This window comes from Peteryoungia wuzhouensis, from assembly GCF_003205195.1.
GTDB lineage: Bacteria > Pseudomonadota > Alphaproteobacteria > Rhizobiales > Rhizobiaceae > Allorhizobium > Allorhizobium wuzhouense.
Genome location: NZ_QJRY01000001.1, coordinates 779,531 through 892,357, shown reverse-complemented (window position 1 = coordinate 892,357; position 112,827 = coordinate 779,531). Strand labels below are relative to the sequence as shown.

General features: G+C 59.9%; 112 protein-coding genes and 3 tRNA genes (2 of these 115 only partly in view). 84 read left to right on the top strand and 31 right to left on the bottom strand.

The genetic code is table 11. From position 1 onward, the window contains the following. The 6 genes from DMY87_RS04450 to DMY87_RS04425 all read left to right on the top strand — a co-directional run. Positions 1–562, top strand: partial view of an ABC transporter substrate-binding protein gene (locus tag DMY87_RS04450; RefSeq protein WP_110790034.1) — the 3' portion only. The gene continues 236 nt to the left of window position 1, outside the view; the window shows 562 of its 798 coding nt (coding positions 237–798); its start codon lies beyond the left edge, outside the window; its stop codon occupies positions 560–562. Positions 563–625: 63 nt separating this feature from the next. Next, complete coding sequence (locus DMY87_RS04445; protein ID WP_110790033.1) at positions 626–1,297, top strand: amino acid ABC transporter permease; 672 nt, start codon at positions 626–628, stop codon at positions 1,295–1,297. After that, positions 1,297–2,040, top strand: coding sequence for an amino acid ABC transporter ATP-binding protein (locus DMY87_RS04440; RefSeq protein WP_110790032.1), 744 nt, complete (start codon positions 1,297–1,299; stop codon positions 2,038–2,040). The genes DMY87_RS04445 and DMY87_RS04440 overlap by 1 nt, the downstream gene beginning before the upstream one ends. Before the next feature lie 29 nt (positions 2,041–2,069). Then, positions 2,070–3,335 (top strand): cysteine desulfurase-like protein, encoded by a 1,266-nt coding sequence (locus DMY87_RS04435; RefSeq protein WP_110790031.1) that lies wholly within the window; start codon positions 2,070–2,072, stop codon positions 3,333–3,335. A gap of 25 nt (positions 3,336–3,360) precedes the next feature. After that, the gene (gene hydA, locus DMY87_RS04430) at positions 3,361–4,779 is read left to right on the top strand and encodes a dihydropyrimidinase (protein ID WP_110790030.1); all 1,419 of its coding nucleotides are present in this window, start codon (positions 3,361–3,363) and stop codon (positions 4,777–4,779) included. Between the two features lie 117 nt (positions 4,780–4,896). After that, on the top strand, positions 4,897–6,069 hold the full coding sequence (locus tag DMY87_RS04425; RefSeq protein ID WP_110790029.1) for a trans-sulfuration enzyme family protein: 1,173 nt from the start codon (positions 4,897–4,899) through the stop codon (positions 6,067–6,069). A gap of 6 nt (positions 6,070–6,075) precedes the next feature. Here DMY87_RS04425 and hutC read toward each other — a convergent pair whose 3' ends face one another. Together hutC and DMY87_RS04415 are read right to left on the bottom strand one after the other, a co-directional pair. Further along, a complete protein-coding gene (gene hutC / locus DMY87_RS04420; protein WP_110790028.1) occupies positions 6,076–6,789 on the bottom strand; it encodes a histidine utilization transcriptional repressor HutC in 714 nt (237 codons plus the stop codon). Between the two features lie 78 nt (positions 6,790–6,867). Further along, the gene (locus DMY87_RS04415) at positions 6,868–8,229 is read right to left on the bottom strand and encodes a formimidoylglutamate deiminase (protein WP_110790027.1); all 1,362 of its coding nucleotides are present in this window, start codon (positions 8,227–8,229) and stop codon (positions 6,868–6,870) included. Between the two features lie 120 nt (positions 8,230–8,349). Between DMY87_RS04415 and hutI the strand changes: the two genes are divergently transcribed. The 6 genes from hutI to DMY87_RS04385 all read left to right on the top strand — a co-directional run bounded on the left by hutI (position 8,350) and on the right by DMY87_RS04385 (position 14,982). Then, positions 8,350–9,609 (top strand): imidazolonepropionase, encoded by a 1,260-nt coding sequence (gene hutI, locus DMY87_RS04410; protein WP_110790379.1) that lies wholly within the window; start codon positions 8,350–8,352, stop codon positions 9,607–9,609. Further along, positions 9,606–11,141, top strand: coding sequence for a histidine ammonia-lyase (hutH, locus tag DMY87_RS04405; RefSeq protein WP_110790026.1), 1,536 nt, complete (start codon positions 9,606–9,608; stop codon positions 11,139–11,141). Before hutI ends, hutH begins: the two co-directional genes overlap by 4 nt. 2 nt (positions 11,142–11,143) lie before the next feature. After that, positions 11,144–11,944: an N-formylglutamate deformylase gene (hutG, locus tag DMY87_RS04400; RefSeq protein ID WP_110790025.1), complete on the top strand. Its 801-nt coding sequence runs from the start codon at positions 11,144–11,146 to the stop codon at positions 11,942–11,944. Between the two features lie 11 nt (positions 11,945–11,955). Next, the gene (hutU, locus tag DMY87_RS04395; protein WP_110790024.1) at positions 11,956–13,641 is read left to right on the top strand and encodes a urocanate hydratase; all 1,686 of its coding nucleotides are present in this window, start codon (positions 11,956–11,958) and stop codon (positions 13,639–13,641) included. A gap of 3 nt (positions 13,642–13,644) precedes the next feature. Beyond that, complete coding sequence (locus tag DMY87_RS04390; RefSeq protein ID WP_110790023.1) at positions 13,645–14,214, top strand: HutD/Ves family protein; 570 nt, start codon at positions 13,645–13,647, stop codon at positions 14,212–14,214. A 372-nt stretch (positions 14,215–14,586) separates the two neighbouring features. Further along, positions 14,587–14,982 carry a hypothetical protein gene (locus DMY87_RS04385; protein ID WP_110790022.1) on the top strand — a complete coding sequence of 132 codons (396 nt, stop codon included), beginning with the start codon at positions 14,587–14,589 and terminating at the stop codon, positions 14,980–14,982. Positions 14,983–15,032: 50 nt separating this feature from the next. Here DMY87_RS04385 and DMY87_RS04380 read toward each other — a convergent pair whose 3' ends face one another. From DMY87_RS04380 to DMY87_RS04360, 5 genes are read right to left on the bottom strand one after another with little or no spacing between them, the layout of a single operon-like run. Continuing rightward, a complete protein-coding gene (locus DMY87_RS04380) occupies positions 15,033–17,378 on the bottom strand; it encodes a hypothetical protein (RefSeq protein WP_110790021.1) in 2,346 nt (781 codons plus the stop codon). Beyond that, positions 17,378–18,874, bottom strand: a complete 1,497-nt coding sequence (locus DMY87_RS04375; RefSeq protein ID WP_110790020.1) for a DUF2357 domain-containing protein — start codon at positions 18,872–18,874, stop codon at positions 17,378–17,380. Before DMY87_RS04375 ends, DMY87_RS04380 begins: the two co-directional genes overlap by 1 nt. Next, on the bottom strand, positions 18,874–20,910 hold the full coding sequence (locus DMY87_RS04370; RefSeq protein ID WP_110790019.1) for a chromosome segregation ATPase-like protein: 2,037 nt from the start codon (positions 20,908–20,910) through the stop codon (positions 18,874–18,876). Before DMY87_RS04370 ends, DMY87_RS04375 begins: the two co-directional genes overlap by 1 nt. A 9-nt stretch (positions 20,911–20,919) precedes the next feature. Continuing rightward, positions 20,920–22,440, bottom strand: coding sequence for a coiled-coil domain-containing protein (locus tag DMY87_RS04365; protein WP_133252998.1), 1,521 nt, complete (start codon positions 22,438–22,440; stop codon positions 20,920–20,922). After that, positions 22,412–25,555, bottom strand: coding sequence for an AAA domain-containing protein (locus DMY87_RS04360; RefSeq protein WP_110790017.1), 3,144 nt, complete (start codon positions 25,553–25,555; stop codon positions 22,412–22,414). Before DMY87_RS04360 ends, DMY87_RS04365 begins: the two co-directional genes overlap by 29 nt. Before the next feature lie 560 nt (positions 25,556–26,115). Here DMY87_RS04360 and DMY87_RS04355 point away from each other — a divergent pair. Further along, positions 26,116–26,550 carry a hypothetical protein gene (locus tag DMY87_RS04355; protein WP_110790016.1) on the top strand — a complete coding sequence of 145 codons (435 nt, stop codon included), beginning with the start codon at positions 26,116–26,118 and terminating at the stop codon, positions 26,548–26,550. A gap of 219 nt (positions 26,551–26,769) precedes the next feature. After that, positions 26,770–27,321 (top strand): Panacea domain-containing protein, encoded by a 552-nt coding sequence (locus DMY87_RS04350; protein WP_110790015.1) that lies wholly within the window; start codon positions 26,770–26,772, stop codon positions 27,319–27,321. A gap of 512 nt (positions 27,322–27,833) precedes the next feature. Here DMY87_RS04350 and DMY87_RS04340 read toward each other — a convergent pair. The 3 genes from DMY87_RS04340 to DMY87_RS04330 all read right to left on the bottom strand — a co-directional run bounded on the left by DMY87_RS04340 (position 27,834) and on the right by DMY87_RS04330 (position 29,784). Further along, positions 27,834–27,923 (bottom strand) — tRNA-Ser (locus DMY87_RS04340). Positions 27,924–28,043: 120 nt separating this feature from the next. Then, entirely contained in the window at positions 28,044–28,781 is a 738-nt protein-coding gene (locus tag DMY87_RS04335; RefSeq protein WP_133252997.1) for a hypothetical protein, read from the bottom strand. 43 nt (positions 28,782–28,824) lie between these two features. Then, positions 28,825–29,784, bottom strand: a complete 960-nt coding sequence (locus tag DMY87_RS04330) for a DUF5655 domain-containing protein (RefSeq protein ID WP_110790012.1) — start codon at positions 29,782–29,784, stop codon at positions 28,825–28,827. 129 nt (positions 29,785–29,913) lie between these two features. Here DMY87_RS04330 and DMY87_RS04325 point away from each other — a divergent pair, with 129 nt between their 5' ends. From DMY87_RS04325 to DMY87_RS04300, 6 genes are all read left to right on the top strand, one after another. Next, positions 29,914–31,404 (top strand): type I restriction-modification system subunit M, encoded by a 1,491-nt coding sequence (locus DMY87_RS04325; protein ID WP_110790011.1) that lies wholly within the window; start codon positions 29,914–29,916, stop codon positions 31,402–31,404. Further along, on the top strand, positions 31,394–32,701 hold the full coding sequence (locus tag DMY87_RS04320) for a restriction endonuclease subunit S (protein ID WP_110790010.1): 1,308 nt from the start codon (positions 31,394–31,396) through the stop codon (positions 32,699–32,701). The genes DMY87_RS04325 and DMY87_RS04320 overlap by 11 nt, the downstream gene beginning before the upstream one ends. A 6-nt stretch (positions 32,702–32,707) precedes the next feature. Then, complete coding sequence (locus tag DMY87_RS04315) at positions 32,708–35,722, top strand: type I restriction endonuclease subunit R (RefSeq protein WP_110790009.1); 3,015 nt, start codon at positions 32,708–32,710, stop codon at positions 35,720–35,722. A gap of 1 nt (position 35,723) precedes the next feature. After that, positions 35,724–36,467 (top strand): M48 family metallopeptidase, encoded by a 744-nt coding sequence (locus DMY87_RS04310; protein ID WP_110790008.1) that lies wholly within the window; start codon positions 35,724–35,726, stop codon positions 36,465–36,467. Then, positions 36,464–37,141, top strand: a complete 678-nt coding sequence (locus DMY87_RS04305) for a hypothetical protein (RefSeq protein ID WP_110790007.1) — start codon at positions 36,464–36,466, stop codon at positions 37,139–37,141. Before DMY87_RS04310 ends, DMY87_RS04305 begins: the two co-directional genes overlap by 4 nt. A 214-nt stretch (positions 37,142–37,355) precedes the next feature. After that, positions 37,356–38,495: a hypothetical protein gene (locus DMY87_RS04300; RefSeq protein WP_110790006.1), complete on the top strand. Its 1,140-nt coding sequence runs from the start codon at positions 37,356–37,358 to the stop codon at positions 38,493–38,495. Between the two features lie 150 nt (positions 38,496–38,645). Here the strand turns inward: DMY87_RS04300 and DMY87_RS04295 are convergent, their stop codons facing one another. Further along, entirely contained in the window at positions 38,646–39,419 is a 774-nt protein-coding gene (locus DMY87_RS04295) for a recombinase family protein (RefSeq protein WP_110790005.1), read from the bottom strand. Between the two features lie 986 nt (positions 39,420–40,405). Between DMY87_RS04295 and DMY87_RS04285 the strand changes: the two genes are divergently transcribed. From DMY87_RS04285 to DMY87_RS04275, 3 genes are all read left to right on the top strand, one after another. Then, on the top strand, positions 40,406–40,696 hold the full coding sequence (locus tag DMY87_RS04285) for a DUF2293 domain-containing protein (protein ID WP_110790003.1): 291 nt from the start codon (positions 40,406–40,408) through the stop codon (positions 40,694–40,696). A gap of 24 nt (positions 40,697–40,720) precedes the next feature. Beyond that, the gene (locus DMY87_RS04280) at positions 40,721–41,128 is read left to right on the top strand and encodes a helix-turn-helix domain-containing protein (protein ID WP_110790002.1); all 408 of its coding nucleotides are present in this window, start codon (positions 40,721–40,723) and stop codon (positions 41,126–41,128) included. A 75-nt stretch (positions 41,129–41,203) separates the two neighbouring features. Next, positions 41,204–41,599: a hypothetical protein gene (locus DMY87_RS04275; RefSeq protein WP_110790001.1), complete on the top strand. Its 396-nt coding sequence runs from the start codon at positions 41,204–41,206 to the stop codon at positions 41,597–41,599. Between the two features lie 6 nt (positions 41,600–41,605). On the opposite strand, the gene DMY87_RS24105 is transcribed toward DMY87_RS04275, so the two are convergent. After that, a complete protein-coding gene (locus tag DMY87_RS24105; RefSeq protein WP_165826137.1) occupies positions 41,606–43,177 on the bottom strand; it encodes a tyrosine-type recombinase/integrase in 1,572 nt (523 codons plus the stop codon). A gap of 92 nt (positions 43,178–43,269) precedes the next feature. Beyond that, positions 43,270–43,344, bottom strand: a tRNA-Thr gene (locus DMY87_RS04265). A 153-nt stretch (positions 43,345–43,497) separates the two neighbouring features. Between DMY87_RS04265 and DMY87_RS04260 the strand changes: the two genes are divergently transcribed. The 11 genes from DMY87_RS04260 to DMY87_RS04210 all read left to right on the top strand — a co-directional run bounded on the left by DMY87_RS04260 (position 43,498) and on the right by DMY87_RS04210 (position 50,509). Continuing rightward, a complete protein-coding gene (locus DMY87_RS04260) occupies positions 43,498–43,794 on the top strand; it encodes a hypothetical protein (protein WP_133252996.1) in 297 nt (98 codons plus the stop codon). Between the two features lie 127 nt (positions 43,795–43,921). After that, entirely contained in the window at positions 43,922–45,214 is a 1,293-nt protein-coding gene (gene murA, locus DMY87_RS04255; protein WP_110789999.1) for a UDP-N-acetylglucosamine 1-carboxyvinyltransferase, read from the top strand. 161 nt (positions 45,215–45,375) lie between these two features. Then, positions 45,376–45,813, top strand: coding sequence for a DUF2948 family protein (locus tag DMY87_RS04250; RefSeq protein ID WP_110789998.1), 438 nt, complete (start codon positions 45,376–45,378; stop codon positions 45,811–45,813). 58 nt (positions 45,814–45,871) lie between these two features. Then, a complete protein-coding gene (gene hisD, locus DMY87_RS04245; RefSeq protein ID WP_110789997.1) occupies positions 45,872–47,170 on the top strand; it encodes a histidinol dehydrogenase in 1,299 nt (432 codons plus the stop codon). Between the two features lie 3 nt (positions 47,171–47,173). Further along, entirely contained in the window at positions 47,174–47,647 is a 474-nt protein-coding gene (locus tag DMY87_RS04240) for a UPF0262 family protein (protein WP_110789996.1), read from the top strand. Positions 47,648–47,709: 62 nt separating this feature from the next. After that, entirely contained in the window at positions 47,710–48,114 is a 405-nt protein-coding gene (locus tag DMY87_RS04235) for an arsenate-mycothiol transferase ArsC (RefSeq protein WP_110790378.1), read from the top strand. 143 nt (positions 48,115–48,257) lie between these two features. Continuing rightward, positions 48,258–48,476 (top strand): translation initiation factor IF-1, encoded by a 219-nt coding sequence (gene infA, locus DMY87_RS04230; protein WP_004435948.1) that lies wholly within the window; start codon positions 48,258–48,260, stop codon positions 48,474–48,476. Between the two features lie 28 nt (positions 48,477–48,504). Next, positions 48,505–49,125, top strand: a complete 621-nt coding sequence (locus DMY87_RS04225) for a Maf-like protein (protein WP_110789995.1) — start codon at positions 48,505–48,507, stop codon at positions 49,123–49,125. Position 49,126: 1 nt separating this feature from the next. Beyond that, positions 49,127–49,339, top strand: a complete 213-nt coding sequence (gene yacG, locus DMY87_RS04220) for a DNA gyrase inhibitor YacG (RefSeq protein WP_110789994.1) — start codon at positions 49,127–49,129, stop codon at positions 49,337–49,339. 196 nt (positions 49,340–49,535) lie between these two features. Beyond that, positions 49,536–49,611 (top strand) — tRNA-Phe (locus DMY87_RS04215). Between the two features lie 205 nt (positions 49,612–49,816). Continuing rightward, positions 49,817–50,509, top strand: a complete 693-nt coding sequence (locus tag DMY87_RS04210) for a class I SAM-dependent methyltransferase (RefSeq protein WP_110789993.1) — start codon at positions 49,817–49,819, stop codon at positions 50,507–50,509. A 6-nt stretch (positions 50,510–50,515) separates the two neighbouring features. Here DMY87_RS04210 and DMY87_RS04205 read toward each other — a convergent pair whose 3' ends face one another. The 5 genes from DMY87_RS04205 to DMY87_RS04185 form a co-directional block, all read right to left on the bottom strand. Beyond that, complete coding sequence (locus DMY87_RS04205; RefSeq protein ID WP_110789992.1) at positions 50,516–51,319, bottom strand: ABC transporter ATP-binding protein; 804 nt, start codon at positions 51,317–51,319, stop codon at positions 50,516–50,518. Positions 51,320–51,327: 8 nt separating this feature from the next. Next, on the bottom strand, positions 51,328–52,365 hold the full coding sequence (locus tag DMY87_RS04200; protein ID WP_110789991.1) for a FecCD family ABC transporter permease: 1,038 nt from the start codon (positions 52,363–52,365) through the stop codon (positions 51,328–51,330). Beyond that, positions 52,362–53,354, bottom strand: a complete 993-nt coding sequence (locus DMY87_RS04195; protein ID WP_110790377.1) for a FecCD family ABC transporter permease — start codon at positions 53,352–53,354, stop codon at positions 52,362–52,364. Before DMY87_RS04195 ends, DMY87_RS04200 begins: the two co-directional genes overlap by 4 nt. A gap of 38 nt (positions 53,355–53,392) precedes the next feature. After that, entirely contained in the window at positions 53,393–54,361 is a 969-nt protein-coding gene (locus tag DMY87_RS04190) for an ABC transporter substrate-binding protein (RefSeq protein ID WP_110789990.1), read from the bottom strand. Between the two features lie 118 nt (positions 54,362–54,479). Further along, positions 54,480–54,791 (bottom strand): hypothetical protein, encoded by a 312-nt coding sequence (locus tag DMY87_RS04185; RefSeq protein ID WP_110789989.1) that lies wholly within the window; start codon positions 54,789–54,791, stop codon positions 54,480–54,482. Between the two features lie 218 nt (positions 54,792–55,009). On the opposite strand from DMY87_RS04185, the gene DMY87_RS04180 reads away from it, so the two are divergent. After that, entirely contained in the window at positions 55,010–56,119 is a 1,110-nt protein-coding gene (locus DMY87_RS04180; protein ID WP_110789988.1) for a glycoside hydrolase family 25 protein, read from the top strand. 77 nt (positions 56,120–56,196) lie between these two features. Here the strand turns inward: DMY87_RS04180 and DMY87_RS04175 are convergent, their stop codons facing one another. After that, positions 56,197–56,382 (bottom strand): hypothetical protein, encoded by a 186-nt coding sequence (locus DMY87_RS04175; RefSeq protein ID WP_110789987.1) that lies wholly within the window; start codon positions 56,380–56,382, stop codon positions 56,197–56,199. Between the two features lie 176 nt (positions 56,383–56,558). Between DMY87_RS04175 and treZ the strand changes: the two genes are divergently transcribed. Then, positions 56,559–58,403: a malto-oligosyltrehalose trehalohydrolase gene (gene treZ, locus DMY87_RS04170; protein ID WP_110789986.1), complete on the top strand. Its 1,845-nt coding sequence runs from the start codon at positions 56,559–56,561 to the stop codon at positions 58,401–58,403. An 83-nt stretch (positions 58,404–58,486) separates the two neighbouring features. Beyond that, positions 58,487–58,762 carry a hypothetical protein gene (locus DMY87_RS04165; RefSeq protein ID WP_205908137.1) on the top strand — a complete coding sequence of 92 codons (276 nt, stop codon included), beginning with the start codon at positions 58,487–58,489 and terminating at the stop codon, positions 58,760–58,762. A 111-nt stretch (positions 58,763–58,873) separates the two neighbouring features. Here DMY87_RS04165 and DMY87_RS04160 read toward each other — a convergent pair whose 3' ends face one another. Next, positions 58,874–59,149 (bottom strand): BON domain-containing protein, encoded by a 276-nt coding sequence (locus DMY87_RS04160; RefSeq protein WP_110789985.1) that lies wholly within the window; start codon positions 59,147–59,149, stop codon positions 58,874–58,876. A 134-nt stretch (positions 59,150–59,283) separates the two neighbouring features. Between DMY87_RS04160 and DMY87_RS04155 the strand changes: the two genes are divergently transcribed. Both DMY87_RS04155 and DMY87_RS04150 read left to right on the top strand, forming a co-directional pair. Next, positions 59,284–60,969: a sensor histidine kinase gene (locus DMY87_RS04155; RefSeq protein ID WP_110789984.1), complete on the top strand. Its 1,686-nt coding sequence runs from the start codon at positions 59,284–59,286 to the stop codon at positions 60,967–60,969. Between the two features lie 59 nt (positions 60,970–61,028). Beyond that, positions 61,029–61,283 carry a hypothetical protein gene (locus tag DMY87_RS04150; protein WP_245408815.1) on the top strand — a complete coding sequence of 85 codons (255 nt, stop codon included), beginning with the start codon at positions 61,029–61,031 and terminating at the stop codon, positions 61,281–61,283. 39 nt (positions 61,284–61,322) lie between these two features. Here the strand turns inward: DMY87_RS04150 and DMY87_RS04145 are convergent, their stop codons facing one another. After that, on the bottom strand, positions 61,323–61,619 hold the full coding sequence (locus tag DMY87_RS04145) for a hypothetical protein (RefSeq protein ID WP_110789983.1): 297 nt from the start codon (positions 61,617–61,619) through the stop codon (positions 61,323–61,325). 99 nt (positions 61,620–61,718) lie between these two features. Here DMY87_RS04145 and DMY87_RS04140 point away from each other — a divergent pair, with 99 nt between their 5' ends. Then, on the top strand, positions 61,719–61,994 hold the full coding sequence (locus DMY87_RS04140) for a hypothetical protein (protein ID WP_110789982.1): 276 nt from the start codon (positions 61,719–61,721) through the stop codon (positions 61,992–61,994). A gap of 142 nt (positions 61,995–62,136) precedes the next feature. On the opposite strand, the gene glgA is transcribed toward DMY87_RS04140, so the two are convergent. Continuing rightward, positions 62,137–63,588 carry a glycogen synthase GlgA gene (gene glgA / locus DMY87_RS04135; protein WP_165826158.1) on the bottom strand — a complete coding sequence of 484 codons (1,452 nt, stop codon included), beginning with the start codon at positions 63,586–63,588 and terminating at the stop codon, positions 62,137–62,139. Positions 63,589–63,716: 128 nt separating this feature from the next. Then, positions 63,717–63,983, bottom strand: a complete 267-nt coding sequence (locus tag DMY87_RS04130) for a DUF2934 domain-containing protein (protein ID WP_110789980.1) — start codon at positions 63,981–63,983, stop codon at positions 63,717–63,719. Positions 63,984–64,269: 286 nt separating this feature from the next. Between DMY87_RS04130 and ku (DMY87_RS04125) the strand changes: the two genes are divergently transcribed. Further along, positions 64,270–65,079 carry a non-homologous end joining protein Ku gene (gene ku, locus DMY87_RS04125; RefSeq protein WP_110789979.1) on the top strand — a complete coding sequence of 270 codons (810 nt, stop codon included), beginning with the start codon at positions 64,270–64,272 and terminating at the stop codon, positions 65,077–65,079. A 3-nt stretch (positions 65,080–65,082) separates the two neighbouring features. Here the strand turns inward: ku (DMY87_RS04125) and ligD are convergent, their stop codons facing one another. Next, complete coding sequence (gene ligD, locus DMY87_RS04120) at positions 65,083–67,656, bottom strand: DNA ligase D (RefSeq protein WP_110789978.1); 2,574 nt, start codon at positions 67,654–67,656, stop codon at positions 65,083–65,085. A gap of 2 nt (positions 67,657–67,658) precedes the next feature. Further along, positions 67,659–68,513 carry a non-homologous end joining protein Ku gene (gene ku, locus DMY87_RS04115; protein WP_110789977.1) on the bottom strand — a complete coding sequence of 285 codons (855 nt, stop codon included), beginning with the start codon at positions 68,511–68,513 and terminating at the stop codon, positions 67,659–67,661. Positions 68,514–68,941: 428 nt separating this feature from the next. Here ku (DMY87_RS04115) and DMY87_RS04110 point away from each other — a divergent pair, with 428 nt between their 5' ends. The 13 genes from DMY87_RS04110 to visR all read left to right on the top strand — a co-directional run bounded on the left by DMY87_RS04110 (position 68,942) and on the right by visR (position 81,052). Continuing rightward, complete coding sequence (locus DMY87_RS04110; RefSeq protein ID WP_110790375.1) at positions 68,942–70,579, top strand: globin-coupled sensor protein; 1,638 nt, start codon at positions 68,942–68,944, stop codon at positions 70,577–70,579. 138 nt (positions 70,580–70,717) lie between these two features. After that, the gene (locus tag DMY87_RS04105) at positions 70,718–71,017 is read left to right on the top strand and encodes an STAS domain-containing protein (RefSeq protein ID WP_110789976.1); all 300 of its coding nucleotides are present in this window, start codon (positions 70,718–70,720) and stop codon (positions 71,015–71,017) included. Then, a complete protein-coding gene (gene cheY1 / locus DMY87_RS04100) occupies positions 71,014–71,379 on the top strand; it encodes a chemotaxis response regulator CheY1 (protein ID WP_028738986.1) in 366 nt (121 codons plus the stop codon). Before DMY87_RS04105 ends, cheY1 begins: the two co-directional genes overlap by 4 nt. A gap of 16 nt (positions 71,380–71,395) precedes the next feature. Continuing rightward, entirely contained in the window at positions 71,396–73,666 is a 2,271-nt protein-coding gene (locus tag DMY87_RS04095) for a chemotaxis protein CheA (protein ID WP_110789975.1), read from the top strand. A 4-nt stretch (positions 73,667–73,670) separates the two neighbouring features. Next, positions 73,671–74,138 (top strand): chemotaxis protein CheW, encoded by a 468-nt coding sequence (locus DMY87_RS04090; RefSeq protein WP_110789974.1) that lies wholly within the window; start codon positions 73,671–73,673, stop codon positions 74,136–74,138. Continuing rightward, positions 74,135–75,037, top strand: coding sequence for a protein-glutamate O-methyltransferase CheR (gene cheR, locus DMY87_RS04085; protein WP_110789973.1), 903 nt, complete (start codon positions 74,135–74,137; stop codon positions 75,035–75,037). The genes DMY87_RS04090 and cheR overlap by 4 nt, the downstream gene beginning before the upstream one ends. Beyond that, entirely contained in the window at positions 75,037–76,086 is a 1,050-nt protein-coding gene (gene cheB, locus DMY87_RS04080; protein ID WP_110789972.1) for a protein-glutamate O-methylesterase CheB, read from the top strand. The genes cheR and cheB overlap by 1 nt, the downstream gene beginning before the upstream one ends. Continuing rightward, complete coding sequence (locus DMY87_RS04075; RefSeq protein WP_006726293.1) at positions 76,086–76,475, top strand: response regulator; 390 nt, start codon at positions 76,086–76,088, stop codon at positions 76,473–76,475. Before cheB ends, DMY87_RS04075 begins: the two co-directional genes overlap by 1 nt. Beyond that, a complete protein-coding gene (gene cheD, locus DMY87_RS04070) occupies positions 76,472–77,026 on the top strand; it encodes a chemoreceptor glutamine deamidase CheD (RefSeq protein ID WP_110789971.1) in 555 nt (184 codons plus the stop codon). The genes DMY87_RS04075 and cheD overlap by 4 nt, the downstream gene beginning before the upstream one ends. Positions 77,027–77,039: 13 nt before the next feature. Continuing rightward, on the top strand, positions 77,040–77,429 hold the full coding sequence (gene cheT / locus DMY87_RS04065) for a chemotaxis protein CheT (RefSeq protein WP_110789970.1): 390 nt from the start codon (positions 77,040–77,042) through the stop codon (positions 77,427–77,429). 155 nt (positions 77,430–77,584) lie between these two features. Continuing rightward, on the top strand, positions 77,585–79,276 hold the full coding sequence (gene fliF, locus DMY87_RS04060) for a flagellar basal-body MS-ring/collar protein FliF (protein ID WP_165826136.1): 1,692 nt from the start codon (positions 77,585–77,587) through the stop codon (positions 79,274–79,276). 269 nt (positions 79,277–79,545) lie between these two features. Next, positions 79,546–80,292, top strand: coding sequence for a transcriptional regulator VisN (gene visN, locus DMY87_RS04055; protein ID WP_110789969.1), 747 nt, complete (start codon positions 79,546–79,548; stop codon positions 80,290–80,292). Positions 80,293–80,302: 10 nt separating this feature from the next. After that, entirely contained in the window at positions 80,303–81,052 is a 750-nt protein-coding gene (gene visR / locus DMY87_RS04050) for a transcriptional regulator VisR (RefSeq protein ID WP_110789968.1), read from the top strand. 7 nt (positions 81,053–81,059) lie between these two features. On the opposite strand, the gene DMY87_RS04045 is transcribed toward visR, so the two are convergent. From DMY87_RS04045 to motA, 6 genes are all read right to left on the bottom strand, one after another. Next, entirely contained in the window at positions 81,060–81,500 is a 441-nt protein-coding gene (locus tag DMY87_RS04045) for a hypothetical protein (protein WP_110789967.1), read from the bottom strand. 5 nt (positions 81,501–81,505) lie between these two features. Beyond that, complete coding sequence (gene flhB, locus DMY87_RS04040; RefSeq protein WP_110790373.1) at positions 81,506–82,585, bottom strand: flagellar biosynthesis protein FlhB; 1,080 nt, start codon at positions 82,583–82,585, stop codon at positions 81,506–81,508. A 180-nt stretch (positions 82,586–82,765) separates the two neighbouring features. Continuing rightward, positions 82,766–83,803, bottom strand: a complete 1,038-nt coding sequence (gene fliG, locus DMY87_RS04035; RefSeq protein ID WP_110789966.1) for a flagellar motor switch protein FliG — start codon at positions 83,801–83,803, stop codon at positions 82,766–82,768. Between the two features lie 28 nt (positions 83,804–83,831). Beyond that, positions 83,832–84,482 (bottom strand): flagellar motor switch protein FliN, encoded by a 651-nt coding sequence (gene fliN / locus DMY87_RS04030; RefSeq protein ID WP_110789965.1) that lies wholly within the window; start codon positions 84,480–84,482, stop codon positions 83,832–83,834. A 61-nt stretch (positions 84,483–84,543) separates the two neighbouring features. Further along, positions 84,544–85,497: a FliM/FliN family flagellar motor switch protein gene (locus DMY87_RS04025; protein ID WP_110789964.1), complete on the bottom strand. Its 954-nt coding sequence runs from the start codon at positions 85,495–85,497 to the stop codon at positions 84,544–84,546. Then, complete coding sequence (gene motA / locus DMY87_RS04020) at positions 85,494–86,372, bottom strand: flagellar motor stator protein MotA (protein WP_110789963.1); 879 nt, start codon at positions 86,370–86,372, stop codon at positions 85,494–85,496. The genes DMY87_RS04025 and motA overlap by 4 nt, the downstream gene beginning before the upstream one ends. A 223-nt stretch (positions 86,373–86,595) precedes the next feature. On the opposite strand from motA, the gene flgF reads away from it, so the two are divergent. The 30 genes from flgF to fliQ form a co-directional block, all read left to right on the top strand. Beyond that, entirely contained in the window at positions 86,596–87,330 is a 735-nt protein-coding gene (gene flgF / locus DMY87_RS04015; RefSeq protein WP_110789962.1) for a flagellar basal-body rod protein FlgF, read from the top strand. Positions 87,331–87,360: 30 nt separating this feature from the next. Then, positions 87,361–88,740, top strand: coding sequence for a flagellar protein export ATPase FliI (gene fliI, locus DMY87_RS04010; RefSeq protein ID WP_425353461.1), 1,380 nt, complete (start codon positions 87,361–87,363; stop codon positions 88,738–88,740). Between the two features lie 2 nt (positions 88,741–88,742). Then, positions 88,743–89,312, top strand: a complete 570-nt coding sequence (locus DMY87_RS04005; protein WP_110789960.1) for a flagellar protein — start codon at positions 88,743–88,745, stop codon at positions 89,310–89,312. A 75-nt stretch (positions 89,313–89,387) separates the two neighbouring features. Then, positions 89,388–89,783 carry a flagellar basal body rod protein FlgB gene (gene flgB, locus DMY87_RS04000; RefSeq protein WP_110789959.1) on the top strand — a complete coding sequence of 132 codons (396 nt, stop codon included), beginning with the start codon at positions 89,388–89,390 and terminating at the stop codon, positions 89,781–89,783. Further along, entirely contained in the window at positions 89,783–90,205 is a 423-nt protein-coding gene (gene flgC, locus DMY87_RS03995) for a flagellar basal body rod protein FlgC (RefSeq protein WP_062276411.1), read from the top strand. Before flgB ends, flgC begins: the two co-directional genes overlap by 1 nt. Further along, on the top strand, positions 90,202–90,540 hold the full coding sequence (gene fliE, locus DMY87_RS03990) for a flagellar hook-basal body complex protein FliE (protein WP_110789958.1): 339 nt from the start codon (positions 90,202–90,204) through the stop codon (positions 90,538–90,540). Before flgC ends, fliE begins: the two co-directional genes overlap by 4 nt. Before the next feature lie 15 nt (positions 90,541–90,555). Next, positions 90,556–91,344, top strand: a complete 789-nt coding sequence (gene flgG, locus DMY87_RS03985) for a flagellar basal-body rod protein FlgG (RefSeq protein WP_110789957.1) — start codon at positions 90,556–90,558, stop codon at positions 91,342–91,344. Positions 91,345–91,361: 17 nt separating this feature from the next. Further along, on the top strand, positions 91,362–91,841 hold the full coding sequence (gene flgA, locus DMY87_RS03980) for a flagellar basal body P-ring formation chaperone FlgA (protein WP_110789956.1): 480 nt from the start codon (positions 91,362–91,364) through the stop codon (positions 91,839–91,841). Between the two features lie 14 nt (positions 91,842–91,855). Then, positions 91,856–92,959: a flagellar basal body P-ring protein FlgI gene (locus tag DMY87_RS03975; RefSeq protein ID WP_205908144.1), complete on the top strand. Its 1,104-nt coding sequence runs from the start codon at positions 91,856–91,858 to the stop codon at positions 92,957–92,959. Continuing rightward, on the top strand, positions 92,956–93,498 hold the full coding sequence (locus DMY87_RS03970; protein WP_110789954.1) for a MotE family protein: 543 nt from the start codon (positions 92,956–92,958) through the stop codon (positions 93,496–93,498). The genes DMY87_RS03975 and DMY87_RS03970 overlap by 4 nt, the downstream gene beginning before the upstream one ends. Continuing rightward, on the top strand, positions 93,495–94,214 hold the full coding sequence (gene flgH / locus DMY87_RS03965; protein WP_110789953.1) for a flagellar basal body L-ring protein FlgH: 720 nt from the start codon (positions 93,495–93,497) through the stop codon (positions 94,212–94,214). Before DMY87_RS03970 ends, flgH begins: the two co-directional genes overlap by 4 nt. A 27-nt stretch (positions 94,215–94,241) precedes the next feature. Further along, positions 94,242–94,751: a flagellar basal body-associated FliL family protein gene (locus DMY87_RS03960; protein WP_110789952.1), complete on the top strand. Its 510-nt coding sequence runs from the start codon at positions 94,242–94,244 to the stop codon at positions 94,749–94,751. Further along, positions 94,748–95,485 (top strand): flagellar type III secretion system pore protein FliP, encoded by a 738-nt coding sequence (fliP, locus tag DMY87_RS03955; protein WP_110789951.1) that lies wholly within the window; start codon positions 94,748–94,750, stop codon positions 95,483–95,485. Before DMY87_RS03960 ends, fliP begins: the two co-directional genes overlap by 4 nt. Before the next feature lie 234 nt (positions 95,486–95,719). Further along, on the top strand, positions 95,720–96,934 hold the full coding sequence (locus DMY87_RS03950; RefSeq protein ID WP_110789950.1) for a flagellin N-terminal helical domain-containing protein: 1,215 nt from the start codon (positions 95,720–95,722) through the stop codon (positions 96,932–96,934). Between the two features lie 222 nt (positions 96,935–97,156). Continuing rightward, positions 97,157–98,371: a flagellin N-terminal helical domain-containing protein gene (locus tag DMY87_RS03945; RefSeq protein ID WP_110789949.1), complete on the top strand. Its 1,215-nt coding sequence runs from the start codon at positions 97,157–97,159 to the stop codon at positions 98,369–98,371. 276 nt (positions 98,372–98,647) lie between these two features. After that, positions 98,648–99,859, top strand: a complete 1,212-nt coding sequence (locus DMY87_RS03940; protein ID WP_110789948.1) for a flagellin — start codon at positions 98,648–98,650, stop codon at positions 99,857–99,859. A gap of 276 nt (positions 99,860–100,135) precedes the next feature. Then, a complete protein-coding gene (locus DMY87_RS03935) occupies positions 100,136–101,104 on the top strand; it encodes a flagellin N-terminal helical domain-containing protein (protein WP_110789947.1) in 969 nt (322 codons plus the stop codon). A gap of 264 nt (positions 101,105–101,368) precedes the next feature. Beyond that, entirely contained in the window at positions 101,369–102,019 is a 651-nt protein-coding gene (locus DMY87_RS03930; protein ID WP_110789946.1) for a FliH/SctL family protein, read from the top strand. After that, on the top strand, positions 102,016–103,341 hold the full coding sequence (locus DMY87_RS03925; protein WP_110789945.1) for a MotB family protein: 1,326 nt from the start codon (positions 102,016–102,018) through the stop codon (positions 103,339–103,341). The genes DMY87_RS03930 and DMY87_RS03925 overlap by 4 nt, the downstream gene beginning before the upstream one ends. A 3-nt stretch (positions 103,342–103,344) precedes the next feature. Next, positions 103,345–104,673, top strand: coding sequence for a chemotaxis protein MotC (gene motC, locus DMY87_RS03920; protein WP_110789944.1), 1,329 nt, complete (start codon positions 103,345–103,347; stop codon positions 104,671–104,673). Between the two features lies 1 nt (position 104,674). Next, complete coding sequence (fliK, locus tag DMY87_RS03915) at positions 104,675–106,087, top strand: flagellar hook-length control protein FliK (protein WP_165826135.1); 1,413 nt, start codon at positions 104,675–104,677, stop codon at positions 106,085–106,087. Further along, positions 106,011–106,592 carry a transglycosylase SLT domain-containing protein gene (locus tag DMY87_RS03910; protein ID WP_110789942.1) on the top strand — a complete coding sequence of 194 codons (582 nt, stop codon included), beginning with the start codon at positions 106,011–106,013 and terminating at the stop codon, positions 106,590–106,592. Before fliK ends, DMY87_RS03910 begins: the two co-directional genes overlap by 77 nt. A gap of 280 nt (positions 106,593–106,872) precedes the next feature. Beyond that, positions 106,873–107,544 carry a transcriptional activator Rem gene (gene rem / locus DMY87_RS03905; protein WP_062276380.1) on the top strand — a complete coding sequence of 224 codons (672 nt, stop codon included), beginning with the start codon at positions 106,873–106,875 and terminating at the stop codon, positions 107,542–107,544. 131 nt (positions 107,545–107,675) lie between these two features. Then, positions 107,676–108,881 (top strand): flagellar hook protein FlgE, encoded by a 1,206-nt coding sequence (locus DMY87_RS03900; protein WP_110789941.1) that lies wholly within the window; start codon positions 107,676–107,678, stop codon positions 108,879–108,881. Between the two features lie 21 nt (positions 108,882–108,902). After that, positions 108,903–110,357 (top strand): flagellar hook-associated protein FlgK, encoded by a 1,455-nt coding sequence (gene flgK, locus DMY87_RS03895; protein ID WP_110789940.1) that lies wholly within the window; start codon positions 108,903–108,905, stop codon positions 110,355–110,357. A gap of 6 nt (positions 110,358–110,363) precedes the next feature. Continuing rightward, entirely contained in the window at positions 110,364–111,428 is a 1,065-nt protein-coding gene (locus DMY87_RS03890; protein ID WP_110789939.1) for a flagellar hook-associated family protein, read from the top strand. A gap of 36 nt (positions 111,429–111,464) precedes the next feature. Further along, the gene (gene flaF, locus DMY87_RS03885) at positions 111,465–111,812 is read left to right on the top strand and encodes a flagellar biosynthesis regulator FlaF (RefSeq protein WP_110789938.1); all 348 of its coding nucleotides are present in this window, start codon (positions 111,465–111,467) and stop codon (positions 111,810–111,812) included. Further along, positions 111,809–112,258: a flagellar biosynthesis repressor FlbT gene (gene flbT, locus DMY87_RS03880; RefSeq protein WP_110789937.1), complete on the top strand. Its 450-nt coding sequence runs from the start codon at positions 111,809–111,811 to the stop codon at positions 112,256–112,258. Before flaF ends, flbT begins: the two co-directional genes overlap by 4 nt. Continuing rightward, positions 112,249–112,710: a flagellar hook assembly protein FlgD gene (gene flgD, locus DMY87_RS03875; RefSeq protein WP_110789936.1), complete on the top strand. Its 462-nt coding sequence runs from the start codon at positions 112,249–112,251 to the stop codon at positions 112,708–112,710. Before flbT ends, flgD begins: the two co-directional genes overlap by 10 nt. Before the next feature lie 56 nt (positions 112,711–112,766). After that, positions 112,767–112,827: the 5' end (the start) of a flagellar biosynthesis protein FliQ gene (fliQ, locus tag DMY87_RS03870; RefSeq protein ID WP_110789935.1), read on the top strand. 206 nt of this gene lie beyond the right edge of the window; the window shows 61 of its 267 coding nt (coding positions 1–61); it begins with the start codon at positions 112,767–112,769; its stop codon lies beyond the right edge, outside the window.

The window sequence follows — 112,827 nt, the reverse complement described above, 5'->3', positions numbered from 1 at the left end:
CCCGGCCGTCCAGTCCGGCCGCATCAACATGGCGATCTCCTCGATCACCATCACCGAGAAACGCCTGGAATCGGTCACCTTCGCCCAGCCCTATTATGACAGCGACCAGTCGCTGACCGTCACGGCTGCCTCAGGCATTACCGGCCTCAAGGACATGGGTGGCAAGGTCGTTGGCGTCGATACCGGCTCCACCGGCGACATGTGGGCTGAGGCGCACAAGGACGAATACAAGCTCGGCGAGATCCGCCGCTTCGAGGGCCTGCAGCCTGCCATGCTCGACCTCGTCGCCGGCCGCGTCGACGGCTACATCTCCGACATCCCGGCGCTTCTCTACTACGTCAAGGACAAGCCGGAACTGAAGGTGGTCGAGCGCATCCCGACCGGCGAGAAATATTCGATCATGTTCAACAAGAACGACCCGCTCGCAACCGAAGTGAATGCCGTCATCACCACGCTGAAGGGTGAGGGTTTCATCGCCAAGCTGCATGAGACCTGGTTCGGCGCCAAGGCCGAAGACACGACCTCGACGGTCGCCGTTCTCGATATGCCCAAGGGTAAGTAACGCTCGAAACGCGTCCGGCGGAACAGTCATGTTCCGCCGGTCTGCCACGGGAGCCAAAGCGGCATGACACTTCTCAATACCTTCTTCAATCTGCAGGTCATGATCGACAGCCTGCCGCAACTCTTGTGGGGGCTGGTCGTCACGCTGGAGATCGGCGTCACCAGCATTCTGGTCGGTCTCGTCGGCGGCCTCTTCCTCGCCGTCAGCAGGCTCTATGCGCCGGGCTTCATCAAGCTCGTGATCCGCATTTACATCGACATCTTCCGCTCGATCCCGCTGCTCGTGCTGCTGATCGTCGTCTACTACGCATTGCCTTTTGTCGGCATCCGCCTCTCGCCATTTCTCTCGGCCGTGACAGCACTTTCGCTGGTCTCGGCCGCCTATACCGCCGAAATCTTCCGCGCCGGCATCGAGGCAATCCCGCATGGCCAGTTCGAGGCGTCTGCAGCGCTCGGGCTGTCCAACAAGGACACGATGGTCGACGTGATCCTGCCCCAGGCGATCCGGATCGTCATTCCGCCACTCACCAACAACTGCATCAATGTCATGAAGGATACGGCGCTCGCCTCAGTCGTTGCGATGCCGGATCTGCTCAAGCAGGCGACCCAGGCCCAGGCGCTCGCCGCCAACCCGACGCCGCTGATCGGCGCAGCGTTGATCTACATCGCGTTGCTCTGGCCCATGGTCGCCGTCGTCGCCCGCCTTGAGAAACATTTCAGCCGGGGGAAACGCTGATGGATAAGGCCCCGCTCATTTCTATAAGAGGCCTGAAAAAGGCCTATGGCACTTTTACCGTGCTGCACGGCATCGACCTCGACATCGCCGAAGGTGAGGTGGTCTGCGTCATCGGCCCCTCGGGCTCCGGAAAATCCACGCTGATCCGCTGCATCAATCACCTTGAAGCCTTTGATCCGGAGAGCCGGATCACGGTCGACGGCATCCGCGTCGAGCCCGGTCCGGCACTCGCCAAGGTCAGGGCCGAAGTCGGCATGGTCTTCCAGTCCTTCAATCTCTTCCCGCACATGACGGTCTTGAAGAACGTCATGCTGGCGCCGATGCGGGTACGCGGAACGTCCCCGGCCGAAGCCGAACGCAAGGCCCGCGAATTGCTTGCCCGCGTCGGTATCGGTGAACAGGCGGAAAAATTCCCGGGCCAGCTCTCCGGCGGCCAGCAGCAGCGCGTCGCCATTGCCCGCGCGCTTGCCATGGAACCACGTGTGCTGCTCTTCGACGAGCCCACCTCCTCGCTCGATCCGGAAATGGTCGGCGAGGTGCTGGATGTCATGCGCAAGCTCGCCGGCACGGGCGTCACCATGATCGTCGTGACCCACGAGATGGGCTTTGCCCGCCAGGTCGCCGACCGGGTGATCTTCATGGATGGCGGCCGGCTGATGGAGGCCGGCACACCGGCTGAAATTTTCGATGCCCCGAGGCAAGAACGGACGCGCGGCTTCCTGCGCGCCGTCCTCGAACACTGAACAAGAAGAAAATCCGGAGGACGCCAAGAATGGCCACCGCTTCAACGCTCGACCTCGACTATGTCCGCAGCCAGTTTCCCAGCCTCGACCGCGGCTGGACCTTCTTCGACAATGCCGGCGGATCGCAGATCCTGAAAGGCGCCGTCGAGCGCATCAACACCTTCCTCTACGAGAAGAACGTCCAGATCGGCGGATCCTACGAAGTGTCGCAGGCTGCGGCCGCAGCACTCTACGAGGCGCGTACCGCCGCAATGCATCTCGTCAACGCCAGCCGTCCGGAAGAGATCGTTTTCGGCAATTCGACGACCGCGCTCATCCAGAACCTCGCCCGCGCCATGCACAGCCAGCTTTCTGTCGGCGACGAGATCGTCATCACGGTGGCGGATCATGAATCCAATATCGGCCCCTGGGACCGGCTTCAGGAACGCGGCGTGGTTCTGAAGATCTGGCCGCTCAACAAGGAAACCCTGACGCTCGACCTCGCCGATCTCGCGCCGCTGATGAGCGAGCGGACGAAGCTCGTCTGCGTCACCCATTGCTCGAACATCCTGGGCTCGATCAATCCGATCCGCGAAATCGCCGATTTCGTCCATGCCCGTGGCGCCAAGATCTGCGTCGATGCGGTCGCCTATGCGCCGCATCGCGCCGTCGATGTGCAGGCCTTCGACGTCGATTACTACGTCTTCAGCCTCTACAAGACCTACGGCCCGCACTACGCGCTGATGTACGGCAAATATGACCTGCTGCTCGAACTCGACACGCTCTACCACTACTTCTACGGCAAGGATAAAGTCCCAGGCAAACTCGAGCCGGGCAATCCGAACTACGAACTGGCCTATTCGACCTGCGGCATCGTCGATTACCTGACGACGCTGGGCGAGCAGGCCGGCGAAACCGGCAGCACGCGTGCGAAGATTGAGGCCGCCTATGGCGCAATCACCGCGCAGGAAAATGCCCTGACCGAGCGGCTTCTCACCTATCTCCGCTCGCGCAACGACTGCCGCATCATCGGACAGGCCGTCAACCGGGACAGCCAGCGTGTGCCGACGATCGCCTTCCGTTTCGACGGCCGCGAAGCATCCGATCTCTGCAAGGCGATGGATGCGGAGAAGATCGCCATGCGTTTCGGCGATTTTCACTCGCGCCGGCTTGCCGAATATCTCGGCCTAACCGACCATGGCGGCATGCTGCGCGTCTCGATGGTGCATTACAACACGATTGAGGAGGTGGACCGCTTCACATCAGCCCTCGACCGAATTCTCTCCGGCGAAGCCGGCCTCGCCAAGGCGAGCTGAACCGTCAGCAAGAAGGATGGGACGCATGCGCTTCGATACGGTGATCCGCAACGGGACGGTGGTGACGGCAAGTGATACCTTTGTCAGCGACATCGGCATCAAGGACGGCCGGATCGCAGCACTGGCGCTCGGCCTGACCGAGGCCGACGAGATCATTGATGCGACAGGCCTGTTCGTTCTGCCTGGCGGCATCGACAGCCATGTGCATCTCGATCAGCCTTCCGGCGACGGCATCGTCATGGCTGATGATTTTGCAAGCGGCACGCGCTCCGCCGCGATCGGCGGCAACAGCACGGTGCTGGCCTTCTGCATGCAGGAAAAGGGCCAGTCGCTGCGCGAAGCCTTGAAGGTCTATCACGAGAAGGCCGAGGGCAAATGCCATGTCGATGTCTCCTTCCACCTCGTCATCACCGACCCGACGGCCGAGGTGCTCGGTCAGGAACTGCCTGCCCTCGTCGAAGATGGCTATACCTCGCTGAAGGTCTTCATGACCTATGAGGGCCTGCGCCTGCGCGACGACGAGATCCTCGCCACGCTCGACACGGCAAGGCGCACCGGCGCGCTGGTCATGGTCCATTGCGAAAACGAGGATGCGATCCGCTATCTGATCGGCCGGCACGAGGAAGAGGGCAAGTTCGCGCCGAAGTACCACGCCACGACAAGGCCCATTGCCGCCGAGCGAGAGGCGACCCATCGCGCGCTGTCGCTCGCCGAAATCGTGGATGTGCCCATCGTCATCGTGCATGTCTCGAACCGCGAGGCGATGGAAGAAATCCGCCGCGCCCGCCAGCGCGGCCAGAAGATCGCGGGCGAAACCTGCCCGCAATATCTGATGCTGACGGCCGACGACCTCGATCTCGAAGGACTGGATGGCGCCAAATTCGTCTGCTCGCCACCGCCGCGCGACAAGGCAAGCCAGGACGCCTGCTGGGAAGGCATCGAGCAGGGCGTTTTCGACCTTTTCTCCTCCGACCACTGCCCCTTCCGCTTCGACGATCCCGAGGGGAAGCTCAACGAAAAGGGCAAGCGCCATTTCCGCTGGATCCCGAACGGCATTCCGGGTGTCGCCACGCGCCTGCCCATCCTGTTTTCCGAAGGGGTGATGAAGGGCCGGATCGACATCAACCGCTTCGTCGCCATGACATCGACCAACCATGCCAAGCTCTATGGCATGTATCCGCAAAAGGGCACGATCGCGATCGGCTCCGATGCCGACATTGCACTCTGGGACCCCGAGAGACGCGTCACGCTGACCAACGAACTCCTGCAGCATGGCGCCGATTATACACCCTATGAGGGGTTGGAGCTTCGCGGCTGGCCGGTGCGCCTGCTGGTGCGGGGTCAGACGATTACCGAAGGCCATAAACTCCGCTCATCAGAGCCTTCAGGCCGTTACCAGACCCGGCAGCGAAGCAAACTCGTCGCTGCCCATCCGCGCAGCTGAGATTGGGAGCAACCTGTGGGTTGCCGCGAGATCGCGTCAAGGGTGAGATCTGGCCTATGGATTGCGCCGCGCAAATAGGCTCTGTTTGCGGGGCCCACTTCCAGAAAGGCCCGTCACATGAGCGATATCACCCAATGCGTCCTGACACCTTCCGTTTCCAGAGAAGGGTTCGATCCGCTGGGTGTCGCTGTCCATCGCGCCTCGACCATCGTCTTCAAGGATGCGGCATCCTATGCGGCGCGCGGTGCGCGCGGCCATGAGGGCTATTCCTATGGGCTCTACGGGACGCCGACGACCCGCACGCTCGAAACGAAGCTGACCGCCCTCGAAAATGGCGCCTGGACCTTCCTCGCCCCGTCTGGTCAGGGCGCCAATATCCTCGCAATCCTGCCCTTCCTCTCTGCCGGAGACCATATCCTGATGGTCGACAGCGTCTATCCGCCGATGCGGGACTTTGCCGAGACGGATCTGCGTCGGCTCGGCGTGGACGTGGATTTCTTCGATCCGCTCGATCCGCAGGACGTGGCCGCCAAGATGAGGTCGACCACCCGCATGGTCTGGTGCGAGAGCCCAGGGTCGACGACGATGGAGGTGATCGATCTGCCGCAGATCGCAGAGATTGCCCACGCCCATGGCGCCCTGGTCGGGCTCGACAACACCTGGGCGACCCCGCTCAATTACAAGCCGCTTTGCCACGGCGCCGATCTCGTCACGGAAGCGCTGACCAAATTCGTCTCCGGCCATTCCGACGTGCTGATGGGCTCGCTCACGGTGGCCAATGAGCGGTTGATTGCGCCGATCCGTTCGCAGATGGGCCGTTTCGGCATCGGCGTATCGCCGGATGATGCATCCTTGGTTCTGCGCGGCTTCGAAACGCTCAGCCTGCGTCTTCGCCATTCAGAGCGGGTGGCTCTGGAGTTTGCCCATCGGCTGGCCGATCATCCGCTGGTCGAACGCGTGTTGCATCCGGCGCTCAAGACCTCGCCGGGGCATGCGCTCTGGCAGCGGGATTTCCTCGGATCGAGTGGCGTCTTCAGCATCGTCTTCAACCAGGCGGCATCAACTGGTGTTGCCACAGCGCTCGATGCCTTCAGGCTCTTTGCCATCGGAGCATCCTGGGGCGGCACCCGGAGCCTCGCAGCCCCCATGCCGGTCGCAAGGCATCGCAGCGTCACGCCCTGGACGGGGCCGGATGTCGTCCTGAGGCTCAGCATCGGTCTGGAAGACGAGGCCGAACTCTGGGCCGATCTTGAGCGGTTCCTGCAGGCGTTGGACCAGCAGCAGGGATAAGGGCGGTCAGCCTCCCGGCTTGAATTGTGCTGTCACCACATGCCGGTTGCCGGGATAGGTCAGCCGCACATTGGTGACCGGCCCTCCCTGTCCCCAGGTCTGTCGCTCGATCACCAGACAGGCCTCGTGCGCCGAGAGCTTCAGAAGCTTCACCGCGTCCTTGTCGGCGGAGATCGCCTGGATGGTGTGCTGTGCGCTTGTCCAGGGGACTTCCGCCAGCAGCCAGGGTCCGGGCGCGATCTCGACGAATTCGAAATCTGCCGCCTGCGGCACCATGGCAAGGTTGATCAGCCGCTTTTCCAGACAGAACGGCTCGTGACCGGCCGTATGCAGGCAGGTGATGTCAAGCACGTCGGTCCCCTTGGAAAGCCCCAGCCGCCGCATGTCCTCGGCATCCGAACGCCTGACGGTTCGGGCGATGAGGGCATAGCCATAGGCGAGTTTCAGCGACTGCACCTCGTCCTTGATGTCATGGATCTCGAGCACGGCGGACTGCGCCTTTGGCTGGGCGACGAAGCTGCCTGATTTCTTCCTTCGCTCGATCAGCCCGCTGCGCACCAGCTGCGCCATGACCTTGTTGACCGTCATGCGCGAGCAGCCATATTGAGCCGCGAGATCAACCTCGAACGGCAGCCGGTGCCCAGGCGGCCATTCGCCGGATACGATCTGTCCTTCGATGTCGGCAAGGATCCTGCTGTGCAGGGTGGTATCACCAGAAATCGCCGTGTCCTTCCGCAGTCATGACGTCACATCCTCAAGCTACCGGATAGCGCATGACAGAGGGAATGCAAGGCCGGGTCAGGCGCTCATCAATGCCTGCATGGTCTTCACGAACCGGCTCTCGATCTCGGCCCGCCGGATATGTCGTCCCCCTGCCACCTGCTTGCGGCCGTGCACCCAGACGCTGTCAGTGGCAAGACTACCGGCAAAAATCCAGTGGTCCAGCAATTGGTCTCCGGAGAGATAGGGCAGGGCGGTCGCGTTGAGCGAGACCAGATCAGCCGGATTGCCAAGGCTGAGACCGGCTTGGGTGCCGAGCGCCGCAGCCCCTCCGGCAAGGGCCTGATCGAACAGCCGGCGCGCCGTTGACCCGTTCGGCTCCGCGATCACATTGCGTGCACGACGGGCGAGGCGCTGCGAATATTCCAGCTGCCGCAACTCGCCGGGCAGCGATATCAGCACATTCGAATCCGACCCGATGCCATAGCGACCGCCTTGGCTCAGAAACAGCGGCGCCTCGAAGGTTCCGTCGCCGAGATTGGCCTCGGTGATCGGGCAAAGCCCGGCAATCGCGCCACGCTTCGCCATCTGCCGCGTCTCGTCCTCGGTCATATGGGTCGCGTGGATCAGGCACCAGCGATGATCGACGGGCGCATTCGAAAGAAGCCATTCCACCGGCCGCGCACCCGACCAGGCTACGCAATCCTCGACCTCCTTGACCTGTTCCGCCACATGGATATGAACCGGGCCGCCGTCTGCCAAGGGTACCACCGCTTCGAGTTCCCCCGGTGTCACGGCGCGCAGACTGTGCGGCGCCACACCGAGCACGGCACCTTCCAGATCGGCAACGACCCTGCGGCAGCCATCCATCAGACGCGCAAAACTCTCGACCGAATTGATGAAGCGACGCTGGCCTTCCACCGGTGCGGCACCGCCGAAGCCGGAATGGGCATAGAAAACCGGCAGAAGGGTCAGGCCGATACCGGCCTCGGCGCTTGCCGCCCCGATCCGCTCGGCCAGTTCCGCGATATTGGCATAAGGCTGGCCGTCCTGATCGTGGTGGAGATAATGGAACTCGCCGACCCGCGAGAAACCCGCCTCCAGCATCTCCATGTAGAGCTGCGCCGCGACAGCCTGCATCTGGTCGGGCGTCATCGACAGGGCGAACTTGTACATGATCGTGCGCCAGCTCCAGAAGCTGTCGCTATCAGGCCCGCGCACCTCCGCCAGCCCCGCCATGGCGCGCTGAAAGGCGTGGCTGTGCAGGTTCGGCATGGCGGGAACGATGATACCATGCGTCTCGTCGCCGCTCGTTGGCGCCACCCCGGTTTCGATCCGCGTGATCGCCCCACCGGTGACCGTCACCCGCACATTGCTGGACCAGCCAGCGGGAAGCAGCGCGGTGGTCGCATGAAGGCTGGTTGTTGCGGTCTGTGCCATGAGCTCCGTCTCTCCACGATCGTGCGCAAATCGATGGTCGCGATCATGCGCCGGATTTTTCGCTTGTCATCGGATTATTATGTATATACATATTTCGATCAAAGGAAAGGCGGAATTGCCATGACCGGGAACGAAAAGCGTAATCACGAGACTGAAGCACAAGGCGCGATCCGCATCTGGCGCAATGCGCGTCTGCTGACGCTGGCGCCGGGAGCGGACCTCACCCTTCTCGAAGACGGCGTCATCGCTGTGCGTGATGGCCGGATCCTGTTTGTGGGAGCCGAGGCGGACCTCCCGGTGTCCCTGGCAGAAGCCGTCGAGGTGACGGACTGCGGCGGTCGGATCGTCACCCCTGGTCTGGTCGACTGCCACACCCATCTGGTCTTCGGCGGCGACCGCGCTATGGAATTCGAGATGCGGCTGAACGGTGCGACCTATGAGGAGATCGCCCGCGCCGGCGGCGGCATCGTGTCTTCGGTCAAGGCGACCAACGCCCTGACCATCGAGCAACTGGCGGAAGCAGCACTTCCGCGTCTCGATACTCTGCTTGCGGAAGGCGTCTCCACGATCGAGATCAAGTCGGGTTACGGCCTGTCGATCGAGGGCGAACTCAACATGCTGCGTGCCGCCCGCAGGCTCGAAACCCTGCGTCCGGTGCGCGTCGTCACCTCTTACCTTGCGGCCCATGCGACCCCGGTCGAATATCGCGGCCGGAACGACGCCTATATCTCTGAGGTCGTCCTGCCTGGCATGGAACAGGCCCACGCCGAAGGCCTCGTCGATGCGGTCGACGGCTTCTGCGAAGGCATCGCCTTCTCCGTCGAAGAAATCGCCCGGGTCTTTGAAAAGGCGGCGGAACTCGGCCTGCCGGTCAAGCTGCATGCCGAACAGCTCTCCAATCTCGGCGGCGCCAAATTCGCCGCCTCTTGCGGCGCTCTCTCGGCCGATCACCTCGAATATCTGGATGCCGACGGTGCTGCGGCCATGGCCAAGGTCGGAACCGTCGCCGTCCTCCTGCCCGGCGCCTTCTACGCGATCAACGAAACGCGCAAGCCGCCGGTCCAGCTTCTTCGGGATGCAGGTGTCCCGATCGCCATCGCCACCGACTGCAATCCCGGCACCTCGCCGCTTACTTCCCTGCTGCTGGCGATGAACATGTCGGCGACCCTGTTCCGGCTGACGGTCGAAGAATGCCTGGCCGGCGCGACGCGCGAGGCCGCCCGTGCGCTGGGCTTGCAGGATGAGGTCGGCACGCTCGAAGCCGGCAAGTCTGCCGATTTCGCGATCTGGGACATCCAGCGCCCCGCCGAACTGGTCTACCGGATCGGCTTCAACCCGCTTCATAGCAGCATATTCAAAGGCAAAAAGGTGTCCGCATGACCATCGTCCTTCACCCGGGCAACGTCACCCTCACCGATCTCGGCGCGATCTATTGGGAAAACGGCTCGGCTCGGCTCGATCCCTCCTTTGACGCTGGGATCATCCGTGCCGCCGACCGCATCGCCGAGATCGCGTCCGGCAATGCCCCGGTCTACGGCATCAATACCGGATTCGGAAAGCTCGCCTCGATCAAGATCGACTCTGCTGACCTCGCCACCCTGCAGCGCAATCTGATCCTCTCCCATTGCTGCGGCGTCGGCAGCCCGCTGCCGGAAAATGTCGTGCGGCTGATCATGGCGCTGAAGCTGATCTCGCTCGGTCGCGGCGCGTCGGGCGTGCGGCTGGAACTTGTGCGGCTGATCGAAGCCATGCTGGACAAGGGCGTCATCCCGGTCATTCCGGAAAAGGGGTCCGTTGGCGCCTCGGGTGATCTGGCACCGCTCGCCCATATGGCCGCTGTCATGATGGGCGAGGGCGAGGCCATCTTTGCCGGTGAAGCCCTGTCCGGCCGCGACGCTCTGGCAAAAGCCGGTCTGCAACCGGTCGTGCTGGCGGCCAAGGAAGGGCTCGCCTTGATCAACGGCACCCAGGCCTCGACGGCGCTGGCGCTGGCCGGCCTCTTCCGTGCTCACCGCGCCCTCCAGACGGCACTGATCACCGGCGCGCTCTCCACCGATGCCGCCATGGGCTCGTCCGCCCCCTTCCATCCCGACATTCACACATTGCGCGGCCATCGCGGCCAGATCGATGCGGGCAAGGCGCTCCGCGAGCTTCTGGAAGGCTCGGCCATCCGCGAAAGCCATGTCGAGGGCGACGAGCGCGTGCAGGATCCCTATTGCATCCGCTGCCAGCCGCAGGTCGACGGCGCCTGCCTCGATCTCCTGCGCCAGGTGGCCAATACGCTGCGCATCGAAGCCAATGCCGTCACTGACAATCCGCTTGTCCTTTCCGATAACTCGGTGGTTTCAGGCGGCAACTTCCACGCCGAACCCGTGGCCTTTGCCGCCGACCAGACGGCGCTGGCCATCTGTGAGATCGGAGCGATCGCCCAGCGCCGCATTGCGCTCCTGGTCGATCCCGCACTGTCCTACGGCCTGCCGGCCTTCCTCTCGAAAAAGCCGGGCCTCAATTCCGGCCTGATGATCGCCGAGGTGACCTCCGCGGCCCTGATGAGCGAAAACAAGCAGATGTCGCACCCGGCCTCTGTCGATTCCACCCCCACTTCGGCCAATCAGGAAGATCATGTCTCCATGGCCTGCCACGGTGCCCGCCGCCTGCTGCCGATGACCGAAAACCTCTTCGCCATCCTCGGCATCGAGGCGCTGACGGCAGCCCAGGGCATCGAGCTGCGCGGCCCGACCAAGACCAGCGCCGAATTGCAGAAGACCATAGCCACTCTCCGCGCCCATGTGCCGACGCTGGAAGAAGATCGCTACATGGCGCCGGATCTGCAGAAAGCCGCCGCCCTCGTCGCCACTGGCGCGATCGCCACGTCCGTCTCCGCAGGTCTCCTGCCGACCCTGGAGGACTGAGCATGACCGTCGTCGACGTCGTCAAGGGATCATCCCCCGTCATCCTCGGCCTGCCGCACACGGGCACGCATGTGCCACCGGAGATCTGGGCGCGCCTCAACGAAAACGGTCGCCTGATCGCCGATACCGACTGGTACATCGAGACGCTGTATGACGGCCTGCTGCCTGGCGCGACCATGGTGCGGGCCACCTTCCATCGCTACGTGATCGACGCCAATCGCGATCCTGATGGCGTCAGCCTCTATCCCGGCCAGAACACCACCGGTCTGGTCCCGACCACGGACTTCGATGGCCTGCCGATCTGGCAGGACGGCGCCGAGCCGAGAGAGGCTGACACTGCGGATCGGGTCGCCGCTTTTCATGGCCCCTATCACGCGGCCCTCCAGGCCGAGATCGATCGTGTAAAGGCAATCCACGGCGTGGCAATCCTCTATGATTGCCATTCCATCCGCTCGAAGATCCCCTTCCTGTTCGAAGGCATCCTGCCGGATTTCAACATCGGCACCGATGGCGGTCGCACCTGTGATATCAGCATCGAACAGGCGGCAGTCGAAGCCGCGACCGCCGCTGAAGGCTATACCAGCGTGCTGAACGGCCGGTTCAAGGGCGGCTGGACAACCCGACATTACGGTCGGCCAGATAACGGCGTGCATGCCATCCAGATGGAACTTGCCCAGTCCACTCATCTCGCCACGGAAGCACCGCCCTTCGCCTATGACGCGGAAAAGGCGGAACGCCTGCGCATCCATCTCAAGACCATGCTCACCCGGATCGAAGCGATCGCGCTCGACCTCAAATCATAAGGGGATCAGACATGACCAATTCTCGCCACAATATCCGTGACATCAGGTCCCCCCGGGGCAACGAGCTGACGGCCAAAAGCTGGATGACCGAAGCGCCGCTGCGCATGCTGATGAACAATCTCGATCCTGATGTTGCTGAGAACCCGCACGAGCTCGTCGTCTATGGCGGCATTGGTCGCGCCGCCCGCACCTGGGAGGATTTCGACCGCATCGTCGCCACCCTGAAGACCCTGACCGAGGAGGAAACCCTGCTTGTCCAGTCCGGCAAGCCGGTCGGCGTGTTTCGCACCCACAAGGATGCGCCACGCGTCCTGATCGCCAATTCCAACCTCGTGCCGCATTGGGCGACCTGGGACCATTTCAACGAGCTCGATAAGAAGGGTCTGGCCATGTACGGCCAGATGACCGCCGGCTCCTGGATCTATATCGGCACGCAAGGCATCGTGCAGGGCACCTATGAAACCTTCGTCGAGGCCGGTCGCCAGCACTATCAGGGCAATCTGAAGGGTAAGTGGATACTGACCGGTGGTCTCGGCGGCATGGGCGGCGCCCAGCCTCTTGCCGCCGTCATGGCCGGTGCCTGCTGCCTCGCCGTCGAATGCGACGAGACCCGCATCGATTTCCGCCTGCGCACCCGTTATGTCGACGAGAAGGCAAAGACGCTCGACGAGGCGCTCGAAATGATCGATCGCTGGACCAAGGCGGGCGAAGCCAAGTCTGTTGGGCTTCTCGGCAATGCTGCCGAGATTTTCCCGGAGCTGGTCAAGCGAATGCAGGCCGGTGGCCCGCGCCCCGATATCGTGACCGACCAGACCTCGGCCCATGACCCGCGCAATGGTTATCTGCCGATCGGCTGGACCGTCGAGGAGGCAAAAGCCAAGCGCGAGACCGATCCAGTCTCCGTCGAAGTTGCGGCCCGCGCCTCGATGAAAGCCCATGTCGAGGCCATGGTCGCCTTCTGGAACGCCGGCGTGCCGACGCTCGACTATGGCAACAACATCCGCCAGGTCGCCAAGGACGAGGGCCTGGAAGATGCCTTCGCCTTCCCCGGTTTCGTGCCGGCCTATATCCGCCCGCTGTTTTGCCGCGGCATCGGCCCCTTCCGCTGGGCAGCCCTGTCTGGGGATCCGCAGGATATCTACAAGACCGATGCCAAGGTGAAGGAGTTACTGCCGGACAATAAGCATCTGCACAACTGGCTCGACATGGCCCGCGAGCGCATCGCCTTTCAAGGCCTGCCCGCCCGCATCTGCTGGGTCGGCCTCGGCGACCGTCACAAGCTGGCTCTGGCCTTCAACGAAATGGTGCGGAGCGGCGAACTCTCCGCCCCCATCGTCATCGGCCGCGACCATCTCGACAGCGGCTCCGTCGCCTCGCCCAACCGCGAGACGGAAGCCATGAAGGACGGCTCCGACGCCGTCTCCGACTGGCCGCTCCTGAACGCGCTCCTCAACACCGCCTCGGGCGCCACCTGGGTGTCGCTGCACCATGGCGGCGGTGTCGGCATGGGCTTCTCCCAGCATTCCGGCATGGTCATCTGCGCCGATGGCACGGATGATGCAGAGCGCCGGCTGGAGCGCGTGCTGTGGAACGATCCGGCGACGGGCGTCATGCGCCATGCAGATGCCGGCTACGACATCGCGCTTGATTGCGCGAGAGAGCAGGGGCTCCGCCTTCCCGGCCTTCTCGGCAACTGAGCCATGCGCGTCCTGCGGTCGGTCGATCACAAGCGCATGCCCTGGAAGAACGGCAAGGGCGAGACGGTAGAAATCGCCGTCTCGCCCCCCGGCGCCTCCGTCGACAATTTCGACTGGCGCATCAGTATGGCAACCGTCGCCGAGGATGGACCCTTCTCGGTTTTCGATGGCATCGACCGGACGCTGAGCGTGCTGACAGGCGAGGGTATCACGCTCTCGGTGGCGGGGCACGCACCACATTCGCTTCGGCCGGAATGTGCCCCTCATGCATTCCCCGCCGATCGCCAGACCAGCGCTACATTGCTGGCGGGGCCGGTCACCGACCTCAACGTCATGAGCCGCAGGGGCGCATTCACCCACGCAGTCGAACGCGTGGTCACACGGCAGCTGACGCTTCAGCCGTCCGCCCACTTGCGAATCGTGCTGACCCTGAATGACGTGTCGGTCGTCCAAGAAAACATCCGCTTGCACCCGCTGGACGCTCTATTCTTGGGGCCGGGCGACGGAGCCCAACTCTCCAGTGCGTCTCCTGCCACGATCTACATCATACAGATCGACGGCGTAACAACGTAGTCGCACCTCCACGTCGTCATAGGCACGTAGAACAGCTCGCATACGTGGGCGGTTAAATCCCACACGTGAGTTCTGCAATCATTCTGAAGTCTGGGGAAAATGGTGCTGCTAGAGAGATTTGAAGTCGCCCAGGTTTATTAAATTACAATACCTTATAAGAACTTTTGTAACATTGTGGCGATCTAAACTTTGTTACGCAGTGGACGAGATGCAAATCTAACTGATCGCACAAATTAGATCAAACTACGCATCGTTCGCTTCCAACGTGAGGAGCATTCTAGAATGGTAGATTGTGCGCCGGGGCGCAACCTAAGCTTGAGTTTTTCCGGCTGAGGTGTAGATGGTCTGAATCCAAACAAAGGGGGATGTTTTTTGAAGATTCGGATTTTTCTTGTCGCCGCCGCGGTGGCGCTCTCCGGCTGTGTCACTCAAGAGCAGATGGACAATGTGTTGGCGACGCAGCGCGCGCCATCAAATGCTGTCCGACATGCCATTGTTAAAGCCGCTAGGGATTACCTGATCGATCCCTATTCTGTTCGCGACGCCGAAATCTCGGCTGTGATGGATGCACCTGGCGGGAAGCTGCAATTCGTCTGCGTAAAGGCGAACGCCAAGAACCGGCTCGGTGCCTACACAGGCAGATCTACGATCTCAGTTCGCCTCGTCGGGGTGACACCGGTCAGCACAAATGAAAATGCTGCCGCTTGTATGGCGCCGCTTCTAAAGTGGTATGCCTTCCCGGAGCTAGAAAACCTTAAGAACATTTAGGCGATAGTCCGCGCAGCAAGAGCTGGAGATTGAGAGGGCGAGGCTAAAGCTTAGCCCTCTTCACCAGCATAGATATCGAGCAGCAGGTCAGGGTTCGATCCTTGGCCCTGTAGCTCTTCCAAGATTTGCTCCAGGATCACGCCATATTTGCCCTGAGCGCTGGCGCGGCTCTGATGTGCGAGGTCAGCCAAGGTTCTTCTCGTTGCTTTGGCGAGGGTGTCAGCAACTGGATCGGTGCCTATAACTAACGCATGTCTGTCGACCATTCGCCAACGGATAAGACCGACCAGGAGAAAGGGCGCGTAGTGAAACTTGTTGTAGGTGGTGCCGAGGTTTTCCCGGAACTCCAAAAGCACGCGTCTGGCGAGCAGTTCGACATTCTGCCTCGTGAGCTGCCGGGGAGCGGTTTCGGATCGAGAGAGCATAAAGGCTAGGGCTGCAGTTTCGCGCTGCCATACCCAGTTCTGTATCGGCTTCTGGAGGATCTTGTGTATGGCTCGCAACTCGAGCGTCTTGTCAGAAACGATCCGCCCAAAGCCCTGGTATGCTAGCTTCCAATGGCTTGGATGGTTGAAGAGCTTATGCCCCGAAACTTGTTGGTCCCAAGCGTCAAGAAGAACGATCGCCACGTCGTTCGGGCAAAGCCTGAACAGCCAGGTCAGAAACCGGAGAGAGTCGTTACCGGCATCCAACTTACCGGACAAGCGCAAATTCAAATGAGTGATCGCTTGATCAATTAGCTTCCTTAGATTTGTGAGCGTTACGCCGTCGATCCCGGATGGAAGCTGGCCATCGCTAGAAACAGCATAAGATCGTGCGTATCGGTCATCTGCTTTGTCGGCCAATGCTTTCCAATCGACCTCGGCAGCGTTGGCATTCGCGTTCACGAGCTCCGCGAAACCCACTTCGAAGACACTCTCGTCCCACAGAGCTTTGGAGCAAGGTATGACCAGACGACTTGGAACTGTCGGTTCTGGCTTCTCCAATTTCGCAAGTAGTTCAGACCAGTCCTCATCGAGTTCTTCTGCGCTGTCCCAATCAACCAGAAACTGCCTGGAAAGACTTTCCGCATATACGGCAATCCTCGCGCGTCCGGATGCCGGGGCTTGCTCGACACTCAGCTCAACCGGCACAGTGCCAGAGAGTTTCAGACCCAGATCGACAGTCGCCTTTCTGGGCTTGGTAGCGTTTTGCTTTCGAAGGTAGATAGAGAACCGCTCTTGCCCCGCTTGTATCGCGAACTGTGCAGGTGCAGGGCTTCGGTAAATCTCACCTGCCGGGAGCGTTGTCTCAGGATCTATCAAGTCGTAGCTTTCTGCGCCTGAAGGCCTTTGCACAATTGTGGAAATCTGGGGCAGAAAGTCGAAATAGACCGGTTCCCGCTTGCTCATTCGTGTTGCTGCGACCAAAGCGCCCTTCGCTACACTCGATGGTGGCAGTGATACTAGCGGCATCCCAAGCGCATCCGCGAAATGATTGTGTATTTGCTGCCTTACGGCTCCCTCAGTCAGAGACTCGATAAGCACCAAGTCGGAACTGCGGAGCATATGCAGTATTTCGGATGGCAAGTCGGGGAACTTTAGGGAAAGCTTGTTTGGCGGCTCAAGGGCCTGCCAGTCGCCGTTGTTAATGCGAAGCAACTCTGGCCTGGTTTCAATGCCCAGCGCCAATCGCCCGACTGAACTTGCGGCATGCAGTGGTGCGCTCCAGTGCTTAGAGACTGACGCCTCTAGGCCACTGAGTGCGGTTTGCGCCAGATACTCATATCCGAGGGAGCATTCGATGATCTCACTGAAGTTTCGGCGCTCAGGTGCGAGCACCCCGCTGCCTTGGCCTTTGTGATTCCTGACTATGAGCGCCTGAACAGTAAACCCTCGATCGACATGATTGATCACGCCGACGCGACAGGGCTTTTGGATGAGCTCAGCCGATAGTCCATACAGAACCGAAAGGACCGGCCTCCAAACCAGAAGCGGTGTAGATATCTTCGACCGCCGGAGCGCGCTCAAAAGCCGTTCCTGAAGGATTTCGCTGCTGTCCGTGACATCGTCGATGCTCGCAACGCCGATGCCTGCTCCGACGAACATGCCTGAGAACGCGTGGCTAAGAGCCAGAACGCTCGGATCAGGGGAGCTCAGCAAGGATCTGACCGATATCCTGCGATCATCGCTTCCCAATGCTCCCCATCCGCCGCCTCGGCCATGTGGAGCAAGCCCGGCTTGTGCGCCCCCAACAAGCCGGCTTGCTTTGCCATCCCCGACCACAATGACTGAGCCGAATACGCCACCTTCGGTGGTGTTATCGTTTGCCGCTTCTTCACCATCTGCCGCAATTTGCCAATTGCGACTGGCGAAGTCCCGCCAGCCATTTAGGTCATAGCCACAGAGCTTTTTCATTAGGGCCCCGACTTGTAGATGTCGCCGCGGGCGAATGCTCGTATCGCATCAAGACCAAGCTTGAGGCCGGCCCCTGCCGGATCGAAAGCTATACCCTGGACATTTGTCCGGACATCGCTGGCCTCCACCACCTCAGGCAAACCATTAGCTGGCGTGAGGATAAGGCCCTGCCTCAAGGTCTCTGACGTTGAGACCTTCTGGATGGCCATCAGGCGCTTATTGGCTTCTACGACAGCCTCCTTCACGTCTATGCGGTCAAGAGTATGAGGTGTCCAAACTGCCACTGTGCGGGGGACATCAACGCGGCTTGGGTCTGTAATCTTCAATGCCACATGTGAACGCGCATAGCTCAGAAGCCCCCTCGCCTGACTTGGGCGGGAATGAACTTCAACAACACGATTGAGCCGCTTCAGCCAGAAGACTGCGATGGGATTATCCTGATCAAACCATCGGCCGAGGCTTGCTTCCGAGCGCCAAAAGATTGGCGACTGCGCTACAAGCTCGCAATCCTCAACGTCGTGAAGTGCCAATATCACGGCTAGAACGCAGAAGTCTGTCCATGTCTCTGCCTGCCATGCCCACAGGTCGTCAATAACCAGCTGGTGCTTGAGCAGTCTCAACCACGCTTGATAGACCGCGCGGTAGTTGGCGTCCTGCATGAGGACATAGTTCGGAGCAATTCCTGCCTCTGCGATCATCACGTCCAGCTCCGCCAAAAGGCGGGAAAAAGTTCTGCAGAAGCGGTATAGCGCGTCCACTTGTTCGTAGCATCGGCTGGCCTTTGCCTTCGGATGCTCCTTCATCCATTGCCTCGCCACATCCGAGGCAAGAACCGTGTAGGCGTGCAAGACTCGGTTCTCAGCAGTATCGAAGTTTTCGCGGCGAACCGTCGCTAAGATCCTTTGGCTTGAACCTGCCCGCTCTGCAATAGTGCTGCCAGGCTGGCGGACAAGCCAACGCATCGAAGCACGATCCATTTCCCGCACTCTGTCCAATGGCACAAGCTCGCGGGTGCGGCGCAGCACCTTCCGGATCCGCGGTTCAAGGTCCTTGAGCTTCGGGAGGATCTCTCTCGCCTGCCGGATAATCTCGGCCATGCGTGGGTCATCCTCGTGCTCCGCCCTTTCCCACGCGGCCTTGAGACGTGGCCAAACGTGAGCGGGCTCGTCCAATGCCTCCCCCAACTCCTGGACTCGAGCCAGCACCTCGTTCATTCGACGCAAAAGTGCCTGCGCTCGCAGATCCTCTTCTGTCTCGCTTTCAATCGTTTTCGGCGGCCGGACGGGGAAGCCCTGTCGAGTTGGATTTTTCCCAGAACCTGCGCGCGGATATGGATGCAGAAGCAAATCGATCGGCTGCCCTTGGATCATGCCCTTGAGCAACACCGTGTGCTCCGTCTTGGAGCGGGCAGGTGGGGTCACCTCGCTGATCAGGCAATCCGTCGCCCCAAAGGCATCAAGACGCTCGCTACTCCATGGACGGGGCAGGTGCAGCATCAGCGAATGACCCCGTTCCAAACGAATTGCCCAGATCCATCCTGAGCGGCCTGGCGTGAGTCTTCGATCGCCTGAGCGAGCGCCTCATCCTCCAGGTCTCTGGCCACGAAATCGCGGAGTTTGCTGAACGGCTCATCAAAGCTGTGCACTTCGAGCCCGCGCATCTTGGGGAGAAGCCTCATTTCGACTTGGTCTGCCAATGGCGCATGCAGAACTTGGCCTCGATCGCTTAAGGGGTAGTTTGCCACATAGGCCACAATTGCTTTTCCAAGCCGGTGACCAAAAGGACGCTTGAAGGCGCTCATCAGCTCAATCATGGTGTTTAGGCTGGACTGGACCAGCGGCTTCTCTTCAACGGCCTTCGAATCGCGAACCCAGCTGCTCCAACGCTTCGCTGAGAGTGCTTCGGGCGTTGGCAGCTTCTCCGATACCGTGGCTGTCTTGAGTTTTTTCGGCGCGGCGAATCTCAAAACGTTGGCTCGGTCTACAACCTTGTCGGAAAGCGACTGAGTGCTCTCGTCCTCGTTCATGGTGCCCGCGAAGAGAAGATTGTAGCCGGGGAAGATTCTGGGCGCTTCCCGACCCTTGGGCATTGGAATCTCCAGTTCGATCTCGGCGTCCTTGCGGAGTTCAGCCTTTTCAACGTTTTTGGCAGACGGTCGGCTCTCAAGCCGGCTGAGAAAGTCAGAGAAATAGTATTCGACTCGCGCGAGGTTCATCTCATCGAGCAGAATCATCAGCATTCGGTCCTGGAACTCCGATTTCGGATTGTTCAGGAAGTCGAGCTGATACAGCGCCCTGGCCATGTCGGTCGGCCTGAAGCGCTTTTCGATGTAGTTGTAGAAGCCCATCAGATCCTGAGGGCTGTCCCACCTGGGCTGCACGGGAACCTGAAGGAAACCAATACCCATCGCGGCTGCGTATTGCCTGGGCAGCTGGCTCTTGCCCGTCCCAGATATACCCGCGAGAACGGCCATCTGCGCTGTCTCATTTACCTTCATGGCGGTATGGAATGCCCTGACGACCCGGTCCGGGTAGTCTAGTCCGCTGGCCTTCAGCCTGTCGCTGACGTGTTTGAGAGCATCAGCTTCATTTTCCGGCGCCCGTTCTTTCCATTCTTTCAGTCCAGAGAGAACAGGTGGAAGAAGTGTCAGCTCTCTAAGCCGTTCATCAACTTGCTTTGAAATGTCGGGATCGGCGCCCGCGTCAGCTGCGTCACCAGCTAACTCCTCCAGATGGGCTAGTTTGGCCAGAAGGGCGGCTCTCTTATCCTCTAGCGACTCGACAGACCGTTCAGCAGAACTGATCTGTTCCTGTGCGGCTGCCAGCTTGGCTGCGACGTTTGCCAGCTCAGACCTTGCCTCGACGGCTGCGGCGCGTTCTGCCACTTGCTGTTCACGCACCAACTCAAGCTCACTGCGGGCCGCTTCAACTCTGCCATCCAGATGGGCGAGCTCGCGTTCGCTGTCAGCCAACGAACGATTAATCTCTTCGAGGCGCGCCTCGGCATCTACTAGCGCCCGCTTCTCCTCGCGTAGAGCGGTGATCTGGCGCTCTAGTTCCGCCAGTTCGGTCTTCATCAGTTCGATCTGTGCGAACATGCGCTCAGCCGCGACTATGCGATCCTGCACGGCTTCAAGGTCGAGGCGGGCCGTCGCGAGATCTGCGTCGACTGTCGCTTTCTCTGCGAGAGCAGTTTCCATTTCGACGGTCAGCTTGCGGATCTCTGCTCGCTTTTCGTCTTGAAGAGTCCACTCAAGCTTTAGCTCGTCCAGTTGCCGCTTAGTGGCATCATACTCGGCCTGGATGTCTGCGATGTTTTCAAGCCGCTTCCGCCGTTCAGCAAGTTCTGTCTCAACATCTCTCAGAAGGTCTCTCTTGCTTTCGATATCAACTAGAAGGGCCTCCAGCGCACGCTGTGGACCTGCGGCTGAAACGACGCGATCGTGAAAAATCGCGAAGAACAACTGGATGCCGATGAGTCCAAAAAGGCCGATCCCAAGCAGCAGAAATATAAGGGTGTTCGACGTAAGCATTGCGGGACCTTATTGCTCCGGGGCGGTGTTTGGCTGCTGGGTTGTGTCAGGAGTTACCGGGGTCTCGTCGGTCGATTCCTGCGAAACCGCCCCCGGTGTCTTTGCTGGATTAGAATTCAGAGCGCTGAGCGTAGACCGCTTGGTTTTGATGTCCTCTGTCAGAGCCGCCTGCTCTCGCCGCAGATTTGAGACCTGTTCTGTTAAGGTTTTCAGCTGACCCTGCAGAGCATCGATGTCTGCCGAAATGAGGCGCGTCTGCTCCGCTGTGCCTTGAAGCTTGCTCAACTGGGATCGAAGAGCGTCCAGGCTTGCCTGTTCGGTTTCGCGCTGGCTCTGTAGCTGCGATAGCTCTTCCCGGGCGGCGGCTAGTTGCTCACTTAAACTTCGTTGCGCTGCCTCCGCCACGCTCTTACGTCGCTCTGCCTCGGCCGCCTGAGAAGCAACTACGCGGGCAGCCACAGCGTCTCTTTCGAGTGCTTCAATCGTGGCTTCAAGTTCGGCCCTTTGATTTTGTGCCGCGTCTATTTGGGGCAGCAGGCTTGCAAGTTGACTCTGGGCTTGTGTTCGTAGTTCCTCAGCCTGTCTCTGCCGACCTTCCGCCTCAGCCGCGGCAGATTTCGCGGCGTCGGTGGCAAGAGTTGCGCTCTGTTGCTGCCCCTCGAGCCGTGCTATGTCTGAGCGAAGCTGCTGCAGCTTTCTGTCCAAGTCTTCGTTGCTCGTCGCTAATGCGTCTCGGGCACTCTTGAGGTCGTCGGCGTCCTTTTCCGCCGATGCCGCCTCAGCCTTTGCGCTCTCTACTTGGCTCTTCAGTGTCGCGAGTTGAGTGACATAAGTTTCAACCTCTTGCTCCAATGAAGCCTTCGCCGATTGTAGGTTCGCTTGGTTCTTCTCTAAATCTTCCACCTGTCGTTTCAGATCTTCTAGGTCGCTATTGCGAACTTGCGCGTCAGCAATTTTGCGGTTGAGATCCGCAAGCCGTGCGTCTGCATCTTCGAGATCCTGCTGCTTCAGACTGTAAGCCTGCTCACTGTCTTTCAAATTCCGCGTCAGACGATCCAAATCCGCCTGAGACTTCTTTTGCTCGGCCTGCAGCTTCGACCTCTCAGCCTGAAGCGACGAGACGGTTGCCTTTAGCCTCGCTGCTTCTTCAATGGCTGCTTCCGCAGCTTCTTGCCGCTTTGACAGCGCCTGCAATGCAGTCTCGCCTTCGTTCAGCCGAGTTTGCAATTCAACCAACTGGTCTTCAGCGGTCTTCAATGAGGTAACCTTGTTGGCCAGCTCGCTTTGCAGTTTTTCAAATTCTCGGTTCTTTGAAGCGATCTCCGAGTTGATCTCATCTCGCTGTCTGAGCGCAGCTGTGCGCTCATTGTTAAAACGATCAATCTCTGATGCGATCACGCCATAGCGACGTTCCATCTGATCCATTTGGAAGAAGATCGTTCCAAGCGCTGCAACTGAGACACCGGCCAGCAATCCAGCCAAGACTGTGAAACGATGCGATTTACGAAAGCTGTTGTTTGACGCGCTCAATGCATCCCTCCAAATCCTTTTCTAGCTCGTCGACCCAGAAGCGCTGAACGCGCCATCCAAGTGATTGAAGCTGCTTGTCTCGCCAGTGATCGGCGAGTTTGCGTTTTCCATCTGTGTCGGCGTGCCAATGGCGTCCGTCGATCTCTAGGTCGAGCTTGATCTCGCCTCTCCCGAACAGTGCGAAGTCGAGCCTGCGGCCGGCAATCTCGAATTGCGGGATGGGTTCAAGTCCCTTCTCTTTTAGGGCGTTGAACACACGCCATTCCCACTTGCTGTCAAACGTGCTCTCTGCGACCCTCTTTCGAGGTTCGGTTGCAATCCTTGCTAGCTTCTGAAGGCTGCTGACTTTGCCAGATCGAGCGTAGCTGAGGTCCCCGAACACGTGGGCAACCGCGCGCGCACGACTGATCGCTACGTTCAGCCGGCGCCAGTCTTTCTGGACAAAGGAAACGGCAGACATGGCGCTGGATGGTCCGAGGCAGGGTGAGAACAGGATCAGGTCACGTTCCTGCCCTTGGAAGCTATCCACTGTTCCAATTCGTAGATCGGCCTTTTCAATCACTTGCTCAGGGATTGCCGCATGTATTGCGTCGCTCAGTGCCTGCACCTGAGGTCGGAAAGGCGCAATAACGCCAACCGTGCCAGAATATGCTTCAGTGAGAAGCAAGAGCTTCAGGTGATCCGTGATGGCAGAAACTTCGGCCAAATTCACATTTGTCGACATGGGCGTCGACGGAGAAGGAACGTCCTTCCAGGCGATTCCAGGTTTCAATCCAGCGGGCGCCTTCAGCCTCTGTTGGTCGCCAGCGACACGCAGCTTTCCGCCGTAGAATGCTTCGTTGATGTATTCGACGATATCAGTTGCTGAACGGTATTGGTCGCGCAACATGACCTTTGACGCCCCCGGAGTCAGGTTCGCCAAGTCGAACAACGATTGCCGGCTTTGTGCGAAGCGGCCCATCGAGCCGATTGGCAGACCTTGCGCCTGCATGAGGTTGCGGTCATGGGCGATCCCCAGCTGACTGATGAAAGACAGCTGCTTATTGTCACCCACAACAACAGCGCGCTTGGCGCGCGCGAAAAGTGGCAGCGCTGAAGCGACATCGCACTGACTGGCTTCATCAAAAATGACCAAGTCGAAAAGCCCCGCCGCCAGCGGAATGCGCTTTGGAGCACCGAGGACCGACGCAAGCCAAAGCGGGCGGTGATTAACGACCTTCCGGGCCAACTCAGGACGTAAGGGGCCGGTCAGTTGAGCCAGCTCAAGGTTTGCGTGCTCCTCACCCAATTCCTGTCTTTCAGCCTCGGTCAGCACCGTCCTTTGGAGCAGAACCCGCGGCATGATCGACTGCACCAGTTCCGCAATCTCAGCCGTTAGCGAAACCGGATCCTCTGGCGCGCCAAGGCGCTCACATTCCTGCTGAAGCTTGGCAAGATGCTTCTTCAGCATCTCGTCCGAAGCGCCTTCGGCTGCCGGATCATCGTTAACGATGGCAGCACTTTTTCTCCCAATGAGCCGCTTGAGCACTTCGAGCAGTCGGGTGAAGATGGAAACGCGTGCGGCAGCTGATGGCGCTTCAGACGGATCAGGTTCCGCCTCGCGACGGGCCTCGAGGCGCTCTATAAGATCTGCAATGTGGCATCGCAGGCGACCAATCTCATCAATCGTCTGAAGCGCGTCTGCCCTCAACCTAGCGGTAGTAGCAAGCTTCGCACGGGCAATTAGATCTGGTGCACGACCGGACCTACTCGGCTCCCTAATCAATTCCGTCAGGACTGCGTTGAATGACAAATCCAAGTCCCGAGCCGGATCGAGTGTCCGAACAATAAATGGCACGTCGTTGGCAATGCCGCGTAGCCGCTCTTCAACCGCATCGAGGGCTTGATGGTTCTTCGACGCCACGAGGACAGATCCGTCCGCATTGAGGATAGATGCCACCATCGAGACGATTGCTTGGCTCTTGCCGGTCCCCGGGGGGCCTGTGACGACCGTGAGGCTGGAGCCCAGCGCTTTCTCAACTGCTGCAATCTGTTCGCGGTTGAGCGGTCCTGTGTTGACCGCTGCGGCGGGTGTGGGCTCAACCGAGCTCTTTAGGCCAAGGATTGGCGCAAGAGCCGTTCTAGAGAGCTCGTCTTGGCTCCATGCCGCAATGCGGTCGAGATCACGAACAGCTCCAGCAGTGAATGTGCTATCAGTTGGCAGAAAGATGCCGGCGATGTTGTAGATTCCAGGTTGAGCTGGATCGAGCTCTGTTGCGAGGCCACGGCCTGTAAGCTTTCCCTTGAAGCTGCCGCCCACTGCCTCCTTCAGTCGAGCTAAAAAGTCGTCGAGCGGCAGACCGGTGCCTTCCGGTTGACTGAAAACTTCGCGAAGAGCTTTTTCAGTCCATCGCTCACTACGTGCTGCCCCTTTGAGCCAGTCAGGATTGACCAGAACATCATCAGCGTCGATGGTCAGCTCCAGATGTGTCTCGGTGCGCACCCAGTCCGCGCTGATCAGTCCTATCGGCCAGATGACCGGAGCGCCTTTGGTCTGGCTGACCGCGATGGGCCAGCCGACTGCCATCGTCTGTTCGTTGGCTTCACGTTTGAGCAATGCCTTCCTGAACTCGTCAGAGAGGTCATTAAGCCCGATCTTGACCTGGATGCCTTGCCCATCGTCGCCGGTAAGGGGACCTGATCCCGTTATGAGATGAAATTGAACCCCATGGCGATCTTCAGCCTGAGAAATTGCGCCGCGTGGATCGGAACGAAGAGCTGAGCGGTAATAACGTAGCAACGCCGCAGGCTCAGGCGCATTCGGTGCATCAGTTGGCTCAGGCAGATCGCCATCTTGGGAGAGGCTGAGAAAGACTGCAGGTGCTGCCTGCAGAACTCCGGCACCGGATGGTTCGCCTGGGCCACTTCTGGCGGAAGGTATGGGACGGATGGCAGAGACCGCACGCCAGCGGCCATCGCGGCCCTTGGAGATCTTGCCTGCTTCTGAAAGGGCGGCAATTTCAGCATAGATCGAAGCCCGCATCCTGGGATCGAAATCGACATCAAGGAGAGCAAGCAGCTCACTCGTCGTTCGTCCGCTCGGCATTGCAGAGATCGTTCGCAGCAGAAGGGACATCAGCTTTTCTCAGTTAAGACGTTAAGCCGTTAAGCTTCTGGAGAACCGAGAGAAAAGCCGAATAGTTTGAAGGTAACCCAGGATTCTGCATTACAGTCATTGAACGGTATGTCATCGCTTCGCACGGCATAGGTGCACAATCATTCAGTGAAATGTCAATGATGATAAATGCGAATGCAACGACTTTTCCTGGCGCAATTTTGGGCTTGGGGTTGGCGCTAATACGACAAATCAGTGCCAATTGGTGACGCCGCCTCATGTCCTCGACCGGCTATCTTCTTCGTCGATTTGAACCGCATGTTCCACCATGCATTCAGCTGGAGTTCGCCAGGAACATGGTCAGCGTCCTCTGAGCGTCCGGATCGTCGCCATGTGACCTCCAAACGATAATGAAGGTCACGCGTAGGACGCCCTTAGAGGGGTGCCAAGGTTTATCCCTGCACGTTGAAGACGAAACTGAAACGCAATCTGTCGCGGCACTCGGTAAATTTTATTCAAGCGGGCAGCGAAATTTTAAGAAGTGCCCGATACCCAATTCAGATAGAAATATGGAGCATCTAATGGAATTCGTAAGTATTATAAATAATAAATACATTCTATCGATAATATGTTTTGTTTTCGCAATTGCTATGTTGGCCGCAGAGAAAGGTGTTGGAAAAAAAACTGAGCCTGATACAGATCAATATAAGCTGCTCAATAAATTCCGTAAAATCCAGCTGGTCCAAGGCTCTAATTGGATAACAAAGCTGATTCGCGAAAACTTCTTTGAGATAATTCTGAAGATTATTATACTATTTTCAGGGGTTGCCTACTCCATGGCATACGGTAAATATGGGTGGGACAAGCTCGCTCTCGTTGTGGCTGTTCTATTGATATTAGCGCTTATTAACAAGTATCTAAAGAGGGAAGGACTTCAGCTCGCCCTTATCAAAGGGTTCCTGGGTGCAGTTGCCCTATATCTTGTTATTCTTTCAGTAGTTTATGCAACCTCGTGACTTTGGCTCGCCTGCCAGTCACCTCTACTTTCCCGAAACTGACTCTGTATGGCTTCCAATCGGCGCAAATTAGAACCTGGAGGACACTCCTGCAGAGGTGCTAAAGCTTATCCGGCCACGTCTCGCACAAGCGTGACTCAATAGACACGGCATTGAAGATTCGAAGCGAGCCACCAAATTCTTAATGACGAGGAAAGACTCCTATGAGATAGCCAAGGCATGAGAGAGATGATGCTGCGATTTCAGTTTGACGAGAAGAAAGGTGTGGAGGCGATGACATACATCGCGTCGCGCTGGCCGGACGTCACTGCCTTCTTCGCAGCAAAGATTCTCTTCTTCGCTGAGAAGTATCATCTGAACCGATACGCGCGCCCGATCGTGGCTGATACCTTCATCGCCATGCCCAATGGTCCGGTGCCCTCGACCATCTATGACTTTATAAAAGGCCGACTCCACAACGCTGGCGACCCGGAAGCAGTGACAAAGGCTTTCTCCGTTGCTCAAGCGCCTTGGCCCAGGGTTAATGCGCTACGCGACGCTGATACGAGCGTGCTCTCTGCGAGCGATATCGAATGCCTAGATGAAGCGATCCAGTTTTGCAGAGGCCGTAACTTCGGAGCGCTGTCTACCCTGACCCATCAAGAGCGCTCTTGGCTTGAGGCTCCCGCCAACGGCGTGATGGATTATGAGGCAATGATTGACCAGGATAATCCTGCGCGGCATGAAATCATCGAAGAAGCGAGGGAATTCGCCGTCTACGGTGTCCTGTGATCTTAGGGTCGGTATACGTAGTCAATACCGCCCTTGCGCGTCCCGCAAAGGACAAGATCACGCTGTGCATTTGCGCTGCGGACAATTTGTTTTTCTGGATCAATACCAAGCCTCAAGTGCATGGCGTTGGTCAGCTCCAGCTCAATGCGGCTGATCACAAAGCCCTAACTCACGAATGTTTTCTCGACTGCTCCAGATTGACCACATTCCCTGCGCACGAACTGAGAGACGCCCAGGATCGCGGACTCATCTCTCCGCAGCTCGCACAAGCTATCGTGGAATTTCTGACTAATAATCCTCCCAAGACCCTGCCGCCCGCCCATGTGCAGTTGGCAATCGAGAATCTTAAAACTCTCTGCCCGTGACACATTCGTGCCAGCCGAGAAGGGCGCACTCGCCAAAAATAGCCAGGAAGTGCCTCAAGTGTGGCCCTAGCCGACTTCAGCGCTAACATCCAATATAGATAGAAATCTGCAGCTTGCAGTGAAACCTTGCATCCCAAGGGCTCACTGTGGCGGAGAGGGTGGGATTCGAACCCACGATACCCTTGTGAGTATGCCGCATTTCGAGTGCGTTGCTTTCGACCACTCAGCCACCTCTCCGGTCACACTGGTCGGCGCTCTGTGGCGCGGACTGTCTCATAGCGATCGGAGGGAGTGGCCGAATCCACGGTGCAACGCTCCGGCACTGTGGCCGGTGCGTGCCTGAGCGCAAACTCGCGACTACACTCCACGAAGCGTGTCAGATGCCGTTTTAACCCCAGCCAGAAAGCTGCGATAGACCTCAGGAGTGAGCCACTCGTCCTTTGATCCCGACAACCTGATGAAGCGCTTATATTGAGAGTGGAGGCCGGAAATAAGCTCGGCGTCTTCCTTGGTAATGGGATTTAGCCGCTTTCCGTGCGAAAGCCGAGAAGCCATTGCGCCAATCTGTCGTTTGTCAAAGTATTCTGGGTTGCCTAGCCGGGCTTTCAAGGCTTCAGCGAGCGAGTCCCATTCGTGCTTCAACGAATCCATCATATCGTCCGGTGACTGAGCCTCGGCGGGCTCTAGTGCAATATCTTCAACCGCGTCAATGGCGGCTCCATCGAAGGCCTTTTCCAATTCCTCTTGGCTTTCAACTAGCTTGGATTTGTCCAGGTCATCAAGCACCTCCCGAACTTCAAAAAGTTGATCTGACATACGCTTAGAAAGCTTGTCGATCCGCTCCTCCAAGCCGCGATACTCTTCGGAGAAACCCGTTGAAACGTTTCTTGCCGTGGCAACCAGTGTATCAACATCGCTTCGCATGCGAAGTGCCGTGTCCCTTAGCTCGGGGATCGCGACCGTGAAGTTGCTCAACGACTCGCCGAGCGTTTTAGCGAATTTCATCAGGTATCCACCCGGACCCAACATGAACAATCCGATGAGGGTAACCGTCGGCCATGCTGCTACTTCCAGCAGCTTTATTACATCATCCATTCCATCCCCCTTATCTTCCGAGTTTTGAGCCTCTTTAACCGCTTCACCCACCCTCATACGCCCGGCGCAACAGCGGCTGCGCCTTCTCGAAGTCAGCCATCGACCTCAGCATGATTTCCAGATCGCCCGTCCCGTGATGCCCGATATTCGTCACGTCGCGCGAGAAGTCTTCCTCCAGCTCGACGGTTGACGGATCAAGCCTGACATAGGCAGCGATGCTGCGGGCCTGCGGATAGATCTGTAGGCAGGTGAAATTCTTGATCCGCTTGAACGCGGTATACTGCTTGAGCTCCTTCACCTGCACGTCGTCGCCGAGCCCGACCAGGAACTGGTAGGTGGCGTCGAAGATGTCGCGGAGCTCGCTGGATGACTGCGATAGGCGGTAGGCCTGTCGGTTGGTGTAGTAGGGGTCGATTTCCTCGCCTGGGGTCTCCTCCACGGCGACACCGGGGGTGGCCGGCAGTGTCTTCGGCGCCTGCCGCGTGCTAACGCTTGCCGTCTTCGGCGCGTGCACGAGCTCCAGCATCAGCAGATCATCACCGAACCGGCGATAGCGGATCAGTTCGATGTTACGCGCGATTTGCTTCACCGCATGCTCGTCGTATCGGGTGAAGTCACCGGCGATGCAGATGAGGCGCGGCGCGGTCCACTCGACGGCATTGGCGGCATCAGCGCCAAGCCGCTCCATCACCATCCACTGGAACTCCTTGCGGTGGTCGAGCAGCCAGTCGAGATAGAACAGGCCCTGGTTGATGACGTTCTCGTTCACCGAGCGCTTGTATTCGATGATGACCGGCGAATTGTCCTCGTCCAGACCGAGGGTATCGATGCGGCCACCATGCACGGGACCGGTCGAATGCTCCGTTGCCAGGAAGCGGATGCCGAGCAGTGCCTCAAGATTGGCCTCAAACAGCACCTGCAGGGACTTCTCCACCTGCATGGCCGTGCCCGGCAGCTCGGTCACCTCAGCACCCCCAAAATGAAACAGTTTGATATCGCTCAAGATTCACCTCGGGTGTGACCACAGATTGTGCTGAAATTTCTATTCGCTTTGTCGAGCATGTCCAGATAATTTGCCGGTGCGCAGCGATTTGGTAGGATCGGCCTGCGGCTGAGTGAGGGATGAGTATAAATGACGACGTTGAGCCTGGCGCAGCTGGAAAACCATCTCTGGCGGGCGGCGGATATCCTGCGGGGATCGATCGATTCCGGTGATTACAAGCACTACATTTTCGGCCTTCTGTTCTTCAAGCGCCTCTCGGATGTCTGGGAGGAAGAGTATGAGGAGCGGCTGGCGCGTTATCATGATGCCGATCTCGCGGCTGATCCGGATGAGCACCGCTTCGATATCCCCAAGGGCCATTTCTGGAAGGATGTGCGCAAGCACACGACCGATATCGGCACGCATCTGAACGCCGCCTTCCGCGCCATTGAAGACGCCAACATGAAGCTGCGCGGCGTCTTCCAGGACGTCGATTTTAACAACAAGGAGCGCTTTCCGGATGCCATGCTGGAAAAGCTGCTGCAGCATTTCGAGACTTATCGGCTGCGGAATTCCGATGTCGAGCCGGATGTGCTGGGCCAGGCCTATGAATATCTGATCGCGCAGTTTGCCGATGATGCCGGCAAGAAGGGTGGCGAGTTCTATACGCCGAAGATGGTTGTGCGGCTGATCGTCGAATGCCTGAAGCCCGAAGAAGGCATGTCGATCTATGACCCCACCTGCGGCTCGGGCGGCATGCTCTTGGAAGCCGTGCATCATCTGGAGCGTCAGGGCAAGAACCCCGAAAGCCTGTCGCTGTTTGGCCAGGAGCGGAACCTCAACACCTGGGCCATCTGCCAGATGAACCTGTTCCTGCATGATATCGACGACGCGCAGGTGGCGCGCGGCGATACGCTACTGGAGCCAAAAAATCTGACGGGTGACAGCGTGAAGGCCATCCGCACCTTCGACCGGGTGCTGGCCAATCCGCCGTTTTCGCTGAAAAGCTGGGGCCATGATGTCTGGTCGAAGGGCGACGCCTATGGCCGAGACCGCTATGGCTGCCCGCCGAAATCCTATGGCGATCTCGCCTTTGTGCAGCATATGGTGGCGAGCCTGAAGGAAGACGGCGTCTGCGGCGTGGTGCTGCCGCATGGTGTGCTGTTTCGCGGCGGGGCCGAGGGCAAGATCCGCGAGGGGCTGATCAAAGACGATCTGATCGAGGCGGTTGTCGGGCTGGCGCCCAATCTGTTTTATGGCGCGGGCATTCCGGCCTGCATCCTGATCCTGCGCAAGCAAAAGTCGGTGGCGCGTCAGGGCCAGATTCTGATCGTCAATGGCGCCGAGCACTTTGTCGAAGGTAAGGCGCAGAACCATCTGTCGGAGGCCAATGTCGCGACGCTGGCAAAGGCCTATGGCGATTTCGCCGATGTGGACCGGCTGGCGCGGGTTGTGCCGGCAAGCGAGATTGGGGCGAACGATTTCAACCTCAATATCAGCCGCTATGTGCATCTGGGCGAAGAGGCGGCGGAAATGGATGTCGCGGTCGAGGTGGAGAAACTGGTGGAGCTTCAGGCGGAGCGGGATGCGGCAGAAGCGCGGATGATGGGCTTTCTGCAGGAGCTTGGTTATGTCGCGTGAGGTTCCGAGCGGGTGGAATAGCGTCGAACTTAATGACCTGACCCTAACGCCCGACGGATTGCAAACCGGCCCGTTCGGCTCACAATTGAAGGCCTCTGAATATACGGGATCTGGAATCCCGGTGGTGATGCCTAGCGACATAGTCAACGGGAAGATCAATGTAAGGAATATCGCCAGGGTCCCGGAGGCAACGGCTAACCGGCTTGAAGCTCACAAATTGATGGCTGGTGACATAGTGTTCGCGCGCAGGGGCGATATCGGTCGCTGCAGTATAGTCCGGCAAGAACAAGCGGGTTACCTTTGCGGAACCGGATGCTTGAGAGCGAGACTAAATCCCGCGTTGATCACTGCCGCGTTTGCTGACCATCTTTTCAAAAGTGCACCGGTGGTAGAATGGCTTAATGGACATGCCGTCGGTCAAACGATGTTGAACCTCAACACGGCAATTATATCCAAGATCCCGCTTCGTCTCCCCCCGCTCCACGAACAGCGTCGCATCGCGGAAATCCTGTCCAGCGTCGATGAGGCCATTGAGGCAACGCGGGCGGTGATCGAGCAGACCAGAAAGGTCAAGCAGGGCGTGCTGGAACGCCTGCTCAGCAAAGGCATCGGACACACGCGTTTCAAGCAGACGGAGATCGGGGAGATTCCGGAGGGGTGGGCGGTTCGACGGCTAGCTGATCTGGCGGAAGACAGTAGAAACAGCTTCGTGATTGGTCCTTTTGGCAGCGACCTCACAGTGAAAGACTACTGTGACGAGGGCGTTCCTGTTGTTTTCGTGCGCGATGTCCAGAGCGATCGATTTCGTTGGAAAAGCGAAGTTTACGTGTCTCCAGAAAAAGCTGAGAGACTTAGAGCTCACTCTGCTCGACCAGGCGATATAGTAATCACTAAAATGGGGCTTCCTCCTGGAATTGCAGCAGAGATACCGCCTTCGTTCGAGAACAGCATTGTCACTGCTGACATTGTTCGTCTGCGCCCAAATACCAAGATTGCTAGCTCAGCCTTTCTCGCTATTGCCTTGAATGGCGAGCGGGTAGCGGACGCTGTTGCGGAAATCACCGGCGGACAGACGCGACCGAAGATCACATTGCGTGACTACAAATCCATTTCCCTGGCTCTTCCTCCGATTGAGGAGCAGCGAGACATAGTGGCGAATGTCGAGCCGTTTAAGACCTTGATTGAGCAAGAAGCAAGCAAACTTGACAGGCTGCTAACCATCAAATCCGCCCTGATGTCCGACCTCCTCACCGGTCGCAAGCGCGTCACCGACGCCCTTCCCATGGCAGCGGAGTAAGCGCCCATGAGCCGCGGTCCCGAATGGCATTTTGCCGAGCGCCCAACGATCGAGCATCTGAAGGCCATGGGCTATGGCTTCTTAGCACCGGCGGAACACACCAGCCTGCGCGATGGCGAAAACCAGGTTCTGTTTCGCCCGCAGCTGATCGAGGCGCTGATGCGCATAAACGGGATCGACCGCGCCTCTGCCGAGGCCGCCTATGGCGAGCTTGCGGCAATCAGCGATAACGAGGCATGGCTGAAAGTGCTGCGAGGGGACTATGCCCGCAAGGTGACAGGCCAGGAAACGCGCCAGACGCTGCGGGTGATCGATTTTCTCGACCCCGGCAACAACCAGTTCTCCGTGACGCATCAGCTCAGGGTGAAGGCGGAGACCACGCGTAAGCCGGATGTCGTCGTCTATGTGAACGGCATCCCGCTGGTCGTCATCGAGGCGAAAAGCCCGCTGAATGTGAAGGACAAGACCGGCGAGGCCTTTGAGCAGATCAGGCAATATGAGCAGGACATTCCGCGCCTGTTCTTCTCCAATGTCTTCAACATCGTCACCGATGGCGCCTTGGTGCTCTACGGCGCGACTGGCTCCGGCTCCAAATACTATGCCGAGTGGCGTGACCCCTGGCCGAAGGTGGAGGCTGATTTTCCCGACACACTCGCCAAGGGTCTCTGGTGCCTCTTGGAGCCGAGCCGGCTGCTGGACCTGATCGCGCATTACGTGGTGTTCGAAAAGACCGAGACCGGCACGATCAAGAAGATCTGCCGCTACCAGCAGTTCCGCGCCGTCAACCGCATCGTCGAGCGTGTGATCGAGGGCAAGCACCGCCAGGGGCTTATCTGGCACACCCAGGGCAGTGGCAAATCGCTGACGATGGTGTTTGCCGCGCTGAAGCTGAAGACGCATCGGACCATCCAATCCGAGGCGCTGACCAATCCGAACATTCTGGTGCTGACCGACCGGGTAGATCTGCACAGCCAGATCAGCGGCACCTTTGTCGCCTGCGGCCTGCCGAACCCGACGGCGATCGAGAGCATTCGGGATCTGCACGCACTGATCCGCAGTGGCAAGGACGGACACACCGCGCTTTCCACCATCTTCAAGTTCCAGGGCTCGAAGGAGGCGATCGCCAATTCTGGAAACTGGATCGTGATGGTGGACGAGGCCCACCGAACCCAGGAAAAGGATCTCGGCGCATACTTGCGCGCGACGCTGCCGAACGCCCGCTTCTTCGGCTTTACCGGCACGCCGGTGAAGAAGGACGACAAGAACACCTATGAGAACTTCGGCGTGCCAGGCGAAGGCTATCTCGACAAATACGGCATCGATGACGCGGTGGCCGATGGCGCGACCGTGCCGATCTATTACACCGGTCGCAAGACTGACTGGCATATCGACGAGGCGAAGATCGACATCCTGTTCGATACCTGGTTTGCCGAGCTTGATGATGACAAGCTCAACGAGATCAAGAAGCGCGGCGTCACCGTCGAGGATCTTGTCAAGCATCCGCGCCGCATCGAACTAATCGCCTACGACATCTGGACGCATTTCAAGCAGTATGCGCAGCCTGACGGTTTCAAGGCGCAGATCGTCGCCATCGATCGCGAGGCGGTGATCCTCTACAAGCAGGCACTGACCGAGGTCATTGCCGAGGATCTGAAGGCCGAGGGCACAGCGCCCGCCGTGGCGCTGGCCCGCGCCGATGCCATGTCGGCCTGCGTCTATTCGATCAACCAGGAAGACGGCAAGCCGAGCGAGGATGCCCACAAGCAGGCGATCCGCACTGAATTGAAGGCGCACTACCTGGATGCCGAGGCGGAAAAGCTGGCGAAGAAGGCTTTTGGCCGCAAGGGCGAGGACCCGCAGTTCCTGATCGTCTGCGACAAGCTTTTGACCGGCTTCGACTGCCCGATCGAGAGCGTGATGTATCTCGACAAGCCGCTGAAGGAGCACGGATTGCTGCAGGCGATCGCCCGCACTAACCGCGTTTCTGACGCCAGGAAGCGCAACGGGCTGATCGTTGATTACATCGGCGTGTCCGGTCATCTGGAGGAAGCGCTTTCCTCCTACCGCGCCGATGACGTGAAAAATGCCATGCGCGACCTGGACGACCTGCGCAACCAGCTGCGGGCAGCGCACTCTGCAGTCGCGGCTTTGATGAAGCCGCTGAAACGCAAAGCAAGCGACAAGGACGCACTGAAAGCGGAATATGATGCCTTCGTGAAGTTGCTCGGCACCGAGGACAAGTGGTTCAACTTCAAGGCCAAGGCGCGTAGCTTCATCGCCCTCTACGAGACGCTGAGCCCGGACCCGAGCGTTCTGGAGTTCACCGCCGATCTGAAATGGGTCGCGAACTTCCTGCTCTATGGCACGCAGCACTTCGAGAAGCGCCAGGCCTTCGACCAGATGAATTACAGCGAGAAGATTCGCGAGATGCTGGAAAAGCATCTGGAGGCGACGGGTCTCAGCGTTACCGTCAAGCTGCGCCACATCACCGATCCGGAGTTCTGGGAGGATTTCGATCCGACGGCCAAGACCGATGAAGACCTGATGACGGCGGCGATCCGCAAGACGACAGAGCTGCGCAAGACCGTGACCGAGCGGATCGACGACAATCCGCACCAATATGGCAAGTTCTCCGAGCGCCTGCGCCAGCTTTTGGAAAAGCTGGAAAGCGCGCAGCTCTCTTGGGGCGACAAGCTGAAGGCAGCCGAAGAGCTGGCGAAGGACATCACGGCTGAGGACGCAGCCCATGTCGAAGCAGGCCTCTCTCCCGGCGCCTATGGCATCCTCCAGATCCTCAACGGCTTCACCTCCGGGCCGGAAGGCGAAGCTCTGGCGATCCGGCTGGAGGGGCTCTACACCGACCCTGTGACCGCCCCATCAGGCTGGTGGGCGAAGGACGGCCTTCGCAAGAGCCTGCGCCAGCAGGTGCGCTCCATGGCGCATCTCGCCGGACTGACGCAGCTCAGGGAGATCCCGGAAGAAGTCGAGGCCTACGCGCTCAAGCATTTCGCAGGACAGTGACATGGCCGTTTATCGCATCGGCGCCCAAGAGATCGATTACACGCTGCGGCGATCGTCGAAGGCCCGCAAGGCGAGCCTCAGCATCACGCCGAAATCCTTCGAGCTGCTGGTGCCGGAGGGAGCGACCGACGAGCAGATCAGCGCGGTGCTGGACCGCAGGCGCGGCTGGATCATAGAGACAGTCCAGCACATGGCGGAGCGCGCCAAGGCGCAGACGCGCGTCTACCAGTTCGTGACTGGCGCAAAGATCCCCTATCGAGGACGTATGACGAGGCTGACCATCGAGCCCTTCGATGGCTCCCTGGTGGAGGTGAGCTTCCGTAACGGCTTTCAGATCCGCAAGCCCACCGACCTGTCGCCGGAGTCATCCGACACCATCATCGAGAGCGCGCTCCGGCTCTGGCTGAAGCGCCGCGTGCGCGACGACGCCCGCGACTTCGTCCGCCGGCATGGCGAACGCCATGGTCTGAAACCGCGCGGGCTCCAGATCAAAGACCAAAAACACATGTGGGGCAGCTGCGGCCAGGACCGGCAGATCAATCTCAACTGGCACCTGATCTTCGCCCCGAAGCCCGTGCTCGAATACGCCGTCGTCCACGAAATGTGCCATCTGAAGCACCGCAACCACGAGCCGGAATTCTGGGACCTCGTGGGGCGCGTGCTGCCGGACTGGCAGGAACGTAAGGCCTGGCTCGACAGGAACGAGCACATGCTAGGCTGGGAGAAGGTGGAGGCGGTGAAATGACTGTTCCACCACTGCTCTATTCGCCTCCACCAACCGAGCCCAGCCCTGCAGAAGGAACATTCAGTATTACGAACATACTGAGCTTTCTCAGTGAGTGGCAGACGCTCCTCGGTGCCTTGATTGCCCTGGTTGCAGCTCTGTGGACAATCAGGATCATGTCTCAGCAAAGCCGAGGCGAGGAGATGCGTCACGCTGCCAGCTTGGAGCGCAAGAAGCTGGCCGCACGAGCGCAAATGCCGGACGCGCTAAGCGGCATGGCACAATATGTCCGCTCGTGTTGCCTCAGCCTGCTGGAAGGTGCTGAGAAACCCCAACCTCCGCTCATTGAGCTTAGCACACTCAAAGGTGTTATCGAGCACATCGACGACTTAGAGGCAGCTAAAACATTCGCGCTCGTATCCTGGTATCAAGTCCAGAACGCTCGAATTCAAGACGCCCGAAAGCTGAAAGAAGTCGAGCGGAATGATAGGATCTATGATGCGGTGTTGCTGTTCGCCCACGTAAACGCATTGTTCGACTATGCTCGCAACGAAGGTCGAGTCGCTAAGAGCGGTAAGCCCTCCAGGGAAGAAATGAAGACGGCGTTCAAAAATGCCCTCAGCCTGGAAGCCACGATAGGGAAACGCGATCAATTGCAGGGCGTTATGGAACTCATCAATCGGCGACATGCCTGAAAGGGATCGAGGGATTCGCGTTTAGCGCTTGTTATCCTCGATGTGCGTTCGCCCTGCTCAGTGACAGGCCCTACATCGCCAATAAACCCGTGTGGCGTCGGCTGCAGATCAATTCGCACTCTGGTCGCTCTCAATGAGCCAGATCAAAGCCCTATAGCCGTCATTCGTTTCAATATCTCGCCGTTACCTGCCACATACATCGGGGTGCGCTGCTATGGAAAAAACGCGTGAGGAAATCTACCAGCTGGTTTGGGCAACCCCGCTGAACAAGCTCGGATCGGAATTCGGCGTCTCAGGTCAAGCGCTCGCCAACGTCTGCAGACGCTTCGATATACCCGTTCCACCACCTGCATACTGGCAGAAGCTGGCTTTCGGCAAAGCAGTCGAGAGACCTGAACTACCGACAGAGAGGGCCGATAGAGGCTCGATCGTCAGTCTAGGCCCGAAGGTGCCCCGCCCGGCCTTGGCCGCGAAAGCGGTCGATATTCGCCAAGTTGAGCCAGTAGCAGTCGAAAACGTCCAGACAGCGCCCCCTCCGCATCCGATCGTGGCTTCAATCCGCAAACGCCTCGCAAAACTTAAATGGTATGGGGACTTTGCAACTATCACTGTGCCACCGTTCAAAATCACGACGTCGCCTGGCCCCGTCGGGCGAATATGCGATCTCGTTGACCAGCTGGTGCGGGAGATGCACGGGTATGGCTGGAGTCTGCAGAAGCAGGACACGGACTCATGGCGTCTAGTCATCCAGGAGGAAGAGATTTGGATCAGTTTCCACGAGCAGACCGAGAGGGTTGCTCACATCCCGACCAAGCAAGAACTGCGAGATGCCGCGGAATACTCATGGCGCAAGATCCCGGAGTTCGATCATATGCCGTCGGGTTTGCTGAAGCTCACGATTACCAATGCGAGTTATCTCGGACTGCGCGTCAACTGGGCCGATGGGAAGAAGCAGCGGCTAGAGATGACTATGTCTAGCATCTTGGAGGGGTTGGCAGCAGCCGGCTCAGCCCTTCACGCACGCCGTTTGGAGAGGGAGGAGGAAGCCCGCCAATATGCAATCCGGGAGAAACGCGAAGCCGAGCGCAAGCGCCTGGAGCAGATCCAGTTTGCCCGCGTCGGTGAACTGAAGGCTCTGGCAAGAAGGCATCGCGAGGCATCAGAAATAAGGGCATTCATTGCCGCAGTTAAAGCGCTGGTGACCCAATCACCGGAGGGGAACACCGGCGTATCAGCGGAATGGCTTGAATGGGCAGAGCAGGCCGTTGCAGAGCTGGATCCATTGTCTTCGGGCGCGCCCCGCCTGATGTCGGAGCACGATGCCTATTATAGTGCCTACAAGTATCGGCAATAACGCCTGAATGACACAAGGGAGCTTGTGGGACGGCTCCGTGCAGTTGGCCGAAGTGCCGTAGTCTGAATCTAGCTGAGCCCGCCAGCGAGTCACTCGCGCAAAATGGCAGAGTTTCTGCGCACGAACAGGATCATGCTTTCTGCTATTGGGTCAGAAAATGCCGTAAGCATCATCATCGGCGTAAGCGTCGAGATCTGACTTCGGTGCTTCTGTTGTCGCCTTATAGCCAAGAATTTCGATTGCCCGTTCGAGAGGCCGACGCAGAGCAGCAGGCGTCCATGGCTTGTTTCTGCTGGTCTTAATGCCAGCTCTATTTAGGGCTTCTGCGAGCTTGGGCATGTTAAGGTCATGCCAGCCATATGCTTTGATAACGTCGGCAAGTTCCCGTGCCTTCTTTTCTGCACGCTTCTTGTTTGCCTGAGCACCGCGACGTTGAGCCTCGTTAAGGTTCTTCGGGTTGCCCAGCTTGACGCCGGAAGCCTTAATTCTGCTGAGCCCCTTCTTTGTCAGCTCCGAGATCCTGTCGCCTTCAAACTGTGCCTTTGCCGCCCTGGAAGCAAGCACTAGAGGATTGTCTGCGTCGCCTTCCGAAACTGCAACCACCATGATCTTCTCGTTACTGAAGATCTTCATGATGGTATCCGTGTGGCGCGATAACCTGTCGATCCGGTCAACGAGCAGGTCAGCCTCGTTAGCCTTTGCTGCAGCGATTGCAGCCTGCAGGCCCGGACGATTATTCAGGCTCTGTTCGCCCCGAGCGCTAGCAGCGTCTGAAAACCATTCGATGATCTCCACACCCTGGTGGCGCGCATACGCTTCGATCGCGCTGCGCTGTGATTGCAGACCAATGCCACTCTCCTTCTGAGCTGTAGTTGAAACCCGTGTGTAGGCGATGGCCCTCTTGGATGTGTAATAGGCGAACATATGGTCTCGTGCGTGTGTAAAAAGTGAGCAAATCTATACGATCCCCTTTAGAGTTGATCAAGTTTTTTCCAATGAGCACGTCCGGTTGGCTTTGTGTTGATGCTTGACGGCTAACGAGGACGCCACGGAGCTAGTCCGGGAGGTTCGAATTATGAGGTGGTTGCAGGCGCCGCCAAAGGTGCAATCGCGTCCGTTTCGCTCAATCTGAGATCGTCCTCGACGACAATCGTAATGCGCAGAGCAAACACAGTGCGCGATGGCCGCACTGGGGCCTGCCTCCCGATGGCTGTTCTCGGACAGCTTGAGTGTAGCCCGCAAATTGAAAGCAGATGGATCGGGGATATGTTTAAGGTGCTGGTCGGTAAGGCGTTGGAGAGGGAGGTGCAGCACCCAGATATGCAGGATAGCCGCGTAGTCCTTCATAAGTCGGACATCTATCGGCAAGTCGCCATCGGAAGCCTCTGGTGGGCCGGAGGTGAATGTTGACAGATTTGAGAATTCTCTACTTTCGTGCAAAAACGTCAACATAATGGGACCTTGCGTCAACATTTCGCAATATAACGTAGCATTTTGGCACCGTTATTGCTGAAATAATGTTCGTCCGGCAGTGTAAAGTTGACAAGCAGGCGCGATTTGCAATCTGCGTTCGGCCACTGTTGACAAACAGTCAACAAGTGACCGATCGATGTAAACGTTAGTGTCGAGGGCTGGGGTGCGAGGCGCGGTTCTATGTCCTGAAGTCTCACGAGCTATTCTAGCGGATCCTGCCGATAAACATTCGCGGAACGCTCGGCAGAGGTGGATAGCGGCCCCGGTTGTCGCGGCGCCCCTTGGCATCCCCTTTCGCTTCCCGCCCCGTTCCTAGGACTTCGACAGGAGGTGAGCCCTCTTGATCAATAATAAGTAAGTATTGACTTATTTTTCTGCGATTTACAATAATATAAAATGCATATATACACGATATTAAATGCGTATACGGGTCCTATTTGTTGTTTAAAAAAGAATCAGTTTTACGTCACATCAGGCGCCATCATCCGGCGTGTCCAGACTTTGCAGCAGAATACTTTGCAAATGAGGTGGCTGCACGCAGATGGAGTGATGCATCCTTAGGAAAGGCGGTAGGCATCGTCATGCAGACATACCTGCGCCACAACATGACTGACTACGATACCCTGCTCCTCATGGGCCTAAACAAGGACGCTGCGAGGAAGCGGGTGCAGCCAAGGATAAATGCAATGATAGCTCATTGGTCACGCAAGCGCACAATCGATGACTAGCTGATCACGCCTCGGGAGGCTGCGGTGGCAAGGTATGAAATCAACGCAAGGATCACAGCGCTGCTAAACAAGCGCTTCGTTGATCGGAGGATGGACTACTGGACCTTCCAGCAAATGACCGGTTTCGGTCCTGCGCGCATCACCAAGCTCCTGCAGGGGGCTGCCTGGGTTAGGCTGGAATGGGTCGAAATCATTGCGGACGCCTTGGAGATCGATCCTCGTGAGCTGATGTTACTGGCCTTGCAGCAACACCATGATGCTAAGGCATTCAGGTGCCTAGAGCGAATTCTGTTGTCCGCGTCGACGACAGCAGAGCTTGCATGGCTTGATTTGATCCGAGATGCCGCATCGAATGATCTCGCGGAGCCAACTGAAGTTCAACGGCGTGTGCTGATTGCGCTATTGGCTGCTACAGATGGAATTTCTGACTAGTGAGCATGCTGTCACTCATACCCTAAAAGCTGCACGCAATAATACGCTTCAGTCACAACAACTGGAGTAGATGACATGAACGGCGATTGCTTGACGAACCTCATCGCGCGCGAGATGGAGGCAAAGCAGATATCGATCGAGGCGCTTGCAGACCGCATGCAGCTTTCTGCAATTCTTGTGGAGCGCGTTGTTTCGGGCAGCGCAAAGCTTCCCCTTGATCAGGTGAAGCCTCTTGCAGTCGCATTGAAGATCGATCTGAACGAAGTCTGCGCTCTTGCCTTCGCGCAGCATTTTGGATTGCAGGCGCAGAACTTGCTGCGGGAACTCCTTGTTCAGGCAACCCTGTCGGACGCGGAGAACGAGTGGCTGGATCTACTTCGTGCCGCTTCTCCTAGTAATGTGGCGCCTCCGAGCAGGATCGGGAAGCGACTAATCCATTCGCTGCTTGGAGGGGGGACTGCGGCGGATTAGGGGAGGTCAGACATCGAACGGAGGCAACTTGTTGATCGCCTTTTCCTTCGCGATGATCGTAAAGTCCCCATATTCATCCGCCACACGCCCGGACGAGTGGCCACAGATCGCGTCTAGGATCCCGCTATCAATTTCCATTTCACGACCAGTGGTCTTGAATGCATGACGCCAGCCATGGTTCGGGGATACGCCCTCCGGAACAACGCCTGCCGTCTTGAGCCAATTGGAGATCCGCCCAGATACTGTCTGGGCGGGATCGGCTGTGCGCTTACCCTCCATCGGCGGGTAGAAAAGGGGCCCTGGAGGCGAATTCTTCACGAAGTCGAGGAAGCCGAGCTTAATGATCTGCTTGTGCAGTGGCACATCTCGATACTTGCGCGTTTTGACCTTACCGGCGTCAGGAGTGATCCGGATGAAGGAAATCTTACCCTGTGTCTGGATGTCTTCCTTGCGCAACTGTGTGATCTCAGAGATGCGGGCGCCGGTGAAGGCGCAGAGCAGTGGCGCCCACTTCTTTGCAGCGCTGGTCTGTGGCTTTTCCTGAGTCTGAGGATTGTCGGAAGCCTTGGGCCGGTAGGCCAATGCGAACTTTAGTATCTTTGTGGCTTCGTCGCGGGTGAATCCCTTGGGACGGTTCAAGACTTTGGCCGCGACTTTCAGCTTTATGGTGGACGCTGGGTTCTCTTCCAAAAGGTCATTGGCGATTGCCCAATTGAACACCGCGTTCACGGCCGTCAAATATACATCTTTTACCGTGCGCGGTGATAGCTTTTTGATCTTGGCGTCCTTCCACGCAACAAGGACTTTCTTGGTGATCTTCCTTGCGTCGGATGTCTTCGCGAACACTATCAGGTCGTCAATCACAGGCGCCCAGCGCTTCTCGGCCTCTGTGCCTTTCCCATTCGCTTTTAGTTCCGCGATGTAGCGTTCGAAGACATCTTTGAGCGGGACTGGCGGAAGCTCCTCGATATTGGGTGTCGGATTCGCGAGTAGGGGCGTTGCGGGTTTGCCTGAAAAATCGCCTTCGTCTCGCTCGGCAGCGCGAGCCAGCGCCTCCAGCTCCGACTCGCATAGCGCCATGGCAAGCTTCCGTCGTTCCGGTGTTCCTTTTTCTGCGTTGGTGTGACCTAGCCGGTGGTAGCGCTCAATCCTGTCGCCAACGAGAGTTTCCAGTAGTTCGTCAGATAACTTCCCGGCAATACCCTGCCGAAGCATCTCAACCAAACGGTCGTCGATCCCAATGCTCGCATATCTGGGATCACTCTGGCGAAGTTCGGAATCCAAGGCGAGGCGTTCATGATAATTCTTCAAAGCGATCTGGTCGACCTTAAGGGGATAACGGCCAGGTTCGACGCTTCGACCTTTCGCCTTCGCAGCTTCCTCATGAGCTTTCGCGATCGTGTATTGCATTCGCGAGACAGCAGAATGCAGCAAGCTGAGGGCGACTTTCCGATCGGGACCGAGTGCTTCACGCAACTCTGTCTTGTTTTCTAAATATGCCCTCAGATGTTTGGGGATCACGAGCCGCGCAAAATAACGGCCGTTTCGATTCAAGAGATAGCGCGGCTGGCGGGCCATCGAGTTCTTCCGGTTTGTAACGCATTTTGTAACGGAAGAATGAACAAACGGCCCGAAATTGCAAGGTATGTAATGAAATCAAGGGCATGGAATGGTGCTGCTAGAGAGATTTGAACTCTCGGCCTCTCCCTTACCAAGGGAGTGCTCTACCCCTGAGCTATAGCAGCATCTGGCGGGCGAAGCGTTTGTCCGCCCGGAACGAGGGGCCTATTGCCATAGACTTTCCGGCAGTGCAAGCCGGAAAGCGAAATGGACCGAAGTTTTCAGAGGTTGTCATACAGGTCTTTTGCACGAAGGTGCTTTGGGTTATCAAGCGGGCCATGACAGATCCATTGGAAAACAAGGCGTCAACGGCAGAAACGGATGTTTCGGATGCTGCAGAACGGACGGGTTCCGGCCGTGGAAAACCGAAGCTGAGTGCGGCCGAGGAGCAGCGCAGGCTGCGGGTCGCCGTGAAGCTTCGTGAAAATCTCGCCCGCCGCAAGCAACAGGCCCGCGCCCGCCGTGCTGGCGAGGCGGAAGACGGCGAGGGGCTGCCTGCCGCAAATTTGTCCAATCCGGATGCGAGTGCGGTTGAGGATGGAACAACCGATCAGGATGCCCCCTCGGGCGAATGAAACCATGTTTCCCAGGCTCGATTGAACCTGAAATGCTTTTCGTCTAAACAGCCAGCCTCGCCAGACTGGCTGACCCCTTACATCTCATCAGGAAAGGCGGGCCTCTTCGCCCGTATCGCAGGCTCATATGGATCGCATCAGGATAGTCGGTGGCAATGCGTTGAACGGGATCATCCCGATCTCGGGTGCGAAAAACGCAGCGCTCCCCCTGATGATCGCCTCGCTCCTCACGTCGGACACACTGACGCTCGAAAACGTGCCGCATCTGGCCGACGTTGAAGGCCTCATCCGCATTCTCGGCAATCACGGCGTCGACATCGCCGTCAACGGTCGCCGCGAGCATCAGGACGGTTCCTATTCGCGCACGGTGCATTTCACCTGCCGCACGGTCGCCGATACCACGGCCCCTTATGAACTGGTCTCCAAGATGCGCGCCAGCTTCTGGGTCATCGGCCCGTTGCTTGCCCGCGAAGGCCAGGCGCGCGTCTCGCTGCCGGGCGGCTGCGCCATCGGCACGCGTCCGGTCGATCTCTTTATCGAAGGCCTGACGGCACTCGGCGCCGAGATGGAAATCGACGGCGGCTATATCAATGCCAAGGCGCCGAAGGGCGGCCTGATCGGCGCCCGTTACACCTTCCCCAAGGTTTCCGTCGGCGCGACCCATGTCATGCTGATGGCCGCCTCGCTGGCGCGCGGCACCACCGTGATCGGCAATGCGGCCCGCGAACCGGAGGTCGTCGATCTCGCCAACTGCCTGATCGCCATGGGCGCCAAGATATCCGGCGCCGGCACCTCGACCATCACCATCGAAGGTGTCACCAGCCTTTCCGGCGCCCGCCACCGCGTCTTGCCGGATCGCATCGAGACCGGCACCTATGCCATGGCGGTTGCCATGACCGGCGGGGATGTGACGCTGGCTGGCACCGACATCACGCTTCTCGACACCGCGATCGAGGCGATCCGCCGCGCTGGTGCAGAAGTCTCGGCCGTTGATGGCGGCATCCGCGTCATCGGCCATGGCGACGCGATCCGCCCGGTCGATATCGTCACCGAACCCTTCCCCGGTTTCCCGACCGATCTGCAGGCGCAGTTCATGGGTCTGATGACCCGTGCCAACGGCATCTCGCATGTGACGGAGACGATCTTCGAAAACCGCTTCATGCATGTGCAGGAGCTGGCCCGACTCGGTGCCAAGATCACGCTGTCGGGTCAGACCGCCCGCATCGAAGGCGTCACCCGCCTGCGCGGCGCACCTGTGATGGCAACCGACCTGCGCGCCTCCGTCTCGCTGGTCATCGCCGGCCTTGCCGCAGAAGGCGAAACCATGGTCAGCCGCGTCTATCACCTTGATCGCGGTTTCGAGCGCCTGGAAGAAAAGCTCACCCGTTGCGGCGCCATCGTCGAGCGCATCAGCGACTGATCCACGCCTGCCTCTGATGGCGGTACGGCGGCTGCGGGGCGAAAAGTCTTTTTGTCCCGTTGCCACTGGACAAGCGGCAACCTATGTCCAAAACATGAATTCCATCATGCAATGCGATGGATGAGACACGATAGCGCCGCAAGGCAGGACGGACAGGTGACATGGCAGACGTGAAGCTTCTGGCGCTCGACGCGGATGATCTGGCGATCATCTCCGCCCATATGCAGGACGCCGTGTTCAAAGTTGCCGACCTGTCCTTTTCACCCCGCTCCGGTCTGTTTTCGCTGGTTGCCAATCGCTTCGTCTGGGAAAAGGCTGAGCGAGGTGCCAAGAGCTTCGAACGCTGCCGCGCAGCACTCACCTTCAAGCGCGTCGAGGCCGTGCGCTCGATTGGCTTCGATCGCAACAAGACCGAGGAGGTCTTGAGCCTTCTCGCCATTCGCTTTGCCGTGAAGGGCGAGGGGCCCGACGGTGTCGTGGAACTCGTGTTGGCCGGCGGTGGTGTGATCGCGCTCGACGTCGAATGCATCGAGGCCCAGCTTGCCGATACCGGCGGCGCCTGGGAAACGACGTCGCGACCGGCACACGAGGCAGACTGACAAGCTTGGCCGGCGATTTCGGGCAAACGCATAGCATGTGAAGAGGAAGACTGGGGACGTGGCAATCTGGCTCAATCAGACATCGGGGGATTTCGAGGCACGGTTTGCCGCCTTCCTGACGACCAAGCGTGAAGTGTCCGACGACGTCAACGACGCCGTGCGCACGATCATCGACGATGTGCGCGCCCGGGGCGATCAGGCCTTGGCCGATTATTCGAAACGCTTCGACGGCATTGATTTCACGCAGGTTTCGATGCGCGTGACGGACGCGGAAATCGACGCGGCTGTGGCGGCAACGTCACCCGAACTGATTGAGGCGCTGAACCTCGCGGCAGAACGCATCGAGCGCCATCACGCCCGCCAGATGCCGAAGGACGACATCTATGAGGACGCGATTGGCGTCGGCCTCGGCTCCCGCTGGACGGCAATCGATGCCGTCGGCCTTTATGTGCCGGGCGGAACGGCGAGCTATCCGAGCTCCGTTCTGATGAACGCGCTGCCGGCCAAGGTGGCGGGCGTGCCGCGTGTCGTCATGGTGGTGCCGGCAACCGGCGGCGCCATCAACCCGACGGTGCTGGCGGCGGCGAGGATCGCCGGCGTCACCGAAATCTACCGTTTGGGCGGTGCCCAAGCCGTAGCAGCCCTCGCCTATGGCACCGAGACCATTGCGCCGGTCGCGAAGATCGTCGGCCCCGGCAATGCCTATGTTGCCGCCGCCAAGCGCCATGTCTTTGGAACCGTCGGCATCGACATGATCGCCGGTCCATCGGAGGTGCTCGTCATTGCCGACAAGGACAATGACCCGGATTGGCTGGCCGCCGATCTGCTCGCCCAGGCCGAACACGATACCGGCGCCCAGTCGATTGTCATCACCGACGATGAGGCTTTGGGCAAAGCGGTCGAAGCCGCCGTCGAGCGCCAGTTGAAGACCTTGCCGCGTGCCGAGACGGCATCCGCCAGCTGGCGCGATTACGGCGCCATCATTCTGGTCGACCGGCTGGAAGATTCAATCCCGCTCGCCAACCGCATCGCCGCCGAGCATCTGGAACTGGCGGTCGATGATCCCGAGCCGCTGCTCGCAGGCATCCGCAATGCCGGCGCGATCTTCGTCGGGCGGCACACCCCGGAAGTGATCGGCGATTATGTCGGCGGCTCGAACCACGTCCTGCCGACGGCGCGGTCGGCGCGCTTTTCCTCCGGGCTTTCGGTGCTGGACTACGTCAAGCGCACCTCGATCCTGAGGCTCGGCCCGGACCAGTTGCGCCAGCTCGGCCCCGCGGCCATCGCCTTGGCGAAGTCGGAAGGTTTGGAAGCCCATGCCCGTTCCGTCGCCATCCGCCTCAATCTCGGGGACTAGGACATGGCGGCGGGCGATTTCCGGCTCTCAGATGTCGTGCTGGACGAGACGATCGGGCGCTCGACACCTGATGTCGAGCACGAACGGGCCGTCGCCATCTTCGACCTGATCGAGGAAAACTCGTTCGAGCCGGTCGGCCATGCCGGTGGTCCCTACAAGCTTTTTTTGTCCCTCGTCGACCGCAAGCTCGTCTTCTCGATCAAGACGGAGACGGGGGAGGACGTCGCCGTCCACATCCTGTCGCTGACACCGCTGCAGCGGATCATCAAGGATTACTTCATGATCTGCGAGAGCTACTACGAGGCGATCCGCTCCTCCACGCCGTCGCAGATTGAGGCGATCGATATGGGCCGGCGCGGCATCCACAATGACGGCTCGCAGACCTTGATGGACAGGCTGTCAGGCAAGATCAAGCTTGATTTTGACACCGCCCGCCGTCTCTTCACCCTGGTCTGCGTGCTCTATTGGCGGGGTTAGGAAACGTGCAGGAGGGCGGGATCGAGAGCCGCCGGACACCGCGCCCGGGCGCGATCCTCTTCATGTGCGGACAGAATGTCATCCGCAGCCCGATGGCCGAGGCGATCGCACGGCAGGCTTTGCCGTCAGGCACCTGGGTCGCATCTGCAGGTGTGAGGAAGGGGGAGCGTGATCCGTTCGTCGATGTGGTGCTCGACGAGATCGGTCTTTCGCTCGGCCGCCGTCAGCCCCAGACACTCGAAGACATGGCCGACGATTTCTTCGATCTCGTCGTAACTCTGACGCCGGAAGCCCATCATGCTGCTCTTGAGTTGACCCGGCATTCCGCCGTCGACGTGGAGTACTGGCCGATGCCCGATCCGACGGTTGATACGGGCAGCCGCGATCAGCGGCTTGCCGCCTATCGTGACGTGCGGGATCGGCTGACGAAACTGATCCGCGAAAGGCTCGTGCTGGCGCCGGAATAGCCGGGATTTCGCCCGCCGTGAAACAATTTCCGAAAGCCGAATCTACAAGGTTCACAAATGCCGGGCGATTGTGTAGTTTCCGCCCACATTTTAAGGGGCCCTCTGCGCGCCCCGTTTAAAACCCCAGGAAAGACAACCGCTCTATGGCTAAAGAAGAAGTCCTCGAATTCCCCGGCGTCGTCACCGAACTGCTGCCCAACGCCACCTTCCGCGTGAAGCTCGAAAACGAACATGAAATCATCGCCCACACGGCGGGCCGCATGCGCAAGAACCGCATCCGCGTTCTCGCCGGCGATAAGGTTCTGGTCGAAATGACGCCTTACGACCTGACCAAGGGCCGCATCACCTACCGCTTCAAGTAAGCGCCGCCGAGAACGGCCGCGAGGTGACATGGAACTCAGACAGAAGCTGATCTTGGCCTCCGGGTCGCCGCGCCGTGTCGATCTGCTCAAGCAGTCCGGCATCGAGCCCGCGCGTCTGATGCCGATGGACCTCGATGAAACGCCGAAGAAATCCGAGCATCCGCGCTCGCTGGCGCGGCGCCTGTCGGCCGACAAGGCAAAGGCGGCATACCAGCAGATCCGCAAGGATGTCGCCTGGAACGACAGCTATGTGCTGGCAGCCGACACGGTGGTTGCCGTTGGTCGCCGCATCCTGCCCAAGGCCGAACTCGTCCAGGAAGCCTCTTCCGCTCTGCATCTTCTGTCCGGCCGCAGCCACTGGGTCTTCACCGGCGTGTGCCTGATCGCGCCGGACGGCAAGCTGCGCCAGAAGATCGTGGAAACCAAGGTCCGCTTCAAACGGCTCTCGGGCTACGACATCGAATGTTATCTGGCCTCGGGTGAATGGCGCGGCAAGGCGGGTGCCTATGCCATCCAGGGCATTGCCGGCAGCTTCGTCCAGAAACTTGTCGGCTCCTACACCAATGTCGTCGGCCTGCCGCTCTTCGAAACGCTGCAGATGCTCCAGGGCGAGGGTTACGACGTGCATAGCGGCTGGACGGAGGGCTGACATGCGCGATGAAGAAAGCCCGCGGGTGGCCAAGGTGGAGCCGCTGCGCAAGGCGCTGCCCTGTCCCGAGTGCCGCCGACCGTCGACGCGGGAGAACTATCCCTTCTGTTCCGACCGCTGCCGCAATCTCGATCTCTCCCGCTGGCTGAACGGTTCTTACGCCATCCCGGTCGCCGACGACGAATCCAAGGCCGACGACGAAGGCTACACCTGAAAAGCGTTTCCGGCTGCGAAGTCAGCCGAGCGATCCTCTTGTTCGGATTGGCTTTTCTGCGATTTTCACATCTTCTTCAAAAAAGTGCTCTCAAGCGCTTGCCATGGCCGAACAAGATGTTATAACCCCGCTCGCTCCCGGGGACATAGCCCGGCGGTTTCGAGAGAAACCGGAAGGTTCGTCAAAGAGCCGAGATGCCCGGATAGCTCAGTTGGTAGAGCAGCGGATTGAAAATCCGCGTGTCGGTGGTTCAAATCCGCCTCCGGGCACCATTCCATTCAATCATCATGTGAATGTTTGAGCGTGTCCACGGACCGCGACGCCTGTGCACGATCCAGCAGGCGGGGCGGGTATTTGCTTTGCTGGCTTTGGCGCATGTCCTGCCGACCTCATTCTCGAACAAAAGTCTGGAATCTTTTGAGCGGACTCATTAAGGCAATAAAACATGATGAATTTTGTCATGATAAGGTGTTTTCAATGAGCGTATCCGACATGAAGCAGCCCGAAACGATTTCCACCTGGTATATCGATCCCGATGCGGAGGACGCCATGGCGGATGGTCATGCGCCCATCTGGCGGCATTTGATCGGGCTTGTGCCGGAACCCGACCTGTCGCGTCAGGCAGTCCTTGATTTTGGCTGCAATCAGGGTGGTTTCCTGCGCCACCTCCATGCCCTCAGACCGTTCCGCAAGGCGCTCGGCGTCGACATCGCCCGACAGTCCATCGACAAGGCGAATGCGCTCAAGGGCAATCTGCCGGTCCAATATCAGACGGATACGAAGCTTGCCGGCTGGCACGCCGAGTTCGACATCGCCTTTAGCCACGAGGTCATCTATCTCATCGAGGATATCGAAGCCCATGCAGCCGATATGCTGCGGGTCCTGAAACCCGGCGGCGTGTATTACGCGGTCACGGGCTGCCATACGGACAATCCGTTGTGGCCGGCCTGGCGCAAGCTGGTTGCAGAGCGCACCAATACGGTGGTGCAGGACCGTTCTGTGACGGACTACGCCCGCGTTTTTGCCGGGGCCGGGTTTGCCGTCTCTGCGCGAAAACTCGCTTTCGACGGCTTCATTCCCTACCAGCCGGGCGGCTGGACGCCGGATTACGCGACCGCGCTGGACTACTACAGTCAGACCAAGATCGTCTTCCGCCTGATCAAGGCGTGACAGAGCTCAGGCGGGCCGGGTAACCGGTTCCGCCCATCGCTGGAGATGAACGTCGAAATGTGGCGGGCCGTCCGGGGAGATTTGGACAAACTGCCCGTCGACGCGGAAAACCCGTTCGATCAGGCCGCTTTGGGCGAGATCGGTCGCGATGCCGTCGAAGACCATCCGGCCCCGTTCCATGAGCGAAATGCGGTCGCAAATCGACAGGGCTTGATTGAGGTCGTGGATCGCCATGACCACGGTGACCCCGCGGTCTCGGCTTAAGCGGTGGACGAGGTCGAGCACCTCGATCTGGTAGCCGATATCGAGGAACGAAGTCGGTTCGTCGAGCAGCAGGATTTTTGCTTCCTGCGCCAGTGCTGCAGAGATCCAGGCCCGCTGTCGTTCCCCGCCCGAAAGCGCGCTCAGGCTTCGCTCTGCCAGAGCGGAAAGGCCGGTGCTCTCCATCGCCCACGCAATGGCGTCCTCATCGTTCTGATCATAGCGCCGGAACAGGCCGACATGGGCAAAGCGACCCTGGCGAACCAGTTGCTCGACGGTCATTTCGTCGGGTGCCGTCGGCTGCTGCGGAAGGAAGGAAAGCCGGTGCGCGATCTGGCGGCGGGTCATGCCAGAGATCGGAGCGCCGTCGATCGCCACGCTGCCTTCCACAGGTTTGACCATACCGGCAAGACCTTGAAGCGCCGTGCTTTTGCCCGAGCCGTTCGGACCGATCAGGGCGCGGATCTCGCCGGGTTCCAGTGTGAGGGTGAAACGCTCCAGCGCCCTGCGCGCGCCGTAGGTGATCGACAGATTGGAACAGGATAACATCGCGGTCCTCATGGCGTTTTGCGCAGCAGCGCGACGAGCAGCGGCACACCGCAGATTGCGGTGACGACGCCGATCGGGATTTCCTCCGCCCCGCCCGCCAGCCGTCCCGCAAGGTCGGCGAGCGTCATGGTGATCGCCCCGAGCATGATGGTCAGCGGCAGGACGATGCGTGTGTACTGCCCGGCGAGGAACCGTGCCATATGCGGCACGATCAGCCCGACGAACACGACCGGTCCGACGACACCGACTGCGCTGGCGGCGAGCGTGCAGGCAATCAGCAGCACGACGGAGAATTGTGTCCGATAGGACAGGCCGAAGGAGCGGGCGACCGTGGCATCGAAGCGCAGCAGATCCAGCGGCCGGCGGACCACCGGCAGGACGGCAAGGCCTGCGATGGTGAAAGGCAGGAGAAACACAGCATGCTGCCAGCCACGGGCATAGAGGCTTCCGGAAAACCATTCGAGCAGCACTTCCAGGCGGCCTGATCCCCAACCAGCCATCAGGCCGATGCCGATGGCATGCAGCACGGCGCCAACCGCGATACCGCATAGTGTAATGCGCAGGGGACCGAGATCCCGGCGGAACGCGATGAGATAGATGAACGCGCCCGCCGCCAGGCCGCCGAGGGTCCCGATCAGCGGCAGCCAGTGAACGGGCAATTCCTGCAGCGTGGTGGAGCCGGTGTCCTGGCTGTAGACGGAGATGACGAGGAACCCGCTGACAGCCAGCATTGCGCCTTGCGAGACGCCCATCAGCGAGGGATCGGCAAGGGGATTGCGCGTGATCGATTGCAGCAGCAATCCCGCCAGCGCGAAATGGACCCCGGCCAGCATGCCGGTGAGGATGCGCGGCAGCCGGATATCGAGAATGATGGCACGCGCTTCCGCCGAGCCTTGGCCCGTCAGTGCGGCCAGTGTGTCGGATGGATCGAGATCGACCACGCCGAGGAAGACGGCAAGCACAAGACAAACCAGCATGAAGGCGAGGAGGCCCGGCAGGAGATAGGCTTGTCGTCGGGCTTGTGCGATGTGCGGGCTGCTGCTCATGCATTCCCCGTGAAACTGAGTGTCCGTCGCTGGACGAGGTAGATGAAGATCGGTCCGCCAATCAGCGCGGTCACGATCCCGACAGGGATCTCCTTGGGCAGGGCGACGCTGCGGGCGACGAGATCGGCGGTGACGGTCATGAGGCCACCTGCGGCGACATTGAACATGATCGACCGGGCCGGTCCGCCGGGTTTCAGCAGGCGCACGATATGGGGCGTTGCAAGCCCGACAAAGGCGACCGGACCCGCAATGGGCGCAACACCGGCGACGGGCAGGGCCGCAACGAAGAGCAGCAGCGGCTTCCACAGGGCAAGATTGAGCCCCATGCCGGCCGCAGCCTGATCGCTCAGCGCCAGGATTTGCAGGATGCGATGACAGCAAAGCGCCAGACCCGTCCCGCCGACCACCCAGGGGAGCATTTGCACGAGCTGAGGCCAACTGCGTCCCTGGAACCCGCCGGACAGCCAGAAGAGCAGGGAAGGGACCTGCGGGCCACTGAGGAGAAGGATGTAGGTCGTGATCGCGCCGAGAAACAGCGACACGCTGATCCCGGCGAGCGCCAGATGCAGTGGCCTCGCATTGCCGCCACGCGCAATCCAGAAGGTGACGGCGGAAGCCGACAGTCCGCCAATGAGGCCGATCAGGGGGTAAAAGACCGATGACAGGGTCGGCAGGAAAACGAAACAGGCGACTATGGGCGTGACGGCGCCGGCGCTGACGCCGGTCAGGCCAGGCCCCGCCAACGGATTGCGTGTCAGGGTCTGCAGGAGATAGCCGGACACCGCGAGGCCCGCGCCACCCACGAAAGCGACGAGGCTGCGCGGCAACCGCAAAGCCCAGACCAGGATCGAGTCGAGCTTGCCGTCCGGTCGAAACAGCGCGCGAAGTGCGGCTTCTGCCGCAAGCGGCTTGGTGCCGAAGGTGAGGCCGGCGGCAATGACGACTGCGGCTGCGGCCAGAAGGGCCACCAGCAGGATCAAGGCGCGCATGCTGTCGGCCCTGACCGGGCCGACAGGTGTCACGGATGTCATTGCTGCAGGCTGGCGGGAATGATCTTCGCCGCCTCGGCCTTGATGTCGACGGCCGGGAAAGTCTGGGGGTAGAGATAGTGGGCGGCTTCGCGCAGCACCAGTTCGCGCGCGATCGGGCCGTTGGTTTCCACCCATTCGTCGCCGACATAGATGACCCGCCCGTTCTTGACCGCCGACAGCTGGCTCCAGATCGGGTTGTTCTCATGTGGGCGGTCTGGACCGCTATCCATGACGAAGATCACCTCAGGGTCCTTTTCGAGCATGGTCTCCAGGCTGATTTCCAGACCGAACTTGCCGCCGGGTGTCATCGGTCCGGCAATGTTGTCGCCGCCGAGTGCGGCCACGATCGAGGCAGCCGTGTTTTCCGTGTGGAACGAGAAGGGCGTGTCACCGCCCCACATGATCTGGAAGCGCGGATGCTGGTCCTTCGGTGCCTTGGCGGCGAATTCCTCGAGATGTTTCTTGAAGTCGGCATTCAGCTCAAGCCCGCGCTCGGGCTTGCCCAGAAGGTCGGAAAGCTGTGCCACTTCCGTATAGCTCTCGCTCAGAAGCTCCATATTGTAGGCAATGTAAGGCGCGATCTTCTGCAGGGCTTCGGCATTGCCAACCGTGTAGCGCGCCATCGCGACGATCAGATCCGGCTTTGACTCGGACAAAAGCTCGAGATTGGGCTTCGCCCGCTGGCCGATCTGCTGGATATCCTGGGTCAGCCCAAGCAGATAGTCCGGATGGCGATCGGCAACCATGTAGGTGGTGGCCACCGGCTTCAGGCCGAGCGCCAGCGCCACATCGGTTGCAAAGAAGGAGATCGAGGCGATGCGCTGCGGATGCGCGGGAACCTGAACCGTAACGCCTCGCTCGTCGGTGAAAGTACGGGTCTTGGCGTCTTCAGCATGGCCTGTGCCAGCACCGGCAAGGCACAATGTGAGGGTCAGGCCAATGGCCAATCGGCGGAATGCAGGCATGCGTCGGCTCCTTTGAGGTTCGCTGCCTGCTGCTTATTCCCTTAACATGATTTTTTCAATCATGTTTTTTACCGTGTTGACGACACGCCATTTTGCCTGGTGTCTCGACGCCCCGCAGTCAGTCGCATTGTCCTGCGGGCACGTCGATCGCATACGTCGTCTTGCCCGGTCCATTCGGCAGGGTCGGGACCAGATAGACTTTCAGGTCACAGTCTTGCGTCCGGATCGTCCACTCCGCTGCGCCGTCCTTCCGTGTGCCGGTGTTGCTGATTGCGCCGATCGGCTGCTGGTGCAGAATGTCCGCCAAGCGCCCGTCAGCGAGGATCGTGCCAATGCGCTCGAGGCTGTCATAGTAGCCGGAAACGGCGGCCTGCGCGGAGGCGACAGGGGCAACCGACATCACAATGCTGGTCAGGATCAAATATTTCATAGGCATCTCCCGGTTTGATGCCGGAAGGTTCCATGGCCAAGGAACCTTGGCAAGCCCCCGGCAACCAATGTCCAATGGTCGTCAAGTCCGGCCAACTTCCGGCGTTAACCGCGTCCGTAAAGATTGCATTCAGCATTTGCCCGTAAAGCTTTGTTAGCCATTCCCGGAGTTCCCGGGTGCACGCGCGTGTGCCCGGCCAACCTGCGAGTTCCTGTGTCATGCGTTTCAAGGCTCTTCCGTCCCTTCTCGCTCTCACGCTGGCTCTGACCAGCTGCACGGCGCGGACAAGCCCCATCGACGCCTTGGGGCTGGCGCCGCAGCCGAAAACGCAGGTTGCGCAGACAGCGGCTCCCGTTCCGGCTGTCGCGGTCGACGAACAGACCGGCGCGATCACGCCGCCTCAGGACGCGGGATCCCATCCCGAAGCCCTGGCCTGGGCGGGCAATACGCCGAACCAGGCCCATTTCGAATCCGCGACGATGTCAGCCGGCATGCCGGTGCCGGATCAGCGACCCGTCGCCATGCTGATGCCGCCCGTCCCGCCGGCGTCTTCCCTGCCACCGACCATGGCGCCTGCTGAAGAACAGGCGCCGAGCGCCGGAGGCCGCCACCGCGTCTACAGCCAGCGGTTCCGCGATGCCAAGCCGATGAATTTCGGCAAGGTCAAGCCGAAGCACCACGCCGTGCATGGCGTGGATGTCTCACGCTGGCAGGGGGATATTGATTGGGTGAAGCTGAGAAGCCAGGGTGCGAACTTCGCCTATATCAAGGCGACAGATGGTGGTGATCACACCGACCCGATGTTCCGCACCAATTGGCGCAAGGCCAAGGAGGCCGGTCTCAAGCGCGGCGCCTACCACTTCTTCTACTGGTGCCGTGTCGCAAGCGACCAGGCCGACTGGTTCATCCGCAACGTCCCGCGCGATCCGGATGCACTTCCGCCCGTCATCGACGTTGAATACAACGGCGAGTCGAGCTGCCGCTTCCGCCTGTCACCGGAAAAGGCACGCGAAAAGATGCAGGTCTTCATGGATCGCCTGGAACGCCACTACGGTAAGCGTCCGGTCATCTACACGGCCCCGGACTTCTACAAGGACAATCTGGACGGCTACTTCCTTGATTATCCCTTCTGGCTGCGATCGGTCGCTGCCCACCCGTCGAAAACCTATCCAGGACGCAAATGGGTCTTCTGGCAGTATTCCGGCTCTGGTCTCTCCCAGGGTGTCAACGGCAAGATCGACCTCAACGTCTTCCGCGGCTCGGTTGCCGATTGGCAGAACTGGGTGTCCGGCTCGAAGAGCTGGAACAAGGTCGCGGGCCTGCGCTGAGCCACAGAAGCGGGGACCAACGCATCCTGGTCTGACGGCGGGGGCGTTGGGAGCGCCAGATCCTCAACGGCCACAGTCTAGATGCCGACTCCCGGTTCGATCACCGCCGGTTCCGGGTTTTCGTCGGGATTGGGGTTCGGGAATTCATCCGGCAGGAGATCCGGCGCCGGCTCTTCGATCTCTGGCACCCAGGTTGGCGCTGGCATCGGCGGCTGATCGGCGGGGGGTGTCTGGGGCGGCGTGGCACCATCAATGAAGGCCATGACGTTTCTCCTCGTTTGCGGATAAGGCGGTGTGTTTCATCCGTCGTCACCAGGGACAATCCGCGTCGGTCGCCAAAAGTTCCTCCATCGTGACCGCAGGCCACCACCAGTTTCATTCGGAACCTTTCCCGCAACCTGCCGTTCGATGCGGGAAACGGCGGCGAAAGGTGGATGCAATGAACGTGGCACAACGGCCCACAGCCAATGGCGGGCGATCGCAATCTCGGGTCTCCCCGAAGAGCTGGGGCGCTGAATGCACCGCTGCCGGTGAAGTTCGTTTCCGCATCTGGGCGCCGTCCCTCACGGCGCTGACGCTGCGTCTTGCGGATAAGGACATGCCGATGTCGCGGACATTCGACGGTTGGTTCGAGCTGAGCGCGAGCAATGTCGCGCCCGGTACGCCTTACGCCTATGTTCTGCCCGACGGTCTTGTCGTTCCCGACCCGGCCGGCCGCGCCCTGAAGGACGATGTCCATGGCCCTTCTCTGGTCATCGATCCCACGGCCTATCGCTGGCGTGACGGCCAATGGCAGGGGCGCCCCTGGCGCGAGGCGGTGGTCTATGAGCTGCATGTGGGCACCTTCACTGCGGAGGGCACCTTTACTGCGGCGGCTGAAAAACTTGCAGATCTTGCCGAGGCCGGCATATCCGTCGTGGAGCTGATGCCGGTTGCGGCTTTCGGCGGGACGCGCGGTTGGGGTTACGACGGTGTGCTCCTGCATACGCCGCACCCGTCCTACGGCACTCCCGACGACATGAAGGCCTTCATCGACCATGCTCATGAACTGGGCCTGATGGTCATGCTGGACGTCGTCTACAATCACTTCGGCATCGACGGCAATTATCTCTCCGTCTACGCGCCCGAAATGATGCACGAGGAGGGCACGCCATGGGGGCCGACGATCGATTTTGAGCGGAAGCCATCGCGCGATTTCGTCATCGAAAACGCCCTCTATTGGCTGGAGGAGTTTCATCTCGACGGCTTGCGCTTCGATGCGGCAGACCAGATCAGGGACGAGACGTCGACAACGCACATCCTGGAGGAGTTGGCGCTTGCGGTTCGCGAACGCTTGACTGGTCGCCACGTCCATCTGGTTCTGGAGGATGCCCGCGGGATCACCCGCTTTCACGAGCGGGACAAGGACAATTCCGTGCGGTTTTATGACGGCGTATGGAACGATGGCTATCATCATCTCATCCATGCCTGGGCCACCGGCGAGCATGGAGGGCACTACAAGCCCTTCGCGAGGGACTTCTGGCCGCGGATCGGCAAGACCCTGGCCAGCGGTTTCGCATTGCAGGGTGAGACGATCGAGGGGCGGGGAGACGAGATCTTCGGAGAGCCGAGCGGACACCTTCCCCCTGTCACCTTTGTCAATTTCATTCAAAACCATGATCAGGTCGGCAATCGGGTGGGAGGGGACCGTTTGTGGGCCCAGATCGACAAGGGCTTGCGCGAGCGGTTGATGGCCATACTGCTTCTCTCGCCGCAGATACCTTTGGTCTTCATGGGCGACGAATTTGCCAGCCGATCCCGGTTCTTCTTTTTCAGCGATTATCCCGAGGAGCTGCAGCAGAATACCCCTGACGATCGCTTGCAACAGGCCCGGGATTTCGGCGCCGGCGACGATGTGACGGTGGATGACGTGCCTGATCCGAATGGCCCCGAAACATTCCGCATGTCCAAACTGGACTGGGAGGAGATGAACACCTCGAACGGCAGGGAAGCGCGGGCCTATTTCAAGACACTTGTCGGAAAACGCCGAGACCATCTGATGCCACTTCTCGAAAACATTGGTGGTGACACCGGCCAAGTCCTGAAGGCACAGGACGGCATTCTGGCGGTCGACTGGCAGCTGGGGGAAACCCTTTGGCAATTGAGGGCGAATTTCACCGACGTGCCTGTCAAAATCCCTCCCGTGCGGGGACAGGTCATCCATGTGCTGCCCGGCTCCGCCGAAACCGGCGTGCTGGAGCTCGCAGAACTCTCACCCCAGGGTCTCATCTTTGTTCGAGGCTGACGCCGGCGGCGACTTATTTTGGGCCGTGGCGGGAACCGGAGCGCCGCAGAGGCGTTTATCATGAGATCAGGAGGAGTGCGGCCATGAGTGAGACCTATTGCGACATCATCCCCCAAGCCGCAGGCTGGGCGTTTGTCTTCGAGGGCCGTCAGTCGGCCGTGTATCCGAGCTACAGGCTTGCTGTCGAGGCGGCTCGCCTTTGCTCTGAAAAGCTGGCAGGCACGCGCAGCAAATTCGTGCTTCGCCAGCAGGATTTGCGCGGACGAATGCATGAGGTTCAGGGCCGATCGGACATCTGGTCGCCCGCCGGACGTGGGCCTTCGATGTCGCTCCATGTCGGTGGAGGTGGTCAGGTATAGGCCTGACGATGCCGATCGAAAGCTGACAAAGGGTTGGAACTCAGGATCGCAAACAGTGTGGCAGTGAACAGACGATGGTTCCCATCGTCATTGTTCCCTGTTGGCTCCTGCTCAGGGAAGGCCGGGAGACTGCATCTGCACGGTGACAGTCTGGACGCCTGGGACCGCAAGCGCAATTTCCACAGCCCGATCGAGTTCATCCCGCGATCCGATCCACCCTCCGAGAAAGATCTCTCCTCCCGTGGCGACGACCGTCAATTCGGTCGCGTCCAGACCCTCGGATATGGCGAGCGCCTCCGCCACTTGCTGCTCAAGCGAAGCTTCGACGGGAAACGCATCCGCCATTGCCGAATTTTCATCGTGAAACTGCTGTGGCTTGAAAACCATGTCGGGCTCCCGCGTTTGTCCTTGAAGCCTAACGCGGCAGTCCGACTTTGGTTCGCCTGGCATTCGGCGATCACAGAGGAATTCGATCCGGATTATGTCCGGCCTGAAGACAAGCCCTTCCGCAGGGCAGGCCCATGAAGTGGCTCAGGCGGCTCCTTCGCGACCTGTTCCCGACGGCCTCGATCGGCACCTATCTGACGATCATGGTGACGCTCTCGACTCTGCCTCTGTTGGGCTTCGCCGCGTTTCTTCTTCTCGAACTCGAACAGTCCCAGTTCCAGGCGCTCAAGGTCAATGCCGGCCGGGACGCTCAAAACATCGGTCGAAGTGTCGAGCGCAAGATTTCCGACCTTGAGACCACCCTGACACTGATCGCAAACTCGCCGGAGGTGCAGGACGGCAATCTCGAAGCCTTTTACGATCGGGTTGCCGGAAGCCTCAAAGGAAGTTCGATGTATATCCTGCTTGTCGGACGGGACGGCCGACAGCTCCTGAACACCCGCAGACCCTGGGGCTCCTCGCTTCAACCCATGTCGAACATCGCTTCGCTGCAGTCGGCTCTGCGCTCCGGTCATGTCGAGCTGTCCGGCATCTTTTTCGGCCACACCAGTCAGCAATGGGTGGTCAACCTCACCATGCCGGTCCCCGAAGGCAATCGCGCCGGGGTGGATGCGGTGGTCCTCACCCAGGATGCTGAAAGCCTCGCCAGTCATACGTCGAGGGAAAACCTGCCGCCCGGCTGGTCTGCAGCTCTTCTCGATGACGATGGTAAGGTGGTCGTTTCCAGCGGTATCGACAGCCGCCCTTCCGGCGAGCAGTTTCCGCAAGGCTGGCTGGAGCTGATGTTCGGACCGAACGGCAGCGCGGTTTTCTATCAGAATGGTGACCAGTATATGCTGGGTTATGCCCGGGTAACCGACTGGCCCTGGCGTGTCGCAGTCTGGGGTCCTGTTGCCGGCGCACAGAAGACGTTTGTTGCAGCCTGGAAGAGCCTCTTGGTCGGAAGCCTCGTTATTCTCACCATCAGTCTCTCCGTCGCCCTGATTGCGGCCCATCAGTTGCGGTCGTCGATCCGCACCATCGCTTTGATGGCGAACCGGATCGGCAAGGGCGAGATCGTCTCGCCGGCGCGCACGCGGATCGTTGAGGCGAACCAGGTCGCCATCGCGCTCTCCAATGCGTCCTTTGATCGTGCCGAGGCCGAAGAGCGCATTCATTTCATCCTGCAGGAACTGGTTCACCGCACGAAGAACATCCTGTCGCTGGTGCAGGCGATGATGCGCCAACTCGCGCGCAGTGCCGACAGTGTGGAGGGTTTTCAGCGCGCTGTGAGCGGCCGGCTGGCAGGCCTTGCCCAATCCATCGAAGCGCTCGCCCGGCAGGAATGGGGTGGAATTCCGCTGGCGAACCTCGTCGATCTGCAGCTGGCGACCGTCGCAGGCTCGGCCGACAGGGTCGAGCGCCGGGGACCCGATCTTCTGGTCAACGCGAGTGCGGTTCAAAATCTCGGCCTCGTCTTCCACGAACTGGCGACCAATTCGGTGAAATACGGCGCGCTGTCGGTGCTGGAGGGGCGCATCCGTGTGGAATGGATCGTGGAGGACGAGACTTCCGAAGATCCGAAGCTGCGGCTCACCTGGACAGAGCAGCACGGACCGCCTGTTATCGCGCCCACCCGCCGCGGTTTTGGTTCCACAGTCATCGAACGGCACGCAGCCAGTTCTTTCGCAGGCGAGGTGACGATGGACTTCGATCCAAGCGGTCTGCGCTGGGAACTGCTGGCGCCGCTCAGCGCCTTTACCGGGGGCACGACGACCTGACCTGGAACCTTGCGATTGCTTCTCTGTTGTCTTTCACACACGACAGAGGAGACATGAGCATGCGCAAGGATCGCCACGAGAACTCCGAAACAGCGGGGTCGGCCAAGAAACAGTCGGAGCGTATTGAAAAGGATGCCACCGGACAGTTCGTCGGCACGCGGCATGGCGGAGACAATGATGGTGTCGTCAGCGCCAAGCCCACGGTGATAGCGGGTTCGCAAGACGCCACCACCCACAAACGGCCAGCGAATGGGAAGAACCCACCCAAGGATTGGAATGTCAATTTCGATCTTCGCGATAAAGACAAGTCCTGATGTGTGAAGGCCTCGTCCGAATGTCGCGGGAGACACACATCACGAAGCCGTTCCGTCCGCATTTTCCACGGTGATCCGCCTCAGCGCTTCGGCTCTTTCCTTCGCGGTATCCAGGATTTCCCGGATCTCCTGGCTTTTCTCGTTGCCGCGTCCAGCGCCGGCAGACGGCGTGGCACCCGGATCCTCCGACCCGTCGCGCAGGAGCACTTCCTGTTCCAGGTTGCGCAACAGATGCTGAGGCCCGCCTGGCACCAGCAGCGCTTCCGTCAAAAGGGAGATGAGGATCTCCCGATGGGCGTTCAATCGACCTTCGATCGTCTGGGCATTATCCGGCATGTCTTGCTCCCTGGGCTTCCTGCGGACCCGAAAGGGGAACAATGGCGGGCGATAAAAGTTTCCTGCAGAACCGAATTGTCTACCTGAAAGGACAAGGCCATGGCCCAGACAGTCCGCCCCCCACAATGGCGCCGCTATCCGGATCCCCGCGACCGGCTGATCATCGCGCTCTTTGCCCAGCTGGAGGCGGAGCGCCAAACGCGTGAGACGCTGCGCATGGCATTGCGCTCCGGCGCGCTCGATCCGGCCGTGCTGGAAGCGATTGCAGAAGATCCGGTGCCCGCGACAAGCGACGATATCGCAGCGCTGGAGCGCAGCATTGCCCTTCGAGGTGGTCCTGTCGGAACGGAGCAGCGAGCGGAAGATTGGCGATGAGAATGGTAGGGCCAACCCTTTCCCAGGGTGCCCCTGGCGCGGGTTGGAAAGGTAGAGCAAGATCAGGGATCTTGTGATCCAATCACTCTGGACGAAAAAAGGACCCGGTGAGCGCCGGGTCCTTTTTCGTGGGTGTATGTCCTCAATGCGTGGCCTGGAACCGCTGTTCCGTCAGGCGGCCATAGACCTGTGCGTAACTCTCGGCGCTGCGATCCCAGGAATAATCGGCACGCATGGCCTGCAATTGCAGTCGCGCCCATTTGCGTTTGTCCTCATAAGCGTCCGCTGCGCGCCGAAGCGCCTGGCGCAAGCCCTCCGGACGAACCGGATGAAACTGGAAACCCGTTGCTGCCCTTGCCGACAGCGCCGCGTCATTGGCGTCGATGATCGTTTCCGACAGGCCGCCCGTCCGGGAGACGACGGGCACACAGCCATAGCGCATGGCGTAAAGCTGGGTCAGCCCGCAGGGTTCGAAACGCGATGGCTGGATGATCGCATCCGACCCCCCATGAATGAAATGCGCCGTCGGCTCATTGTATCCGACACTGACGGCCATCTTGCCGGGGAAGCGGGCCGCAGTTGCCTTCAGCGCATCCTCAATCGCGTGATCGCCCTGGCCAAGTACGATCAACCGGCCACCGCGATAGAAGATCTCGTCCGCCACCTCGGCAAGCATGTCCATGCCCTTCTGCCAGGTCACGCGTGTCACCGCCGAAAACAATGGTCCATCACCGGGCTGGAGGTTGAACCGCTCCAGGAGCAGAGCTTTGTTGTTTTTCTTGTTCCGCAAGCTTTTCATGTCGAAGCGGAACGGAAGATAGGGGTCGGTGGCCGGATTCCACACTTCGTTGTCGATGCCGTTGACGATGCCCTGAAGGCGGTCGATCTTCGTGTTCAGCACCCCATCCAGACCCATGCCGAAAGTCGGAGACAGGATCTCGCGGGCATAGGTCGGGCTGACCACGGTGATGTGGTCGGCGGTCATCAATCCACCCTTCAGGTAACTGATGTCGCCGAAATACTCCATGGAATCGACGGAATAGGCCTCGGGCGGCAGACCGATATACGGCAGCAGATCCGCAGAATATTGGCCTTGGAAGGCAAGGTTGTGAATGGTGAGCACAACCGGTACCGGCGATCCCATCTGGCGCAGGTAAACGGAGGTCAGAGCCGACTGCCAGTCGTGCGTGTGCACCAGATCCGGTCGCCATCCGGGCAGTGCCCCGGCTGCGATCTCCGCGCCGGCGAGGGAGAGAACCGCAAAGCGCTTCCAGTTGTCGGGATGGTCGTAACCGTTTTCGTCGACATAGGGGCCCCCCGGACGGTCGTAGAGTGCCGGGGCGTCGAGGACGAAGAGGCTGATCCCGTCAATCTCCAGATGTCGCAGGCTCGCCTTCTCGCCGAGCAGGTCATCGAACTCCATCAATGGTGGGTGAAGCCGCGCCAAAGCCAGGATGGACGGATAACCGGGGATCAGGGTGTGGGTTTCGATGCCGTAGGTGGCGAGTGCCTTCGGCAGCGCGCCTGTGACATCGGCAAGGCCGCCGGTCTTCACCAGCGGATAGATTTCCGAGGTCACGGCCAGCACGTGCAAAGGCACGCGGGTGATGGCACGGCGGCGGTTGGGCACCTCCTCCTCGTCACGGTGATAGGCCGCACGAACGCGTTGGATGAACTGTGCCCGGCTGAGGGCCAGTGAAAGATCGAGTCCGGCCACTTTCGTCACCCTTTCTTGCTCCTGACCGCCTTGCGTCGCGGTTGCTGGATGGGTTCCTCCGTGATGATCAGGCCTTCCTCCTCGGCCGATGCCTGCGCCTGGGCGATGCGCCTCCCTGCCTTTTCCGTGGTCTCGTCTGCCGACGCCTGAAGCCTCTCCCAGTCGCCGAGGGCAGACAGCCAATGGGCCTCGTCGGCGCCATGCGGGCGCCCTTCTTCTTCCCACAGCGTATAGGCCCGCCGGGCTATCCAGTCGTAGTCACGTTCAGGCATGGCAATTCTCCGTCGTCGCCGCTGGCCTGGCTCCACGGGAATGCGTTTCGGTCGGGCGCGGTCTCGTCGCGTCCACCGGTACCGGACCGATCTGCCAGCGGTACCCCCATACCATTGGCTGATCCCCGGACTGTCATTCGAGGGGAACTGGCTTCAGAGGAACGCGATTGCGGGCAAACGGTTCCCGTCGCAACTGCCGAATTGATGGGAAAGGGGAACCCCTGTCGACTGCGCGCGTTTTCCGGGGCAGATCTGCGGACGGACCGCACGACAGGGAGAGAATGCGGTGGCACAAAGAGCGTTTTGGAAAGGCTATCTGAAGCTCTCGCTCGTGACCTGCCGCGTTTCGATGACACCCGCCGTCACCGAGAGCAGCAAACTTCGCTTCCACAACATCAACCGCCAGACAGGCAACCGCGTGGTGAACCGCTATATCGATGCGCAAACGGGCGAGCCTGTTGATGACGAAGACCAGGTCAAGGGTTATGCCCGGGGAGAGGATGACTATGTCCTCATCGAAGACGAAGAGCTCGATGACGTGGCGCTGGAAAGCACCCGCACGATCGATATCGAAAGTTTCGTCCCGCAAAACTCGATCGGCTGGATCTGGTATGACAGCCCGCACTTCCTGGCCCCCGCCGACAAGGTGAGCGAGGAAGCGTTTGCGGTGATCCGTGAAGCCATGCGCAAGACCGATACGGGTGGCATCGCACGTCTGGTGCTCTATCGCCGTGAACACTCCGTGCTTCTTGTGCCGCGCGAAAACGGCATGATTGTCTGGACCTTGCGGTACGGAGACGAGGTGCGCGACGCCGATCCCTTCTTTGGGCAAGCAGGCGAGGAATCGTCGCCAGCGCGTGCCAGGACGATGATGAAGAAACTGGTTCAGGCGCGCATGCGCAACTGGTCTCCCAAGCTGGTACAGGATCCGGTTGAAGAGCGCCTCCATGAAATCATCGCGATGCGCAGCAAGAAGTCGAAACGGTCGAAGCCGAGGGCCGCGCCGGAACCAGCGTCCAAGGACAATGTCATCGACATCATGGAAGCGCTCCGCCGCAGCCTCGCCTCCGAAAAGAAAGGCGGTGCGCGCAAGTAGGCTTCACCGCTTGCTGCGCGACTTGCGAATGCTGGTGGAGATGGGCGCCTCCGCCTTGCGAAAATCCGCCCATGGATCACTGTCCTGCTGTTCGAGCCGGCTCGGGGTATTCGTCACCGTGTAATGGTTTGGCCCGATGTCGGGCCCCAGTTCGTCGAATGACAGCGGCATGGAGACCGGCGCGCCCTCTCTCGCACGGGTGGAGTAGGGCGCGACAGCCGTATTTCCGCGCCCGTTGCGCAGGTAGTCGATCAAGATCTTGCCCTTTCGCTTTGCCTTGCTGATCGTCGCGACATAGTCGTCCGGGCTGTCGGCTGCCATGCTGTCCGCAAGTGCCTTCATGGCAGCTTTCACGGCCGGCCATTCGGCCTTCGGCTTCACGGGCGCGACAACATGCAGCCCCTTGCCGCCGGATGTCTTGACAAAACCGGTCAGCCCCATGTCCGAAAAGCGCTGTCGAACTTCGAAAGCTGCAGCGACCACACGCTCCCAGTCCACATCCGGCCCCGGATCGAGATCGATATTGACCATGTCCGGCCGTTCCAGATCGCCGCCGCGCGAACCCCATGGATGGATCTCGAGGGCCGCGCCCTGCTGCACCAGGGCCAGCAGGCCATCGAGATCGTGAATGCCGATCAACGCCTGTTCGTCATCATCCTTGGGGTCGCGGATCGTGATGATCTCCTTGCGCATGCCGCGCCACCCATGTTTCTGGAAGAAACAGGTACCGGCATGCCCTTCCGGGCAGCGCAACAGGGCGAGCGGCCTGTCAACGATGAAAGGCGCGATGCGCGGCCAGACCTGAACGTAATAGTCCGCCAATCCCTCCTTGGTGACACCGGCTTCCGGCCAGTAAAGCCTGTCGGGATGGGTGAGCGGCACACTGCGCTTGGCGGTCGCCTCGGCCCGCGCGCGCGGCTTGGCGGTCGACCCACGCTGCGGGATAGGCCCGCTCTCCTGGACAACCTCGGTTGCCGTCTTGTCGTCGCGCAAGCCGCGGAACGAGGCATGGCGGAGATGGGCATCGCCGGTCCAGCCGCGAAACTCGACCTCGGCCACCAGTTCGGGTTTGACGAAGACAGCATCCTTGCGCTCGAGGCTCGTCAGTGTCCCTGCAAACGGACTCTTCGTCTGAACCAATGGCTTGAGCTGCCTGAAGAGCTGGCGCGCGACGCTGGCGCTGTAGCCTGTCCCGACGCGGCCGACATGACGAAGGCCGTCCTTGTCGTTGACGCCCATGATCAACGATCCAATCGCCGTGTCCGAAACAGACGACGGCACGTACCCCCCGATCACCAGTTCCTGCCGCGCCGTGCACTTTGACTTCACCCAGTCGCGCCCGCGACCGGACCGATACGGTGCGTCGGCAACCTTGGAAATGACGCCTTCGAGGCTCAGCCGACAGGCGTGTTTGAGCACCAGCTCGCCACTCTCGTCGAAATGCGTCGAGTATTTCAAAGGCCCTTCTGCGGGTCGCATCAAGTGTTCGAGCACCGCTTTTCGCCGGATCAGCGATGCGCCGGTCAGATCCTGTCCGTCGAGATGCAGGAGGTCGAAGATGTAGTAGACGAAACGGTCGGCCCGTCCGTCGCTGAGATCCGCCTGCAGAAGAGAAAAATCGCTGCTGCCATTGCCCGTCTCGACCACGATTTCCCCGTCGAGCAAAGCTGCCTGCACCGGCAGTGCTATCAATGCCTGGCTGATTGCGTCACCGAAGCGGTCCGTCCAGTCCAGGCCGGTCCGGGTCAGGAGCCGTACGTCGCCATGATCGACACGGGCTTGAATGCGATAACCGTCGAGCTTGATCTCGTGCAGCCAGCGACCGCCCTTCGGCACCGTCTTGACCAGTGTGGCCAGCGCCGGCGGCACGAAATCCGGCAAGGCCACCGGTTTTGTACCCTTCACTGTGGTGCGGGCCTTGGTCTCCGCCGCCTTGGCAACTTTCGATTTCCCCGGTGTATTGGCCTTAGCTGCCTGCTTGGTCTTGCGGGAATTCCACACCTCGGCCTTTCCGTCTCCCTTCAGGCTTTCGATCGGCCGGCCGCTTTTGACCGATAGAGGCAGTTCCTCGATGACGTCGGGATCTGTGTCGCTGCGGGCAAACTCGTCGTCGCCCTTGATCAGCAGCCAGTTCTCCCGCGTCTCGCCGTCTCTTTTCGCCATGCGCACGAGATGCCAGTGGCCGTGGAGTTTTTCCCCCTGCAGGGAGAATTCCAGATGCCCTTTTCTGTAGCCCTTGGCCGCATCATGCAGCGGCTCCCAATTGCCACGATCCCAGACGATCACCTCGCCGGAACCATATTGTCCAGGCGGAATGACGCCTTCGAAATCACCATAGGCCAGCGGGTGATCCTCGACATGAACCGCCAGCCGTTTCTCGCTCGGCACGAGGCTTGGGCCACGCGTGACCGCCCAGCTCTTGAGGACTCCGTTCATCTCCAGGCGGAAATCGTAGTGGAGCCGGCGGGCGGCATGCTTCTGGATGACGAAGCTGTTGCCCTTCGTCCTCGCCGCTTGCGCCTTGGGTTCCGGCGTTGCCTTGAAGTCGCGCTTGCGACGATATTCCGACAGCGACATGATCAGCTCGCCTTTTTCTGCCGCCCCGCCGATGGCGCCGCCTTGCGGCTTTTCGCCGGCTGAGCCTTGCCTTTCGAGCTGGCAGGCGCACCGGCGCTCCTGCGCAGGGCATCCATGAGGCTGGTGACATTCTCCGCCTTGCGCTTTGGCAGCTTCTTCGGCTTGCGGCCGGCGATTTTGGCCCGCACAAGTTCCGCCAGCGCCTCCTCGTATCGGTCTTCGAAGGCCGCCGGGTCGAAGCGTCCCATCTTCGTATCGATGATGTGGCGCGCCAGATCGAGCATCTCGGAATCGATCTTCACCTTGGCGATATCACCGAAGCTTTCAGCCGGATCCCGCACTTCATAGTCGTAATTCAGCGTTGTCGCGATCAGACCTCGTCCTTCGGGGTGGATCAGCACGCTGCGGACCCGCCGGAAGAGCACCGTCCGCGCAACGGCGGCCACATTCGTCGCCACCATGGTGTCCCGGATGAGATCATAGGCCTCGACTGATTGTGCATCCGCTGGCGCCAGAAAATACGGCCGCTCGAGATACAGCGTGTCGATGTCAGCACAGGGAAGAAAGGTCGACATCTCCAGCCGTTTGTCGCTGTCGGGAACAGCCTCTCGGATTTCGTCTGCTTCCAGCACGACGGTGTGTCCGTCCGCCTGATCGTAACCCTTGACGAGGTCATCCTTGTCGACGGCTTTGCCCGTATCTTCATCGACATATTGCCGCCTGACCCGGTTGCCCGTGTCGCGGTTGATGATGTGAAAGGACGTTCTTTCCTGAGCGTCGATGGCCGAAAAGAGGGCGACGGCGCATCCCACATCCCCGATCGACAGATAACCCTTCCAGATCGCCCGTGCGCTCACGTCTCACTCCCGTGTTTCGCTTCGAACGAGCGCCGGGACAGCTTTGTTCCACCATGGGTTCCCGGTGAAAATCGGAATGTCTGGAGAAGAAACAAAAATGATCGCTAATATTAGATGGATCAGGACTACGGCGAAGTTTTATTAACCTTCAGGCAAGGAATTAACCATAAACATGAGTGGACACGTCGGAGTGGGACTCACCTCGAGTTTCCTTCGGGCATGACGCCGTCCCGTCGTACCGGTTTTGGTCCGGTTTGAAATGTTCATGAAATCTGTTCGACGAACCGCCTGTCCATGACACGGATGGCGACGGAGGCTTCGGCCCCCGCCAGCTTTATCGTGCCAAATCAAGGCGATCACCGAACCGACGGGGAAGCACCGGTCTCGCAGGAGCCGGCGGCGATGCGGTAGGAATGACAAGTCAGGGCATGTCGACGGAGCGGGCGGCGGGATCACAGGCGGGAAGCCTGCGCGACCGGCTGCGCTTTGCCGGTCTTGACGAAAGTCAGTGCGACCTGCTGCGCCAGAACCGTCATCTGCTCTCGCCGCAGCTGAAGACGGCGCTCCGAGATCTTTTCCAGCGTTTGCAGACCTCTCCTGATGCCGCCCGCGCATTTACAAGCGAACGCCAGTACGACCGCTTCCACGACCTTCTGTCCTCCCATTGGGACGTCCTGACGGATGCCCGTTTCGATGGTCTCTATGCCGAGCGCGTGAAGGTCCTGTCGGACAGCGAAAGCCGAATGGGGCTCGATCCGCGTTGGCATATCGCCGGCCATGCGGTGGTGCTGGAGCATCTGGTGACCGCCGTGGTTTCGGAGGCGACCGGCTCCGGTCTGTTGCCGTCAAGCCGACGCAAGCAGCGCGAGATCAGTGATCTCGTCAGCTCCCTCATCCGCCTCGTGATGGTCGATGTCGAGATTGCCGTCTCGCTGCGCTTCAACGAATTGCGCCTCAAGCATCACCGCGACTTGGCCGCCCAGCGCATCGAGGATCGCGCCGAGTTCGAGGCCATCTTCCGCCCGGTTGTCGACGGTCTCGCTGAAGGCGATCTGACCGTGCGTGTCGCACCGGATGTCCCGGACGCCTATTCCGACATGTCGACACGCATGAACGATGCGTTGGAGAATCTGCAGTCTGCGTTCCTTGCCTCCGAAGAAAAAGTTTCCCGCGCCTTGGGGGCGACCGATCAGGTTGCCACTAGCGCGCGGGATTATGCCGGCCGTGTCGAGAGCCAGTCGGAAACGCTGGCAGAGACGGGACGGGCATTGGAAACGCTGACGGCCGGCGTTCGTGACAGCGTTGTGCGCACGAAGAAGGCAGAAGGCACGGTCGCCGCGACCCGTCAGTCGGTCGAGGCGAGTGGCCAGGTGGTCGGTCAGGCGATTGCCGCCATGGCCGATATCGAAGCCTCTGCCGAACAGATTGGCCACATCATCGGCGCCATCGACGAAATCGCCTTCCAGACCAATCTTCTGGCGCTGAACGCCGGGATCGAAGCGGCCCGAGCCGGCGACAGCGGTCGCGGCTTCGCCGTCGTCGCGCAGGAAGTCCGCGCGCTCGCACAGCGTTCCGCCGATGCCGCCCGTGAAATCAAGACCCTCGTCGCGACCACCAAGAACCAGGTCGAAGCCGGTGTCGACATGGTTGCGCGCACACAAGGCGCAATCGCCGACATCGTCGTCCAGGTCGGAGACATCAGCGGGACCGTTTCCGATATCGCCCGCCAGACGGACCTCCATGCCGGAGAACTCGGCGGGCTCACGGCGACAGTGGCTGGCCTTGGCGCCGACCTGTCAAGCACCGCAGATCTGGCCCGGCGCACCAGTGACGGCTCTCAGGATCTGCACGCGGTCATCCTCGAACTCGGGGCGACCATTCGCGAATTCCACATCGAGCGCCAGTCGCGTCCGCAGCGCAGCACAACGCCGCAGATCCAGATCTCAAATGCTCGAAACACGGGCTCTGCCGCCGTTCACAGCACGTCCGTGAGCGGATCAACTGACAGTGAATCGCTTGCGGAGGACTTCGCAATGTCCTTCCCGCTCGCAGGCCTGGGAGGTTGAGAAGATTGTTTACCACCATACGCTACAACAGAAATCGACGGGCGTGCATCGCGACCAGGCTGACGGTGGAATGGTTCAACCGACAGAAGCTGTTCGGGCATGTTGCGGCGGTGGCCACATCGGACAAGGAAAATAATGATGGCGAGTAAGAAAGGCGAACAGAAAGGTTTGAAACTGGCAGCAGTCTTGGACCTGAACGAGGCATCCAATCTCAAGGCCAACATCCTGGCCATGCGCGGCGCGCCGCTGACCATCGACGCCTCCGGCGTCGAACGTCTCGGTGCTCAATGCGCACAGGTTCTTCTGGCTGCGGCCAAGGCCTGGGAAGTCGACAAGCATCCGTTCTCGTTTGGAAAGGCCTCTGAAGCCTTTCTCAAAACCCTTCAACTGATTGGCGTGAACATCGATCATCTGCTCGCTAAGGAGATCCGGCAATGAAGAAAAAAGTGCTTACCGTGGATGACTCCAGAACTATCAGGAACATGCTTCTGGTCACCTTGAACAATGCGGGCTTCGAAACCATCCAGGCCGAAGACGGTGTCGAAGGTCTGGAAGTGCTCGAAGAATGCAACCCTGATGTCATCGTGACCGACATCAACATGCCGCGTCTCGACGGCTTCGGCTTCATCGAAGGCGTTCGCCGCAACGAGAAGTATCGCGCCATTCCGATCCTGGTCCTGACCACGGAAAGCGATGCCGAGAAGAAGAACCGGGCTCGCCAGGCTGGCGCTACCGGCTGGATCGTCAAGCCGTTCGATCCGACCAAGCTGATCGATGCCATCGAGCGTGTAACCGCCTAAGCCAGGAATTTTTCCTATGGATATGAACGAAATCAAAGAGATCTTCTTCCAGGAGTGCGAGGAGCAGCTCGCCGAACTGGAATCCGGTCTTCTGAAAATGAATGACGGGGATCGCGATCCGGAAACGGTCAATGCCGTGTTTCGGGCCGTTCACTCCATCAAGGGCGGTGCCGGCGCATTTGGTCTCGATGACCTGGTCGCCTTCGCGCACGTCTTTGAAACGACTCTTGATTGCGTTCGATCCAACAAGCTGGACCCTGGCCCTGAGGTCATGAAGGTCATGCTCAAGTCAGCCGACGTTCTGGCTGACCTGGTCACGGCATCCCGCGATGGCGTTGGCGTCGATCCGGGCCGCTCGAGCGGGCTGGTCAAGGAACTGGAGCAGTTGGCAAATGGCGAATTGCCGGCGCCTTCCGCTGCTGCTGCCCCTGCGCCCAAGCCTGCCGCTCCTGCACCGGTTGCCGCAGCGCCTGCGCCATCGGACGACAGCGGCTTCCAACCCATCCCGTTTACCTTCGACGGTTTCGGCGGCGAGGAAGAGCAGACGGTCGTTCCCTCCACCTTCGAAGTCACGTTCAAGCCGCGCCGCGAACTCTACGGCAAAGGCAACGAGGCAGCACTGCTGCTGAGAGACCTGTCGCGCCTCGGCGACATGAGCATTCACTGCAATACTGACGACCTGCCGCCGCTTGACGAGATGGACCCGGAAGCGGCCTATTTCAGCTGGAAGATCCAGATCACCGCCGAAAAGGGTGAAGAAGGCATCCGCCAGGTATTCGAATTCGCCGAATGGGATTGCGACCTCGAGATCAAGGTCGTCGAAACGGAAACCAAGGAAGCGGCAGAAGAGCTGCCGATGGTTCCGGTTCCCTTCGACCTTTCGGCGCTCGACGAGGGCCCGGAAGCCGACACCGACAACGGTGCGCAGGAGGCGGTCACCGCTGCTGTTGCCGCAGCCGAGACGGCGTCCAACGTGGTGAAGATGGCAGCGGGCGCCGCCAAGCCCGAGAAGAAGGAATCGCCGGCCGCTGCCGCCGCAGCGGCAGCCGCAGCTGCGGCCGCTCAGGCCAACAGCGCCGCCGGCCAGACCATCCGCGTCGATCTCGACCGCGTCGACCGCCTGATCAACCTGGTGGGCGAGCTCGTCATCAACCAGGCCATGCTGTCGCAGAGCGTCATCGAAAACGATGCGACCGGGACCTCGGCCGTCAATATGGGCCTCGATGAGCTGCAGCAGCTCACCCGCGAGATCCAGGACTCGGTCATGGCGATCCGCGCGCAGCCGGTGAAGCCGGTCTTCCAGCGCATGTCGCGTATCGTTCGCGAAGTTGCCGACATGGTCGGCAAGTCGATTCGCCTGGTGACGGAAGGCGAAAACACCGAAGTCGACAAGACGGTTATCGACAAGCTCGCCGAGCCGCTGACCCACATGATCCGTAATGCCGTCGACCACGGCATTGAAACACCCGAAAAGCGTGCCGCCGCCGGCAAGAACCCCGAAGGCACGGTCAAGCTGACCGCGAAGCATCGTTCGGGCCGCATCGTCATCGAACTCGTCGACGACGGCGCCGGCATCAACCGCGAGCGCGTCCGCCAGAAAGCCATCGACAACGATCTGATCGCGGCCGATAGCAACCTGACAGACGAAGAGATCGACAACCTGATCTTCGCGCCGGGCTTCTCCACCGCCGACAAGATCTCCGACATCTCCGGTCGTGGCGTCGGCATGGATGTGGTCAAGCGCTCGATCCAGGCACTCGGCGGTCGTATCTCGATCACCTCGCGTCCGGGCCAGGGCTCGACCTTCACCATGAGCCTTCCGCTGACGCTTGCCGTTCTCGACGGCATGGTCGTCACGGTGGCTGGCCAGACCCTCGTCGTTCCCTTGACGGCGATCGTTGAAACCTTGCAGCCGGAAGCCCGCAACATCCATTCCTTCGGTGCAAACCAGCGGCTGATCTCGATCCGTGACAGCTTTTGCCCCTTGGTGGATGTCGGCCGGATCCTCAACTTCCGCGGCACGCAGGCCAATCCTGTGGAAGGCGTTGCCCTTCTGGTGGAATCGGAAGGTGGCGGCCAGCGTGCCCTCATGGTCGATGCGATCCAGGGCCAGCGCCAGGTCGTCATCAAGTCGCTTGAGGCCAACTACACCCATGTTCCGGGCATTGCCGCCGCAACCATCCTCGGGGATGGCCGCGTGGCACTGATCCTCGACGTGGATGCCGTCGTCGCCGCCTCTCGCGGTCAGTCACTCAAGCAGGAAATGTCGCTAGCCGTCGCAGGGTAATCGTATGTCGTATGCGGTGAAAAACTTGATTGAAGGGGCCCGGGAGCTCATCGCCTTCCGGGTAGGCGATCAGGAATTTTGTGTGAACATCATGGCTGTCAGGGAGATCAGGGGCTGGACCCCGGTAACCCCGCTGCCTCACGCGCCGCAATACGTCATGGGCGTGATCAATCTGCGCGGTGCCGTCCTGCCGATCGTCGACCTCTCGCTCCGTCTGGGCATGAGGTCGGCAGAACCTACCGCCCGCCACGTCATCATCGTGGCGCAGGTCAAGTCAAAGGTCATCGGCCTGCTGGTCGATGCCGTGTCGGATATCCTGACGGTGACCGACGAAAACATACAGCCGACGCCGGAGATCTCCTCCGACCTCGGAAGACTATACGCCCGCGGCATTCTCGCGATCGATAAGCGGATGATCTGCTTCATCGAGCTTGGTGCTCTCTTCAACGACGCCGAAAGCGAGGCTGCATGACGATCGCAATGAGCACATCCCGTCAATCCGACGACGAAGTACTGGCCAGCGGCGAATACCCGCTGACCCGTCGGGATTTGAACGAGATTGCATCGATGATCTACTCGGATGCCGGGATCGCGCTGAACGATTCCAAGGCTTCGCTGGTCTATTCGCGTCTGTCCAAGCATATCCGCAATCTCGGCCTGTCCGGTTTTCGCGCCTATTGCCAGCTGGTTTCATCGCCGGAAGGTGCCGCTGAACGGCGCGAAATGCTGTCGCACCTGACCACCAATTTCACTCGCTTCTTCCGGGAAAACCATCATTTCGAACATCTGCGCGACGAGGTGCTGCCGGGCCTGATCCAGCGTGCCAAGTCTGGTGGTCGTGTGCGCATCTGGTCGGCTGCAAGCTCGGACGGGCAGGAGCCCTATTCGATCGCGCTCACCGTCTTTCAGGCGTTCCCGAATGTCCTGGACTATGATTTCAAGATCCTTGCGACCGACATCGATCCGAAGATCCTGGCAATCGCCCGGCAGGGGGCCTATGACGAGCAGGCGCTTGAAACCGTGTCGCCGGCCATCCGCAAGCAGTGGTTCAAGGAAGTCGAGATCGCAGGCCGCCGCAAGTGGCAGGTCGATGACCGCTTGAAGCGGCTGATCACCTACAACGAGCTGAACCTGATGGCCCAATGGCCCTTCAAGGGCAAGTTCGACGTCATCTTCTGCCGCAACGTTGTCATCTATTTCGACGAACCGACCCAGGTCCGCATCTGGAACCGTTTCTGCGAACTGCTGCCCGTCGGCGGCCATCTCTATATCGGCCATTCCGAGCGTGTTTCCGGCGAGGCGAAGAACGACTTCGACAACATCGGCATCACCACCTATCGCTACCTCGGCAAGCAGGGAGGGCGCAGGTAATGGCTTCTCCTGCACGTGTTCTCGTTGTCGATGACAGCCCGACGATGCGGGGGCTGATCACGGCGGTCCTCAGCCAGGATCCTGATGTCAGCGTCATCGGCCAGGCCGGCGACGCCATGGAAGCGCGGGCCGCGATCAAGCAGCTCAACCCTGATGTGGTCACGCTGGATATCGAGATGCCGAATATGAACGGCCTCGAATTCCTCGAGAAGATCATGAAGCTACGGCCCATGCCCGTGATCATGGTCTCGACCATGACCCATCGCGGTGCCGAGGCGACGCTCGCTGCGCTCGAAATCGGCGCTTTCGACTGTGTTGCAAAGCCCCAGCCCGGCGAGCCGCGCCCCTTCGGCGAGCTGGCCGACAAGGTCAAGGCTGCCGCCCGATCGCAGCACCGCTACAATCATCCCGCAGTTCAGGCCCAGCCTGTGCAGCCGGCGGCCGTTGCCGACTTCCGCGTCGGTCGCAAGATCGTCGCGATCGGCTCCTCGACCGGCGGTGTGGAAGCGCTGATCGCGGTCTTGCAGAAATTCCCGCGCAATTGCCCGCCCACGGTGATCACGCAGCATATGCCGCCCACCTTTACCAAGAGCTTTGCCGAGCGGTTGAACCGCCTTTGCGCGCCGGTGGTTGAGGAAGCGACGGATGGCGCGCGGCTCGAAATCGGCAAGATCTATCTGGCGCCGGGTGGCGAACGCCATCTGCAGGTGTCCAACGTCAATGCGCCCTGCTGTCGCCTGATCGAGCGCGCGCCGGTCAACGGCCATCGCCCGTCCGTCGACGTCCTTTTTGACTCGGTTGCTGAACTCGCAGGCCGGAATGCCGTCGGCGTCATTCTCACGGGAATGGGCCGCGACGGAGCCTCCGGCCTCCTGAAGATGCGCCATGCCGGCGCACGCACGATCGGCCAGAACGAAAAGACCTGTGTGGTCTACGGAATGCCACGCGTCGCTCACGAACTGGGCGCCGTCGAGCATCAGCTGCCCCTGACTTCCATTGGGGAGGAAATCCTCAAACTCACTGCCGCCCGAAAAGAAGGTATCGAATAATGTCCCTAGCTGAAAAAATCAAAGTTCTGATCGTAGACGATCAGGTCACAAGTCGCCTTCTCCTCAGCGACGCGCTGACCCAGCTCGGCTTCAAGCAGATCACTGCCGCCGGTGACGGTGAGCAGGGTATGAAGATCATGGAGCAGCAGCCCCATCATCTGGTCATCTCGGACTTCAACATGCCGAAGATGGACGGATTGGGCCTCCTGCAGGCCGTGCGCACCAATCCCAACACCAAGAAGGCTGCCTTCATCATCCTGACCGCCCAGGGCGACCGGGCGCTGGTTCAGAAAGCTGCACAGTTGGGCGCCAACAACGTCCTCGCCAAGCCCTTCACCATCGAGAAGATGAAGGCGGCGATTGAAGCTGTATTCGGAGCACTGAAATGATCGAAGACGGGGCAGCGAAACGCGTCCATATCATTCAGGGGGAATGGAAGGTGGCCAAGGACCCGAATGTGGTTCTCTCGACCATCCTCGGGTCGTGTGTTGCTGCCTGTATTCGCGATCCGATCGCAGGTGTCGGTGGCATGAACCACTTCCTCCTGCCAGGTTCGGCGGTGCCGGGTGCCGGTGGCGGTGACGCCACCCGGTACGGTGTTCACCTCATGGAGCTGCTGATCAACGGTCTTCTCAAGCAGGGCGCCCGCAGGGACCGACTTGAGGCGAAGATTTTCGGTGGCGCCAAGACGATCGCGACGTTCTCCAATGTCGGAGAGCAGAATGCCGCCTTCGCTCAGCAGTTCTTGCGCGACGAAGGCATCAAGGTAGTGGGTTCGTCGACGGGCGGCGATCACGGCCGAAAACTGGAATTCTGGCCTGTCAGTGGTCGGGCAAGGCAGTATCCGCTCACGGGCGCAGAAACGCAGAAGACGGTCGCTCTGGAACAGCGTCCCGTACCTGTCGCCAAGCCGGTGGAAAGTTCAATCGAGTTTTTCTAGTACTGGAAATCGGATGCAAAACGAAAACAGAACCGACAATCAGGGTTTCCAGGAAGAACTGCCGGAAATTCTCATGCGCATCGTCAGTGAGCTCCACGACGTGGCTTACTTGATCGAGCGTGTCGAGCCGCAGTTGCTGGAACTCGGCGGTCCGAACGTGCTCGCGTCCCCGGACAGCGTGAAGGTTCTCCAGGGCATCGACCTTGCAGTCCAAAAGGCACGGGGCCTGGCGGAATTCATCGACACGATCACGGCCACCATTCCGAATGACTGGATGATCGACATGACGACCGCTCTCAGCCTCGTCAAGCTTGCCGATATGCAGAAGGCCCTTGGCGCCGGATTGCGTCACGGCCATTCCCAGCCGCTGGTCAAGGCGGCCGGAGATTTCGACTTCTTCTGAGTGTCCGGAAACGGACGGCGGATCCAGTACGTGCCTGAACAGCCGAAATGACTTCGGCTTTTCCGCCCCGCGAAACGTTCGCACAAGTTTCGCTTTCTATTGTCTCGCCAAGGGCTAAAGCGCCCAGACCTTTCATGTTGATGGTGCGAGACAGAATGAATCTGTTAAATCAAATACTTCAGATATCAAAAAACTTTGCGGCGATGGGTCAGGCGAAGCTCTTGGCCATGGCCGGTGTCACGCTCGTTTCCTTCGCAATCATCATTGCCGGCGCTCTCTACGTTAACAAACCCTCCTTTGAAACGCTTTATGTCGGCCTGGAACCGGTCGATCTCAACCAGATCAGCATCGCCCTCGCCGAAGCCGGCATCGATTTCGAGACCGGCAGCGATGGCGCCAGCGTCATGGTGCGCGCCGGTATGACCGGCAAGGCGCGTCTTCTCCTCGCCGAGCGGGGCCTGCCCAACAGCGCCAATGCCGGCTACGAACTTTTCGACAATGTCGGCTCGCTGGGCCTGACGTCGTTCATGCAGGAAGTGACCCGTGTCCGCGCTCTGGAGGGTGAAGTCGCACGCACCATCCAGCAGATTGCCGGCATTGCGGCTGCCCGCGTGCACATCGTGATGCCCGACGTCGGCAACTTCCGCCGTGGCGAACAGAAGCCGACCGCCTCCGTCATGATTCGTGCCTCCTCGGATGCCGGCCGGAAGGCCGCCGGTTCGATCCGCCAATTGGTCGCCTCGTCCGTCCCGGGCCTCAATGTCGAGGACGTGACGATTCTTGATTCCACCGGCCAGCTTCTTGCAGCCGGCGATGAGACCGGCGGTGAAGCCGCACGGTCCCTCGGCGTCGTCCAGTCGGTCCAGCGGGAAATCGAGACAAACATCGACAAGGCGCTTGCGCCTTTCCTTGGCATGGACAACTTCCGCTCCAGCGTCACCGCCCAGATCAACACCGACAGCCAGCAGATCCAGGAAACGATCTACGATCCGGAATCGCGCGTCGAACGGTCTGTCCGGGTGACCAAGGAAGCGCAGAAATCCCAGCAGCGCCAGTCTGATACTGCGGCAACCGTCGAGCAGAACATTCCCCAGGCTGCCCCCCAGGCGGGCGGCAACGGTCCTGAATCCACCGACGAGCAGGACAAGAAGGAAGAGCAGACCAACTACGAGATCAACAGCAAGACGGTCGCGACCGTCAAGAACAGCTATGTCGTCGAAAAGCTGTCCGTTGCCGTCGTCGTCAATCGCGGTCGTATCGCCAAGATGGTTGGCGAACCGGTCGACCAGGCGAAGATCGACGCCTATCTTGCCGAAATGCAGAAGATCGTCGCGTCTGCCTCTGGCCTCGACACGGCACGCGGCGACGTCGTCACCCTGACCGCGATGGACTTCCTGGAAAACCAGCTTCTGGAAGAATCCGCGACCGGCCCCGGCGTCATGGAAATCCTCAGCCGCAATCTCGGCGGCATCATCAACTCCCTTGCCTTCGTCGCCGTGGCATTCCTGATTGTCTGGATGGGTCTCCGTCCGATGATCCGCTCGGCGGGTGGCGGTGCGGATCCGGCCCTTGCTGGCGGTATCGGCGAGCAGGCGGCCGGCCTCGAGCTGCCCGACTTCTCGCCGGCCATCGGCGGCGGCAGCGCCGGCGGCCTCATGGACGGCTTCGGCTCGGACTTCGGCTTCGATTCCACCGACGACCTCCTGTCAATGGACGACGATCCGAACGGCGGCTTCAATCGCCGGGTCAAGGAAGGTCCCGAACGGCGCCTGTCGCGCATGGTGGAGATCTCCGAAGAGCGTGCCGCCAAGATCCTGCGCAAATGGGCTGTGGAAAACGCAGCCTGACAACAACTGGATTGAGTATTGCGAACCGCGCCCCAAAGGCGCGGTTTTCCTTTGTGCGGCCGGCCGGGTCTATTGAATTGCGGGGCGTGGTAGAGCATTCTCGTGTTGTGTTCCGCAATACCGGATCTACTTGTGACCTTTGCCACTTTATATTTTAGAATGAACATGATTCGTTACGATGATGGCGGGACTGCCGTTGAGTCGGCACGAACTGATTCGGACTGCAGGCGGGTGGTCCGGACGGCGATGACATCGAGGGGACTGGGCGGATGGATGCCGAGCTGACAAAGGGGCAAGCGGAAGGACTGGCGCATGCGGTCGATTCCGGCGCGCCTTTGCAGGCTTCGGCGTCTAAGGACATCCTGATCCGCAAGCTCACGTCCCCGGCGCTGGCCGGCGACATCGCCCACTGCCTGCGGCTTCTATGCCAATATGTCGGTTCCTCACACTACCTGCTGGCGCGTTATGACCTCGTGCAGGAAGAGGGGCTCGACTTCGTCGTTGCGGCGGATTGGCCGTTCGACATGGTCCGTCGTCTCGAAAGCGAGCTGGCGACGAGCTATTCGCAGTCGACCGAGCTTGAAAAATGCCTGTCGGTCCTTCAGCCGAAATACAATATTCTCCCTGACGACGTGTATGTGCCTCTGGGCCTCAGCCGCCAATACTGCTCCATCACCCTGAATGTCGGTCGCACACGCCTCGCTCTTATGCTGCTTTTCCCGCAGGATTTCGTTCTCTCGCCGGAGCGTTTGCGCGAAGTCGGCCTGCTCTCGGGTTATGCCCTGAGCCTGTCGACGACCAAGGGCCAGAAGAGCGAGCGTGATTTTGAACTGACCGATCGTGAACTCGAATGCCTGTTCTGGATCGCCGAAGGCAAGACGAGCGACGAGATCGCCACGATCCTCGGCATCTCCCGCAACACGATCAACAACTACATCACCAGCGTGATGCGCAAGACAGCGACGAAGACCAGATCGGAGGCCATAGCCTATGCGGTCCGAAACAATCTTGTCTAGGGGAGGCGGAATGGCCAACAACAGCAGGCCGGGTGGATCCATCCTGGAAGATGCCACTTGGTCGGGCCAGCGTCCGGTCACCTCGCGTTCCGATATTTTCCCCAAGCTCGTTTCGCTTCAGCGCTCATTGAATGCCCGTGGTTTTGCAGCCTTCCGCATCGCGGGCGCCAACCTTCCGCACAAGCGCCGCCTGGACCCCGAATTCGAGAACTGGAGCCCGGGCCTTGCGAGTGGCCGGGATGCGTTCATCGCCGCCTATGGGGAAACACTGCTGGCGCATATCGAAGTCTCGACGCAACCGATCCTGTGGAGTGCCGAAGAGAAGACGAGCTTCCTCGACGCGTCCGATTTCACGCCCTTCGTGCATCAGCTCGAAGCGCGCCTCCTGCCATATTCAGGCATTGCCTTTCCGGTCCGCCTCGGCGCTGTAGGCAACGGCTACGTTGTCTTCCCGACGATCGGCGGCGCGGATCTGCCGGGGGATCTGATCCTTGCGGTCCACAGCCGCTGTTACAAGGTGATGACCGATATTCTGTCGCTTGATGAGCGCCGCGCCGCACCCTCGGAGACGCTCAGCGAACGCGAGATCGCCTGCCTGCAACTGGCGGGCGACGGCCGCATCAGCGAAGAGATCGCGGAGCGCCTGAATCTCTCGGTACACACGGTCAACGCCTATCTCGGATCGGCCACGATCAAGCTGGATTCGGTCAACCGCATCCAGGCGATCGCCAAGGCGATCCGCCTTGGCTACATCACCTGATCCATCCTCATCCGTACAGCGGGGACGCCTGTCCCTTGACGAAGCGGGCCTCCTGAAGACGCTCTTCGAGGATCCGGGTATTGGTGTCCGGATCACCGGACGTCTCGTGAAATGCGATATGCTTGATGTCGATACCGGCATGCTCCTCGGTCAGCGTCAGCTGCGAGTAGATCGTGATGCCGCGCGGCTTGATCTCGAGGTCAAGCACCACTTCCGGCGGTCCGCCCCATTCCAGCCTGTAATCGCCGCCCGCGCCAAAGACGATGGTGCCGGGATGGAAATACAGTTCGGCGGCCGACGAAACGAGGTCGGACAGGTTGCCGTAAAGTTCAAAACGCAGAAGTGAAATGAGGTCGGCAGCATCGAGAAGGCGTAATTCGCTCGCCACGGGGCTGATTGCCGCTGCCACGATGCGTTCACGCTGGTTGGTAAAGGAGCACTTCTTCATCGGAGCTAGCGTATCCGTCTTTTGGGGGCTTTGGACGCGTAGACCCGATGCACGAGTTCCGCGACCGCCTTATAAAATATCGACGGTATGACGCTATCCACCGAGACTTGCGCAAACATGGAGCGGGCGAGGGGCGGGTCCTCAAAAATCGGGATATCGTTCTCGCGCGCAAGCTCGCGGATACGCAAGGCAACAATGTCCTGGCCCTTGGCGACAACCACAGGCGCTTCATTTTCTTCCCGCACATAGCGCAAGGCGACCGCAAAATGGGTGGGATTGGTGATCACGAGCGTGGCACGCGGGACGTTTGACATCATGCGCTTGCGTGCGCGATCCCGGGCGATGGACCGCTGGCGGGCTTTGACCACGGGGTCACCCTGCGCCTGCTTGTATTCGTCCTTGATCTCCTGCTTCGTCATGCGAAGCTGTTCGTACCAGTGGTGCCGGGTCCAGAAGACGTCGACGGCCGCCAACAGCGCTGTCGAGAGAAGGATGACGATCATCATCTTCTGCAGGATCGTGGCAAACTTGACGAAAATCACCTGCGGATCGGAGAACATCGCGTCGATGACGCCGAAATATTCGCCCTTCAGTGCAAAGACCATGATCACCGAAACAACGACAATCTTGAAGACGGACTTGGCAAATTCGACCATGCCCTGAGCGCTGAACAAACGTTGCCACCCCTTGAACAACGAGATCCGGCTGACCTGCGGCGTGATTCGCTCCAGGATGAACTCGGGAAGATGCTGCGCGACGTTCGATCCGACGCCCAGCATGATCAGCATGATGAGCAGCGGTGCAAGCAGGGCACCGATTTCCCAGGCCAGGTGCGTGAAAAGCGACACGACATCGACGGCCGTTCCGATTCGCCACTGGTCCGGTTGCTCGAAGATGTCCTTCAGCGTTTCACTCATCCGTTTCATGCCGCCGGGCAGGAAAAAGACGGCGTAGAAATAGAAGGCGAGCGCCGTGGCGAAGCTCGGCAGTTCGCGCGATGAGGGCACGTTGCCCTTCTCCCGCGCGTCACGCATCTTTTTCTCTGTCGGGTCTTCTGTTTTGCTGTCGTCGTCTTCATCGGCCATGATCGACGCCATCCTCGAGGGCTTGCCGGGTGGCAGATGCCCCCTGAAAGATCAAGTCGGCCGCGTTTGCGGCGCGCCGGCCGGTGATCGTTTGGACCACCTCAGCAAACGTAACCGCCCGCCGATCGGGGTTCAATCGGCGGGCGGGAGATCGGTAGGGTTTTCAACAGAGCCGGCGGCTCAGGCGGCCTGGGTTTCGCCTTCGGTTTCCTTGAGCTGGATCTGCCCGGCATTGGCAAGGCGGATTGCTTCCTGTGCCACGGCGCGCCGGGCAATCGCGATCTCGCGCGGATTGATGCCCGTTGTGCCGGATTGAAGATCCGATTCGATCATGCGGCGTGAACGCGGGCTGATCGATGCCAGCACACATTCCTTGATTTCGGCATTGGCGCCGCGAAGCGCCATGGTCAGGATGTCGCCGGAAATGTCGTTGAGCAGCAGGACGCGGCTGCGCTGCGGCATGACGAGCAGATCCTCGAACAGGAAGATCTTCGGCCGGACCTTGTTGACCGAATCCTTGCTGATCGATTCGAGCGATTGCAGAAGCGTGTCGACTTCGGGCTTGTCGAGTTCGTTCATCAGCTCGGCAACCTTCGCCGAACCCGTCGAATTCTTCTCGGCCTCGATCTCGGCGATCAGGTCATGAACCCGGTTTTCGATGATCTGGGCAGCCTTGGGGCTGACATTCTTGAGGTTGACGGTGCGGTTCATGATGTCTGCCCGCCGGCTCTCCGGCAGCTTGAGCAGAACCTTGGCGCCAAAGGAGGACGGCAGCATCGAGAGGATATAGGCCACCGTCTGCGGATGTTCGCGCATCAGGAATTTGGCGATGAAATCGGGATCTGCGTCCTGCAGGCGGTCCCAGATGGACGCCTCATAGGCCTGGAAAGCCGTACGACGCCCCAGCAGTCCATCGACTTCTTCCGGCGTCAGGCCCTCTTCCAGGATGCTTTCGATGGCCTTGGCGTTGTCCATCAGGCCGGCGCCTTCGGTAAACAGATCCTCGAACTCGTTGACGAGTTCGGTCAGTTCATCCGGCGGAATGGTGCGCAGCGTCTGGGCAGACGCGATGATGGTCTGCAGTTCGGCCTGGGTAAAGTATTTCAGCAGCTTGCCGGCAACGCCCTTTCCCATGGCCAGCAGCACGGCGGCTGCCTTATCGGCCTGGGAAAGCGGTTTACCGGTTAAGGGGCCGCCAAAATCGTCAAAGTCCATCATGGTCTTGCCCTCTCTGGCCCGTCATGGGTCAGGATGTCTTGGTCGCCATCACTTCGATCAGTTTAACACCAAAGCGCGTATCGTCGTTTTCGAGAACCGTGATCTCGCCGCGCGCAATGCGCCGACCGTTCACCATGATCTCGACAGGCTCACCAATCTTCTTGTCGAGCGCGATAATGGCGCCCTCTTCGAGATTCATGAGACCCGAAACCTGCATCCGGCTCGACCCCAGCACGATCTGGACGTCGATCGGAATATCCATGATCAGGTCGAGATTGGCGGTGAGGCCGCTACCCGGTTCCTGATGGCTGCTCCCCATGCTGCCGAACGACGTGTCGCCGCCGAAGCTTGTCGAGCCGCCGAGATCGCCACCACCGAAGTCACCGCCGCCAAAGTCGCCGCCACCGATGTCGCTGCCCAGGTCGCTCATGCCGAAGCCGGCATCGGGAGCGGCCGTAGCACCGCCGAAATCCGATTCAAACGCCGCTAGCGGGTCCGACTTGTCGTCGAGACCGCCGCCGAAATCGCCAAAGTCCGAACCGATGTCCGGAAGTCCGCCATCTGCATCCGCCTTGAGGACGCCGCGCAGATCATCGACCGCTTGGTCGAAGTCGCTGTCGCTCGCACCTGGCATCGCCAGTGCGTCTGCATCCGTCTGTGGTGTCTTTTTCGTTGCCATGGACCCATTATTCCTGTTGAAACTTGCCTCAAGCTGCCTTCTGGCTCGCCTCGATAAATGTCTAGCTCATCAAATGTTTTAGGATTTCATCTTCGCTGCTCACATTGTCCTTGACCCGGACGGTGTAGCGGTCGCCGGCACGGCCGAATTCGCAACGATAGAGATCTTTTCCGTTGGCGCTGACGTCGACCATGACGTCGCCCTTGTCGCGAAAGGCAATCACATCGCCGGCCATCAGGCGCGAGACCGTAGCAAGCGTGAGCGATTCAAGCCTTACGCGTGCTTCGAGTGTCACCTGCGAACGACGGACCTGTTCGGCGATCTGTTCCTGCCATTCCTTGCGCGAACGGCCGGCCTGGTTCTTAGACTTCGGCATGGTGACCACGGTCTTGAGCAGAGCCTTCTGCGGGATGACCAGGTAGAATTCGGAGGTCACCGTGCCGAGCGTGATGCCCATCTTCACGGTGACGGCATATTCGTCGACGTGATCCTCGTCCGGCTTCACCCGATCTTCGGCGTTGTGCGCCTTCTCCAGCAACGGCTCGAACCCGCCAGCGGCATTGACGCCCGAACGAAGCACATTGGCGATCTTGTCGAAGACCATGGTCGAGAGGTCGAGCTCGATCTGCGATAGCGGCCGCTCGATCGGTTCCTGGATCGTTTCCGGCAGGGCGCCCAGCAGGTTTTCCATGAGCGTGATGATGAAGCTGTTGCCGCAGGCCAGCACGAAGTTCGGGGACCAGTTGCGCAGCTGGCCGTCCGAGAAGGCGACATTGTCGCCGAGATCGGCGATCAGGTCGGTCATCAGCCCGCTTTCGTGGCCGTTGTAGTGGACCTGCATCGAAAGCCCGGTCTCGCTGTGGAAGACGTCCGGGAGGAACTCCGTGTAGAGCTGGCCGAACTCAGTGCACAGCTTCTGCAGTGTCTTGGCATCACCGAGCCCGCCGGTCAGCATGGCGAGAAGGGCGCGATCCATTGCGGGAGGTGTCTGGGTGCTTGCGTCGCTCATGGTCATGCCGCCTTGCTTTCACCGCCGCCGCCTGGGTTCATCATTTCCTGCTCGACGGCGTCGATCGACGGACGCTCGTAGGAGGAGATGGTCTTGCGGCCGTATTCGAGTGCCACCTGCGGAACCGAGCCGTTCATGTAGGCAAGCAGTGTCTGCTTCACGATGATGTAAAGGCGGTGCTGCTTGGTACGAACGGTCTTGATCTGCGCGATCAGCGGGTTGCAGAGGCAGTAGGACAGGAAGATGCCGAGCATGGTGCCGACGAGCGCGGCGCCGATCAGGCCGCCCAGAACTTCCGGTGACTCGTTGATCTTGCTCATCGCCTTGATAACTCCGAGAACGGCCGCGACGATACCGATGGCCGGGAAGCTGTCCCCCATGGCCGTCATCGCGTGATAGGGCTTCATCTTGTCATAGAGGATGGTGTCGATTTCCTCGTCCATCAGCGCTTCGATCTCATGGCTGCGGGCATTGCCGATGATGATCAGACGCACATAGTCGCAGATGAAAGAGGTCAGTTCCTTGTTCTTCAGAAGGTTCGGTGCGGCGGTGAAGATCGAGGATTCTTCCGGGTTGTCGATGTGGGCTTCGATCTCGTTGCGCGACTTGGTGCGCAGGTCGCGCATCAGCGAATAAAGCACGCCGAGCACATCGAGATAGGCGCGTTCGGTCGGCACTGAGTGCTTGAAGGCTTCACCGACGGCCTTGCCGGTATCCTTGATGACCTTCATCGGGTTGGCCATGATGAAGCCGCCGACGCCGGCGCCGCCGATGATCATCAGCTCGAACGGCTGAATGAGCACGTTGAGGTGTCCGCCCATCGCCATGAAGCCGCCGAGGACGCAGCCTACCGTTATTACAAATCCGATGATGAGATTCATTTTGCCCGCACCTGAACGTTACATTTCATCGTAAGCGATACGTCTCGTGCCTTGCGTGAGGCTGAATCACGGCCTCATTTTTGGGCCGGGCGACCCGCGCACAAGCCGCCTTTCCACTCAACAGTTTCGCACAAGGCTTTTGGCTCAGAAGATCGTGAGCAAGCGTAGGCAGTCTGCGTTAAATAATGATTTACTGAAATTCATCCCGATCGGAGGCAACACAGTGCAATCCGGAATCTATGTGTCCCTGTCGTCGCAGATGGCGCTCGAACGCCGCCTGACGACCATCGCCGACAACATGGCCAACGTGAACACCGTCGGCTTCCGCGCCACCGAGGTGAAGTTCGACGAGATGTTGAGCAAGACGGGCAATGACCTCAACGCCAAGATAGCCTTCGTCAGCCAGGGCAATGACTATCTGTCCACCAAGAATGGCGAACTCGCCCAGACCAACAACGCACTGGATTTTGCCATCAAGGGTGATGCCTGGTTCGCGATCGATACGCCTGTTGGCCAGGTGCTGACGCGTGACGGTCGCTTCACCATGACCGACACCGGCGAATTGGTCTCGGTGAAGGGATATCCGGTCCTCGACACCGGGGGCGCGCCGATCCAATTGAACCGCGCAGGCGGGCCGCCGGAAGTCGGCGCTGATGGCAAGATCCTGCAGGATGGCCGCCAGGTGGCCACGCTCGGCCTGTTCACGGCGGACGTCCGCAATGGCTTCCTGCGTTACGAAAACAGTGGCGTCACGACCGTCGACAATCCGCAGCCGGTTGTCGATGACCCGGAAGTCTCGGTCATGCAGGGTTATGTCGAGAACTCGAACGTCAATGGCATCAGCCAGATGACGCAGTTGATCCAGGTGAACCGCGCCTTCGAAAGCGTGAGTGCACTGATCCGTGACAGCGAAGCCTCGATCGGCGACGCGATCAAGGTTCTCGGCGGAGGCTCCTGATCCTGAGATGGGACTGTGATGGCATTGCACGTGACAGACGATTTACCGCTTTCTCCCAAGCTCGGCCAGTTGGCTTCGCTGGCGGAACGCTATGCAAAGCCGGAATTTGCTGTGACCCATGGCGGTCACGTCCGCACCATCGCCGCCGGCCATTACACGGTCACCGGTCTTTCGCGGCATGTCCGACTGGGTGAATTCGTTGCTCACAGGTCCTCGAACGGCGTACATCTGGGTGAGGTGATCCGCGTCGAACCCGACGTCTGCTACGTCTGCCCGATCGAACCGGGCGAGCCGATCGGCATCCATGACGTGGTCATCCGCAAGGGCGCCTTCCGCATTGCTCCCGACGACAGCTGGTGCGGCCGCACTCTCAACGCCCTGTGCGATCCGATCGACAACGGCCCGCCGCTCGCCCCAGGTACCGAACGCCGGCCGATCTCGACCACCGCACCGCCGTCGATGACCCGCCGCCGCGTCGAAACCGGCTTCAAGACCGGGGTCCGCGCTATCGACATCTTCTCGCCCCTTTGCCTCGGCCAGCGCCTGGGCATCTTCGCCGGCTCCGGCGTCGGCAAGTCGACCCTGCTCTCGATGCTGGCGCGTGCAGATGCCTTCGACAAGGTGGTGATTGCCCTTGTCGGCGAACGTGGCCGCGAAGTGCGCGAATTCATCGAAGACACGCTTGGCGACAACATGGCAAAATCGATTGCCGTCGTTGCGACGAGCGACGAAAGCCCGATGCTGCGCAAGATGGCGCCGCTGACAGCGATCACCATTGCCGAGCACTTCCGCGACAAGGGCGAAAACGTCCTTTTCATCGTCGACAGCGTAACCCGTTTCGCTCATGCGATCCGCGAGGTCGCGACTGCGGCCGGCGAGCCGCCGATCGCCCGCGGCTATCCGGCTTCCGTCTTCACCGAGCTGCCGCGGCTGCTGGAGCGGGCCGGACCGGGTGCGGAAGGGGCAGGGACCATCACGGCCATCATCTCCATTCTGGTCGACGGCGACAATCATAACGATCCGATCGCAGACTCCACCCGCGGTATTCTTGATGGCCACATCGTCCTCGATCGCGCCCTGGCCGATGAGGGACGCTATCCGCCGATCAATCCGTTGACCTCGATTTCGCGGCTGGCCCGCAAGGCCTGGACCTCGGAACAGGAAAAACTGGTCTCGCGCCTGAAGGCGCTGATCCACCGGTTCGAAGAGACCCGTGACCTGCGCCTCATCGGTGGTTACCGCAACGGTTCCGACCCGGATCTCGATATGGCGATCAAGCAGGTGCCGGTGATCTACGACATCTTGAAACAGACGCCGGGCGACAAGCCGGCGAGTGATGCCTATGCCGACCTGGCAAACGCTCTGAAGGCGGCGGCAGGTGGCCAGGCTGGCATGAGGCAGAGGGGCTGAGGATGACCGATTTCGATGCAGACGAGCCCGTGGCACCGCTGAAGCCGGCCGGTTTGAAGCGACGCGTCCCGACGGTCGACCGCCTGCTTGCGTTCACCGGAATTGCGCTTGCCTGCAGCGCCGCCTTCTTCCCGTGGTTCGTTTTCTTCAACGAAGAGAAGTTCGGCATCCGCGTCGCTGACTGGAGCCGTACGCGTGATCTGCCGGAAGGTCCCGGCCGCAACGTCTTCAGCGTTTCGCCGCTCGCCTTGGTGGACAAGGATGATGAAGGCGGCGAGAGCCCGACTGCGCCGCCGCAGGTTGACGAGATCATCACGGCGACGGTACCGACCCTCGGCAAGGAACGTCCGCAAGGTCTTGAACCCGTCACGTCGCAGCCCTTCCCGGCCAAAAGCGGTTTCCGTCTCCTCCACGTCGCCAACGGTCGCGCCCTGATCGAAGACACAGCCGGCATGTATCTCGTCCGTGTAGGTTCGATCCTTCCCGACAACAGCCGTGTTGCGACGCTTGAGCAGCGCGACGGCAAGTGGGTTATCGTCACCTCGACAGGTGCCATCTATCAAAACAACTGATGCAGCGCGGGGCGAGCAAGTCCCACGCAAGATTACCGGCCTAGGCTCCGAACAGTACAAGACGGAGTGACGCCCATGAATCCCATCCAGTTGTTCGAGCTGGCCTCGCGACAGGCCGAATGGCTCTCGGTGCGCCAACAGGTGGTGGCGACGAACATCGCCAATGCCAACACGCCGAAATACCTGTCAAAGGACATCACTCCCTTCAACGCCGTCCTCGACCGGACGGCCGCGGTGCAGGGCATGGCCGTCACCCAGCCCGGTCACATGGCGTCCAACGACTTCAGCGATGAGAACATCGCGGTCGAGGAAGCCAAATTGAATGACGAGATCGGTGTTCAGGAATCCGGCAACTCCGTCGCCATTGCGGATGAGCTCACCAAGACGGGTGAGATCAAGCGCCAGCATGAACTGAACACGTCGCTAATGTCCTCTTTCCATCGCATGATGCTGATGACGGTGAAACGCTGATGACCGATCCTTTAGGAGCCGCCCTCAAGATCGCAGGCAGTGGCCTGGAAGCCCAGTCCACGCGCATGCGGATCGTATCCGAAAACATTGCCAACGCGCGGACCACCGGCGACACGCCTGGTGCCGATCCCTATCGCCGCAAGACCATCACCTTCGGCAGCGAGCTCGACCGGGTTTCCGGCGCCGAGACGGTCGAGGTGAAGAAGCTCGGGGTCGATGAATCCGATTTCATCGAGGAATACGATCCCGGCAACCCGGCCGCGAACGAAAAAGGCATCGTGAAGATGCCGAACGTGAACGTCCTGATCGAAATGGGCGACATGCGCGAAACCAACCGAACCTATGAAGCGAATCTGCAGACCATCAAGCAGACACGCGACATGATTTCCCAGACAATCGCCCTGCTGAAGGCCTCGCAATGATCGAATCCATTACCAAGGCCGGCATGGTGTCCGGCACAAGCGGTCTCGACTCCCTGTCGAGCATTTTCTCCGCCAAGAGCCAGGCATCAGAGGGCGTGAGCCCAGGGATGGCCACGGGCGAAACCTTCCTTTCGGCGCTCACCGATATGGCGGCGCAGGCATCAAACAATCTGAAGCAGGCGGAACAGAGCTCCTTCGACGGACTGACCGGCAAGGCGAATCCGCGCGAAGTGGTCGACGCCGTGATGCAGGCGGAACAGTCCCTCCAGACGGCAATCGCGTTCCGCGACAAGATCGTCAACGCCTATCTCGAAATCACAAAGATGCAGATCTAGTAGGGGTATAGACATATGAGAGCGCTTGCCATCGCCGCGACGGGTATGGATGCCCAGCAGACCAATCTTGAGGTCATCGCCAACAATATTGCCAACATCAACACGACGGGCTTCAAGCGTGCGCGTGCTGAATTTTCCGATCTGCTCTATCAGACCGAGCGAGCTCAGGGCGTTCCCAACCGCGCCAACCAGGCCATCGTCCCGGAAGGTGCCAATATCGGTCTCGGCGTGCAGACGGCCGCTGTCCGCAACATCCACACCCAGGGTGAACTCACCCAGACCGGCAACGAACTCGACGTTGCCATGATCGGTCGCGGTTGGTTCCAGATCGAGAGTGCTGACGGCCAGACCTTCTACAGCCGTTCCGGCGCGTTCAACATGAATGCCCAGGGCCAGCTGGTCACGATCGACGGCTATCTGGTCACACCGCAGATCACGATCCCGCAGAACGCGTCCGAAGTGGTCATCAGCCGGACCGGTCAGGTCTCGGCGCGCCTCGGCAACGATGCCGACTACACCAATCTCGGGCAGCTCACGGTGGCGAACTTCGTCAACGAGGCGGGTTTGAAGCCGCTCGGCGACAACCTGTTCGCCCAGACGACCGCTTCGGGTGAGGCAATTGTTGGTGCGCCGGAAGATCCGGGCTTCGGATACCTCAAGCAGTCCTATCTTGAAGCATCCAACGTCGACTCGGTGAAGGAGATTACGGACATGATCTCCGCGCAGCGTGCCTACGAGATGAATTCCAAGGTCATCACCACCGCCGACGAAATGGCTCAGATCGTCAGCAAGAACCTCAAGTAAGACAACTGGAGGCAAACATGAGGTTTCGCCGAACATTCGGATATCTGGTGCAGGTTGCGGCGCTCGCCGTCGCGGCTGCCCTCTGCCTTGGCGCAGGATTGGCGTCCGCACAGGACACCGCCGTCGTTCCCAAGCGCGTGATCTATCCCGGCGAGACCGTGTCGGCCGATCAGGTGGATGTGGTTGCGGTGACCAACCCCAATCTGACCGGCGACTATGCCCGCACCAAGGAAGAGGTGGTGGGCATGGTCACTAAACGCACGTTGCTGCCCGGCCGTACGATCCCGACGGGAGGGCTTCGCGAAGCCTTTGCGGTCAAGCGCGGCGGAAGCGTGCGGCTGACCTTTTCGATTGGCAACATGTTGATCAGCGCCAGCGGCACGCCTCTGACCGATGCGTCGGTCGGCGAGCTGATCAAGGTTCGCAATCTCGATTCCGGCACGATCGTATCCGGGACAGTGATGGCCGACGGCACGGTACAGGTGATGGCAAAATGAGATTGCTCTCTTCAATGCGGCACGCCCTTTGCATTTTGTCGCTTGTCCTGGCGCCTTTCGAGCCAGCGCTCGCGACGAATTCGCGCATCAAGGACATCGCCTCGCTGCAGTCCGGCCGAGACAATCAGCTGATCGGCTATGGCCTCGTCGTTGGCCTGCAGGGCACCGGCGACAGTCTTCGCTCCTCGCCCTTCACCGATCAGTCCATGCGGGCCATGCTGCAGAACCTCGGAATTTCCACGCAAGGTGGCCAGTCAAATGCAAAGAACGTTGCAGCCGTCATGGTCACCGCCAATCTGCCGCCGTTTGCCAGCCCCGGTAGCCGTATCGACGTGACGGCGAGTTCCCTCGGCGATTCGACGTCCCTTCGCGGCGGTACCCTTGTCATGACTTCGCTGACCGGCGCGGACGGACAGATCTATGCGGTGGCCCAAGGCTCGGTCGTGGTGTCTGGCTTTACGGCTCAGGGAAATGCCGCCAGCGTCCAGGAAGGGATCACGACCTCCGGTCGCGTCCCCGGCGGCGCGATCATCGAGCGCGAGCTTCCCTCCAAGTTCAAGGACTCGGTCAACCTCGTCCTCCAGCTGCGCAATGCCGACTTTACCACCTCGCTGCGCATCGCCGACACCATCAATGCCTATGCCGCAGCCAATTATGGAGCGCCGATCGCGGAAGCCCGCGACAGCCAGGAAGTGGTGATCCAGAAGCCACGCACCGCAGACCTCGCCCGCTTGATGGCGGATGTCGAGAACCTGGTGGTCGCGACGGATTCCCCGGCGAAGGTCGTGATCAACGAACGCACGGGCACGATTGTCATCGGAGCGGACGTGCGGGTATCCCGCGTGGCGGTCGCTTACGGGACATTGACCGTCACCGTCAGCGAGACGCCTCAGGTCGTCCAGCCGGAGCCGTTCTCGCGTGGACAAACGGCGATCCAGGATCAAACCGACATCATCACACAGAAGTCGGGCGACAAGATCGCGGTCGTTGAAGGGCCCGACCTTCGAACGCTGGTGAGCGGGTTGAACAGCATCGGCGTGAAGCCTGATGGCATCATCGCCATTCTCCAGGGCATCAAGTCGGCCGGTGCGCTGCAGGCGGAGCTCGTGCTGCAATGATCCAGATGCACTCCCTCGTTCCTTCAGCGGCTGTCCTGCGCAATGGCGCAGCCGTTGTCCTGATCGCCATGCTGCCGGCCTTTGCGGGCATCGCGGTCGGCCAGCAGCAACCGCAGCCGCCGGACGCGGCATCCGAAGCCGAGATCAAGCAGTTCTGCTCCAGCATTGCCGATGCAGCACGCGACCAGCGTTATCTTCTGCAGAAGCAGGAACTGGAAAAACTGCAGGCCGACGTCGACAGCCGCATATCGGTTCTGGAAACGCGCCGGGCCGAATACGAGGACTGGCTCACGCGGCGCAACGCGTTCATGAAAAAGGCGGATGAACAGCTCGTCGAAATCTACCGCAAGATGGCGCCCGATGCGGCAGCGCCCCAGTTGGCTGAGACCGATGTCATGCTCGCCGCCGCCATCATCATGAAGCTTCCGCCGCGCCAGTCGAGCCTCATTCTCACGGAAATGAAGCCGGACAAGGCGGCCGCAGTCGCCTCGATCATGTCCAGTGCGGGCGACCCCACCACTTCGAAGGATCCATCATGACCAAGCGTTCCCCGGCCTTGCTGGCCATCCTCCTCCTGGCTGGCTGCCAGAGCCAGACCATCAAGGAAATCGGCAACGCCCCGGCCATGAGCCCGATCGGGTCCGGCCTCCGCTACAGCCAGACCCCGCAGATGGCGCTCTATCCGAAGCAGCCCATGCAGACGGCAAGTGGCTACTCGCTGTGGAGCGACAATCAGTCTGCGCTGTTCAAGGACGCGCGCGCCCTCAATGTCGGCGACATTCTGACAGTCACGATCGAGATCGATGACAGGGCGACCTTCAAAAACGCGACGGACCGCAGCCGCGACAATGGTACCTCTCTGAAATGGGGCGCCAAAGTGAAGGAATTCCTCGGCTTCTCGACGGATACCGGCACCAGCGGCGACCTGTCCACGGGGTCCAGCACGAGCTCCAAGGGCGATGGCAAGACCGAGCGCTCGGAGAAGCTGAACTTGCTGATCGCAGCGGTCGTGACCGGTATTCTGGAGAACGGCAACCTGCTGATCAGCGGTTCGCAGGAAGTTCGCGTCAATCACGAGATCCGGATCTTGAATGTTGCCGGTATCGCACGCCCGCAGGATGTGGATGCAGAGAATACGATTTCCTACGACAAGATCGCCGAGGCCCGAATCTCCTACGGTGGCCGGGGCCGTCTGACGGAAATGCAGCAGCCGCCGATCGGTCAGCAGGTCGTCGATATCTATTCGCCCTTCTGATTACTGCGGCAGCACGAGGGACCATCCATGGAAGAAGGCCAGGAAGGCGAAGGCAAGAAGAAGTCGGGACTGATGGCGCTCGTCATCCCGCTCGTCGTGCTGACGGTCGTTGGCGGCGGCGGCGGCTGGGCGATCGGCACCATGCTGTCGCCGAAGGTCAAGCAGGCGAAGGAAGCTGTAGCCGCAGCCGAAGTGCCGGCCGGTCACGGCGAGGCGAAAAAGGAAGAGGGGCTTCCCCACGTTTCCACGGAAGCCAATGGCGTCGTTGCTCTGGAGCCCATCACGACGAATCTTGCCTACCCGTCGGAAAACTGGATCCGCGTCGAAGTTGCCCTGATGTTCAACGGGCCGCCCGACGTGAAGATCGCCGAGGATGTTCACCAAGACATCCTCGCGTATTTGCGCACGGTATCCCTGCAGCAGGTCGAGGGGCCACGGGGCTTTCAATATCTCAAGGATGACCTCCAGGAGCGTGTTGACCTGCGCTCGGAAGGGCGCGTATCGAAGGTGATGTTCAGAACCCTCGTGATCGAATGATTCGGCTTCTCACCCTCGTCGCCGTCTTGATGATGGCGCCGGAACTGGCTGTGGCCCAGCAGTTCCCGACCGAGATCTTCAACGCTCCGATCGACGGGTCGGTGGCGGCGTGGATCATCAGGACATTTGGACTGCTGACGGTGCTTTCGGTTGCACCGGGCATCCTGATCATGGTCACGAGTTTTCCGCGCTTCCTGATCGCCTTTTCGATCCTGCGCTCGGGCATGGGCCTCGCCACCACGCCCTCCAATATGATCCTGACCAGCATGGCGCTGTTCATGACCTTCTATGTCATGGCCCCGACCATGGACCAGGCCTGGACCAACGGGGCTCAGCCCCTGATGGCCAATCAGATCACGGAAGCGGAAGCGGTGGCGCGCATTGCCGAACCCTTCCGCACGTTCATGACCGCCAATACCCGCGACAAGGACTTGAAGCTCTTCGTCGACATTGCCAATGAGCGTGGCCAGGCGACGATTTCAGATGGCAAGGTCGACTACCGGGTCCTGGTTCCCGCCTTTATGCTGTCGGAGATCCGCCGCGGCTTCGAGATCGGCTTCCTGATCATCCTGCCCTTCCTCGTGATCGACATGGTTGTCGCCACCATCACCATGGCCATGGGTATGATGATGCTGCCGCCGACCTCGATTTCCTTGCCGTTCAAGATCCTCTTCTTCGTTCTGATCGATGGCTGGAATCTGCTCGTCGGAAGCCTGGTAAGATCCTTCGCCTGAATCCGGGCACCCTCGCCAAAATCGTTATTGCGCTGTTTACCATAGGCCCCGGAAGCATGAATGCGCTCGGTTGGCTTAAGGTCTTGGCAACATATGGCTGCGAGTTTGGAGCTCGCACGACGGATCTGGTAGCAACGAAAAATACCAAATGGCATGATGCCGAACGTCCGTGACCGGTAAGTTTTTTAGTCCGGTATGTCCCCGTTAGTACCTCGTTTTTAAGGGACAAATCCTATGGCCAGCATTCTGACCAACACCTCCGCAATGGCCGCTCTGTCGACCTTGCGTTCGATCTCTTCCAGCATGGAGGACACCCAGTCCCGTATCTCTTCGGGCCTCAAGGTCGGCTCGGCTTCCGACAACGCCGCCTACTGGTCTATCGCGACCACGATGAAGTCCGACAACCAGGCACTCGGCACAGTCCAGGACGCCCTCGGCCTCGGCGCCGCCAAGGTTGATACGGCTTATTCCGGCATGGATTCTGCGATCGAAGTCGTGAAGCAGATCAAGACCAAGCTCGTCGCTGCAACCGAAGACGGCGTCGACAAGACGAAGATCCAGGAAGAAATCACCCAGCTCCAGGCACAGCTCACTAGCATTGCCGAAGCTGCGTCCTTCTCCGGTGAGAACTGGCTGCAGGCCAAGGTGACGGGCGGTACTGCCGCCGACACCAACAAGAGTGTCGTTGCCTCCTTCGTTCGCGACGCTGCCGGCGTTTCGGTCAAGAAGGTCGACTACACCCTTTCGGCTACGAACGTGCTGTTCGACACCGGCGGCAACACCGGCCTGCTTGACCAGACCAGCAACATCGAGAACGACGGTGTTGTCGTCAACGTCAACATCAACGGCACCACGCAGTCATACAACGTTGCCAAGTACACCACCGCCCAGGTCATTGCCACCGCCGGCGTGACATTCGATGCCAGCGGCAACATCGCTGCCACGACGGCATCCGACGGTGCCGGTGCCGGTGTTGGTTTCGTTAAGGTTGCCGAGGATACGTGGGTTGCTGCGACTGAACAGAATCCTGCTGCCTCGACCGGCCAGGAAGCCTTCGCGAAGGAGGCTGCCACCACCCACGTCTGGCAGATCACCACCACAGCACTCGCCGCTTCGACCAATGCGACCTCTGTATCGGCTCTGTCGATTGGCGCCACGACCACCAAGACGCAGCTTACGGGCATGATCTCGCTGGTTGATTCCGCCTTGACCAAGATGACCAGTGCGGCTGCAAAGCTCGGCTCGATCTCCTCGCGTATCGACATGCAGTCGAGCTTCGTTTCCAGCCTTACTGATTCGCTCTCGAGCGGCATCGGCAAGTTGGTGGATGCCGACATGAACGAGGAATCGACTCGCCTCAAGGCTCTGCAGACCCAGCAGCAGCTCGCCATCCAGGCCTTGTCGATCGCGAACTCTGAGTCGCAGGGCGTTCTCCAGCTCTTCCGTTAAGCCTCCGACAGGCCCGAAACAGAGCAATAACACAGTCACCGCGCCTTTCGAGGCGCGGTTTTCTGGCGTTTAGAATGCGTTAACCAGTTTGCGTCTAGATAGGCACATGTAAACGACGGGTTAACCTTAAAACTTAACCGGTTGGCAAGCATGATGCTCTCCGTCGTTTCCCGGTAAATCCGGAATGTCCCTTCGAATTCAGCCATTAAGGGGCAAGAGCCTATGACAAGCATTCTGACCAACACTGCGGCCATGGCTGCTCTTTCGACCCTGCGCTCGATTTCTTCCAGCATGGAGGAAACGCAGGCCCACGTGTCCTCCGGCCTGCGCGTTGCGTCAGCGTCTGACAATGCTGCCTACTGGTCCATCGCCACCACAATGCGTTCGGATAACATGGCGCTAAGCGCCGTCCAGGACGCCCTCGGCCTCGGCGCCGCCAAGGTTGATACCGCCTATGCCGGCATGGAATCGGCCGTCGAAGTCGTCAAGCAGATCAAGGCCAAGCTGGTCGCTGCAACCGAAGATGGCGTCGACAAGACGAAGATTCAGGAAGAAATCACCCAGCTGCAGCAGCAGCTGGTCAGCATCTCGGAAGCGGCTTCCTTCTCCGGTGAGAACTGGCTGCAGGCCAAGCTAACGGGCGGTGCCGCCGCCGACACTGACAAGAGCGTTGTTGCCTCCTTCGTTCGCGACGCTGCCGGCGTTTCGGTCAAGAAGGTCGACTACACCCTTTCGGCAACCAACGTCCTGTTCGACACGAATGGCGACCTTGGCCTGCTTGATCAGACCACCAACATCGAGAACGACGGCGTTGTCGTCAACGTCAACATCAACGGCACCACGGGTCCATACAACGTTACCAAATACACCACTGCCGATGTCATTACTGCGGGTGCCGTTTTCGACGCCGGCGGCAATATCGCCGCCACGACGGCATCCGATGGTGCCGGTGCCGGTGTGGGCTTTGTCAAGGTTGCGGAGGACACATGGGTTGCTGCCACGGAGCAGAATCCGGGTGCCTCGACCGGCCAGGAAGCCTTCGCGAAGGAAGCAAACCCCAGCACCAACCTCTGGCAGATTACAACTACAGCACTTGCCCCTTCGACCAATGCGACCTCTGTTTCGGCTCTGTCGATTTCAGCGGCAACGACCGCGACCCAGCTGTCCGGCATGATCACTTTGGTGGACACTGCACTGAGCAAGATGACCAGTGCGGCTGCAAAGCTAGGCTCAATCAACTCGCGTATCGATTTGCAGACGAGCTTTGTCTCCAGCCTCACCGACTCGCTCGACAGCGGCATCGGTCGTCTGGTTGATGCAGACATGAATGAGGAATCGACCCGTCTCAAGGCTCTTCAGACCCAGCAATCGCTCGGTATCCAGGCCCTGTCGATCGCCAACTCCGCATCCGAAGGCGTTCTCCAGCTCTTCCGTTAAGCGCTGGCGAATATCCCCGCGACGACGGCTATTCCAGGACCGCGCCTTTCGAGGCGCGGTTTTTTGCGTCTGTGTCTCCTTGCCAAGCGCGACACCAGCGCAATTTATACGATCGCATTTAGTCATCCTTAATCAGTTTGCTCGTTAATGGGACCATCGAAACAGTGGGTTAACCTTAACCATTAGCCGGTTAGCAGGCATGACGCCTTCCGCTGTTCACCGGTGATATCCCGGAATGTCCCTTCCAAGTATTAGCCATTAAGGGGCACTAAAACCATGACAAGCATTCTGACGAACACAGCAGCTATGGCTGCTCTGTCAACGCTGCGCTCAATTTCCTCAAGCATGGAAGAAACGCAGGCGCACGTCTCCTCGGGCCTCAAGGTCGGCTCGGCTTCCGACAATGCTGCTTACTGGTCGATCGCTACCACCATGCGTTCGGACAACATGGCGCTTGGCACAGTCCAGGACGCCCTCGGCCTCGGCGCCGCCAAGGTTGACACCGCTTATTCCGGCATGGATTCGGCCATTGAAGTCGTCAAGCAGATCAAGACCAAACTGGTTGCTGCAACCGAAGACGGCGTCGACAAGACGAAGATCCAGGAAGAAATCACCCAGCTGCAGCAGCAGCTGGTCAGCATCTCGGAAGCCGCGTCCTTCTCCGGCGAGAATTGGCTGCAGACCAAGCTGACGGGCGGTACTGCCTCCGACACCAATAAGAGCGTCGTTGCCTCCTTCGTTCGCGACGCCGCCGGCGTTTCGGTCAAAAAGGTCGACTACACCCTTTCGGCAACGAATGTGCTGTTCGACACTGCTGGCAACACTGGTCTACTTGACCAGACCAGCAACATCGAGAACGATGGCGTTGTCGTCAACGTCAACATCAACGGCACCACGCAGTCATACAACGTTGCCAAGTACACCACCGAGCAGGTCATTGCTTCGGGCGCCACTTTCGACGCCAGCGGCAACATCGCTGCCACGACGGCATCTGACGGTGCCGGTGCCGGTGTCGGTTTCGTTAAGGTTGCCGAGGACACGTGGGTTGCTGCGACTGAACAGAATCCGGGCGCCTCGACCGGTCAGGAAGCCTTCGCGAAGGAAGCTGCTACCACCAACCTTTGGCAGATTACCACCACAGCACTCGCCGCTTCGACCAATGCGACCTCTGTATCGGCTCTGTCGATTGGCGCCACGACCACCAAGACACAGCTTACGGGCATGATCTCGCTGGTCGATAACGCCTTGACCAAGATGACCAGCGCTGCTGCAAAGCTCGGCTCGATCTCCTCGCGTATCGACATGCAGTCGAGCTTCGTTTCCAGCCTCACGGATTCGCTTTCGAGCGGCATCGGCAAGTTGGTGGATGCCGACATGAACGAGGAATCGACTCGTTTGAAGGCCCTGCAGACCCAGCAGTCGCTGGCGATCCAGGCCCTGTCGATCGCCAACTCGGCATCCGACGGCGTTCTCCAGCTCTTCCGTTAAGCGTTTCGCTGAACCAACAGCTCGCAATATTGCAGGCCGCGCTCCGAAAGGGCGCGGCTTGTTCGTTTTTGCCTTGCGCGAAACTTTTGGGCTTTCTCATTCTCAGCGATTTCGGGGTCGTCAGCCTTGCCTTCTCAGCATTACGCTTGTTAGATGACACCGTTAACGATTTGTTAACGGTGACGGGGGTTGCGCCGAGGCGCAGCCTGCATGATGCCCACCCGTCTCTGCCGACCTTCGTCGGATGCGCACGGATGTACGCTTGAGGGCACCAGCATGACCAGCATTATGACCAACGCAGCCGCCATGGCCGCGCTCCAGACGCTTCGCTCGATCGATACCAATCTCGAGACGACCCAGAGACGGGTTTCCTCGGGGTATCGCGTCGAAACCGCGTCGGACAATGCTGGCTACTGGTCGATCGCCACGACGATGCGCTCCGATAACGCCGCTCTGTCCACGGTTGCCGACGCGCTCGGTCTGGGTGCTGCGACCGTTGATACCGCTTACACGGCGCTCGACAACGTCATCAAGGTGATGTCGAGCATCAAGGCAAAGCTGGTTGCCGCCAGCGAGCCGGGCGTCGACAAGGAGAAGATCAACGAGGAAATGAAGCAGTTGAAGGACCAGCTCGTGTCCTCGGCGCAGTCAGCCTCCTTCTCCGGCGAGAACTGGCTCTACAACACCAATGTCAATCCGCTCGGTACCAAGCAGGTCGTGTCCTCCTTCATCCGCGGTGCCGACGGCTCCGTTCAGGTCACCACCCTCGACTTCGATACGCAAAACTCGGTCCTCATCGACACGGAAGATGCAAGCCGTGGCTTCCTCACCAAGGCCATCGATGCGGACGCGCTGTCCTCCACGCCGACGGGCACGGGCCGCGAATATTATCTGCTGAATGTCGGCTCGGTGATCCCCGTGACCGGCACAGAAATTGCGATCGATACATCAACGACGACGGCACAGCTCGATGACATGATCAGCGTCATCGATACCGTCATGGGTCAACTCACCGATTCGGCCGCCACGCTCGGCGCCATCACCAGCCGGATCGAAATGCAGGACAACTTCGTCTCCAATCTGATGGACGTGATCGACAAGGGTGTCGGTCGTCTGGTCGATGCCGACATGAACGAGGAATCGACCCGGCTGAAAGCGCTCCAGACCCAGCAGCAGCTCGGCATTCAGGCGCTCTCCATTGCCAATACCAGCGCCGAAAAACTCCTGACGCTCTTCAAGAACTGACGCGTGGTGAGCCTCATGCCGGCGTGGCTCTCCGCGCCGGCAATGCTGCGGCCGCAGAGCCTGCGGCGCCATTCATCTTCGCGCAAGTTTGACACCCTAGTTTCAAGCATTGTCCATGGCAGGAACCTGCCGAGAGTTGCGGCCCCGAAGCGAAAGCCGAATCCGGAAGATGAGAACACGTTCTGGCCCCGTAGATGTCGATGCCCCGCGCGCGCCTGAAGGTGCAGCCGGATCGAACCCTGTTGTCGGTGGGGGAGATCGCTGATGAGCATGCCTCTGGCCAGATATCTGAAGGACTTCTCCACGCCGTCGGCCCCGCCGCAACCGGTCGAGACCGCTTTTGGCGGTGGCATGGATGATTTCGAAATGGACTTTCCGGCCCTTCCAGAACCGGAACCCGAACCGGTCGACCTCGAAGCCCTTCGCCGAGCGGCCTATGCTGAGGGCCATGAGGCAGGTGAGCAGGCGGCAGTCGAGCGCCTCGAGGCGGAACGCCAGGCCTTGGAAGCGGCCCATGCGGACGCCTTGGCCGAGATTGAACAGCGGCTGCGCGACGAGTTCGCTGCGGCAATCGCCGAACAACTGCCCGAGGTTGTCAAGCGCCTGTCGATTTCCGTCAGCGAGCAGGTCGCTCATGCTCTGGCGCCGGTGATCGAGGAAGGCATCGTTGAGCGGGCGGTCGATGAATTGGCCGAACAACTCGAAGCGGCGATTTCGAGTGGCGAAGCCGGCACGATCCAGGTCAGGGGCCCCCGCGACCTATTTGAGAAACTCCTGTCTGAAATGCCCGATCACGCAGAAATGCTGCATCATGTCGATGGCACGGATTTGGATCTGACGGCTGAGTTCGGCGATACGGCGCTCGTGACCCGCATCTCCGCCTTCAGTGCGAGCCTGAAGAAAGTGCTGTCATGAGCGACGAGAACCACCACCACGGTAAGAACGAGATCATCATCGTCAAGCGCCACAAGGGCGACCACGATGGCGCTCATGGTGGCGCGTGGAAGATTGCCTATGCCGACTTCATGACCGCGATGATGGCCTTCTTCCTCGTCATGTGGCTCGTCAATGCCGCCAATGAGGAAACGAAGGCGTCGGTCGCCAGCTATTTCAATCCGATCAAGCTCTCGGACGAGAAGCCGACGGAAAAGGGTTTGAAGAAGCCGGTCGATCAGGCGGAGGGCGAACAGAAGAAAGAACGGTCGAAGGTCGAGGACGACGAAGACAGGGTCGGTTCCTCCGCAGCGACGGGTGAGGATCTGACGGCATCTTCGGGTGAAAACTCCAACTATTCGGAAGCCGATTTCTTCGAGAATCCCTATTCGGTTCTGGCCGAGATTGCCCAGGAAGTCGGTCAGCAGGCCAATGTCAGCGCCAAGGGCGAGGGTGGTGCCGCCGATTCCGGTCCCTCGACCGGTGCCCAGGGCGGTGAAGCCTATCGCGACCCGTTTGATCCGGACTTCTGGACCCAGCAGGTCCAGACGGCGAATGGTCCTGTCGGAAAGCCGACAGACGCGACGACGCCATCGGATCAGCAACAGCAGACTGCGGCGCAGCAGGCACAGGACCCATCGCAGCCGTCCACCGAACCGGAACAGCAGGTCGCCCTCGTGGTGCCCGGCCAGAAGCCGACGCCCGATGAGATGAAGCCCGAGAACCCGCAGGCGGAGTCCAAGCTTCCGGCTGCCGAGGGCGAACAGCCTGAGGATGGCAAGACCGAGGAGGCGAAACTCGCCGATCCTGCCCAGGCTCCGGCAGAGACCAAGGCGGAACTGGCAGCTGCCGCGCAGTTGAAGCATGACATCGAAGAGGCCATCGGTGGCACCGCCGGCAAGCTGGCAGAGGGGCTCATCGTCACACCCGCCGAAGGTGGCCTGCTCGTCACCATCAGCGATCAGAGTGATGCTGCGATGTTCAATGTCGGCTCCGCCGTGCCCCAGCGGGATATGGTTCTGGCGATGGAACGTATCGGCAAGCTCCTGCAGGACCGGCCTGGCCAGATCGTCATTCGCGGCCACACCGACGGCCGGCAGTTCAAGGGCACGGAAAACGACAACTGGCGCCTTTCGATGGCCCGCGCGCACAGCGCCTACTACATGCTGGTCCGCGGTGGCCTGAAGGAGGACCGCGTCGAACAGGTATCCGGCTTCGCCGACCGCCGTCTCCAGGTCCCTTCCGATCCGCTGGCCGACGCTAACAGACGTATCGAGATCCTGATCCAGGGGGAGCAGGGATAAATCATGGCGATCCGGCGGTTCTCCCTTGCTCTTCTGGCCTGCGCTGCGGCTGCCCTTTCGGGCGGCCTTGCGGCCTATGCCCAGAGCATGGACGATACCATCGAACCCTATCGAATGCTGCGCTCGCTGCAGTTCGTCCAGGATACCGTCGTGCGGGGAGATCATTCGGCCGCCGAGATGCAGCGGTTCATGCTGGGTGCCATCGACAAGCGGCTGCGCACGGCCGACCCGGCAATCTTCGCCGATCCCCGAAATGTCGATGCGGCTTTGATCTACGCCATGAGTGGCGGAAATCCGGCGACGCTGGAATTTCTGGTGGCCCGCGACGTTGACGGCAACTTCGACAACCGCATCGCGGACGCCTTGCGCAAATACTTGAGCGGCAAGGGCACGCTGATCGCCAAGACGCTTGGCGAGATGGTCACCGAATACAAAGATGCCGACATTGCCCCTTACCTGGCGCTGGTCGCGGGCAATGTCACGATCGCCAAGGATCCTGCGGGATCGCTGAAATTCTACGACTGGGCACGATTGACCGCCCCAGGAACAATCGTCGAGGAGGCGGCGCTGCGCCGTTCGCTCGCGGTCGCCGTCGATGCGAAGATCGTCGACAAGGCATCGGGCTACGCAAATCGCTACGCCCGCCGTTTCCTCTATTCGCCCTATGCAAGCCAGTTTGCCGATCTTTTCGTACGCTTCGTCGTCGAGCACTATGATGCCCTGAAACCGGAGGACATCGAAGCGACGCTTGGTTACATGGATGTGGACCGCCGTCGTGAGGTCTATCTGCGCATCGCTCGTCAGGCGGCGATCGCCGGGCGGCGTGACCTTGCCGTCATGGCGGCCACCCAGGCGCAGGCCTTGTCGGGCGATGGGGCCGGTGCAGACACCTTGGCCAAGCTCTATGGCAGCCTCGTCAGTATTCCCACCGAAAAGGTGGACGATGCCATGGCTGCCCTGATGGCGATCCCGGAAGAATCCCTGTCTCCCAAGGACCGTGCGTTGCGACAGGCCGCCGAGGCGGTCGCAAAGGAAGTGCTGCGAAAGCCACAGGGGCCGGCAACGTCCCCCCCGGTCGAGCAGCCCACCCCGGCTGCCGACACAGGTGTCGCCGCAGCAACGGTCGATCCGGAGCTTCAGGATCCCTTGGCGCCGTTGCCCCAGGCCAAGGCCGAGGCTGCAAAACCTGCAGACACCGCACCCGCGACCGTTCAGCCCGTGGCGGCAGATCCAAAAGCCCCCGCGATCGATCCGGAACTGCGCACCTTTGTCGATGCTGGGCGCTCCAAGCTCGATGCGATCGACGATCTTCTCAAGAAGGAAGGCCCCTGACATGTTGGATGCATTATCGGCTCCCCCAGTACCCGCGCCGGGCACGGTCGTAACGCAAACGGGGTCTGGCGCGCGAGCGGATCAGGCGCAGGACGGAAGCTTTTCGAAGGTCCTTTCGAATTCCGGGAACCAGGAGAAATCGGCCAGGCAGGGCGATCAGGAACAAGCGGCGAAGACCGATGACGGCGATGCCGGAAAGCCTGCGGTCGATGTTCGGTCGAAACGCCCGGTGATCGATATCTCGGAAAACCCGGCGGCCACCTCCGATGGGCCCTTGATCGACCTTGCCGACCTCTCCACGGACGAACTGGCTCGCCTTCTGGCGGCGGCGCGTTCCAAGACGAAGGAACCGGGGGCGGAAAACGAGAAGGTCAAAGATGGGACGTCCCACGCCGGCACCATGTCGAAAGCGGAACTCGCCAAGGCATTGGCGGGCTTGCGCGACAACAAGGCCGCCATGAATGGCGAGCCGGCGGCATCCGGCACTGCGGAGGAAGAAGCATCCGCCAGCACCAAGGAAGCCGATCTATCCGATGTCCTGCGCCTGCTCGCCGGAGCGCCACAACTGGATACGAAAGCTGACAAGACGGGTGATGGCGAGGACGCATCCAAGGCTCCAATTGAGCAAAAGGCGCATGTCATGCTGGCTGAGGCGGTTGCTGCCGCCGCAGGTGCGGCACCGGACGATGCTTCGACCTCGCAAGGCCAGGGCGGAGAACCGGACCGGACCTTCCGCGTGGTCAAGGCTGACGGCAAGGCACAGCCGATGATACTGCAGGGCGAGAGGGCCGGGCGTGGCGAAGACATGGGCGATGCAGCGCCGGTGGAGACGATCGCCGTGCTGGATGCGCGTCGTTTCATTGCTCCCGCCTCGACCAACAACGCTGCCTCGATCACCGCGGCCATGCTCGGCGACGGCGAATGGGTGAGCGCAATGTCGCCCGGCTCCGAACTCGCCAATGCAGCGTCCCAATCCGGTCACGGCAAGGTGGTGAATACCTTGAAGCTGCAGATGAGCCCGATCGAACTGGGCAGCGTCACGGCAACGCTGAGGCTTTCGGGTGAGGAACTGAGCGTCCAATTGACCGTGGACAATCCCGCAGCCCTGCGACAGCTGCAGAATGATACCAGCGATATTCTAAAGGGATTGCGTGCGCAGGGACTTACCGTTGACCACGTTCATGTCAACATGCAGGTCGCGTCAGCAGATCGCAGCGCCGATGCCGGCCAGAACAATACTCCAGGCCAGCAGCCTGGGCAGCAGGCCTTCCACTCGGGTGGCCAGGGCAGTGAAGGCCGCGCCCGGGGCGAAACCAACAGCAGCACGAGGATGGCCGATGAGAGACTGGTGCAGCAGACCGAGGTTCAGTCTTCTGACGCTCGTGGCGCTCGCCCTGGTCAGCTTTACCTCTGATGCCGAAGCGAGCACCGGCAGCTGCGAGACAGAGATCAGCGCCGCTGCCGCCAAATACGGCATTCCCGAAGGCATCCTCTATTCTGTCGGATTGACGGAGACGGGGCGAAAGGGAAGTCTTCAGGCCTATGCCCTAAATGTGGAGGGCAAAGCCTATTATTTCGACGGGCTTGAGGAGGCGTTGAACGCCTTCCAGAGAGCAAGGGATGGCGGTGCCAAGTTGATCGATGTTGGATGCATGCAGATCAACCAGCACTTCCACGGAGAGAATTTTACCTCTGTGCAGGCGATGTTTGACCCCCGGCGCAACGTCGAATATGCAGCACGCTTTCTGAGCAATCTGCACCAGCGACATGAAACCTGGACCATGGCTGTTGCCAGATATCATGCGGGACCGAACAACGACCCCGCGCAGAAGCGTTACGTGTGCCGCGTGATCGCCAATCTGGTCGCCACCGGCTATGGAAACTGGACGTCTTCCGCGCGACAATTTTGCGGTGAATAGCAACCCAAAATTGATTGACACGTGCCTTATGTGCGATTTGCCAAATGTGGCGACACTGCGTCGAAAAGTGGGAAAGCAAGAGCTTGCGCGAAGCTTGCGTTAACTTTTCCACTAAAAAATAGTGTGGCAATCACTGATAACCCACTATATCTAGTTCAAATCGGCACCAAATCCTTAATCAATTATTAATATCTGTCATTAAGTTTACCTAGTTGTCCCTGAATCGCACGATTCGTACCCATAGCCTATCGAAACACCACACTGATTCGGAGGCGGCTGAATGATCGTCGTGGTTGATGAGCGCGAGCTCGTGAAAGACGGATACACATCTTTATTTGGACGCGAGGGGATTCCTTCGACGGGTTTTGACCCGAGGGAGTTCGGGGAATGGGTCAATACGGCGGCCGATTCCGACATCGCAGCAGTCGAGGCTTTCCTGATCGGACAGGGTGAGGCGATGCTGGAACTGCCGCGGGCAATCCGCGACAGAACCCAGGCGCCGGTCATCGCTGTCAGCGATCAGCCCTCGCTTGAGGCGACGCTTGCACTGTTTGATTGCGGCGTCGACGACGTCGTGCGCAAGCCGGTGCATCCCCGGGAGATCCTGGCGCGGGCAGCGGCTATCCGCCGACGTCTGCGTGCTATTACGAACTTCACCGAGATCGGACCGATCAAGGTGTTCTCCGACGGTCGCGATCCCGAGATCGCCGGCGATGTCTTCCCGCTGCCGCGCCGCGAGCGCCGCATCCTGGAATATTTGGTCGCAAACCGCGGTCGCCGCGTCTCGAAGACCCAGATCTTCAACGCGATCTACGGCATCTTCGACGAAGAGGTCGAGGAAAACGTCGTCGAAAGCCATATCTCGAAGCTTCGCAAGAAGCTGCGCAAGAAGCTCGGTTTCGATCCGGTCGATTCCAAGCGCTTCCTTGGCTACTGCATCGATTGGAGCTGATCCGGCGCCCAAGCCGGATCCCCGCTGCGGCGGCTCTTGAGCGATTTTGCTTCAGAGCCGCAATGCCAGACAGCTTCACGCAAGGCCCACCTCATACCCTCTGAAATGACTACGGAAGCGAGGATTTTAATATGAGCCTTTATGGAACCATGCGAACGGGTGTCTCCGGCATGAATGCCCAGGCCAACCGCCTGGGTACGGTCGGCGACAACATCGCCAATTCCAGTACCGTCGGCTACAAAAAAGCCTCGGTGCAGTTCTCTTCGATGATTTTGCCGACCACTGACGGCGCCTACAATTCAGGCGGTGTAGAGACCGACGTTCGTTACTCGATCTCCACCCAGGGTACGTTCAGCTATACGACGTCGAAAACCGATCTGGCCATCAACGGCGCGGGTTTCTTCATCGTCAAGGGTGACGACGGAACCCCTTACATGACCCGTGCAGGCGCCTTTGTCCTTCAGGACGATGGCACGCTGAAAAACACGGCCGGCTATACGCTGCAGGGTTATGAATACGATTCAAACGCGGATCCGACCATCGTGGTCAACGGTTTCGACGGTCTTCAGAATGTGGACCTTTCGGGCTCCGGTATTTCTGCCGTTGCATCGACCACGGGCGTGTTGAACGTCAACCTTCCGAACGGTGCCGCCGTCGGCTTCGAGCAGAAGACATCGCTCAAGGTCTTCGACAGCCAGGGTTCGAGCCGTCTGGTCGAGTTCGTGTATAAGAAGGTGAACGCCAACGAGTGGACCGTAACGGCGACGGGTCCTGGTACACCCGCTGCGCTGCTCGGTCCCGAATCGCTGATATTCGACACAAACGGCAAGCTGACGGACCCAGCGACCGGCGAACTTACACTGGATGAGTTCGACATCGACGGTGCGGTAGTTCCTGAAATCAAGCTTCAGATTGGTGACACCACGCAGCTGGCGTCCGCCTTCTCCGTCGAGCGCGGCAATGTCAACGGCAACGCAGCCTCGAAGGTCAAGGGTTACGAGATCGACGACAAGGGCATTGTTTCGATCGCCTATCAGAATGGTGATCTGGTGCCGAAGTTCCGTGTGGCACTCGCCAGTGTGCAGAGCCCGGACAACCTCAATCCGGTGGCCGGCAACCTCTACACCCAGTCCAACGATTCCGGCGTCGTCATTCTCGGTTATGCCGGCTCCAGTGGCTTCGGCAAGATCATCTCCAGCGCCCTCGAAGACTCCAACGTGGACGTCGCAGAGGAACTGACGGCGATGATTGAGTCTCAGCGGAATTACACCGCAAACTCCAAGGTTTTCCAGACGGGCTCCGAGTTGATGGAAGTCCTGGTCAACCTGAAGAGATAATCGAAAGAGTAGGTTAGTCCTATGTCGCTTGCATCGTCGCTCAACACGGCCAATTCGATCTTCCGGAACACGTCCCAGCAGACGGCGGTGGTGTCCACCAACATCGCCAATGACGGGAACCAGAACTATGTTCGCCGGCAGCCGGTGGTGGTGCAGACGGTTTATGGCGCAACGACAACCCAGAACGAGCGGTCGCAGCAGACGGCGCTGCTGCGACAGCTTTCCTCCTCGACCTCCCAGGAGAGCGCCCAGACCACTCTTCTGGAGGGCTTGACCACGCTCTCCGATGCCCTCGGCGGCAATAAATACGAGCTGTCGACGTCGACCTATCTCGCAAACCTGCAGAGCAGTTTGCAGTCCTTTGCCGCCGCTCCGGGTGAATATGCACTCGCCTCGACCGTTGTCACAGACGCCATCGATGTGGTCAATTCCTTGAACAACTCGACGGCTGCTGTTCAGGATGTCCGCGAAAAGGCCGATGCGCAGATCGCGCAGCAAGTTGAATCGCTCAACAAGCTGCTGGCCGAATTCAAGACCGTGAACGATACGGTCGTCAGCATGACGGCGACCGGCGACGATCCGAGCAATTACCTTGACCGTCGCGATACCCTTCTCAAGGAAATTTCCGGCATTGTCGGTGTCAGTGTCAACATGCGCGAAAACAGCGACATGGTGCTCTATACCACCGACGGCACGACCCTGTTCGAGACCGATCCCCGCGAAGTTACGTTCACCCGGACTTACACTTACGATTCGACCGTCACCGGTAACCCCATCTACATCGACGGCACTCCCGTGCGCGCCGGAGTGGGCGGCAATACCGATGCCAATGGCTCCCTGGCCGCCCTCGTGCAGCTGAGGGACGAAGTTGCCCCAACGTTTCAAACCCAGCTTGATGAAGTGGCGCGCGGCCTGATCGAGGCCTTTGCCGAAACCGACGCTGGTGGTGTCAACGAGCTTCCGGGCCTTTTCACCTGGCCGGGCGGGACCGTACCGGCCACGGGCACCGTTCAGCCGGGACTTGCAGCTCTCATTCAGGTCAATCCGGCGGTGCGCTCCGATTCCGGCGGCGATCCGATGCGCATCCGTGACGGCGGGATCAACGGACCCGGTTATGTCCGCAACACCGACGGCGCATCCGGTTATACTGATCTGATCAACGCCTATGTGGATGCCCTGTCGGCAGAGCGGTCCTTTTCCGCAGATGCGGATCTTAAGACGACGGCGAGTATCCTGTCCTTCTCCAGCAACTCGATCGGTTGGCTCGAAGAGCTCCGTTCGAATGCAACGACGGCCAATGAAAACAAGACTGCGCTCTATGAGCGGACCTTCCAGACCTACTCGTCCAAGACGGCCGTCAATCTCGATGAGGAACTATCGCTACTGCTCGATGTAGAGCAGTCCTACAAGGCAGCAGCCAAGCTCGTGAGCACAGTCGACGAGATGCTGAAGGCCGTTCTCGAAATGGCGGGATGATCCCAAATGTCGACGTCTAGTGTATCCAACCTTTCTACCCAGACTTCTATGCGCCTGACAATTCGTCAGGCCCAGACAGAGTTGCTCAAGGCGCAGCAGGAAGTCAGCACCGGTTCCTATGCCGATGTCGGTGCGGAGCTTGGCAGCAAGACGTCCACCGTCGTTGATCTCAACCGCGAAAGCCTGCGGTTGACCTCTATGATCAGCAACAATTCGATCGCCACGCAAAGGCTCTCGGCTTCGCAGGAAGCCCTGAACCAGATTGCCAAAGCGGCCGAGGAAATGAACACGTCACTGATCACGATCGCAGGCGCTTCCAACAGCGACACGATCAATACGACCGTGATGACCGTGAAGAACTCGCTCTCGACCATGGTAAGCATGGCCAATCAGTCGGCCAATGGCGAATTCCTCTTTGCCGGCATCAACACAGACGTGCAGCCGTTGGCAGAGTATACGCCAACTTCAGACGCCAAATTGGCCTTTGATGCCGCCTTCACCGGCTATTTCGGCTTTCCGCCGACCGACAAGGCTGGCGCGGCGACGATCGTGGCCAAGGGCGCAGCGCCGAGCATGCAGGACTTCATCTCGTCGACGCTTGAGCCGATGTATTCGGGCGCTGCCTGGAATGCCGACTGGTCGCGTGCCACCGACACGGTGATGACGAGCCGCATAACCCAATCTGAAACAGTCAACTCCTCGGCCTCTGCCAACGAAAATGGCTTCCGCTACTTCGCTCTGGCATCGGTCATCACGCAGGAATTGCTGCAGATCGGCGCCCCGGCCAATGCCGTCTCCGCAGCCGTCGATGCGGCTATCGGCTATACCGGCAAAGCAATTACCGGGGTAAACGCGACCCGGACGGGCCTCGGCCTTTCCGAAAACCGGATCCAGAAGGCGGATGCGTCTCTGCAGATCCAGGTCGACATCATAGAGACCAGCCTTTCCAGCAAGATCGAGGTCGATGCGTACGAAGCATCGACGCGCGTTAACAGTTTGCTGTCCATGGTGGAAGCATCTTACAAACTGACCTCCAAGATCCAGGGGCTGAGCCTTGTCAATTACCTTTGATGAGCAAAGGGTGAAATGAAACTGAAGGGCAACTGAATGTACCAGTTCTCATACGCCGAAATCATGGAAGATGGCGTTGCCGATGCGAAGGAGCGCGAACGCCAGGCCCTTGATCGTTGCATCCAGCTTCTGAGCGCCGCTCGCGACAAAAGCGGTTACGGGCGAGAGGCGATCGAAGCGTTGTATTATACCCGGCGGGTGTGGGTCCGTCTGATCGAGGACCTGCAGAACCCCGAAAATCAGTTGGACGATGACATCCGCGCCAATCTGATCTCCATAGCCATTTGGATACTGAAGGAATGCGACCGGATCCGGAAGCGCCAGTCTGAAAATTTCCAGGGCATCATCGACGTGACAACCATCATCAGGGATGGACTTAAATGAAGAGCACTTTGCGCATCTCGCTCAAGTCGGGCGAACGTATTTTCATCAACGGAGCGGTTCTGCGCGTCGACCGCAAGGTGGCTCTCGAATTTCTCAACGACGTGACATTCCTGCTGGAAAACCACGTCCTTCAGCCCGAGCAGGCAACGACCCCGTTGCGGCAGCTTTATTTCATCGCGCAGATGATGCTGATCAACCCGGAGGGCAAGGACCAGTCTCTGGCCATGTTCCGCAAGTCGGTCATCATGCTGCTCACATGCTTCGAAAACGAGGAAATCCTCGCCGAACTCAAGCGGATTGACGGCATGGTATCGTCTGGCCGCGCGTTTGATGCGCTGAAGGCGATCCGTTCGCTCTATCCGATCGAGGACAAGATCCTCAACAACCAGGAAATGGCACCGGCAACGATCGAACAGATCCGCAAGGAAATTGCGCCATGGCGGTAGATCCGGTCACGGGTTCGAACACAGGCACCAGCACGCAGGAGACTGCGTCCGCTGCAAAGAAGCCCGCCTCGGCGTCTGCCAAGGCTTCGCTGGACTATGACAACTTTCTAAAGTTGCTCATCGCCCAGATGAAGAACCAGGATCCGACCGATCCGATGAAGGCCAGCGAGCAGATCGCCCAGCTGGCGACATTCTCCCAGGTCGAGCAGACGATCCAGACCAACACGAACCTTCAGACGCTGATCCAGGGCAATGCCCTGACCAACGCCTCCTCCTACATCGGCAAGACGATCACCAGCGCCGATGAATCGATCTCGGGCATTGTTGCCTCGGTTCGTGTCTACTCCGACACGATGGTCGCCACGACGACGGAAGGCAAGGAAATCCCGATCGGCGTTGGTGTTCGTGTGGGAACAAAGCCCGCTCCTCCGCCGGCGACGACTGGCTCTTAAAATGCTACGCCTTCGGGAGTGGAGGGCATGATTCGCCGCTCCGGAAGGATACTGCCATGAATGAAGCAGATGCCCTGGACATCATGCAATCGGCAATCTGGACGATTCTGATCGCGT

What these genes read in the sequence shown, in the direction of transcription:
- DMY87_RS04445 (WP_110790033.1), top strand. Translation starts at nt 626, where the DNA reads ATGACACTTCTCAATACCTTCTTCAATCTGCAGGTCATGATCGACAGC.
- DMY87_RS04440 (WP_110790032.1), top strand. Translation starts at nt 1,297, where the DNA reads ATGGATAAGGCCCCGCTCATTTCTATAAGAGGCCTGAAAAAGGCCTAT.
- DMY87_RS04435 (WP_110790031.1), top strand. Translation starts at nt 2,070, where the DNA reads ATGGCCACCGCTTCAACGCTCGACCTCGACTATGTCCGCAGCCAGTTT.
- hydA (WP_110790030.1), top strand. Translation starts at nt 3,361, where the DNA reads ATGCGCTTCGATACGGTGATCCGCAACGGGACGGTGGTGACGGCAAGT.
- DMY87_RS04425 (WP_110790029.1), top strand. Translation starts at nt 4,897, where the DNA reads ATGAGCGATATCACCCAATGCGTCCTGACACCTTCCGTTTCCAGAGAA.
- DMY87_RS04415 (WP_110790027.1), bottom strand. Translation starts at nt 8,229, where the DNA reads ATGGCACAGACCGCAACAACCAGCCTTCATGCGACCACCGCGCTGCTT.
- hutI (WP_110790379.1), top strand. Translation starts at nt 8,350, where the DNA reads ATGACCGGGAACGAAAAGCGTAATCACGAGACTGAAGCACAAGGCGCG.
- hutH (WP_110790026.1), top strand. Translation starts at nt 9,606, where the DNA reads ATGACCATCGTCCTTCACCCGGGCAACGTCACCCTCACCGATCTCGGC.
- hutG (WP_110790025.1), top strand. Translation starts at nt 11,144, where the DNA reads ATGACCGTCGTCGACGTCGTCAAGGGATCATCCCCCGTCATCCTCGGC.
- hutU (WP_110790024.1), top strand. Translation starts at nt 11,956, where the DNA reads ATGACCAATTCTCGCCACAATATCCGTGACATCAGGTCCCCCCGGGGC.
- DMY87_RS04390 (WP_110790023.1), top strand. Translation starts at nt 13,645, where the DNA reads ATGCGCGTCCTGCGGTCGGTCGATCACAAGCGCATGCCCTGGAAGAAC.
- DMY87_RS04380 (WP_110790021.1), bottom strand. Translation starts at nt 17,378, where the DNA reads ATGAAAAAGCTCTGTGGCTATGACCTAAATGGCTGGCGGGACTTCGCC.
- DMY87_RS04375 (WP_110790020.1), bottom strand. Translation starts at nt 18,874, where the DNA reads ATGCTGCACCTGCCCCGTCCATGGAGTAGCGAGCGTCTTGATGCCTTT.
- DMY87_RS04370 (WP_110790019.1), bottom strand. Translation starts at nt 20,910, where the DNA reads ATGCTTACGTCGAACACCCTTATATTTCTGCTGCTTGGGATCGGCCTT.
- DMY87_RS04360 (WP_110790017.1), bottom strand. Translation starts at nt 25,555, where the DNA reads ATGTCCCTTCTGCTGCGAACGATCTCTGCAATGCCGAGCGGACGAACG.
- DMY87_RS04355 (WP_110790016.1), top strand. Translation starts at nt 26,116, where the DNA reads ATGGAATTCGTAAGTATTATAAATAATAAATACATTCTATCGATAATA.
- DMY87_RS04350 (WP_110790015.1), top strand. Translation starts at nt 26,770, where the DNA reads ATGAGAGAGATGATGCTGCGATTTCAGTTTGACGAGAAGAAAGGTGTG.
- DMY87_RS04335 (WP_133252997.1), bottom strand. Translation starts at nt 28,781, where the DNA reads ATGGATGATGTAATAAAGCTGCTGGAAGTAGCAGCATGGCCGACGGTT.
- DMY87_RS04325 (WP_110790011.1), top strand. Translation starts at nt 29,914, where the DNA reads ATGACGACGTTGAGCCTGGCGCAGCTGGAAAACCATCTCTGGCGGGCG.
- DMY87_RS04320 (WP_110790010.1), top strand. Translation starts at nt 31,394, where the DNA reads ATGTCGCGTGAGGTTCCGAGCGGGTGGAATAGCGTCGAACTTAATGAC.
- DMY87_RS04315 (WP_110790009.1), top strand. Translation starts at nt 32,708, where the DNA reads ATGAGCCGCGGTCCCGAATGGCATTTTGCCGAGCGCCCAACGATCGAG.
- DMY87_RS04310 (WP_110790008.1), top strand. Translation starts at nt 35,724, where the DNA reads ATGGCCGTTTATCGCATCGGCGCCCAAGAGATCGATTACACGCTGCGG.
- DMY87_RS04305 (WP_110790007.1), top strand. Translation starts at nt 36,464, where the DNA reads ATGACTGTTCCACCACTGCTCTATTCGCCTCCACCAACCGAGCCCAGC.
- DMY87_RS04300 (WP_110790006.1), top strand. Translation starts at nt 37,356, where the DNA reads ATGGAAAAAACGCGTGAGGAAATCTACCAGCTGGTTTGGGCAACCCCG.
- DMY87_RS04295 (WP_110790005.1), bottom strand. Translation starts at nt 39,419, where the DNA reads ATGTTCGCCTATTACACATCCAAGAGGGCCATCGCCTACACACGGGTT.
- DMY87_RS04275 (WP_110790001.1), top strand. Translation starts at nt 41,204, where the DNA reads ATGAACGGCGATTGCTTGACGAACCTCATCGCGCGCGAGATGGAGGCA.
- DMY87_RS24105 (WP_165826137.1), bottom strand. Translation starts at nt 43,177, where the DNA reads ATGGCCCGCCAGCCGCGCTATCTCTTGAATCGAAACGGCCGTTATTTT.
- DMY87_RS04260 (WP_133252996.1), top strand. Translation starts at nt 43,498, where the DNA reads ATGACAGATCCATTGGAAAACAAGGCGTCAACGGCAGAAACGGATGTT.
- murA (WP_110789999.1), top strand. Translation starts at nt 43,922, where the DNA reads ATGGATCGCATCAGGATAGTCGGTGGCAATGCGTTGAACGGGATCATC.
- DMY87_RS04250 (WP_110789998.1), top strand. Translation starts at nt 45,376, where the DNA reads ATGGCAGACGTGAAGCTTCTGGCGCTCGACGCGGATGATCTGGCGATC.
- DMY87_RS04240 (WP_110789996.1), top strand. Translation starts at nt 47,174, where the DNA reads ATGGCGGCGGGCGATTTCCGGCTCTCAGATGTCGTGCTGGACGAGACG.
- DMY87_RS04235 (WP_110790378.1), top strand. Translation starts at nt 47,710, where the DNA reads ATGTGCGGACAGAATGTCATCCGCAGCCCGATGGCCGAGGCGATCGCA.
- infA (WP_004435948.1), top strand. Translation starts at nt 48,258, where the DNA reads ATGGCTAAAGAAGAAGTCCTCGAATTCCCCGGCGTCGTCACCGAACTG.
- DMY87_RS04225 (WP_110789995.1), top strand. Translation starts at nt 48,505, where the DNA reads ATGGAACTCAGACAGAAGCTGATCTTGGCCTCCGGGTCGCCGCGCCGT.
- yacG (WP_110789994.1), top strand. Translation starts at nt 49,127, where the DNA reads ATGCGCGATGAAGAAAGCCCGCGGGTGGCCAAGGTGGAGCCGCTGCGC.
- DMY87_RS04210 (WP_110789993.1), top strand. Translation starts at nt 49,817, where the DNA reads ATGAGCGTATCCGACATGAAGCAGCCCGAAACGATTTCCACCTGGTAT.
- DMY87_RS04205 (WP_110789992.1), bottom strand. Translation starts at nt 51,319, where the DNA reads ATGTTATCCTGTTCCAATCTGTCGATCACCTACGGCGCGCGCAGGGCG.
- DMY87_RS04200 (WP_110789991.1), bottom strand. Translation starts at nt 52,365, where the DNA reads ATGAGCAGCAGCCCGCACATCGCACAAGCCCGACGACAAGCCTATCTC.
- DMY87_RS04195 (WP_110790377.1), bottom strand. Translation starts at nt 53,354, where the DNA reads ATGCGCGCCTTGATCCTGCTGGTGGCCCTTCTGGCCGCAGCCGCAGTC.
- DMY87_RS04190 (WP_110789990.1), bottom strand. Translation starts at nt 54,361, where the DNA reads ATGCCTGCATTCCGCCGATTGGCCATTGGCCTGACCCTCACATTGTGC.
- DMY87_RS04185 (WP_110789989.1), bottom strand. Translation starts at nt 54,791, where the DNA reads ATGAAATATTTGATCCTGACCAGCATTGTGATGTCGGTTGCCCCTGTC.
- DMY87_RS04180 (WP_110789988.1), top strand. Translation starts at nt 55,010, where the DNA reads ATGCGTTTCAAGGCTCTTCCGTCCCTTCTCGCTCTCACGCTGGCTCTG.
- DMY87_RS04175 (WP_110789987.1), bottom strand. Translation starts at nt 56,382, where the DNA reads ATGGCCTTCATTGATGGTGCCACGCCGCCCCAGACACCCCCCGCCGAT.
- treZ (WP_110789986.1), top strand. Translation starts at nt 56,559, where the DNA reads ATGAACGTGGCACAACGGCCCACAGCCAATGGCGGGCGATCGCAATCT.
- DMY87_RS04165 (WP_205908137.1), top strand. Translation starts at nt 58,487, where the DNA reads ATGAGTGAGACCTATTGCGACATCATCCCCCAAGCCGCAGGCTGGGCG.
- DMY87_RS04160 (WP_110789985.1), bottom strand. Translation starts at nt 59,149, where the DNA reads ATGGTTTTCAAGCCACAGCAGTTTCACGATGAAAATTCGGCAATGGCG.
- DMY87_RS04155 (WP_110789984.1), top strand. Translation starts at nt 59,284, where the DNA reads ATGAAGTGGCTCAGGCGGCTCCTTCGCGACCTGTTCCCGACGGCCTCG.
- DMY87_RS04150 (WP_245408815.1), top strand. Translation starts at nt 61,029, where the DNA reads ATGCGCAAGGATCGCCACGAGAACTCCGAAACAGCGGGGTCGGCCAAG.
- DMY87_RS04145 (WP_110789983.1), bottom strand. Translation starts at nt 61,619, where the DNA reads ATGCCGGATAATGCCCAGACGATCGAAGGTCGATTGAACGCCCATCGG.
- DMY87_RS04140 (WP_110789982.1), top strand. Translation starts at nt 61,719, where the DNA reads ATGGCCCAGACAGTCCGCCCCCCACAATGGCGCCGCTATCCGGATCCC.
- DMY87_RS04130 (WP_110789980.1), bottom strand. Translation starts at nt 63,983, where the DNA reads ATGCCTGAACGTGACTACGACTGGATAGCCCGGCGGGCCTATACGCTG.
- ligD (WP_110789978.1), bottom strand. Translation starts at nt 67,656, where the DNA reads ATGTCGCTGTCGGAATATCGTCGCAAGCGCGACTTCAAGGCAACGCCG.
- DMY87_RS04110 (WP_110790375.1), top strand. Translation starts at nt 68,942, where the DNA reads ATGTCGACGGAGCGGGCGGCGGGATCACAGGCGGGAAGCCTGCGCGAC.
- DMY87_RS04105 (WP_110789976.1), top strand. Translation starts at nt 70,718, where the DNA reads ATGGCGAGTAAGAAAGGCGAACAGAAAGGTTTGAAACTGGCAGCAGTC.
- cheY1 (WP_028738986.1), top strand. Translation starts at nt 71,014, where the DNA reads ATGAAGAAAAAAGTGCTTACCGTGGATGACTCCAGAACTATCAGGAAC.
- DMY87_RS04095 (WP_110789975.1), top strand. Translation starts at nt 71,396, where the DNA reads ATGGATATGAACGAAATCAAAGAGATCTTCTTCCAGGAGTGCGAGGAG.
- DMY87_RS04090 (WP_110789974.1), top strand. Translation starts at nt 73,671, where the DNA reads ATGTCGTATGCGGTGAAAAACTTGATTGAAGGGGCCCGGGAGCTCATC.
- cheR (WP_110789973.1), top strand. Translation starts at nt 74,135, where the DNA reads ATGACGATCGCAATGAGCACATCCCGTCAATCCGACGACGAAGTACTG.
- cheB (WP_110789972.1), top strand. Translation starts at nt 75,037, where the DNA reads ATGGCTTCTCCTGCACGTGTTCTCGTTGTCGATGACAGCCCGACGATG.
- DMY87_RS04075 (WP_006726293.1), top strand. Translation starts at nt 76,086, where the DNA reads ATGTCCCTAGCTGAAAAAATCAAAGTTCTGATCGTAGACGATCAGGTC.
- cheD (WP_110789971.1), top strand. Translation starts at nt 76,472, where the DNA reads ATGATCGAAGACGGGGCAGCGAAACGCGTCCATATCATTCAGGGGGAA.
- cheT (WP_110789970.1), top strand. Translation starts at nt 77,040, where the DNA reads ATGCAAAACGAAAACAGAACCGACAATCAGGGTTTCCAGGAAGAACTG.
- fliF (WP_165826136.1), top strand. Translation starts at nt 77,585, where the DNA reads ATGAATCTGTTAAATCAAATACTTCAGATATCAAAAAACTTTGCGGCG.
- visN (WP_110789969.1), top strand. Translation starts at nt 79,546, where the DNA reads ATGGATGCCGAGCTGACAAAGGGGCAAGCGGAAGGACTGGCGCATGCG.
- visR (WP_110789968.1), top strand. Translation starts at nt 80,303, where the DNA reads ATGGCCAACAACAGCAGGCCGGGTGGATCCATCCTGGAAGATGCCACT.
- DMY87_RS04045 (WP_110789967.1), bottom strand. Translation starts at nt 81,500, where the DNA reads ATGAAGAAGTGCTCCTTTACCAACCAGCGTGAACGCATCGTGGCAGCG.
- flhB (WP_110790373.1), bottom strand. Translation starts at nt 82,585, where the DNA reads ATGGCCGATGAAGACGACGACAGCAAAACAGAAGACCCGACAGAGAAA.
- fliG (WP_110789966.1), bottom strand. Translation starts at nt 83,803, where the DNA reads ATGATGGACTTTGACGATTTTGGCGGCCCCTTAACCGGTAAACCGCTT.
- fliN (WP_110789965.1), bottom strand. Translation starts at nt 84,482, where the DNA reads ATGGCAACGAAAAAGACACCACAGACGGATGCAGACGCACTGGCGATG.
- DMY87_RS04025 (WP_110789964.1), bottom strand. Translation starts at nt 85,497, where the DNA reads ATGACCATGAGCGACGCAAGCACCCAGACACCTCCCGCAATGGATCGC.
- motA (WP_110789963.1), bottom strand. Translation starts at nt 86,372, where the DNA reads ATGAATCTCATCATCGGATTTGTAATAACGGTAGGCTGCGTCCTCGGC.
- DMY87_RS04005 (WP_110789960.1), top strand. Translation starts at nt 88,743, where the DNA reads ATGACCGATTTCGATGCAGACGAGCCCGTGGCACCGCTGAAGCCGGCC.
- flgB (WP_110789959.1), top strand. Translation starts at nt 89,388, where the DNA reads ATGAATCCCATCCAGTTGTTCGAGCTGGCCTCGCGACAGGCCGAATGG.
- flgC (WP_062276411.1), top strand. Translation starts at nt 89,783, where the DNA reads ATGACCGATCCTTTAGGAGCCGCCCTCAAGATCGCAGGCAGTGGCCTG.
- fliE (WP_110789958.1), top strand. Translation starts at nt 90,202, where the DNA reads ATGATCGAATCCATTACCAAGGCCGGCATGGTGTCCGGCACAAGCGGT.
- flgG (WP_110789957.1), top strand. Translation starts at nt 90,556, where the DNA reads ATGAGAGCGCTTGCCATCGCCGCGACGGGTATGGATGCCCAGCAGACC.
- flgA (WP_110789956.1), top strand. Translation starts at nt 91,362, where the DNA reads ATGAGGTTTCGCCGAACATTCGGATATCTGGTGCAGGTTGCGGCGCTC.
- DMY87_RS03975 (WP_205908144.1), top strand. Translation starts at nt 91,856, where the DNA reads ATGCGGCACGCCCTTTGCATTTTGTCGCTTGTCCTGGCGCCTTTCGAG.
- DMY87_RS03970 (WP_110789954.1), top strand. Translation starts at nt 92,956, where the DNA reads ATGATCCAGATGCACTCCCTCGTTCCTTCAGCGGCTGTCCTGCGCAAT.
- flgH (WP_110789953.1), top strand. Translation starts at nt 93,495, where the DNA reads ATGACCAAGCGTTCCCCGGCCTTGCTGGCCATCCTCCTCCTGGCTGGC.
- DMY87_RS03960 (WP_110789952.1), top strand. Translation starts at nt 94,242, where the DNA reads ATGGAAGAAGGCCAGGAAGGCGAAGGCAAGAAGAAGTCGGGACTGATG.
- fliP (WP_110789951.1), top strand. Translation starts at nt 94,748, where the DNA reads ATGATTCGGCTTCTCACCCTCGTCGCCGTCTTGATGATGGCGCCGGAA.
- DMY87_RS03950 (WP_110789950.1), top strand. Translation starts at nt 95,720, where the DNA reads ATGGCCAGCATTCTGACCAACACCTCCGCAATGGCCGCTCTGTCGACC.
- DMY87_RS03945 (WP_110789949.1), top strand. Translation starts at nt 97,157, where the DNA reads ATGACAAGCATTCTGACCAACACTGCGGCCATGGCTGCTCTTTCGACC.
- DMY87_RS03940 (WP_110789948.1), top strand. Translation starts at nt 98,648, where the DNA reads ATGACAAGCATTCTGACGAACACAGCAGCTATGGCTGCTCTGTCAACG.
- DMY87_RS03935 (WP_110789947.1), top strand. Translation starts at nt 100,136, where the DNA reads ATGACCAGCATTATGACCAACGCAGCCGCCATGGCCGCGCTCCAGACG.
- DMY87_RS03930 (WP_110789946.1), top strand. Translation starts at nt 101,369, where the DNA reads ATGAGCATGCCTCTGGCCAGATATCTGAAGGACTTCTCCACGCCGTCG.
- DMY87_RS03925 (WP_110789945.1), top strand. Translation starts at nt 102,016, where the DNA reads ATGAGCGACGAGAACCACCACCACGGTAAGAACGAGATCATCATCGTC.
- motC (WP_110789944.1), top strand. Translation starts at nt 103,345, where the DNA reads ATGGCGATCCGGCGGTTCTCCCTTGCTCTTCTGGCCTGCGCTGCGGCT.
- fliK (WP_165826135.1), top strand. Translation starts at nt 104,675, where the DNA reads ATGTTGGATGCATTATCGGCTCCCCCAGTACCCGCGCCGGGCACGGTC.
- DMY87_RS03910 (WP_110789942.1), top strand. Translation starts at nt 106,011, where the DNA reads ATGAGAGACTGGTGCAGCAGACCGAGGTTCAGTCTTCTGACGCTCGTG.
- rem (WP_062276380.1), top strand. Translation starts at nt 106,873, where the DNA reads ATGATCGTCGTGGTTGATGAGCGCGAGCTCGTGAAAGACGGATACACA.
- DMY87_RS03900 (WP_110789941.1), top strand. Translation starts at nt 107,676, where the DNA reads ATGAGCCTTTATGGAACCATGCGAACGGGTGTCTCCGGCATGAATGCC.
- flgK (WP_110789940.1), top strand. Translation starts at nt 108,903, where the DNA reads ATGTCGCTTGCATCGTCGCTCAACACGGCCAATTCGATCTTCCGGAAC.
- DMY87_RS03890 (WP_110789939.1), top strand. Translation starts at nt 110,364, where the DNA reads ATGTCGACGTCTAGTGTATCCAACCTTTCTACCCAGACTTCTATGCGC.
- flaF (WP_110789938.1), top strand. Translation starts at nt 111,465, where the DNA reads ATGTACCAGTTCTCATACGCCGAAATCATGGAAGATGGCGTTGCCGAT.
- flbT (WP_110789937.1), top strand. Translation starts at nt 111,809, where the DNA reads ATGAAGAGCACTTTGCGCATCTCGCTCAAGTCGGGCGAACGTATTTTC.
- flgD (WP_110789936.1), top strand. Translation starts at nt 112,249, where the DNA reads ATGGCGGTAGATCCGGTCACGGGTTCGAACACAGGCACCAGCACGCAG.